Annotated in this window: 92 protein-coding genes and 1 other RNA gene (1 of these 93 running past the window's edge); 53 read left to right on the top strand and 40 right to left on the bottom strand. The window is 35.2% G+C overall.

All coding sequences use genetic code 11. The annotated features are described in order from the left end of the window. From AB9K26_RS09380 to AB9K26_RS09365, 4 genes are all read left to right on the top strand, one after another. Nucleotides 1–408: the final stretch of a mechanosensitive ion channel family protein gene (locus AB9K26_RS09380; protein WP_369972305.1), read on the top strand. Its footprint begins 495 nt before the window's first position; only the last 408 of its 903 coding nucleotides appear in the window; its start codon lies beyond the left edge, outside the window; its stop codon occupies nucleotides 406–408. 86 nt (nucleotides 409–494) lie between these two features. After that, nucleotides 495–656 (top strand): DUF1328 domain-containing protein, encoded by a 162-nt coding sequence (locus tag AB9K26_RS09375; RefSeq protein ID WP_369972304.1) that lies wholly within the window; start codon nucleotides 495–497, stop codon nucleotides 654–656. 42 nt (nucleotides 657–698) lie between these two features. Then, a complete protein-coding gene (locus tag AB9K26_RS09370; RefSeq protein WP_369972303.1) occupies nucleotides 699–887 on the top strand; it encodes a hypothetical protein in 189 nt (62 codons plus the stop codon). Between the two features lie 74 nt (nucleotides 888–961). Continuing rightward, nucleotides 962–1,642: a DUF2461 domain-containing protein gene (locus tag AB9K26_RS09365; protein ID WP_369972302.1), complete on the top strand. Its 681-nt coding sequence runs from the start codon at nucleotides 962–964 to the stop codon at nucleotides 1,640–1,642. Here the strand turns inward: AB9K26_RS09365 and AB9K26_RS09360 are convergent. Continuing rightward, nucleotides 1,639–2,052, bottom strand: a complete 414-nt coding sequence (locus tag AB9K26_RS09360; protein WP_369972301.1) for a glyoxalase — start codon at nucleotides 2,050–2,052, stop codon at nucleotides 1,639–1,641. The genes AB9K26_RS09365 and AB9K26_RS09360 overlap by 4 nt on opposite strands. A gap of 128 nt (nucleotides 2,053–2,180) precedes the next feature. On the opposite strand from AB9K26_RS09360, the gene AB9K26_RS09355 reads away from it, so the two are divergent. Beyond that, complete coding sequence (locus AB9K26_RS09355) at nucleotides 2,181–3,065, top strand: DUF72 domain-containing protein (RefSeq protein ID WP_369972300.1); 885 nt, start codon at nucleotides 2,181–2,183, stop codon at nucleotides 3,063–3,065. Here the strand turns inward: AB9K26_RS09355 and AB9K26_RS09350 are convergent. Further along, nucleotides 3,062–3,700 (bottom strand): intradiol ring-cleavage dioxygenase, encoded by a 639-nt coding sequence (locus tag AB9K26_RS09350; protein WP_369972299.1) that lies wholly within the window; start codon nucleotides 3,698–3,700, stop codon nucleotides 3,062–3,064. The genes AB9K26_RS09355 and AB9K26_RS09350 overlap by 4 nt on opposite strands. A 144-nt stretch (nucleotides 3,701–3,844) precedes the next feature. On the opposite strand from AB9K26_RS09350, the gene AB9K26_RS09345 reads away from it, so the two are divergent. Continuing rightward, entirely contained in the window at nucleotides 3,845–4,237 is a 393-nt protein-coding gene (locus tag AB9K26_RS09345; RefSeq protein ID WP_369972298.1) for an acyl-CoA thioesterase, read from the top strand. Nucleotide 4,238: 1 nt separating this feature from the next. Here AB9K26_RS09345 and AB9K26_RS09340 read toward each other — a convergent pair whose 3' ends face one another. From AB9K26_RS09340 to AB9K26_RS09325, 4 genes are all read right to left on the bottom strand, one after another. Continuing rightward, on the bottom strand, nucleotides 4,239–5,486 hold the full coding sequence (locus tag AB9K26_RS09340) for a mechanosensitive ion channel family protein (protein ID WP_369972297.1): 1,248 nt from the start codon (nucleotides 5,484–5,486) through the stop codon (nucleotides 4,239–4,241). Then, on the bottom strand, nucleotides 5,487–5,777 hold the full coding sequence (locus tag AB9K26_RS09335) for a DUF3817 domain-containing protein (protein WP_369972296.1): 291 nt from the start codon (nucleotides 5,775–5,777) through the stop codon (nucleotides 5,487–5,489). Between the two features lie 46 nt (nucleotides 5,778–5,823). After that, nucleotides 5,824–8,007 (bottom strand): T9SS type A sorting domain-containing protein, encoded by a 2,184-nt coding sequence (locus AB9K26_RS09330; protein ID WP_369972295.1) that lies wholly within the window; start codon nucleotides 8,005–8,007, stop codon nucleotides 5,824–5,826. Nucleotides 8,008–8,187: 180 nt separating this feature from the next. After that, nucleotides 8,188–9,015, bottom strand: a complete 828-nt coding sequence (locus AB9K26_RS09325; RefSeq protein ID WP_369972592.1) for a flagellar motor protein MotB — start codon at nucleotides 9,013–9,015, stop codon at nucleotides 8,188–8,190. Nucleotides 9,016–9,343: 328 nt separating this feature from the next. On the opposite strand from AB9K26_RS09325, the gene AB9K26_RS09320 reads away from it, so the two are divergent. Together AB9K26_RS09320 and AB9K26_RS09315 are read left to right on the top strand one after the other, a co-directional pair. Further along, nucleotides 9,344–10,489 carry a hypothetical protein gene (locus AB9K26_RS09320; RefSeq protein ID WP_369972294.1) on the top strand — a complete coding sequence of 382 codons (1,146 nt, stop codon included), beginning with the start codon at nucleotides 9,344–9,346 and terminating at the stop codon, nucleotides 10,487–10,489. 58 nt (nucleotides 10,490–10,547) lie between these two features. Then, a complete protein-coding gene (locus AB9K26_RS09315) occupies nucleotides 10,548–12,284 on the top strand; it encodes an adenylate/guanylate cyclase domain-containing protein (protein WP_369972293.1) in 1,737 nt (578 codons plus the stop codon). Here AB9K26_RS09315 and AB9K26_RS09310 read toward each other — a convergent pair. Beyond that, nucleotides 12,281–12,904 (bottom strand): YqaA family protein, encoded by a 624-nt coding sequence (locus AB9K26_RS09310; protein ID WP_369972292.1) that lies wholly within the window; start codon nucleotides 12,902–12,904, stop codon nucleotides 12,281–12,283. The genes AB9K26_RS09315 and AB9K26_RS09310 overlap by 4 nt on opposite strands. Nucleotides 12,905–13,468: 564 nt before the next feature. After that, nucleotides 13,469–14,542: a hypothetical protein gene (locus AB9K26_RS09305; protein ID WP_369972291.1), complete on the bottom strand. Its 1,074-nt coding sequence runs from the start codon at nucleotides 14,540–14,542 to the stop codon at nucleotides 13,469–13,471. Nucleotides 14,543–14,753: 211 nt separating this feature from the next. On the opposite strand from AB9K26_RS09305, the gene AB9K26_RS09300 reads away from it, so the two are divergent. From AB9K26_RS09300 to AB9K26_RS09280, 5 genes are all read left to right on the top strand, one after another. Beyond that, entirely contained in the window at nucleotides 14,754–17,141 is a 2,388-nt protein-coding gene (locus AB9K26_RS09300) for a BspA family leucine-rich repeat surface protein (RefSeq protein ID WP_369972290.1), read from the top strand. 85 nt (nucleotides 17,142–17,226) lie between these two features. Next, nucleotides 17,227–17,679 carry a hypothetical protein gene (locus AB9K26_RS09295; RefSeq protein WP_369972289.1) on the top strand — a complete coding sequence of 151 codons (453 nt, stop codon included), beginning with the start codon at nucleotides 17,227–17,229 and terminating at the stop codon, nucleotides 17,677–17,679. Between the two features lie 193 nt (nucleotides 17,680–17,872). Then, a complete protein-coding gene (locus AB9K26_RS09290) occupies nucleotides 17,873–18,664 on the top strand; it encodes an energy transducer TonB (RefSeq protein WP_369972288.1) in 792 nt (263 codons plus the stop codon). Nucleotides 18,665–18,839: 175 nt separating this feature from the next. Continuing rightward, nucleotides 18,840–19,889: a hypothetical protein gene (locus AB9K26_RS09285; RefSeq protein WP_369972287.1), complete on the top strand. Its 1,050-nt coding sequence runs from the start codon at nucleotides 18,840–18,842 to the stop codon at nucleotides 19,887–19,889. Continuing rightward, nucleotides 19,886–20,926 (top strand): endonuclease, encoded by a 1,041-nt coding sequence (locus AB9K26_RS09280; RefSeq protein ID WP_369972286.1) that lies wholly within the window; start codon nucleotides 19,886–19,888, stop codon nucleotides 20,924–20,926. The genes AB9K26_RS09285 and AB9K26_RS09280 overlap by 4 nt, the downstream gene beginning before the upstream one ends. 55 nt (nucleotides 20,927–20,981) lie before the next feature. Here AB9K26_RS09280 and AB9K26_RS09275 read toward each other — a convergent pair whose 3' ends face one another. Both AB9K26_RS09275 and AB9K26_RS09270 read right to left on the bottom strand, forming a co-directional pair. Then, nucleotides 20,982–21,362 carry a hypothetical protein gene (locus tag AB9K26_RS09275; RefSeq protein ID WP_369972285.1) on the bottom strand — a complete coding sequence of 127 codons (381 nt, stop codon included), beginning with the start codon at nucleotides 21,360–21,362 and terminating at the stop codon, nucleotides 20,982–20,984. 12 nt (nucleotides 21,363–21,374) lie between these two features. Next, complete coding sequence (locus AB9K26_RS09270; protein ID WP_369972284.1) at nucleotides 21,375–23,495, bottom strand: elongation factor G; 2,121 nt, start codon at nucleotides 23,493–23,495, stop codon at nucleotides 21,375–21,377. A 319-nt stretch (nucleotides 23,496–23,814) separates the two neighbouring features. Between AB9K26_RS09270 and AB9K26_RS09265 the strand changes: the two genes are divergently transcribed. Then, on the top strand, nucleotides 23,815–24,729 hold the full coding sequence (locus tag AB9K26_RS09265) for a peptidoglycan DD-metalloendopeptidase family protein (RefSeq protein WP_369972283.1): 915 nt from the start codon (nucleotides 23,815–23,817) through the stop codon (nucleotides 24,727–24,729). On the opposite strand, the gene AB9K26_RS09260 is transcribed toward AB9K26_RS09265, so the two are convergent. Next, on the bottom strand, nucleotides 24,730–25,332 hold the full coding sequence (locus AB9K26_RS09260) for a hypothetical protein (protein ID WP_369972282.1): 603 nt from the start codon (nucleotides 25,330–25,332) through the stop codon (nucleotides 24,730–24,732). Nucleotides 25,333–25,734: 402 nt separating this feature from the next. Between AB9K26_RS09260 and AB9K26_RS09255 the strand changes: the two genes are divergently transcribed. The 6 genes from AB9K26_RS09255 (at nucleotide 25,735) to AB9K26_RS09230 (ending at nucleotide 40,795) form a co-directional block, all read left to right on the top strand. Then, nucleotides 25,735–26,193 (top strand): hypothetical protein, encoded by a 459-nt coding sequence (locus tag AB9K26_RS09255; protein ID WP_369972281.1) that lies wholly within the window; start codon nucleotides 25,735–25,737, stop codon nucleotides 26,191–26,193. A gap of 264 nt (nucleotides 26,194–26,457) precedes the next feature. Then, complete coding sequence (locus tag AB9K26_RS09250) at nucleotides 26,458–27,765, top strand: hypothetical protein (protein WP_369972280.1); 1,308 nt, start codon at nucleotides 26,458–26,460, stop codon at nucleotides 27,763–27,765. Between the two features lie 98 nt (nucleotides 27,766–27,863). Then, nucleotides 27,864–29,273, top strand: coding sequence for a gliding motility-associated C-terminal domain-containing protein (locus tag AB9K26_RS09245; RefSeq protein WP_369972279.1), 1,410 nt, complete (start codon nucleotides 27,864–27,866; stop codon nucleotides 29,271–29,273). A 1-nt stretch (nucleotide 29,274) separates the two neighbouring features. Then, on the top strand, nucleotides 29,275–31,479 hold the full coding sequence (locus tag AB9K26_RS09240) for a PorP/SprF family type IX secretion system membrane protein (RefSeq protein ID WP_369972278.1): 2,205 nt from the start codon (nucleotides 29,275–29,277) through the stop codon (nucleotides 31,477–31,479). A gap of 63 nt (nucleotides 31,480–31,542) precedes the next feature. After that, nucleotides 31,543–39,759, top strand: coding sequence for a T9SS type B sorting domain-containing protein (locus AB9K26_RS09235; protein ID WP_369972277.1), 8,217 nt, complete (start codon nucleotides 31,543–31,545; stop codon nucleotides 39,757–39,759). Between the two features lie 28 nt (nucleotides 39,760–39,787). Then, nucleotides 39,788–40,795, top strand: a complete 1,008-nt coding sequence (locus AB9K26_RS09230; RefSeq protein WP_369972276.1) for a type IX secretion system membrane protein PorP/SprF — start codon at nucleotides 39,788–39,790, stop codon at nucleotides 40,793–40,795. Here the strand turns inward: AB9K26_RS09230 and AB9K26_RS09225 are convergent, their stop codons facing one another. The 13 genes from AB9K26_RS09225 to AB9K26_RS09165 form a co-directional block, all read right to left on the bottom strand. Next, complete coding sequence (locus tag AB9K26_RS09225; RefSeq protein ID WP_369972275.1) at nucleotides 40,796–41,671, bottom strand: winged helix-turn-helix domain-containing protein; 876 nt, start codon at nucleotides 41,669–41,671, stop codon at nucleotides 40,796–40,798. 87 nt (nucleotides 41,672–41,758) lie between these two features. Beyond that, nucleotides 41,759–42,301 carry a DUF4251 domain-containing protein gene (locus AB9K26_RS09220; protein ID WP_369972274.1) on the bottom strand — a complete coding sequence of 181 codons (543 nt, stop codon included), beginning with the start codon at nucleotides 42,299–42,301 and terminating at the stop codon, nucleotides 41,759–41,761. A gap of 21 nt (nucleotides 42,302–42,322) precedes the next feature. Continuing rightward, nucleotides 42,323–42,688, bottom strand: coding sequence for a hypothetical protein (locus AB9K26_RS09215; RefSeq protein WP_369972273.1), 366 nt, complete (start codon nucleotides 42,686–42,688; stop codon nucleotides 42,323–42,325). Nucleotides 42,689–42,825: 137 nt separating this feature from the next. Next, entirely contained in the window at nucleotides 42,826–46,098 is a 3,273-nt protein-coding gene (locus AB9K26_RS09210; RefSeq protein ID WP_369972272.1) for a WD40/YVTN/BNR-like repeat-containing protein, read from the bottom strand. A gap of 132 nt (nucleotides 46,099–46,230) precedes the next feature. Next, nucleotides 46,231–49,203, bottom strand: a complete 2,973-nt coding sequence (locus tag AB9K26_RS09205) for a M16 family metallopeptidase (RefSeq protein ID WP_369972271.1) — start codon at nucleotides 49,201–49,203, stop codon at nucleotides 46,231–46,233. 101 nt (nucleotides 49,204–49,304) lie between these two features. Then, nucleotides 49,305–50,177 carry a succinate--CoA ligase subunit alpha gene (gene sucD, locus AB9K26_RS09200; protein WP_369972270.1) on the bottom strand — a complete coding sequence of 291 codons (873 nt, stop codon included), beginning with the start codon at nucleotides 50,175–50,177 and terminating at the stop codon, nucleotides 49,305–49,307. Nucleotides 50,178–50,260: 83 nt separating this feature from the next. Then, the gene (locus AB9K26_RS09195; RefSeq protein ID WP_369972269.1) at nucleotides 50,261–50,665 is read right to left on the bottom strand and encodes a nuclear transport factor 2 family protein; all 405 of its coding nucleotides are present in this window, start codon (nucleotides 50,663–50,665) and stop codon (nucleotides 50,261–50,263) included. Beyond that, a complete protein-coding gene (locus tag AB9K26_RS09190) occupies nucleotides 50,662–51,600 on the bottom strand; it encodes a UDP-3-O-(3-hydroxymyristoyl)glucosamine N-acyltransferase (RefSeq protein ID WP_369972268.1) in 939 nt (312 codons plus the stop codon). Before AB9K26_RS09190 ends, AB9K26_RS09195 begins: the two co-directional genes overlap by 4 nt. Next, nucleotides 51,600–52,166 (bottom strand): elongation factor P, encoded by a 567-nt coding sequence (gene efp, locus AB9K26_RS09185; RefSeq protein ID WP_369972267.1) that lies wholly within the window; start codon nucleotides 52,164–52,166, stop codon nucleotides 51,600–51,602. The genes AB9K26_RS09190 and efp overlap by 1 nt, the downstream gene beginning before the upstream one ends. A gap of 55 nt (nucleotides 52,167–52,221) precedes the next feature. Then, nucleotides 52,222–53,007: an acyl-ACP--UDP-N-acetylglucosamine O-acyltransferase gene (lpxA, locus tag AB9K26_RS09180; protein WP_369972266.1), complete on the bottom strand. Its 786-nt coding sequence runs from the start codon at nucleotides 53,005–53,007 to the stop codon at nucleotides 52,222–52,224. Nucleotides 53,008–53,009: 2 nt separating this feature from the next. After that, complete coding sequence (locus AB9K26_RS09175) at nucleotides 53,010–54,416, bottom strand: bifunctional UDP-3-O-[3-hydroxymyristoyl] N-acetylglucosamine deacetylase/3-hydroxyacyl-ACP dehydratase (protein WP_369972265.1); 1,407 nt, start codon at nucleotides 54,414–54,416, stop codon at nucleotides 53,010–53,012. Continuing rightward, the gene (gene lpxD, locus AB9K26_RS09170) at nucleotides 54,403–55,431 is read right to left on the bottom strand and encodes a UDP-3-O-(3-hydroxymyristoyl)glucosamine N-acyltransferase (protein ID WP_369972264.1); all 1,029 of its coding nucleotides are present in this window, start codon (nucleotides 55,429–55,431) and stop codon (nucleotides 54,403–54,405) included. Before lpxD ends, AB9K26_RS09175 begins: the two co-directional genes overlap by 14 nt. 98 nt (nucleotides 55,432–55,529) lie before the next feature. After that, nucleotides 55,530–56,750, bottom strand: a complete 1,221-nt coding sequence (locus tag AB9K26_RS09165) for an HD domain-containing protein (protein WP_369972263.1) — start codon at nucleotides 56,748–56,750, stop codon at nucleotides 55,530–55,532. Between the two features lie 38 nt (nucleotides 56,751–56,788). Between AB9K26_RS09165 and AB9K26_RS09160 the strand changes: the two genes are divergently transcribed. The 4 genes from AB9K26_RS09160 (at nucleotide 56,789) to AB9K26_RS09145 (ending at nucleotide 60,233) form a co-directional block, all read left to right on the top strand. Further along, a complete protein-coding gene (locus AB9K26_RS09160) occupies nucleotides 56,789–58,342 on the top strand; it encodes a PglZ domain-containing protein (protein WP_369972262.1) in 1,554 nt (517 codons plus the stop codon). 129 nt (nucleotides 58,343–58,471) lie between these two features. Next, entirely contained in the window at nucleotides 58,472–58,927 is a 456-nt protein-coding gene (gene tsaE, locus AB9K26_RS09155) for a tRNA (adenosine(37)-N6)-threonylcarbamoyltransferase complex ATPase subunit type 1 TsaE (protein ID WP_369972261.1), read from the top strand. Between the two features lie 237 nt (nucleotides 58,928–59,164). Beyond that, nucleotides 59,165–59,719, top strand: a complete 555-nt coding sequence (locus tag AB9K26_RS09150; protein ID WP_369972260.1) for a hypothetical protein — start codon at nucleotides 59,165–59,167, stop codon at nucleotides 59,717–59,719. A 160-nt stretch (nucleotides 59,720–59,879) separates the two neighbouring features. Further along, complete coding sequence (locus tag AB9K26_RS09145) at nucleotides 59,880–60,233, top strand: hypothetical protein (protein WP_369972259.1); 354 nt, start codon at nucleotides 59,880–59,882, stop codon at nucleotides 60,231–60,233. On the opposite strand, the gene AB9K26_RS09140 is transcribed toward AB9K26_RS09145, so the two are convergent. Next, on the bottom strand, nucleotides 60,234–60,791 hold the full coding sequence (locus AB9K26_RS09140; protein WP_369972258.1) for a hypothetical protein: 558 nt from the start codon (nucleotides 60,789–60,791) through the stop codon (nucleotides 60,234–60,236). A 54-nt stretch (nucleotides 60,792–60,845) separates the two neighbouring features. Further along, the gene (locus AB9K26_RS09135; protein WP_369972257.1) at nucleotides 60,846–61,352 is read right to left on the bottom strand and encodes a hypothetical protein; all 507 of its coding nucleotides are present in this window, start codon (nucleotides 61,350–61,352) and stop codon (nucleotides 60,846–60,848) included. Between the two features lie 195 nt (nucleotides 61,353–61,547). Here AB9K26_RS09135 and AB9K26_RS09130 point away from each other — a divergent pair, with 195 nt between their 5' ends. After that, nucleotides 61,548–62,747, top strand: coding sequence for an alanine dehydrogenase (locus AB9K26_RS09130; protein ID WP_369972256.1), 1,200 nt, complete (start codon nucleotides 61,548–61,550; stop codon nucleotides 62,745–62,747). Nucleotides 62,748–62,763: 16 nt separating this feature from the next. Further along, a complete protein-coding gene (locus tag AB9K26_RS09125; protein ID WP_369972255.1) occupies nucleotides 62,764–63,141 on the top strand; it encodes a hypothetical protein in 378 nt (125 codons plus the stop codon). Nucleotides 63,142–63,202: 61 nt separating this feature from the next. Here AB9K26_RS09125 and AB9K26_RS09120 read toward each other — a convergent pair whose 3' ends face one another. After that, nucleotides 63,203–68,041, bottom strand: a complete 4,839-nt coding sequence (locus tag AB9K26_RS09120; protein ID WP_369972254.1) for a T9SS type A sorting domain-containing protein — start codon at nucleotides 68,039–68,041, stop codon at nucleotides 63,203–63,205. A gap of 407 nt (nucleotides 68,042–68,448) precedes the next feature. Between AB9K26_RS09120 and AB9K26_RS09115 the strand changes: the two genes are divergently transcribed. The 12 genes from AB9K26_RS09115 (at nucleotide 68,449) to AB9K26_RS09060 (ending at nucleotide 82,927) form a co-directional block, all read left to right on the top strand. Next, nucleotides 68,449–69,471 carry a hypothetical protein gene (locus AB9K26_RS09115; protein ID WP_369972253.1) on the top strand — a complete coding sequence of 341 codons (1,023 nt, stop codon included), beginning with the start codon at nucleotides 68,449–68,451 and terminating at the stop codon, nucleotides 69,469–69,471. 205 nt (nucleotides 69,472–69,676) lie between these two features. Continuing rightward, nucleotides 69,677–71,020, top strand: coding sequence for a murein biosynthesis integral membrane protein MurJ (gene murJ, locus AB9K26_RS09110; RefSeq protein WP_369972252.1), 1,344 nt, complete (start codon nucleotides 69,677–69,679; stop codon nucleotides 71,018–71,020). Further along, complete coding sequence (locus tag AB9K26_RS09105; RefSeq protein ID WP_369972251.1) at nucleotides 71,013–71,900, top strand: glycosyltransferase family 2 protein; 888 nt, start codon at nucleotides 71,013–71,015, stop codon at nucleotides 71,898–71,900. Before murJ ends, AB9K26_RS09105 begins: the two co-directional genes overlap by 8 nt. Further along, on the top strand, nucleotides 71,897–73,027 hold the full coding sequence (locus AB9K26_RS09100; RefSeq protein ID WP_369972250.1) for an O-antigen ligase family protein: 1,131 nt from the start codon (nucleotides 71,897–71,899) through the stop codon (nucleotides 73,025–73,027). Before AB9K26_RS09105 ends, AB9K26_RS09100 begins: the two co-directional genes overlap by 4 nt. Next, nucleotides 73,024–74,082: a glycosyltransferase gene (locus AB9K26_RS09095; protein WP_369972249.1), complete on the top strand. Its 1,059-nt coding sequence runs from the start codon at nucleotides 73,024–73,026 to the stop codon at nucleotides 74,080–74,082. The genes AB9K26_RS09100 and AB9K26_RS09095 overlap by 4 nt, the downstream gene beginning before the upstream one ends. A gap of 7 nt (nucleotides 74,083–74,089) precedes the next feature. Continuing rightward, the gene (gene asnB / locus AB9K26_RS09090) at nucleotides 74,090–75,940 is read left to right on the top strand and encodes an asparagine synthase (glutamine-hydrolyzing) (protein WP_369972248.1); all 1,851 of its coding nucleotides are present in this window, start codon (nucleotides 74,090–74,092) and stop codon (nucleotides 75,938–75,940) included. 15 nt (nucleotides 75,941–75,955) lie between these two features. Continuing rightward, the gene (asnB, locus tag AB9K26_RS09085) at nucleotides 75,956–77,854 is read left to right on the top strand and encodes an asparagine synthase (glutamine-hydrolyzing) (protein WP_369972247.1); all 1,899 of its coding nucleotides are present in this window, start codon (nucleotides 75,956–75,958) and stop codon (nucleotides 77,852–77,854) included. A 117-nt stretch (nucleotides 77,855–77,971) separates the two neighbouring features. Beyond that, on the top strand, nucleotides 77,972–79,069 hold the full coding sequence (locus tag AB9K26_RS09080) for a glycosyltransferase (protein ID WP_369972246.1): 1,098 nt from the start codon (nucleotides 77,972–77,974) through the stop codon (nucleotides 79,067–79,069). Further along, the gene (locus AB9K26_RS09075; RefSeq protein WP_369972245.1) at nucleotides 79,069–80,121 is read left to right on the top strand and encodes a glycosyltransferase family 4 protein; all 1,053 of its coding nucleotides are present in this window, start codon (nucleotides 79,069–79,071) and stop codon (nucleotides 80,119–80,121) included. The genes AB9K26_RS09080 and AB9K26_RS09075 overlap by 1 nt, the downstream gene beginning before the upstream one ends. Continuing rightward, nucleotides 80,121–81,269 (top strand): glycosyltransferase family 4 protein, encoded by a 1,149-nt coding sequence (locus tag AB9K26_RS09070; RefSeq protein WP_369972244.1) that lies wholly within the window; start codon nucleotides 80,121–80,123, stop codon nucleotides 81,267–81,269. The genes AB9K26_RS09075 and AB9K26_RS09070 overlap by 1 nt, the downstream gene beginning before the upstream one ends. Next, complete coding sequence (locus tag AB9K26_RS09065; RefSeq protein WP_369972243.1) at nucleotides 81,266–81,892, top strand: sugar transferase; 627 nt, start codon at nucleotides 81,266–81,268, stop codon at nucleotides 81,890–81,892. Before AB9K26_RS09070 ends, AB9K26_RS09065 begins: the two co-directional genes overlap by 4 nt. A 3-nt stretch (nucleotides 81,893–81,895) precedes the next feature. Continuing rightward, entirely contained in the window at nucleotides 81,896–82,927 is a 1,032-nt protein-coding gene (locus AB9K26_RS09060) for an ATP-grasp domain-containing protein (protein WP_369972242.1), read from the top strand. On the opposite strand, the gene AB9K26_RS09055 is transcribed toward AB9K26_RS09060, so the two are convergent. Then, nucleotides 82,914–84,161 carry a GNAT family N-acetyltransferase gene (locus tag AB9K26_RS09055; RefSeq protein WP_369972241.1) on the bottom strand — a complete coding sequence of 416 codons (1,248 nt, stop codon included), beginning with the start codon at nucleotides 84,159–84,161 and terminating at the stop codon, nucleotides 82,914–82,916. The two genes, AB9K26_RS09060 and AB9K26_RS09055, sit on opposite strands and share 14 nt — an antisense overlap. Before the next feature lie 262 nt (nucleotides 84,162–84,423). Between AB9K26_RS09055 and AB9K26_RS09050 the strand changes: the two genes are divergently transcribed. The 4 genes from AB9K26_RS09050 to AB9K26_RS09035 are packed head-to-tail and all read left to right on the top strand — an operon-like array spanning nucleotide 84,424 to nucleotide 90,640. Beyond that, complete coding sequence (locus AB9K26_RS09050; protein ID WP_369972240.1) at nucleotides 84,424–85,548, top strand: DegT/DnrJ/EryC1/StrS family aminotransferase; 1,125 nt, start codon at nucleotides 84,424–84,426, stop codon at nucleotides 85,546–85,548. Then, entirely contained in the window at nucleotides 85,545–87,437 is a 1,893-nt protein-coding gene (locus AB9K26_RS09045) for a polysaccharide biosynthesis protein (protein WP_369972239.1), read from the top strand. Before AB9K26_RS09050 ends, AB9K26_RS09045 begins: the two co-directional genes overlap by 4 nt. A 23-nt stretch (nucleotides 87,438–87,460) precedes the next feature. Next, entirely contained in the window at nucleotides 87,461–88,276 is an 816-nt protein-coding gene (locus tag AB9K26_RS09040) for a polysaccharide biosynthesis/export family protein (RefSeq protein ID WP_369972238.1), read from the top strand. Between the two features lie 9 nt (nucleotides 88,277–88,285). Further along, nucleotides 88,286–90,640, top strand: coding sequence for a GumC family protein (locus AB9K26_RS09035; RefSeq protein ID WP_369972237.1), 2,355 nt, complete (start codon nucleotides 88,286–88,288; stop codon nucleotides 90,638–90,640). A gap of 42 nt (nucleotides 90,641–90,682) precedes the next feature. On the opposite strand, the gene AB9K26_RS09030 is transcribed toward AB9K26_RS09035, so the two are convergent. Further along, nucleotides 90,683–91,855 (bottom strand): proline dehydrogenase family protein, encoded by a 1,173-nt coding sequence (locus AB9K26_RS09030; RefSeq protein WP_369972236.1) that lies wholly within the window; start codon nucleotides 91,853–91,855, stop codon nucleotides 90,683–90,685. Nucleotides 91,856–91,944: 89 nt separating this feature from the next. Between AB9K26_RS09030 and aroB the strand changes: the two genes are divergently transcribed. Both aroB and AB9K26_RS09020 read left to right on the top strand, forming a co-directional pair. Then, a complete protein-coding gene (gene aroB / locus AB9K26_RS09025; protein WP_369972235.1) occupies nucleotides 91,945–93,021 on the top strand; it encodes a 3-dehydroquinate synthase in 1,077 nt (358 codons plus the stop codon). Between the two features lie 44 nt (nucleotides 93,022–93,065). Continuing rightward, nucleotides 93,066–93,545, top strand: coding sequence for a nuclear transport factor 2 family protein (locus AB9K26_RS09020; protein WP_369972234.1), 480 nt, complete (start codon nucleotides 93,066–93,068; stop codon nucleotides 93,543–93,545). Between the two features lie 148 nt (nucleotides 93,546–93,693). On the opposite strand, the gene AB9K26_RS09015 is transcribed toward AB9K26_RS09020, so the two are convergent. Genes AB9K26_RS09015 through AB9K26_RS08990 form a run of 6 tightly spaced genes read right to left on the bottom strand, consistent with a single transcriptional unit; the run spans nucleotide 93,694 to nucleotide 98,843 of the window. After that, nucleotides 93,694–94,242 carry a 1-acyl-sn-glycerol-3-phosphate acyltransferase gene (locus AB9K26_RS09015; protein WP_369972233.1) on the bottom strand — a complete coding sequence of 183 codons (549 nt, stop codon included), beginning with the start codon at nucleotides 94,240–94,242 and terminating at the stop codon, nucleotides 93,694–93,696. 1 nt (nucleotide 94,243) lies between these two features. Further along, nucleotides 94,244–95,326 (bottom strand): iron-containing alcohol dehydrogenase family protein, encoded by a 1,083-nt coding sequence (locus tag AB9K26_RS09010; RefSeq protein ID WP_369972232.1) that lies wholly within the window; start codon nucleotides 95,324–95,326, stop codon nucleotides 94,244–94,246. Nucleotides 95,327–95,366: 40 nt separating this feature from the next. Further along, on the bottom strand, nucleotides 95,367–96,071 hold the full coding sequence (locus tag AB9K26_RS09005) for an HAD family hydrolase (RefSeq protein WP_369972231.1): 705 nt from the start codon (nucleotides 96,069–96,071) through the stop codon (nucleotides 95,367–95,369). Beyond that, nucleotides 96,072–96,800, bottom strand: coding sequence for a 3-deoxy-manno-octulosonate cytidylyltransferase (gene kdsB, locus AB9K26_RS09000; RefSeq protein ID WP_369972230.1), 729 nt, complete (start codon nucleotides 96,798–96,800; stop codon nucleotides 96,072–96,074). A gap of 46 nt (nucleotides 96,801–96,846) precedes the next feature. Continuing rightward, nucleotides 96,847–97,413: a DUF4126 domain-containing protein gene (locus tag AB9K26_RS08995; RefSeq protein WP_369972229.1), complete on the bottom strand. Its 567-nt coding sequence runs from the start codon at nucleotides 97,411–97,413 to the stop codon at nucleotides 96,847–96,849. Nucleotides 97,414–97,418: 5 nt separating this feature from the next. Then, nucleotides 97,419–98,843 (bottom strand): ATP-dependent RecD-like DNA helicase, encoded by a 1,425-nt coding sequence (locus AB9K26_RS08990; protein ID WP_369972228.1) that lies wholly within the window; start codon nucleotides 98,841–98,843, stop codon nucleotides 97,419–97,421. A 202-nt stretch (nucleotides 98,844–99,045) separates the two neighbouring features. Here AB9K26_RS08990 and AB9K26_RS08985 point away from each other — a divergent pair, with 202 nt between their 5' ends. From AB9K26_RS08985 to AB9K26_RS08975, 3 genes are read left to right on the top strand one after another with little or no spacing between them, the layout of a single operon-like run. Continuing rightward, a complete protein-coding gene (locus tag AB9K26_RS08985; protein ID WP_369972227.1) occupies nucleotides 99,046–99,786 on the top strand; it encodes a hypothetical protein in 741 nt (246 codons plus the stop codon). Nucleotides 99,787–99,788: 2 nt separating this feature from the next. Beyond that, a complete protein-coding gene (locus AB9K26_RS08980) occupies nucleotides 99,789–100,598 on the top strand; it encodes a DUF3822 family protein (protein WP_369972226.1) in 810 nt (269 codons plus the stop codon). Continuing rightward, a complete protein-coding gene (locus tag AB9K26_RS08975) occupies nucleotides 100,598–101,134 on the top strand; it encodes an RsmD family RNA methyltransferase (RefSeq protein ID WP_369972225.1) in 537 nt (178 codons plus the stop codon). Before AB9K26_RS08980 ends, AB9K26_RS08975 begins: the two co-directional genes overlap by 1 nt. 30 nt (nucleotides 101,135–101,164) lie before the next feature. Here AB9K26_RS08975 and rnpB read toward each other — a convergent pair. Further along, an RNA gene (rnpB, locus tag AB9K26_RS08970) (RNase P RNA component class A) lies at nucleotides 101,165–101,472 on the bottom strand. Nucleotides 101,473–101,573: 101 nt separating this feature from the next. Here rnpB and AB9K26_RS08965 point away from each other — a divergent pair. From AB9K26_RS08965 to AB9K26_RS08950, 4 genes are read left to right on the top strand one after another with little or no spacing between them, the layout of a single operon-like run. Further along, the gene (locus AB9K26_RS08965; RefSeq protein ID WP_369972224.1) at nucleotides 101,574–103,319 is read left to right on the top strand and encodes a DNA polymerase III subunit gamma/tau; all 1,746 of its coding nucleotides are present in this window, start codon (nucleotides 101,574–101,576) and stop codon (nucleotides 103,317–103,319) included. Nucleotides 103,320–103,337: 18 nt separating this feature from the next. Then, complete coding sequence (locus AB9K26_RS08960; RefSeq protein ID WP_369972223.1) at nucleotides 103,338–103,898, top strand: hypothetical protein; 561 nt, start codon at nucleotides 103,338–103,340, stop codon at nucleotides 103,896–103,898. A gap of 1 nt (nucleotide 103,899) precedes the next feature. Beyond that, nucleotides 103,900–104,481: a tRNA-(ms[2]io[6]A)-hydroxylase gene (locus AB9K26_RS08955; protein ID WP_369972222.1), complete on the top strand. Its 582-nt coding sequence runs from the start codon at nucleotides 103,900–103,902 to the stop codon at nucleotides 104,479–104,481. Between the two features lie 37 nt (nucleotides 104,482–104,518). Continuing rightward, nucleotides 104,519–106,393: a T9SS type A sorting domain-containing protein gene (locus AB9K26_RS08950; protein WP_369972221.1), complete on the top strand. Its 1,875-nt coding sequence runs from the start codon at nucleotides 104,519–104,521 to the stop codon at nucleotides 106,391–106,393. 51 nt (nucleotides 106,394–106,444) lie between these two features. Here AB9K26_RS08950 and AB9K26_RS08945 read toward each other — a convergent pair whose 3' ends face one another. The 4 genes from AB9K26_RS08945 to AB9K26_RS08930 all read right to left on the bottom strand — a co-directional run bounded on the left by AB9K26_RS08945 (nucleotide 106,445) and on the right by AB9K26_RS08930 (nucleotide 110,574). Beyond that, on the bottom strand, nucleotides 106,445–106,975 hold the full coding sequence (locus tag AB9K26_RS08945) for a porin family protein (protein ID WP_369972220.1): 531 nt from the start codon (nucleotides 106,973–106,975) through the stop codon (nucleotides 106,445–106,447). A gap of 150 nt (nucleotides 106,976–107,125) precedes the next feature. Continuing rightward, nucleotides 107,126–108,034 carry a Ppx/GppA phosphatase family protein gene (locus AB9K26_RS08940; protein WP_369972219.1) on the bottom strand — a complete coding sequence of 303 codons (909 nt, stop codon included), beginning with the start codon at nucleotides 108,032–108,034 and terminating at the stop codon, nucleotides 107,126–107,128. Further along, complete coding sequence (gene ppk1, locus AB9K26_RS08935; protein WP_369972218.1) at nucleotides 108,035–110,089, bottom strand: polyphosphate kinase 1; 2,055 nt, start codon at nucleotides 110,087–110,089, stop codon at nucleotides 108,035–108,037. It abuts the gene before it with no gap. Beyond that, a complete protein-coding gene (locus AB9K26_RS08930; protein WP_369972217.1) occupies nucleotides 110,089–110,574 on the bottom strand; it encodes a histidine phosphatase family protein in 486 nt (161 codons plus the stop codon). Before AB9K26_RS08930 ends, ppk1 begins: the two co-directional genes overlap by 1 nt. A gap of 321 nt (nucleotides 110,575–110,895) precedes the next feature. Here AB9K26_RS08930 and AB9K26_RS08925 point away from each other — a divergent pair, with 321 nt between their 5' ends. Together AB9K26_RS08925 and AB9K26_RS08920 are read left to right on the top strand one after the other, a co-directional pair. Next, complete coding sequence (locus AB9K26_RS08925; RefSeq protein WP_369972216.1) at nucleotides 110,896–111,342, top strand: hypothetical protein; 447 nt, start codon at nucleotides 110,896–110,898, stop codon at nucleotides 111,340–111,342. A gap of 33 nt (nucleotides 111,343–111,375) precedes the next feature. Then, on the top strand, nucleotides 111,376–115,343 hold a 3,968-nt coding region (locus tag AB9K26_RS08920), incomplete at its 3' end, for a SprB repeat-containing protein (RefSeq protein ID WP_369972215.1).

The raw sequence follows: 115,343 nt of genomic DNA, 5'->3' as shown, positions 1-115,343 counted from the left end.
ATTCCTAATAAAATGATTTTGGAAAATCCACTGAAGAATTATTCGCTCACCACGAAAATGCGTGTATTTATTGAATGTGGTGTTGGATACGAATCTGATTTGGAAAAAGTGGAAGCTTTGACCAAAGAAACTATAGCCAACACGTTTGATCAAGTAGAAAAGCCTGAGGATGTAGAATTTTACTACACCGAATTCGGAAGCAGTTCGATTAACTATTTATGCCGTTTCTGGATTGATGCCGAAAACATGCTAGAAAAACTAAAAGCAAAGACAAAAGCTATTATTGAAATCAAAAAAGCCTATGATAAAGAAGACATAAATATTCCTTTCCCTATCAGAACGTTGCAGTTTGACAACAAATTAAAAGTTAATGCTGCTGAGTTTGAAGAGGTATTTATGAACAACTAATGCTGAGCTCAAATTTATTGAAGCTACCTACCAAATAGTATACTGAAAGTCAGATACTTTAAACGTTAAATTTAAAAACAAACATTATGTTACGTTGGACAATCACATTTGTAATTATTGCCATTATTGCTGGAATCTTAGGTTTCGGTGGAATTGCTGGAGCATCAGCAGGAATAGCTAAAATATTATTCTTTATATTTTTAGTATTATTCGTTCTATCATTAATCAAATCTTTGGTTAAACGATAATCACAAATCAAATTAAACATTAACCATTAAAACCCATTCAAAATGAAAAAGTTATCATATATATTTCTAGCCTTATTTTCTTTAAGTTTAATAACAACCACTACAAGCTGTAGAGATCAAAAGTCTACTGGTGAAAAAATCGAAGAAGCTGCCGAAGACACTGGTGACGCTTTAGAAGATGCAGCAGAAGATGTAGAGGATGGAGTAGAAGATGTTGTAGACGACAATTAATATTAAGTTAATAATTAAGAGTCCCGATTTTCATCGGGACTTTTTTTTGTAATTTTAGGTGAAAATACAAAGACATGAGCAATGTGAAATTCTCAAAGGATATTCTGGATTTTTTAAAGCAATTGGGCAACAATAACAATCGCGAGTGGTTCAATGAGCACAAAAAGACCTTTAAACAATTGGAAACTCAAGCCAAATTGGCTAATACCCAAGTTTTCGAAAATTTGAAAAAGCACGATAATGTTGACAATATGAAAATGTTCCGTATTTATAGAGATGTTCGGTTTTCAAAAGACAAACAACCTTATAAAACACATTTTGGCTGTTCTTTCCATCGCAAAAAACCAGAATTACGAGGTGGTTATTATGTTCATGTTCAACCTAATAACGAATCGTTTATTGCTACCGGATTTTGGCAGCCAAACAAAGAGGACTTACTTCGCATCAGAAAAGAATTTGAACAAGACGATGAGGAGATTAGAGACATTATAAACGACAATAAATTCAAATCGGTTTGGGGTGATTTTCAAGGGGAAGAATTAAAGACAGCTCCTAAAAATTTTGATAAAGAGCATCCTGCAATAGACTTAATAAGAAAAAAACAGTATGTATTTATCAAAAAATATTCAGATAAGGAAGTTGCTTCAGATGATTTCCTAAAAGAAGTTGACAATGCCTTTAAAACGGTTCGTCCATACTTTGATTATATGAGCGATGTACTCACTACCAATCTCAACGGTGAATCCATCATTTAAATGGCTTTTGCCAATGGCAACGTAAACAATTGTATGTTGCTAATCAATCGGTCTTTTACCAAGCTCATCATCCGTTTGTTTAAAGCAGATGAATTTTGAGTATACGATTCATACTCTTCGACAGTAAACTGGCCAATGATCATGCCTTTTAATGAATTTCTAAATTTCATATCCTTATGAATGGCATTTTCTATATAGTCTAATTGCTTTGCTAATGACAACTCATAAAAGACATTCTTGCGCTTTGCAATGTAATTTCTAAATACCATGACCAATAAATGATTTTGCATTTTAATAATTGGTCGTAAGGTCACGTTTTGAAAACATTCATCTGAAGTCATATTAGCATTTACTTTTGCTGAAGGTATACTTGGACGAATAGATTTTAAATTGGTAGATCGATCATTCATGGCTTTAATTTTATTAAAAATATAAATTATGATAGGCTACAAATTGCACAGACAATTATCTTGTTAACGAGGTTATCAACAAATAGTTTTCTTAAAAATATTCCTGTAACTTTGATAAAAACAAACAAATGAAATTCGGTAGTGTAGATAATCCTGGCGACTATGATTTGAGTTTACCTCAAGACCATATCGATACAGCGCGTGTTTTAAATAAAGTAAAGGACGATAATCTTCCAGAAATATATGTTGGCTGCGCCAAATGGAACAAAGCTGACTTAAAGGGGTTTTATCCAAGAGGCACTAAAGACGAGTTAACCTATTATTCCAGCCAATTTAATAGTATTGAATTAAATGCGACGTTTTATCGCATTTTTCCCGCGGAACAATTCTCAACCTGGTATGAAAAAACGCCTGAGGGATTTAAATTTTTTCCGAAGCTCAATCAGGAAATCAGTCATTGGAAACGTTTAAATGGCGTTACCGAAGTAGTTAATCATTATTTAGACAATGCCTTAAATCTAAAAGAAAAACTTGGTACAGTGTTTTTACAGATGCATAACAATTTTGCACCTAAGGATTTTGATAGAGTAGTGAATTTTGTAGAATCATGGCCCAAAGAAGTTCCTTTAGCTATTGAATTTAGACATACCAATTGGTATAATGATAAGGCTGTTGCTAACCAACTGTACGATCTTTTAGAAACCCACAATATTTCAAATGTTATTGTAGATACAGCTGGCAGAAGGGATTTGATGCATATGCGACTTACCAATCCTACTGCTTTTGTACGTTATGTTGGCGCCAATCACAAGAGTGATTACTCAAGATTAGATGAATGGGTCGAAAGACTTAAAGAGTGGAAAGATCAAGGTATTAAGGAAATCGATTTTTTCATACATCAAAATATAGAAAAAGAATCACCACTGTTGTCTGCGCACTTTATCAAGAAGCTCAATTCTGAGCTAGGCTATAATCTTAAGATTCCTAATGAAGATGAAGGAACTTTATTCTAATAATCAGGAATATGTAATCCTAAAATGATATCACGCGTTGCTGTTTTTATGGTACCATCACCTTTTAACTGAATGACACCTGAACCACCTCTAGGTTTGGATCTTTTTTTGATATCTGATGTAAGATTTGGATCATCAGCAAAGAAAAAATCTTCAATATAATAGGAGTTCAAACCTGGTTCCTTAATGGTCACATGGATATGTTGTGGAACTGTGGAATTTGGATAGGAGGCAGGTCTTGAGGTATAAAATTCATAGCGTCCATCAGCATCTGTTCTTAACCAAGTACGCATGTAACCATGACGACGCTCTAAGCCAGTCGATGTGGATTTTGTAGGATAACGACCAGTATGGTCAGTATGGTATACATACACAATTATGCCTTCTGCAGGCGTTTGTCCATCATTTCGAAACACAGTTCCATTGATTTTGATTTTGTTATTGGAAGTATCAAAACCTTTAATGGTATCTGTCCAATTTAATACTTTGTCTCCATAATCAGTTGCTGCATCGCAGCCTTCACATGGACCACCAACGATCTTAGTATTAGGCTCTGTTTTGGAAGTGTTTTTTTTAGGGTCTTGCGATTGTATGCAAGAATGCATCATGACGATGAGACTTGCAATTAATGTCATTAAGTGATTCATTTTGATTGATTTTAGTCTTTTAAAGATAATTTGGAAAGCAATTGACTGTTAATGGTTTAAGAAAAGTTTAGAAAAAGATTAACGAGAACTTCCTACTTTTGTTAATAAATTCGATTCTATAAAAACATTTTTATGAGATTTCACACACGTAAATGGGTAAAACCCGAAGATTTAAACCCGAACCAAACTTTATTTGGAGGAAAGCTTTTAGCTTGGATTGATGAAGAGGTAGCGCTATATACCGTTATTCAATTGGAAAATTCAAAAGTAGTGACCAAATACATGTCTGAAATCAATTTTATGTCCTCAGCCAAACAAGGTGATATTGTTGAAATCGGTATTGAAGTTATTAAGTTCGGTAAATCGTCATTGACCTTAAAATCGGAAGTACGCAACAAAATGACGAGGGAAACCATTTTAACGGTCGATAAAATCATCATGGTCAATTTGGGTCCTGATGGAAAGCCAAAAGCACATGGTAAAACCGAAATCGAATTTGTAAAAGATAGGTTAGAGGAGGAGTAGACTACTGATTGCTATCCTTAAACTTGGTTGGATATTCAAAGACTTCCAAATCGAAATAGCTTACTGCTGCTAAGGCATGATCAAAAATATCTGCCATGATATACTCATAATTTTCCCAACGCTTATCACTACTGAAACAGTAAATTTCCAATGGTAATCCTTCAGGTGTTGGCTCCAATTGCCGAACCATAATGGTCATCTCCTTATTCACGGCAGAATGTCTTTCAACATAGGTCTGCATGTATTTTCTAAAGACACCAACATTAGTGAGATTTCGTCCATTGATCAAAACCGATTTGTCAGCATTGTGTTCAGTATTATAGGTTTTAATATCTTTTTGACGTGATTCGAGATACTCTTTAATCAATTGAATCCCTTTAAGATGTTCAATATCATCGTCGCTTAAATACTTAATACTTTTAGCTTTAAGCAAAATAGAACGCTTGATACGTCTTCCTCCTGAAGATTGCATTCCTCTCCAGTTCTTATAAGAATCTGAAATCAAGGCATAGGTTGGAATATTAGTAATCGTCATGTCAAAATTCTGAACCTGAACCGTAGAAAGGTTGATTTCGATCACACTACCATCAGCCCCATATTTCTCCATGGTAATCCAATCACCAATTCGAACGCTATCGTTAATGGCTACTTGTATACTGGCTACAAATCCAAGAATGGTATCCTTAAAAATAAGTAGTAGTATAGCCGAAGCAGCACCAAGAGTGGTAAAGAATTTTATAAACGATAGATCTATCAGAATTGCCAAAATAGAGGCAATACCAATAATCCAGATAAACAACATGGTAACTTGTATGTAGCTATCTATAGGTTTATCCTTTAAACGAGGTAAGGTTTTAAAATAGGATTCGAATGTTTTGAGAACACTTCTAATAATCCATATTGTAAGGATGATTCCATAAACTTTGAGAAGCATCAAAATATAGGTCTCAAAATGTGGAAAATCATGAAACACCAATGGAAATAAATTGATGGTCAACACCAAAGGCACTAAATGTGCAATACGTCTTGGTGCACGATGACTGACCAATAAATTATCGAAATTGGTTTTGGTGCGTTCTGAAAACGCTGAAAAAAACCGAATAATTAAACGTCGCGTTAAGCGATCGGCAATAAACAAGATGATGACCAAGATGATGAACATACATAACATGTTCAAGTACTTTGACATTACTTCAGACCATCCTAAGCCTATAAAATAATCGTAAAAGAAATGCTGAAATTCACTCATTTATGATTTGCTTTTCAAATAGGTTCTATCCACGTAAAAAGTTCCAAATGGAATAATTGAGGCGAGTAAAACAATGACAAGTGTACGTCTTGGCCACTTTAATTCAGAAGCCAACATCAAGGCCAAAACAATATAAGCCAAGAACAAGATACCATGTGGCATTCCCAACCATTTAACATATTGTGGATCACCAGCTAAATACTTAATTGGCACGGCGACAAACAACAATAAAATGTAAGATACCCCTTCTAAAAAAGCCACAATTTTAAAACTATTAAACAGTGAAAACATAAGGAACTTATTTGATTGCAAAAGTACCTTATAGAATATGGTTTATCTAGTTTTTTACCACTTTTTTAACGAAAAGAATTTGGTCATACTCATCTGTAACTTGGGCAAAATACAATCCAGATTGTAAAGCTGTTAGCTGTAATTTTACATTGTGATCTAAGACTTTTGAAGTATAGACTTCCTTTCCATCCATTCCAAAAAGCCTCATATTAAATCTGAGTCCTTTAGGATTCGAAATCGAAAGTACATCAGTAAATGGAACAGGGTAAAAGCTTATGCTTTCTTCTAGAGTTACATTAGGAGTATTTAAGGTATCTTCAAAATAGTGAACAGCTAGATCAAAGGCTTCATTGCCTATTTTATCACCAATGATACGTCCGCGAATATCATCAATAGGCGGATGGATACCTCCCCAAATTCTAGACAAACTAGTTTGGTCTGACGCATCTTGATAGGTTGCCCATTGTAAGGTCATGCTTTCTGAAGGTCCTACCTCAAAAAATAGATAGTCATTTTGCGCAAAATCGAAAGTTCCCATACCTCCAGGAAAAAAGCGATCGCCTGTTAATCGTGTCAACACTTCAGCAGCAGCTCTTGAAAAAGTGGAGTGTCCTGAAAGATATCCTGCAAAAGGCGGTGTGACAAATGTAGCACGTTGATAAGGCCACCAATGCTCCCCTAAAATCCAATCAACACCAGCAATATCAGTTTCTGGATCATTTATAAAGTCTGGTCCACGCCAAGCATATATTTTTACTCTTCCTACATTTTCATTAGAACCACCAGCCAGTTCCTCTCCAGGTTGTACCAATTCTATTAATCCTGGAATCAATGGCAAACCATGCGGATCATAATTTGGCAAAGAGGCATTAGAGCTCTGGCCTTTTCCTGCCATGTAACGAATGGCTGAAATCGGACGAATATAATCGTAATATCCTTTGATTCCCCAAGTGGTAATCGCCACATCATGCATGGCTCCACCAAGTACCAAATAGGCTTTCACATCCCATTCCAGATCAGAAACCGTAGGTCCTTGTCCGCCAATTTTTTTAACCAACTCTGGATGGTCATTCACATAATTCAAAATGGTAAACCAATGTCCAGGTGGTGTTTCTGAATCTGGTCCATCTGCCCAAAACTCAGCCAAAACACGCGCATAATCGGCACGTTTTACAATGTTAGGAGCATATGGTAGTCCTGTTGACGGATTTAAAGCGTGACCTGTACTTGCATCGCCACCATTCATCATGTCATAAAAGTCTTTGTACTCTTCGAAGGTTTCAGGTAAATCTTCCAATGGAAAGTTTCCTTTTGCACCAGGAGAAATATCAATCATTGTTGGATCATTAGGATCTAAATGAGACGACCATGCTGCAACGAGTGAGAAATACCATTTGTAAGGATCATCTATACCATCTTCATTCGAGTTTTGAATGTAAGGAGGTGGACCTGGATCGTTGTAGACATAACTATCAAAACCATCATTTAGAATATCTAAATCATCTGTCGTCAAACAAAATGGCTTGACAGCTCCCCATTCCGGACTTAAAAACGCAGGTGTGCTTAAGGGTAGAGGGTTACCGCTTTGATCGATAAACACATCAAAAGCCAAAGGTTGCCATTTATTGGGATCAATATTGGTATTATCTTGATAAAGATCTAGTATCAGAGGAAAGTTATCAGGTGTATAATAATTGTTGGCATAATTAAACTGTTCATTGCTATTGTCCTGTAATCCAAAGGCAATCATTTCAGAAGCCATGTAATTACCTAAAGCTGCATAAGAGCCAGTACTGTAATCGGTAGAAGTCATATTTGGATCATACCCAAAACTTGTAAAATGGTCTTCAATTTCTTGTGTTATCACAACCACACCTGGTGCATTTTGAAATCTATGGTTGAGTAATCTATACATAGCATAACTCATGACCTCATGACGCGCTGCATCAATATCTGTAGGTGCTGCAATACCACTAAAAGCACAAGTGTAGTCATTGAATGTTTTACCCAAAAAAACAGTTTCCGCTTGACTATCAAAAACTGCCCAAGCGTCGTACATTAATACAGAACTATGAAATAAATTTCGGGCATGAACGGTTGGTCGTGCGAAATCGGAACGGATACCATCTAAAAGAACTTCATTCCACTGACGAGCAATGGACTCTTGACCAGAAACTATACAGTTAAAACCGAAAAGAACGCTACAGAGTAGAAGTGTAATTTTTTTCATTGTAAGCCAGCAGGTTAAAGGTTGTTTACCCAAAAATAGAAAAGTTTTTGATTACAGGAAATAAAGTTGAACCAACATCGATAAAAAGCTAATAGAATAGACTAGAAGAGCATAAAAAAAAGACTACTGCGTTAACAGTAGTCTTTCATGGATTAATTAACCATAATGTAAGGCTAAGTTTTACTCATTTGATGCCATCATAGCAAAAAACTTGTCAATATTTGGTAAAATCACGATTCGTGTTCTACGATTTTTAGCACGATTTTCTTTAGTGTCATTGTCTGCTAATGGCTGATAAAAGCTACGTCCAGCAGCTATTAATTTTTCTGGAGCAACGCCGTGGTCTTCTTGTAATTTTTTAACAACAGAAGTCGCACGAAGTACACTTAAATCCCAGTTGTCTTTTACAGCTGCGGAAGGCTTCATTGTTTTATTATCGGTATGGCCTTCCACCATAATATCTAGGCTTTCTTCAGAATTGACCACATCAGCAATTTTCTGAAGGATAGCACTTGCCTTATCACTTACTCTATAGCTTCCGAAGTCGAATAACATCTTATCGGAAATAGAGATCATGACTACGGTTTCCTCTATATTGACATTGATATCTTCATCTTCTTCAATGTTATCCATTGATTTCTTCAAATTAAATTGAAGCGCCAAGTTCATACTATCTTTTAAGGTTTTGGCAGTTGCTAAATACGCAGGAGGTACACTTTTAAGTGTTTCACGCATCATTTCCTTTTGTTTTTCAGAAATCACAACACCATCGGTTTGCACAAGTTTGGTGTTATTGTCTTCGGTAAGCGAGTTGATTTTAGCATTGTATTGGTCAACACGTTGCTGGATAGCGGCAAATTTAGCCTCGAGTTCTTCTTTCTCGACTTTGGTTTTGTTCAATTCACTTTTTAACTCTCCATTATCTTGTTCTAACGCCATGTATTTCTTTTTTGAAACACAAGCAGTCAATAATAATGCAGATACAACAATCAGTGAGATTCGTTTAATCATATGTTTTTTAGGTTTTGGTTATGACATATATACGTGAGCAAAACACCTTATAGATGTTAAAGGAATGTTTAAGTTATTAACGGCAAATTGTTGATATTTCTTTTTTTGCACATTCCCATATGCTATCTTACCGACGCTGGGTTAATTTGCATATTACAATAATAAGATGTAGCTTTATATTACCTCACTTGTACAGAACGCTTTCTTGTTTTGGTCATCCCACATTTACTAAAGCCTAGTTTTGAGACACTACTTTACTCAAAACTGCTTGCAGATTTCCGTTCTTATGTTTTGAGTTTGCTATTAACCAACTAAACATAAAATCATGAGTGCACAAGACGCTATTGTAACCCTAACCGTGGATACAGATAATATTTCTGAATCCAAAAAAAATTCTGCTGTAGTATTTACAGATAATGTAGGAGATCCTTCTGAAATTCCAGGAGATCCAGAAAGTTATGTGACCAGCATTTTTAAAAACCAAAACATCAGTTGGTTGGTTAAAGCTAAAAACGGAAGTTCACCTATAGTCATTCAAAATATTAAAAAAGAATTTGGTTTTGATTTGATTGAACACCCAAAGCGAGGAATACTATCCAATACTTATTCAGCACATGTAAAAAATGATGATTCTATCAAAATTGGTGATTCTGAACCTTACAGTATCACCATTGGCTTATCTGGATTTCGAGGTATTGCTGGAAATAATCAAAAGGGACCCATTACTTTTGTAGGAAGACAGATAGCCTATATGAATAATTATAATGTTAATTCCTGGAATGAAATTAAGTCTGCACCAATTGATGTAGAGGGTATTTGTGGTGAAAACAACTATGGCGTTATTGCGTATAGAGGTCAAACTGTAGTACATATGAATTATAACCAAACAGCTGAATGGGCTACTGTTGCTATGGCTCCTTTTGTTATTCAAGGTATTGCAGGAGACAACCTTAGTGGACCCGTTATTTTCAATGGCAAGCGAGTTGCCTATATGAATAGTTACGCTGAAAACAAATGGCATGAAATCGGAGCGGCACCATTTGAACTTGATGGTATTACGGGCGATAATAGAAATGGAATCATAGGATATGCTGGAAACAGAGTTGTGGTTATTTCAGATTATAACAAAAATAATTGGACTGAGGTTGAACCTGCACCATTTGACATTGAAGGTATTTCAGGACAGAATCCTACTGGACCGATTATTTATTCAGGAACACAAATTTCTTACATGAATAACTACATTGACAATAAATGGCATCCCGTTGGACCAGCACCTTTTATCATTGAAGGTATTTCTGGCAATAATGCCCTCGGATGCATTGTGTATTCAAAAGAAAACATCAAATACATGAGTAATTACAGTAAAAATATTTGGCATGATGTTAAAGACATTCCATTTAATCCAAATAGTTATACCATCGATCCTAGAATGAAGGTAAAAGGTGATGGTTCTATAAATCCTTATTAAATCTTTAATGCATCAACATTTTAAAGTACTTTCTATTTTTCTTTTCTTTTGTTTTCTAATGTCTGCCCAAGATCAGGATAGGGCAGATAGTCTGAAACAACAATATAGGGAAGGGGCTTATGATATATCAGAGTCTAAAATTCTGACCTTAATAACTGAAAATGAAACCAACCCAGATTCTATTTTAGTTTATGCTGATATTTTAATTGATAAGGCGGAAAGCTTTGATAAGAAAAGTATTGTTTCTCAAGCATATACCTATGGACATCTAGCAAGAGGCAATGCCATGCTTTCCAAAGGATATAACTCCGAAGCTATTGAAGCTTTTTTAAAAAGTTTAGACTATGCAGAAAAAGCAAAAGACAAGCGTTCTATCAGTTTTTTGCAAATTGCCATAGCAGATACCTATGCTGTGATGGAAAACCATGAAAGTGCTGGGAGGTATTATGAAAAGGGGATAGCATTACTAAGAAAAGAAAAGGACAATTTAAATTTAGCGATTGCATTGCTTAATTGTGGCGATTGGCTAATCACGACCAAAAACTATGACAAAGCCTTAGAGCATTTCGAGGAATCGAGTGAACTTTATGAAGGCTTGAATCATAAACTCGGATTGGCGTATAATTATGGAAATATAGGCATTGTTCACGCCGAACAAGGTAAGGATGAGCTAGCTGAAGATGACATCAACAAGGCAATGCATATCTTGGAAGAGTTGAAAGACTTTTACCCAATGTCTGTATATTTAACATATTTGGCTGATATTTATGCTGAAAAGGGCAATTTTGAACTCGCCTTCAAATATGCCGAAAGAAGTCTTGAATTGGCTGAAGTTTATGGACTCAAAGAGCAAATCAGTGATGCCAATCTGAAATTATCCCAACTTCACGAAGCTTCCGGTAATTATGACAAAGCTTTTCAGTATTATCAAACCCATATCATTTATAGAGATAGTGTAAGAAACATTCAAGGTGTTCAAAAAATAAGTAATGCGCTTACAAGTAAAGCGGAGAAAGAAGCTGAACTTGAACGAGAAAAACGAAAAACGCAGCGCATCATTCTGTGGTCCACAGTAGGTGTCTCATTACTAATAGCACTTTTGGCATTTAGTTTGTTCAAAACCAATAAAATCATAAAAACAGCACACAAGGCTATTGCAGAGGAGAAGCAGCGTTCCGACAAATTACTATTGAATATTTTACCCGAAGAAACCGCTCAAGAATTAAAAGATAAAGGTAAGGTCAAAGCCAAAAAATATCCGAAAGTCACGGTATTGTTCTCAGATTTTAAAGGTTTTACGAGTTATGCCGAGAATTTATTGCCAGAGCAATTGGTAGAAACCATAGACCATTACTTTTCCAAGTTTGATCTCATCATGGAAAAATACGGGTTAGAGAAAATAAAAACCATTGGAGATGCGTATATGGCAGCAGGTGGTTTAAGTTTAGACGATACCAATCAAGCCCATAAAATGATCTTGGCTGCTAGAGAAATGATTGCTTTTGTAAAACAGGTGCAACATGACGAGGATACAACCGCTGCGTTCGATATTCGTATTGGTATCAATACAGGATCTGTAGTGGCAGGAGTCGTAGGCACTAAAAAGTTTGCCTATGACATTTGGGGTGATACCGTAAATGTAGCCTCACGCATGGAAACCAATTCGGAACCAGGACGCATCAATATTTCAGAAAGCACATATCAACTGATCAAAGATGACTTTGAATGTGAGTATCGTGGCGAATTAGAGGTTAAGAATCGTGGACAATTAAAAATGTATTTTGTAAAAGATTAAATCACGTTAAAAATCACGATGCCGTAACCAAAAATACGCAACACTCTTAGGGAACCGTAATACATCACACGACTGAACGGATATTTAATAACACCAGCTGTCATACAAGACACGGCAAAAGGCAAAGGGAGTAAAGCACCGACGACAATTAGAAATCCGCCCCATTTTTTTGAATTTTGAAGCTGTTTCTTCATTTTAACTTCCATATAACGATGCATGGCAGGAATCTTTGTGCATAATTGGCCTAACCAATAAGACATCAAACCACCAGCATAGGATAAAACGGCTAGAATGCTCAAAAACATCCAAGGCGATGATAATTTTCCAGACCAGGCAATAAACATTTCAGGAGGTACAAGTCCAAAAATGGTTTCAGACAAAAAGAAGAAACCCAAGACACCATATACAGGTAAAATCGCTGTAAGACGTACTAAAGCCGCATTGATATCAAAAAACTGGTTGATTGTAACTATGGCTAGAACACAAACGACAACGTACGGAAGAACTTTTTTGACAGCATTCCATATAAAACTGTAAAAGCCAGTATATACATAATACTGATGCAGTAATTGCAAACGGGATTTCTTCGAAACGGAACGTGAATTGGTGGTAGGTTTCATTGTAGGTTAGGTTTAATAGTTGGTAATTTGGGTATCTCAAATTTAGGATTTGATTTTTAAAATGAAAGTTATTCTTTTATTTTTCGATGAAATGCACAGGCTGTTATTCTGATGTTTTAGATTAAAGCTTTTAATAATGAGGGAATGGGCTCTGAGAAACAAATATTTCTATTTTACATAATATAAATTATAGAACAAATACAATAATTGCGTAATAGCTCAGAATTGAGCTATTTGATATAATATCAGATATAACTTCGTGTAAGCGAATTATATCGATCAATATTATGTCAAGCAATTATGAATTTATTTTAGAAAGCAAAATATCTCACACATATAATCTAAACGTCATGCTGAACTTGTTTCACTATCTCAAACAAAAACCGCTAAAAAACAGGTCTTATAATTTCTTTATAACGGACTAACCTCCAGAAATTTTATAATACGGGATTCTCAAGCATTGATGAAATTCGTCATGCTGAACTTGTTTCAGCATCTCAAACAAAAACCGTAATATGAAACTGTCTTATGATTTCATTATAACAACTGGATTATGATTGCTAGTTAATTATCATCTTCATCTTCGTCATTATTAGAGTCATTGCCATTAATAGCGAGACTAAAACCTCCCACGAAACGTATAGAAAACATAAATTGGGTGTCTGTTAAACCTTCAATGTCACTTCTTGAAGAACCTCTAATACTCGGCATCGTAAACTCAGCAATTATATTATTTAATCTAAAGCCAAATGAAGGTTCAAATCCGCTAAAATTTTTGTTTTTTGTACCTAAGATCTGTTCGCGCAATAAATCATTACTTTTTGAAGATATATCTCCTGTAATATGTCTTGAACTATAATGAAGTCCAAGTCTCACGCTATACTTCCTTTTGTTTTTTTCATCTCTTATTTTATTGTTTGGAAGAAACTCATGAAATATACCAGCTCTAAAGCTTATAGCACCAGCATATCTACTTATATTATTTGTGCCATCATTAATATTCCATAGCATGTTTGAGGCATTTACCCTTACATTAGCACCACTAACTATTTTTGTGAACCAGCCTGGTTTATAATAGTTAAAAAAAACATTGGTGTTTATGAATATCGATTGTTTTGTACTAACAGGATTAAGAAGATAAGAACCAAATAACCGTTGATTGGTTACTTGTCCTGAATCAACTTCTGCAGTTAGTGAATCAATACTAGAAGCAACATTAATATAAGCCTCCATATCTAAACTTTCAACTAATCTATTTTCATAACCCTCTTTAAGTATACGATAGTCTGAATCTTCATCATTCGTCCACTTAAGAAAGTATCGTTCAAAAATAACGCCCAAACCAGCAGATCCTTGAAGATCTTCATTAGCTTCATTTATATTTTGTTGTAAATTTGCTGTACCAACAAAATCAATATGAAATTGATTTGGTCCATTTGTTGGAGTAGAAAATAGATTCTGTCTTTTTCCTTCCTCTTCTTCAGAAAAAGTATTTAGGTCTTCGTAATTAATTTCAAAAGCATTTAATTTGAAAGTATTTTCGTCAATCTTATTCTTATTTACATTAGAATCAGATTGGTCTATGTTCTGTGAAAACAGAGAACTTGAAATCAAAAAAAATAAGCAAAATCTTTTCATAATTTTTCGGTTTGTTTATACAATAAATAATGATATGAATTTGGCTTATGTCAAAACATACCCAATAATGGGTAAATTCTAAACAATAGATAATGAGATGTTTATTTGTAAATTATATAAGGTCATTTCTTCTAGTATCAATAGCATAATAGTTTTTTAAAAACCCTATCTTTCACAATTAAATTCTAATTTTACCACCAAAGCCTTTTCAATGCAAAGCCTATTCTCAAAACTTAATTTTATAATTCCATTCATTTTATGTGCAACGATTACATTAGCGCAAACCAATCCCGAAGTCAATTGTGATGTGCCTGCAACTTTTATGATTGGTGAATACGTCATTGAAGATTACAACGCTACCACAGGACCTTCAAATGGCACGAATAATTTTGAGCCTGGCACGTATATGGTGTCTGCAAATGGAAATACGCGAACCTTTCAAATACAAGTACTTCCCCTATTTGTCTTTAACGAGGTGACGGTCGAATTGAATTTAGATTGTGGTATCATTCAAATGACAGATATCAATACAAACCTCACTTGCTCTGGTCCGTCTCTACTCTTTGCTGGTACAACTGTGGCAGAGTCTACAACGTATGACTTAAATGATGATAACGAATTTATCATTAATTATATCGAAGATCCGCAAGGCTCTTGTGGTGGTCCATTCCTATCCTCTTTTAGAATGTATAGAGCTTGTGAGCCACCAGAAAATATTTCCTTTTCAAACGTGACGGCCTCCTCTATCGATATGCAATGGACAGACACCAGCGATACCCAAAATAACGATAGTTCTTATACCATAGAATATGGTGTTCAAGGATTTACATTGGGTAGCGGACAAACCATTAGTGATATTTCTGCTGATCAATGGACCATCGATAACTTACAAGCCGATACTATGTATGATTTCTATATTTGGACGGCTTGCACAGCAACCAATACAAGTACCGTTTTAGGGCCTTTTTCGCATGGCACCTTTGTCAATCCTGTTTTTGAAGTAGATGCCAATGGTGTGACCTGTTTATGTGTGAATGCCAATATTGGTGATTCTGGAACCGTTACGATTAATGGCCAACAAATGACCTTTACTAAAAGAAGTCGTTCGCAATTGTTAGAGCTTATTGAAAATGATGTCAACGATCCCGAAATTGCACTAACCTGTACGACTGCTATTCAGGATTTGTCGTATGTATTTCAAAATCGAACCAATTTCAATCAGGATATCTCCACTTGGGATGTGTCTAATGTAAGCACTATGGAAGGCCTATTCTATAATGCATATGATTTCAATCAAGATCTTCAGTATTGGAATGTGGCAAACGTTACAAACATGTCCTACTTGTTCTATGTTGATTTTGACGTTGATCCTCCCTATTCCGCATTCAATGGAAACATAACAACTTGGGACGTGTCGAGTGTAACGAATATGAGTCACATGTTTGAATGTGCAAGGGTTTTTAATCAAGATATTGGCGGATGGGATGTGTCTAATGTGACAACGATGAGTTATATGTTCAGTCGCGCAGCAGATTTTAATCAGGATATTAGCCTGTGGGACGTTTCAAGTGTAACCAGTATGAGTCACATGTTCAGGATGGCAAGTGCGATAAACTGGCCCAACAGTGAATTCAATATGCCGCTCAACAACTGGGATGTGTCTAACGTTAATAATATGTCACATATGTTTGAAGTCTGTTATGGATTTAACCAACCTTTGAACAATTGGAATGTTTCCAATGTTTATGATATGAGCTCTATGTTTTATAGAGCAGTCGATTTTAATCAGGATATTAGTATGTGGGACGTTTCCAATGTGGTAGATATGTCAGACATGTTTGGAGGCACATCCGATTTCAATCAACCACTTAACCCATGGGATGTTAGTAATGTCATCTGGATGGAAGCCATGTTTTCACACGCCTCTGATTTTAATCAGCCTTTGAATAATTGGGATGTGAGCAGTGTCATAGACATGCAATACATGTTTCTAGGTTCTGGAAGTTTTGACCAATCACTCAATGATTGGGATGTGAGCAATGTGACGCACATGGGTTCTATGTTTTTAAGCTCTGTGTACAACCAAGCCTTAAACGATTGGGATGTCAGTAACGTAACCCGAATGGAAGGCATGTTTGCCAGCGGAAGCCTGTTCAATCAACCTATTGGTGATTGGGATGTTAGTAGTGTCACATTAATGGATGCGATGTTTTCCAACAGTCCGTTTAATCAGGATATTTCGGGTTGGTGTGTTGAGCAGTTCCCTATCGAACCTGGAGCATTTTCGTTTGCTTGTCCGTTATTGGAAGAATACAAACCTAATTGGGGTGAAGCTTGTACTTTGAGCTTAGCTGAAAATAACATAGATACTTTTAAAATCTATCCGAATCCTGTTCAGGATATAATTTACATTGATAGCAATGCGCTTGGCAATGATTTCCAAATAGACATCTTTGATCTTTCAGGAAAAACCATCTATAAACAACAACTTGAGGCAACAATAACTGCAATGGATTTAAAATTTTTGGATACAGGAATGTACTTCATAAAAATCTACAATGCCGATTCTGTAGAGGTAAAACGATTTATTAAAGAGTAAGGATTCATACAAAACCTCTTAAAATACTATTAAAGTCTTTGGATGTTTCCATAAATAGTATAGATTGTATACTTAAGCAATTATTATGGACGATATGATGTTTAACACACCAACAAATCAACTTATTTGTATCTATGCTGGAGAGACTTCCTTTACAAAGCAATTAGATGTCTATTTAAAATCATTAGAAAAGAAAGTATTATCTATCGATATCACTAAAACCATGCCTACAGACACCCAATGGCATGATATTGCCATACGCTTAGGTGTGAGTTTAAAGGATTTGATGCATTCCAATTGGATTAAGGAGTTTAACGCCACTACAGACTATTCCGAGGAAAGTCTCGTTAAGATTCTGGCCAATAATCCTGAAGCCTTGAAAGGCGCCATTGTCATGGAAGAAAATCGTATTGAACACATCACCAGTTACAATGAAATATTGAAATTTACTGGTGTAGATTCTGCAGGACTGGAAAAAACACCGTATACCGATGATCCGACGACCTCAAATCAGACTAAGGACGATACATTTATCTAAAATTTTAGCTTAAAGTCTCCATTTTCATGCGATTTTTGATTTCATCGTTTTTAGTTTAAAACAACTGAAAATCAATTAATTACTTATTAAAATTGCTTTATTGACAAACTTTTGACACTTTTTTGACATCGGTTTGACACTCTGAATGGATTATGCCTTTAGTTTAGCATCTGAATCAAAAAATCTATTCATCATGAAAAAACAAACACTTATTATCGCAACCGTAATTTTCACCATTACTGTTGGTAGCTTGGTTTATTTCAACACAACAACCGAATCGGTATCAAATCCTTCCAATGATACCTTGGCAAATTTAGACCAGAATATGGTAATTCCTGAAGCCAATCCTGATTTTGCTTATCACGTGGGCACACGTTTTTCTCCAATTACCAAATCTGAAATCGATAAAGCCACAACTATTGCTTCCTTTATTGATGAAGACGTTATGAAAGACATTGTCAGTATACAATCGACAAAACTGAGTTATTTTGTTGATGAACAATATACAGAAGAAAGTATCTTCGGTTCCACAATGAGTTTTAACGAAGCACAAAAAGCATTTTTAAAAACGGCTGGATTTTCAACCAATTTCGCGTTCCGTGTCGATTATGAGGAAAAGAATCCTGAAACAGGGAAATTACAACACAATTATCGATCACCTCACATGACCATAGTTCCTGAAACACAAGCCAAATATGCTGAAGGTGATGAGGCACTTCTCTCCTATTTAAAGCAAAATAGTCTGCATCTTACTGCTAATACTAGTAAGCATGATCTTAAAGCTGCAAAACTATTCTTTACAGTTTCAAAAAATGGAACGATCAAAAATGTCAGATTAGATAGCACTTCAGGCTACGCTGATATTGACCAAACCATGATGAAACTTATTGAATCCACTCCTGGTAAATGGATTCCTGCAAAAAATAGCAACAATGAAAATGTCGATCAGGAATTGGTCATTTCTTATGGAATTTTAGGGTGCTAAAACATCATATCATCATCTATTTTGAAAGGTCATTTTTTAAATGGCCTTTTTTATTTTTGATTCCGTAGACTATGTTCTATACGCTAACGATTCATCGGATTTTCTGCTCAGATAAACTGCTCGTTATTCTTAAAAACACCTGTCTATTTATATTTGCTCGTAATCCCTTTTACGTTTGAATAAGTATTTAGTTTTCGTATTTCTATTCGTTCAATTCTCTTATGCCCAAGTCGGAATTGGAACTTCAACACCAGATCCTTCTGCTATATTGGATATTAGTTCTACAGAAGGTGGTTTGCTATTACCTCGAATGAATTTATCACAGCGAAACAGCATTACCAATCCAGCTACTGGATTACTGATTTATCTTATTGAAGGATCTCAACAATGCCTTCAGGTATATAATGGGACGGAATGGGAAAACATTTATTGTCCAACTACAAACACAGTTCCTGTAGCTACTAATCTAAACATAAGTGGCACTTTCAGTATTGGTAATACCATTACAGGAACTTATGATTATGTAGACAATGAAGGAGATTTGGAAGGCACGTCCTTATTTCAATGGTATCGTGCTGATGATGCTTCAGGAACCAATGAAACACAAATAACTTCTGAAACCAATTTAAATTATACCATTACTGCAACCGATAATGGTAAATATCTATCTTTTGGAGTTACTCCTGTAGCGCAAACAGGAGCCTTGGTTGGTTCTGAAGTAAAAAGCAGTTATAATGGTCCTGTTGGAAGTACCTCTAACGTTGCTAGAATCAATGAGTTTCATTATGATAATTCTGGAACCGATGTCAACGAATTTATTGAAATTAGAATTACCGAAAATCTAGCCAATCAGCCTAGTGATTTGTCATTGTACAGTGTTGTCTTATACAATGGGACAGACCAAACGGATTACAATTCAGAAACTCTGGATAACATGACCCAAACTTGTGATGGCTCCAATTGTTATTATGTTTGGGATGTGTCCATTCAAAATGGTGCACCAGATGGCATTGCTTTAAGTGGTCCATCCGGTTTAATTGAATTCATTAGCTATGAAGGCGCTTTTACAGCTGCAACTTCTATTGCGATCGGAACGGCAAGCTCAGATATTGGTCTTTCAGAAACTTCCTCAACAACTGCTAATGGCTCTATTGAACGTACCAATGCCAATGGATGGACTTCCAACGCCAATGCTAATACAAAAGGATCCGCCAATAGCTTATGAGAAAGAATGCATCCTTATATTTGACTGTGTTCTTGTTGTTGGGCCTTCAACTCTATTCACAAGTTGGTGTTAATACCTCTAATCCAGATGCCTCTGCTGCTCTTGATATTTCAAGTACGTCTCAAGGTGTTTTACCTCCTAGAATGACCAGTGTTGAGCGTGATAATATTTCAGTTAGTACTTCAAGTGCTGGCTTGGTCATTTACAACACAGACACCAACAGATTAAACGTTTTTGATGGCACACGTTGGCATGCTATTTCAACCAATGCCACTGTACTTATTTGTCCGACAGCTACAACCTTAAATGAATTTTTACTCTGCATTCAAAATAACTATACACCAGATCAAACCCTTGGTTACGGACCAGCTAGAGATGCTTTATATGGTTCTATTGATGTTAATTCAAGTACCCAAGAACTCAAAGGCATCTATTCAGAGTTTACTATTATCATGGATTATTCTTCAGATCCTGATCCGAGTACACATGCCTTGAACATGGGTATCAATACCGAACATGCCTTTCCACAAAGTATGGGAGCTGGTGATGAACCAGCAAGAAGCGATATGTTCAATATTTTCCCATGCCGAATCGAAGTGAATTCCTCACGTAGTAATTGTCCGTTTAATGATAATGTAGATACTGATACCGAGTCTTGGTTTTATCTCAATCAAGAGCTTAATACCATTCCCACAGTAGATATTGATAAGTATGCTGAAAAAGATAATGATGCTGTTTATGCAACGCTTCAAGCGAGTCAGCAATGCAGTTTTGAACCTAGGGAAGACAAAAAAGGAGATATCGCCAGAGCCATTTTTTATTTCTACGCCATTTACCATCCTACAAATCAAAATACCTATCTTTCTTATGCCGATACAGCTTTCTTTGATGCCATGATAACCACACTCTTACAATGGCATCAAGATGATCCAGTTGACCAAGAAGAAATGGACAGAAATAACGCTATTAAACTACTACAAGGTAATGACAACCCATTCATTATAGATGCGACCTTAGCATTGAGAATGTATAATTAAAAAGCCACAAGTCCCTCAAACCTGTGGCTTTTCGAATCATAAAAAATAAACCCAATTAGAGTACTTCTAAAAAATAATCCATCATCTCCTCTTTGAGGTCATAATGTAATTTAATATAAGTACGCATATCTTCTTTCAATGTGTGTTGTTCGTTTTGGAAACGCCCAGTAATGTTTTCATTCAAATCCACACGATTTAAGTTTGCCAATTTATTTCGGCAACGATGTTTTAATTTTGAAATGGCATCTTTTTCAATCATAATGCGGTTTTGGAAATTTTCCAATTTGATCATCACCATTGGATCTTGTTCTCTACTTGCGATTTCCTCTAATTTTTCCTGAAACGTATCCATTTCATTGAAATGAAACTGAAGCTCACGTTTCCAGGTTTCAACATTAAATCTCAAATCGCTTAAATACATGACTTTACTTTGCATATCGTTTAGTTTTTATACGGTTATTGTTTGTTGTTTTTCTATAAGTTCTTTTTGAATGTGGTTTGGCACGGCGTTATAGCCTTCAAATTTTGCACTATAGGTCGCACGACCTTGAGTGGCCGAACGCAACTGACTTGAAAAATCACTTAATTCAGCTGTTGGAATCACACACTTTAAAATTTGATAATGGGCTTCAGAATCGATTCCCTGAATGATAGCACGACGGCTTTGTAATTCGGTCATCACATTTCCAACCATAGCTTCCGGAACCCGAAGCGACATAAGTTCTGTTGGTTCCAATAGTTTTGGATTCGCATTTAAAAAGGCTTCCTTAAAGGCATGTGCTCCAGCAATCTTAAATGAAATATCATTGGAATCTACAGCATGCATCTTACCATCATAAACCATAACTCTGATATCTCTGATATAGGAGTTAGTCAATGGTCCAGATTCCATGACTTCCAAAATACCTTTCATAATTGAAGGCAAATAACGCTGATCAATCACACCACCAACGATGCAATTATAAAAGACCAGTTTACCTTCCCAAGGCAAATCAATTTCTTCTCGTCCTCTTATGGAAAAGCCTTCAGGTTCTGGCATACCTTCATAATATGGCTCAATTTTTAAATGTACTTGTCCGAATTGACCTGAACCACCACTCTGCTTTTTATGTCTGTAATTAGCCGTAGCACTACGTTGAATGGTTTCTCGATAGGAAATTTTTGGAGTTTCAAACTTTGGTTCCACATTATAGATATGTTCCAAAATCCAAGTAATTGTCGCTAGATGTAATTCTCCTTGTGTTCCAACTAAGGTTTGTTTGGTTTCATTATTATAGCTAATATCGACCGTTAAATCTTGGCTGTGGATACGCTTTAAGGCGTCACTTAATCGCTCTTCTTCTGTAGAAGAATTGGCGCTCACGGATTTTACTAATCTTGGCTGTGGAAACTTAATCGGTTTGATAGTACCACTTTCAGCTTTAGTAGCTAAAGTGTCATTAGTATCTGTGAACTTTAATTTTGTAGTTGCTCCTATATCACCTACAGTAAGTTTATTAACTGCATGTTTTTCCTTCCCATCCATAATAAAGAGCTGATTGATGCTTTCTTGTTCTCCTGTTCTGGTATTATAAAGTTTATCGTTAACATGCACTTCTCCAGACATGACCTTAAAGAAGGTCAGCTGTCCTAAGTTTGGTTGGTAAATGGTTTTGAAGATGAATAAAGACGCATCGGCATCGACTTTAGGAGAGACTAAATCTCCTTCCAAGGTTTGTTCGGGTTTTAAATCGGCAGCAGCTGGAGCCACATTATCAATAAAGCCCATAAGTCGACCCGTTCCCATATCATTTAAAGCTGATACACAAAATACAGGGAACAAATCATGGTTCAACATGCCGAGTTTAATGCCTTGTCGCATTTCGTCTTCATTCAAGGTTCCTTTTTCAAAATAAAGCTCCATTAAGGCTTCATCATTTTCAGCAGCTTTTTCTACCAATTCATTATGTAGTTGATTGGCATAATCTATTTCATCCTCTGGAATTGGCAACTTTTCTGGCTTACCACCTTCTGGTCCGAACTTGTAACATTTCATTTTAAGGACATCAATAATACATTGTGCACCATCAATCTTTTTTGGATATTGAATTAAAACAGCATTATTACCAACGAGCTCTTTCAAACTATTAACACTAGCCTCATAGTTAGCTTTCTCACTATCAATTTTATTGATAACAAATAAAGTTGGCTTATGATAACGATCAACGTAATTCCAAATAATTTCTGTACCAATATCTGCTCCATGTTTTGCATTTATAACCGTTACAATGGTGTCAGCCACACGAATAGACGACATGATTTCACCAATAAAATCATCTAATCCAGGTGTGTCAATAATATTTATTTTATAGTTACGCCATTCTGTATGCAAAGGCGTCGCAAAAACGGAAGCACCACGTTGGTGCTCAAATTCATGATAGTCTGATACGGTATTTTGTTGCTCTACAGTACCACGTCTGTTAATAAGTCCAGCCTCAAAGAGCATGGTTTCAGACAAAGTGGTCTTTCCAGAGCGATGGGCTCCTACAAAGGCCACGTTTTTAATGTGTTTGTTATCAAATACTTTCATGTGATAAAATTTTGAAGTTAGAAGACATATGAGATTCCTTGTCTTGCCGAGTTGGCGTTCTGATATGTAAATAGGAATACATCATACAAAAAATAAGAAGTGAAAATAAACGCAAATGCTTTGAAGCATTAACAGTATTAAAGATACGAAATGCAATGCGGACAAAACATGACTTTCGTTAGGTTTTGAAAAGATTTTTTGAGCTTCAAAACAAATCAAACAATACAGTTAGGTCGTCACTAACAATACATTAACAGTTTTTTCGTTTTTTATCATTATATTCGGCAATCAAAAAAAATTAGTAGCATTAATTACATTTATGAAATCACTCTTGACCTGCCTCCTAACTGTAGCCTCACTAAGTGTATTTTCCCAAAAACAACCTGAACTTAAAGTTGTAGATGACTTTGAATTTGAGATCATAGAGCGCACAGAATTAGATATCCAACCAGAAAAAATCATTGAAAACAGTACTCTTCCCATAGACCTTAAAGCTGCACATTGGGATCATACTGTGTACAATCCGTTCAAGGAAGAAGTCGTAATATTTCCAATTCATCTGACTTTTAAAGATAGTACGTATGCCACACCTATAAAAAAAGATAAGGTGGTTACTTCTCGTTATGGCTGGAGACGTGGAAGAGCACACAAAGGAATTGATATTGATTTAGTTACAGGTGATAGTTTATTTGCCATGTTTGATGGTATCGTGAGAATGTCACGCTATTCTAGAGGTCATGGTCGAACCGTCGTACTTCGTCATTACAATGGTCTTGAAACAGTGTATGCACATCTCTCTCAATATGGTGTCAAAGAAAATGATACCATTAAAAAGGGACAATATATTGGTAAAGGTGGTGTTTCAGGAAATGCCAGAGGCAGTCATTTACATTTGGTTATCAACTACAAAGGAATTTCCATTAATCCAGAATACCTTTTCAAATTTGATGATAACAATACCATCCGATCAAAAAATATCTGGATCACTCAAAAATGGACGCGGCCTTATGTTCACAATTCTAAACGCCAAAGTAAGATTCAACCCTTGCTAACCGAAGAAGATGCTATTGCTAGTTTACAAAAACAAAGCAAGGTCTATATTGTAAAACGTGGTGATACCCTATCTCGAATTTCTCAACGCAATAACGTTTCTATTGCATCCATCTGTAAGACGAATGCAATTAATAGGAATTCGGTGATCAAGCCAGGTCAAAAACTCGTTATTGAACAGTAATTATTTGGTAATATCTTTCTGAAGTACAATATCTCGCTCAGCAATCAAAACATCACCTTTTTTGACAGGCTTAAGTATACGGTCTGTATCATTTTGCTTAGCGATTCGCTTTCTACACGATTTTGACAAATACGGATCGTCTTCAAATAAAAAGGAAGTGATTTCATAATCATCAGTTCCTGGTGCTTTTACAATTGGATACAATTGTTGCAATTCTTTAAAACGTCTGTTATTCCCAGGAATATAAGTGTAGAATGTATAAGTACCATCAGCATCGGTTTTTACCCATCCTCTATTATGAACGTAACGCTTTCCATTGTGATAACGTAAATCGAAATCGCCGTATTCATCTGGTTGTTCAATATAAAGCACTACATCTTTAGCTGGAGTTACTCCATCGCTTAAATAGATAGTACCTGTAATCTTGATTGGATTTTCTTTCGATTCGTATCCAGGAATCGTTGCGGTATTCGAGATAGTAGTTTCATCGTAATCGTATACTGGACTTCCTTCGATAAAATCAACTGAAGAATTTTGAGCTTTAAGAGCGACTGAAGTTCCTAAGGACAAACATAAAATAAGAATAGAAAAAACTGTTTTCATAAGGTTAAGTATTTGAGATTAACCAAATGTCTAACAATCAGTTCATAACACCATAAATATCTTATTAACGTATTTATTCTCCGACAAACCGAAATGACATGCAAAAAATATCGGTGAAATGATCAAATTTAATTTTGAAAATTATAACGTCTTCTACAACTTTTTTCAAATACAAGATTCAATTTTTACATACTTTTTTTGACAAAACAGATTTTAAAAACTCAAAAAAACACATCTGTTATTCATCGTAAAAAAATGCATTTTATCTAGTATTTACGCACTTTATCCAAGAAATATGCATTTCATGCGTTAAAATATTTTACAAAAAATCTTCAAAATAAGTTGTTTTTTTTAATAAAATGTATAGTTTTGTTTCACCTAGAACTACTAAACACCCCAAAAATGAGAACAAAATCTACTGTATTAATCGCTGTTTTTTTCCTTATGGTAGGAACTGCTTTTGCACAAAAAGGAAAGAAAAATACCTCAATGAACATAATTAGTGGAAAGGTTAATATTTCCAAATACCATAGTTTTGAAGAGTTAGATCAGATGACTAAAGGTGACTTATTGGATTTATATACTGAACGCATCAAAGTAATTGTCAATATTCTCCCTAATATTGCTTTTGCAACAAAACCTGGAATCACCATGGAAGATTTAGGGATTCCGGAAACCAAGGAAAACAAAAAAGCATTGGAAAATAATATTGAAGCCTCAGAAGGCTATTTTGATAGTACCATTGCCTTTCAAAAATCGATCTTACCATACTCTGATACACGTGATCTGATTGCCGCAATTTTGTTTTACGAAGAAACTTTAAAATCGCTACATACGTATAATGATTTCAAAACGGATTGATATCCATTTTCACAACTAAAAAAACCTCGAAATATTCGAGGTTTTTTTTGCATTATAACTTCTTATTCAATGCATTGATACTAGGTAATTTAACTAAACCTATCTAATTTATGTAAGTTTTTTAATTCGTTTTGTAGGAAAAATACTTTTTTTCTTAAAATATATTACACTTTATCGATATTTTTTGCATTTAGGGTGTAATCTTTATAAGTTTGAGTATAAATATAAATGCCCACTAATCTCAACTTATAAATTTAACCTCTTATGAAAAACTTTACCTTAATTTTACTTTCTTTAATTGCGTTCTGTGGCAGTATGTCTGCCCAGCAAGAAAAAGGGATTATTGGCTATGACAATTGGCTTAATCCTTGGACAGAATTTAGTCCGAACAAAGTAGACTACAATAAGCCTACACAAATCCTAAGCGGTAAAATATCAAAAGACACCAAACTCTATAAAAGCGATATCTATTTGCTTTTAGGTGATGTTTACGTTACCGATAGCACGACTCTAACCATAGAGCCAGGAACAATCATCATGGGTGATTTTGAATCAAAAGGATCTTTAATCGTTTCTGGTGGTTCAAAGCTTGTTGCTGATGGTACCAAAACCGATCCCATCGTGTTTACTTCTAATCGAAGTGTAAAAAAACCTGGTGACTGGGGAGGTGTTTTCGTTCTTGGAAACGCTCCAATGAATACCATCTCAAAAGAAAGCACTTTAAACAACGGATTGCTTCCTAAAAATGCCCAATACATTACTTATGGTGGTGATAATGCGGATGACAACTCAGGTATCTTGAGATATGTTCGCATAGAGTATGCAGGAAAAAGAACTAAAGGTTACGATTATTTCAGCGGATTGACTTTAGCTGGTGTTGGTCAGCAAACCATTGTTGAAAACGTTATGGTTAGCTATTGTGAAGGAAAATCGTTTGACATCCTCGGTGGAAACTTGTTTTTAGACAAATTGGTTTCTTACAAATCTAATGGACATGATTATGAGTTCAACTACGGAACGCAGTGTAAAATCACAAACTCTTTGGCGGTAAGATCACCTTACGTTTCCGGACCTAGTGTTCCAAGAGCAATGAGCGTAGTATCCTATCACAAAAAAGATGAAGTTGATGCTGCCAAGGAACAAACTTTAGTTGTTGCTGAAAACCTAACACTTATCAATTTAAGCGATGATTTAGATTACGATATCAGTGTTGGCTTGGTCAATGAAGCTATTTTCATTGGTGAAGATGTGTCGTTTATTAGCGATAAGAGTGTGATATCAGGTTTTAATCCTGCTGTTGTCTTAGACAAAAAGATTAAAATTAATGCTGATAGCATGAATAAAATACAATTTACCAGAACCTATTTCAATAATTGTAATGGAAACATCTTTAGAGATGGATTTACCAATAATGATGATTTAGAAAATTGGTATGGTAACAGAGCCTTCAATAATGTGTATTCCAAAGGTCCAGATTCTGAAACTTTTATCGATGTTAAAAATCGTAAACGTCCTGATTTCAGATTACGAATCAACAGAATCATTGCCTCTAGCGATATTATTGAAGATTAATCACCTAAAAAAACAAAGCGTATAGAACACAACTACAGCCCTAACAAATGCCCCAAATTAAAACCGTATATAACCTACTAACTCTGATATGCGTTTTCATGCTTACAATCCCTAAGCAAGGAAACGCACAGATCGTTATTGGAACACCAAATTTAGGATTTAGTCAGGCGTGTGCCAGCGAATCGTTTAACACGTATAACCTGACCTTTGTGTTTTCTCCTGAAAGTGGTCTTCAAGCGTCAAATCAGTTTACTGTTGAGCTTTCTGATGCTGATGGCGACTTCTCTAATGCTACAGCAATATTCACCTCTGCGGCCGGAAGTGTGACCACATCACCAGCTACATTGAGTTTCTCTTTCCCAGAAACAACAGCTGGTGAAAATTACAGAATTCGTATAAAGAGTAGCGCTCCAGTTGCTACAAGTACTGGTTCTACTCCATTTGCGGCATATTACAAAATTCAAGATGAACCGTTTTCCATTAATAATTTAGTATCTACAGGTGCTTTTTGTTCTGGTGGTAGTTATGTGTTAACGATTGACAATCCAGGATCAGGAAACAATGATTCCCCTTTGAATTATCCATCATTAACGTTTAACTGGTTTAAGGAAACAGGACCAACAACCTCTGTTTTTGTTGCTGAAGGTGAAACACTTTCTGTGAGTGAACCTGGAACCTATTTTGCCGAAACCAATTATGGAACTTGTACTTCTGATTCCTTTTCCAATCGCGTAACAATCAGTGAAGTGGCTTCTGGTGAAGCTGATGCTGGGATTTCCTCTAGTTTGGGAAATCCGTTTTGTCCTGGTGACGGACTTACAACTTTGAGTACTATTTCTGGAAGTAGCTACCAATGGTTTAAAGATGGAACCGCTATTCCAAATGCAACCGAGCAAATGTATGATACAGAAGAATCTGGAACTTATGCCGTTCAAGTGGATTTAGGAAGTTGTTTTGCTTATGGTGCCATCGAATTGGTTAGCGAACTTTTTGATGCATCAATCGATGTGGATGAATACAACACTATTTCTGAAGAAGAAACACTTACAATTAATGTGTCTTCAACGGCTACAAATCCGAGCTATGAGTGGTATCTAAACAACAACTTAATATCTGGAGCCATAACTGAAACCTACGAAACTTCTCAGTTTGGAAGCTACAAAGTGATTGTAACAGAAAATACGGGTTGTGTGGTGTCTCGAGAATTTACTTTTGAAATTGAAGAAGCACTTGATCCATTTCCTGAAGTTGACAATATTCCAAATATCGTGAGTCCTAATGGTGATGGTTTCAATGATACATGGATCATTCCAACAAAATATGTAAGTGGTACAAATACTGAAGTCACTATCATGACCAATCGTGGAAAAATTGTACTTCAAACCGATAATTATTTGAATAACTGGCCTGAAAATGATTTGGGCTTAACAAGCATAAACCAAGTGTTTTATTATGTGATTAAATCAGGTAATGAAACCAAAAAAGGATCGATAACAGTCATAAGATAAGATGAAACCAATATATGCTTTAATCATATTGATGTGTTCCTTACAACTTCTCCAAGCTCAAGAAGATGACGGAGTGGTTGCGCTTACCTTACCTGTTAGAAACTCGCTAACCTTCAACAGGTTTGCTATGCAACCTACATTTAGTTTTGTAAGAGAACAAACTAAATACATTAGTTTATACAATAAAAGAGAATGGTCACAATTTGAAGATGCTCCTCTTACCTATATGGCTGGATATACTGGTCGATTTGCTGAAAATATTGGTGCTGGACTTAGTGTGTTCCAACAAAATTATGGTGTGTTGACCACTTTTGGAGGTGTTACCAACTTCGCCTACAACCTGCGAATGAACAGAGATAGTAACCTAACTTTCGGGATGAATATTGGTGCTTATAAAAGTGGCTTAAATACCGGAAATGTTGTAAGCAATGTAGACGATCCTGCTTTAGCCAATGTTCCTGAAAACTTCTTATTAACTATAAGTCCGGGAATTAACTACGGAACTGCATTCATTGACTTTGGAGTCGCTATAAATAATCTTGCTGCTTACAATTTCAATACTTCTGAAATGCTTCAAGACAACCCAGAACAAGGTATTCAAGCACACTTAATGTATACTGGCTATATGTCTACGAGGGGATTTTTTGATGAAACCAAATTCTCTGGATTAATACGTTCAGAATTTAAAACTGATGAAACAGTTATTTCAGCTTTAGCAATGCTAACGGTTCCAAAAGGATTCTGGGCTCAAGTAGGTTATAATTCAGTCTTCGGAATTTCTGGTGGTGCTGGAATCAATATCACACCACAAATCGCAATTGAATACAATTTTGAAAAAGCTATTGGTGACTTAACCGAGTTTGGTCCTTCACACGATATCACATTGGCTTACCGATTCAAAAGCAACAAATACTACGATTACAGTAGCGAGGATGAAGTTGTCGGATTGATATCTGGTAACAAAAGAAAACCAATTATTAGTAACGCTTCTAAATCTAGAAAAGAGACTGATGCTAAACGTAAGCTTGCTGAGCAAAAAGCCAAAGAGGAAGCTGCAGAACAAGCGAGATTATTAGGTGAGCAAAAAGCCAAAGAGGAAGCTGCAGAACAAGCAAGACTGTTGGCTGAACAAAAAGCTAAAGAGGAAGCTGCAGAGCAAGCAAGACTGTTGGCTGAACAAAAAGCTAAAGAGGAAGCCGCTGAACAAGCGAGACTATTGGCAGAGCAAAAAGCCAAAGAGGAGGCTGAAGAACAAGCAAGATTATTGGCTGAGCAAAAAGCTAAGGAAGTAGCTGAAAAAGCTACAGATTTAGAAAGTGACATCATTGCCAATCCTCAAGATGACATCACGAAGGCTATGTATGAATTAGCCAAAGAAACTGAAGATACCAAAACTCAACAAAGAGAGTTGTTACAACAGTTTGATGATATGGTTGAAGTTAAGAATGAGGATTTGAAAGCTTTAAAAGAAGAAAATGATTTAAGTGAACAAGGCATTGCTGTTCAACCTCGTCCATTCAAGAGCATCACGGAAGAAAACAACCGATTGAATCGTATCAAATCTAATTTAGACAATATAATCAGTAATAGAAGTTCAAAAATAAAAGAGCTGAAAGAACTGTATGACGATAAATACGAAACCGATACTTTATACAATGATGAAGTCTTCTTGTTCTATAGAAAAACCATTAAGCAATTGGAATCTGAGCAAAAACAAGCTATTGAGGCTCGAAGCAATCTGGAAATTCGATTAGAGGATATTAAAGTGGCTACTGAGTATGAAAGAAGACGTCGAATCAAGCGTGCTGCATTTGATAATGAAGAAGAGCGTTATTCTTTAGATCGCGCAGCATTAAAGAACATTAAGGAAACAACCACAGTTACCAACTCATTGCTTAGTCCATCCGATTTTGATTTTGGTGAGGAACGCAGTGACAACATTCAAATATTGAAAAATGTCAATCATGTTGACAATGGTTACTACGTCATTATGGCTGTTCATACAGATATTGAAAAACGAAACGAATTTGTAAGAAAGGTTGTATCAACTGGAGAATCTAATGTGAACTTCTTCTACGATGTCAATACCAGTAAGTATTATATCTATAGCAAAAAGTATGAGAGTATAGATATGGCAAACGAAGCCCTTAACAATAGAAATAAATCATATAACGAAAAAGTATCCCTCGTCAAAATAGAGAATTAAAAGTATAACTAGGCTAACTTCATTTTTATGCCCTCTAAAAATGAAATTTAAAAAGTAAGTATCATGAAAAGACCTACATTTTCAAAAATCGTCACCATTAGCTTTATAATGCTATTTGGTTTTGGGTCATTCGCCCAAAACTACGAGCCATTTACACCAAGATATGATCAGGATGTTAGGGGAGACATCATTTTGATCGGTAATAATATCCTTGGTCCAGATAACAATGCCTTTAACGATGATTCAGTTTACAACCATAATGTAGACATGCAATACATTGATATTGATGGTGACCCAACAACTTTTAGCTCTTCGAGTGCTGATTTAGAAATCCCAAATCCGAACTGTTATAAAATTATTTATGCTGGATTGTATTGGGGCGCGGTTAATCCTGGGAATGAACCGATTACTGAAGTAAGATTCAAAGGACCAGTAGGAAATTACAATGATATTCAAGGGACAATTATATACAATGCTAATGGAACCACAGTCGATGGTGGTGATAGTTTTTCTTACGCTTGTTTTGCTGATGTTACCGATATTGTTACCAGTCTTGGAACAGATTTAGGAACCTATACGGTTGCTAATGTATCTTCTGGAGTTGGAGAAACAGCCAATTTCTCACCATATAATGGAACAGGACAATCTGCTGGATGGTCTCTTTTTGTTGTTTATGAAGATCCAACCTTACCTGGAAAATCAATTACCAGTTTTGATGGTTTTAGCGCTATTAGTGTTCCAGGAGGAAATCCTACTTTAGATATACCTGTCAGTGGATTTAGAACAATTCCTGCTCCTGCTCCTGTTAGAGCAAATTTTGCATTCGCAACTTTGGAAGGTGACAGTCCTATTTTAGGAGACCGTTTGCGTTTGAACGGTGTGAGCTTATCTACAGCCGATAGACCAGCGACAAACTTTTTTAATAGTTCTGTAACACAATTAAGTGCCCTACCAGTAAATAATCGTGTTCCAAACAGTACTAATACCTTAGGATTTGATACTGGTGTCATAGCAGTTCCAAACCCTGGAAATTCAGTTATTGCCAATGATGCTACTTCAGGAACTATTCGTTTGGAAACAAGTGGTGACACATATTTTCCTTACTTCTTTGCGTTTGCAGTAGAAATCATAGAGCCAGATATTGTATTGACTAAAATTGTTGAGGATGATGCTGGGAATGATATAGGTGGACAATTAGTTGATTTAGGAGCGTCTTTGAATTATGTTATCGGCTTCCAAAATACAGGAAATGACAATGCGACGAACTTCCAAATTAGAGATATTCTTCCAATTAATATTATTTATAACCATCCTACAGATTTAGTTCTACCTCCTGGAGTGACAGTGGCTAGTTATGACCCTGTAACGCGTGAGTTGGTATTCGATATAGATAATTCTCTAGTTGAAGAAAACGATCCCGTTTACGAAATTCGTATTGAAGTACAAGTGGTTGATGATTGTGGCCAACTGGCAGATGCTTGTTCTAACATTATTAACAACCAAGCTTATGCAACTTATAACGGATTTTATAATCCGAATTTTCAAATTTCAGATGATCCAAGTATCAATAGCAATACAGGCTGTTTATTAACGCCTCAAGCGACGAATTTTTTAGCAGATTTAGATTGTGAATTTACTCAGGAAATAATATTGTGTGGCGATAGCGTAGAATTAACTGCTGCAAATGGTTATGATTCATACACTTGGTCTACAAGTCCAAGTGGTAGTCCCGTAATTGGAACAGGTCAATCTATTACAGTTACCAGTACAGGCACCTACTACTCTTTCAATAATGCCATTGCGCCATGTCAATCAATTGAACAAGTATATGAAGTTGAATTGTTTGGTGGAGATATTGAAAACCCTGTCATACCTTACGCTGATGAAGTTGTAACTTGTCCTAACGATGGTAAACTTTTACCTAATATCTTTTTATGTGGTGCTGATGATTCAAGAGCTATTGAAACCAATATAGCGAGTGCTACATCCATAATCTGGGAACAATTGGATGAAACGAGTTGTCCTCCCGTTGCTAATTCAGATTGTGCTAATGAGGATAGCTCATGTACTTGGAATCAAGTTGGTACTGGACCAAATTTTACAGTCGATACTGCTGGTCAATATCGCTTAACAATCAACTTCTCTGGAGGTTGCTTTGTACAATTTTATTTTAATGTCTACCAAAACCTTTTAGATCCTGATGTCATTTCTGAAGACATCATTTGTACAACTCCAGGAAGCATCACTGTTATTAATGTGCCTTCAGGTTATGAGTACAGTTTAGACAATGTTAATTTCCAATCGAGTAATGTATTTTCAGTAAGTACTGCTGGACTATATACGGTCTATATCAGACAAATTGGTGTTGCAACGAACCCTTGTGTTTTTACGGTTCCTGATGTTCAAATCTATGATCGTGATTTTTCAGGTTCAACAACCGTTATCCAACCACTTTGTCATGGTGACAAAGGAAGCATACTTCTTGCTGCCAATGATGTTGATCCGCAATATTCTTATGCTATTTATGAAGGTGGAACCTTGGTCAATAGTGTTGGACCAATAATGGAAAACACTTATAATTTCGAAAATCTAAATCCAGGAACTTATACAGTTACCATTGAAACTGAAAATGGATGTCAATATTCTGAAGATGTCACCATCGTTGAACCACCTTTACTAACAGTTACTGCTGCGATTACGACACCTTTGACTTGTAATGATGGTGTCATTACAATTTATGCTGAAGGCGGAACACCTCCTTACTTCTATTTCATCAACGGGTCTTCCGATTTTCAAACCGATCCAGAAATCGTTGTTACAGCTGCTGGTACTTATGATATATTAGTTATTGATTCTAATAATTGTAGTGCTTCTACAACCATTTCAATTGATACGGTTCCAGCACCAGAGTTTAATGTTACAACTACAGACATTGCTTGTGCAGATGCTACAAATTCTGGAGTAATTTCAATTGATGTTACTGCAACTAATGGAAATACCATCGAATACAGTATTGATGGTGGTACAACCTTCTCAAATTCTTCGGTGTTTACAGGTTTAACGGAAGGTAATTATGATGTTGTCTTGCAATATACAGTTGGGAATTCTATTTGTACAACAGATCCACAAACGGTAACGATAACCGCTAACACTGCTATTTCAGGTACTGCTGAATTGTCTGCTGATTACACATGTTCTTCAAATGCAACAATCACAGTAACTGGAGTTACTGGTGGTGATGCGCCTTATGAATATAGTATTGATGGTGTTAACTTCCAAACTGGAAACTCCTTTTCAGGGTTAACTGCTGGAACTTACACTATTACAATTCGCGATGCAAATAGTTGTACTTCAATAACTAATGATATTACAATTGAGCCTTTAAATCCACCAACGGATTTAGAATTCAGTAATTCCCCTGTTACTTGTCCATCAAATACTGCAGATGTTACTATTACAAGTACAACTGGAGGAACAGGAACATTAGAATATCAAATCATTGCTCCTACGTCTTATGTAACTCCTTACCAAACTTCTAATGTGTTTACAGGATTAGAACCTGGAACCTACACCTTTCAAGTAAGGGATGAAAATGATTGTGTGTATTCTGAATCGTATACGATTGATCCCATTCCATTCCCAACCATAAATGTGGTACTTACACAAGGTCTGAACTGTACGGTTTCACCAGATGCTATCATTACTGGAAATATTACAGGAACTGCACCTTTTACATATGCAGTTTCAATTAATGGAAATCCATACACATCATTAGGGAGTACTGGAACTACATACACTTATAATGCTGCTAGTGATGGGACCTATCAATTCCAAATTACTGATGCCAATGGTTGTGTAGCTGAATCATCAGTGATTCAGGTGAATCCTTTGTCATTACCAGAACTTAGTCTGGTAGCGCAATCAGCTGATATTTTATGTCATGGTGATTCTAATGGTGCTATTGATATCACTATCGATACTAGTGTAGGAACACCTCCATTCAGTATTAATGTTTATAATAATTCAACAGGAACAGACTTTGGTACACAAACCTCTGGATTACCAACTGGAGACTATACCATCACCTTAACGGATGCCAACTCATGTACAGATACAGAAACCATCACTATTAGCGAACCAGATGCAATTGTAGTGGATTACACGACTATTGATATCACTTGTTCTGCAGGTGGTGTTTCACAAGGTTCAGTAATCATTAATTCGGTGTCTGGTGGAACGGCTCCTTACAACTATTTTGTAACTGGAACCAATGGTTATTCCAATTCAGAATTGAATACTACTGGATCTACATCTATTAGTTTTGATGTTGTTGATTTCGGATTATACCAAATTAATGTGGTGGATGCCAATGGCTGTTCTGTATTGGAACAGGATGTTTTGGTAGCCTCGCCTCCAACCGATTTAGATATTTCGGTTACTGCTACTGTAGATTGTTTATCTGGTGGAGAAGCTGTAGTTAGTGTTGGTTCTACTTTAAGTAGTTCTGGACCATTCTTTTTCAGTATTTATCAAGGACCTATTTCGGTGTATCCTAATCCGCCAGGATCATGGATTCCTGAAGATGCTCCAGGAAGTGAATCGGCAACTTTTACCGGACTTATACCTGGCGTAACTTATACGTTTATCGTATATGATGCCTCAACAAATTGTAGTTACTATGAGCCAGCAACAACACCGATTCCTACTAACTCTACCTTAACAGCAAGTGCTTTAAGTTCAAATAATATCACATGTACAGGAAGTGCCGATGGTAATGTTTCTTTTGATATCAATAGTGTTTATGGTTCATCTGTTGATGTGACGTATGAAATTTTTGATTCACTAACTTTAAATTCAACTGGTATTAGTGGAACAGGAACAGTTCCTGCTGGAGGCACATTATCTGTTACCAACTTAGGGCCATTGCCTTTCGGAAACTATTTCGTTTCCATCAGTGAAACTTCTGGACCAAATTCTGGATGTGGAGTGATTACTGCTACATTCAATATTACCGAATCAGCTTTTCCTTTGGATTTAACAGTATCAGTAGATCAAAATGCCAACTGTAATGCAAATTCTGGTGTTATCAGTGCGATTGGTCAAAACGGAACAGCACCTTATTTATATCAGCTAACCACTACTCCAACAGCTCCTTTAGCTACAGATGCTGGTTGGGTTTCCAATAGCACATTTAATTTAGATGCTGGCAGCTATTACATTCATGTTTTAGATGCTTATGGTTGTATTGTCTCAAGTTCTGAAGTGATATTGCCTGGAGATCCAACACCTGTAATTTCAGCAACAGTTGTTGATTTATGTACTGTTTCAGAAGGACAATTTGAAATCAATGTAAGTTTAGACTCACCTGGTATTGCTCCTTATAGTTACAGTATTGATGGTGGTGCATTCCAAACCCAAACGGCACCTTTTACAATCGCAAATCTATTTTCAGGGACACATACTGTAGAAATTCAAGATGCTAATGGCTGTGGAAACTTAGTCAGTCTTGACATTCCTGCACCAATTGGAATTTCTGCAAACGTAACAAGTTTCCCTTCATGTTCTAATGATGATGGTGAAATTACTGTTGAAGGCACAAATGGTTCTGGTTCATATTCTTACAGTATCAGTCCGAATCCTGCATCTATCAATTTAGCTGGAAACATCTATTCTGGTGTTCCTTCGGGATTGTATACCATCACCATTTTAGATACTGTTACTTCTTGTTCTGAAGAGGTTACCATTGCTGTTCCAGAAGCAACACCTTTAAGCTTTACAGCTACTTCAACAGCTGTTACTTGTTTTGGAGATAATTCTGGAACTATAGAATTAAATATTTCAGGATATACAGGAAATTATACCTACGAAATATTTGATGCATCAAATACTTCAGTTATGGGACCAGTTAATGCCAATACATCTACAAACCCATTACTAGTTTCTGGTATTTCAGCTGGAACTTACACTGTTGAAATTATTGAAACTGAAAGTCCGTTCTGTTCAGAAACCGCTACAATTGTGGTATCGTCACCTTCAGAGAGCTTAGCTTTAACCGCTTCGGAAACCTCAAATGTAACATGTGACAATAGTCAAGGTACAATTACAGCAATTGCTTCAGGTGGTTGGGGAACGTACGAATATGAATTAACAGGTGATGCCAATGTGGCTTATTCATCAAATAATGTCTTCAGTAATTTATCTGCAGGAAATTATACTGTAAATGTTAGAGATGCTGAAGGTTGTATTGCAACAGTAGCTATTGAATTGATTGCACCAACACCTATTGACGCTACTTTTACACCAAGTACAACAATGTTATCCTGTTTTGGAGATCAAGATGCCTCAATTACCATAACTAATGTAACTGGCGGACAAGGAGCAGATTATATCTATACCTTAAATACCATTGCTCCTAATTCAAGTACATCAGGACCACAAACCGCAAATGTATTTTCAAATTTAGGGCCAGGAACTTATTCTGTAACAATTGAAGACAGTTTAGGATGTTCATTGACTTCAGTAGATATTGTAATCAATGAACAAACTCCTGTTGATGCCAATTTGGTATTGGAAACAACCCAAAGTTGTACTACTGAATCTACATTAACACTTTCAGCTTCAGGTGGTATAGGTCCTTACACTTATAGTACTGATGCAAATTTTGCGACTGTAATTGGAACATTTACAAACGCTATAACTTTTTCAGTACCAGATGGTACGTATCAATACTATGTGAGAGATACGAATGGTTGTGTGGCTAATGTATCGAATGAAATTACTATCGATCCACTTCCTGAGTTAACCATTAATCTACAATCTGAAAATCCAACAATCAACTGTTCAGGAGATAATACTGGAAGTATTGTAGCTACTGCCCAAGGCGGATTAGGAAACTATGTCTATACTTTAGAAGATACACTTGGAAATGCTATTAATGCAACACAAAATACACCTGGATTGTTCACAGAGCTTGTGGCTGGTACTTATGTTGTAGTTGTTGAAAGTGGTGACTGTAATGTAGCCTCTGCTCCAATCAGTATTACTGAGCCATTAGCTCCTTTGGAAGTTGATTTCACAGTCAACAACATTACTTGTAGTGGAAATGATGATGGTATGTTGATAATTAATGCTACGGGAGGAACAGGAGTTATTCAATATGCAATTTCACCTCAATTGAACCAGTTTTTCAATACCAATGTTTTTGAAAATCTTTCTGCAGGAACTTATGATGTGATCGTCCAAGATGAATTAGGATGTTATGTGACTTTCAATTTCACTATTGAAGATCCAGAACCAGTAATTTTGAGCATTGTTCCAAACTCTTTGTTTGAGGAAACTTGTGCTGGTGAGGCAAATGGTGAATTTAGTATTGACATTTCTGGCGGTACCAGACCTTACAGTGTTAGTCTTGATGATTATAACGGTCCTTATGATACTGGTGCCATAAATCAAACCATCTTTGATTTTACTGGATTAAATGGTGGTGATCATATTGTCTATGTAAGAGATGCTGAAGGATGTGAATCTGAATGGAACATTACTTTCCCAGAACCTATAACAATCGATCCTTTGGTTGATGTTATCATGGCTTGTGAAAATAACAGTTTTACAAATATCGTAACCGTCACAGTTGATGATAGTGTTACCGATTTATCACAATTGGATTATTCTCTAAATGGTGGTCCATTCCAAATGGATAATGTGTTTACAGATATTCCTGCTGGTACAGGTCATTATATTGATGTTCGCCATACGAACGGCTGTATTGTAACCACTGAATTATTTGATATAGGAGATTATCAGCCATTATCATTAGTACTTGTTGAAGGAGAAACTGCTGGAGAAATCATTGCGAATGTTACTGGTGGTGTTGGTCCTTACGAGTTTACTCTAAATGGCGATAGTCGAGGCGAAAACAATACGTATATCGTGACTGAAGAAGGTAATTATACAGTTGTAGTAGTAGATAGCCTTGGTTGTGAAGCCAGAGCTACTATTAATATAAATATTCTCGGTCCTTGTATTCCAAATTGGTTCACTCCAAATGGTGATGGTGTTACCGACACATGGGCTCCTGGTTGTGTTGAAGACTTCCCAAATCTGACCTTCGATATTTTTGATCGCTACGGAAGAAAAGTCGCTACACTTACTGTAGGCGAATATTGGGATGGTCGCTATAATGGTACCGAGTTACCTACTGGTGATTATTGGTATGTCGTAAACCCTAACAGTCCATTATTAAAACGACAATACGTTGGACACTTCACCCTATACAGGTAAACATTGAATGACTAAAAAAACTAATGACATGAAAAAATTAACCCTACATATACTTCTTTTTCTTTCCATTTGCTTTGGCTACGGACAGGAATTGAATTTACCTGCATGGACTCAATATCTCGCTGATAATAGTTTTGTGATTTCACCAACGTATGCTGGTATTGGCGATAATTTTAGAATTAGAGCTAATGGACTCACGCAATGGGTCGGTATTAAAAACGCACCTGACAACCAATCGGTGTATGCCGATTTTCGAATTTCGAATCGTTCTGGCGTAGGTGTGTCTGCTTACAATGATAAGAATGGAAATACGCGTCAACGAGGTATCAAGTTTTCATTTGCGCACCATTTAACTTTGGACTATAAGTCAAAGCAGTTTTTATCCTTTGGTTTATCATATAACATCAATGCCTTCCGAATAGATATTGAAAACTTTGAAACTACTGAGGAAATTCCAATTATCGACCCAAGCATTGATGGTGATAGAGCCATTTCAAACAATAACTTTGATTTTGGTGTCTTGTATCGTTGGAAAGATTTTTACTTAAGCTTTAACGCTAATAACTTTTTAGATAAAGACATTGATGAATTTGTAGAAATTGAACCAAGCAAATTATTGAATTACCAGATCTATACAGGCTACATCATTTCTCCTAAAAGAAACAGAAGTGTTGAGTTCGAACCTTCTATCTTTTATCAAATGTTCAATAGTGATAAACGTTCCAGTACAGATATCAACTTCAAATACAGAAAATTTAATAGAGCTGGAGATTACTATTGGGTTGGCGGTTCTTACCGTTTTCTTAATGATCAATTCTTTAATCCATTAAATATTGGTCCGATGGCTGGAATGATGAAAAATGGATTGTATCTAGCGTATTCGTATCAAATAACCATGAATGACCTATCCGGATTCAATTCAGGGACGCATATGGTAACCATAGGATTCGACTTTTTGCAAAATGCAAGTAATTGTCCGTGTACCCAAGGAAGTAGCTGGAGAAAATACAGATACAATGGTACAAACAGAAACTAGTTAATCGATTTCTAGTTTATAGCCTATTCCATGAACATTGGTGAGCTTTATCGAAGCGTCTTCTTTAAGTTTTTTACGCAGTTTGGAAATGTAGGTATCTAGGCTTCTTCCTACAATAACACCATTGTCTTCCCATACTTTTTTCGTGAGTTCATCACGCTTAACGACTTGATTTTTGTTTGCAACAAAAATTTCCAAAATCTCACATTCCTTTTTAGATAAGTTAATCTCTGTTGCTGATTTAACCAAAATGTTCTGTTCAGGATAAAACTTAAAGCTTCCTAAGTGATATCCTTCACTTTTAGGAGTATCCATTTCTGAATTTTTATTTTTTAATTTTTGATTGCTTTTAAAAGTCCATAAAGCCAAAAACAATAGGATAACCAATAATGAAATATAAATCCAATCTTGATTTTGTTTCACAGAAGATGCGTCTATAAATCGTACCGTTATAAAATAGCAATCTAAAGGAAGTTTACGTTCGAGACAGGGAATTAAGGTGGACTCTAAATCTACATTCATCTCGTAACTGTAGGATACGTCCATGGTTTCGCACTGCTGCACTTCTACACGATAATTGTTTGGGAGATTTGTTGTTTCAAAACTGTTTTTTATTGCATTAACCAATTCATCAGGATTAAATTCAAGATGATTTTGAAAAGCAAGTCGATACTTAGATTGTTCAATTTCCTTAACAGGCAATATCAAAGATGTAGAATCTCTATTTGTTAGTAACAGTGTATTTCCAACATCTCTTAGGGAAATCTTTACGGTTTCAGAAAATTCCTCATGTGTATCATCTGATTTAGGAAGCAACCAGACTAGAAAAACGATGCTAAATAGAACACTAAAAATTAAAATCTGTAACTTTTTCATAGAAAACGTAAATAACAGATTTTAATTGATATTTTGAAGGCATTGACACATCTTTTACAATTTTTTTACATTTTAAAGGCACAAAATCTATAAAGCTGAAACTTGACCAGAATAGCGTATTGGTCTACGGGAAGTGCTGTTTAGATGTATCGAAGATTTCAAATTGGGAAATAGAGTAATGACAAATTGAATTGTTTCTGTTTGGGATTTTGCATCGATTTTAATGACGTAACTGTTATTTTTATCGTTTTGAGTTACCGAATAATCTGAATACAACCCTTTCACAGAAACGGAGTTATCTGAACCATTATAACCAGAATATAGTTGCCGTTCACCATAATAGGGAAGTTCAGCAAAAATACTATCACCTTTAATCGTTACATAATTAGGAATACTAATAAGATCTATTTGTCCGACACTACTGCCTCTAGGAACCAAACCAGTATTTTGAAGACTATTCATAGCAGAAGTGACTTGAGGATATGCCCTATCGGAAACAATTCTATAGTATTTCTCTTCCACCATTTGCTTAAGTTCCTCTAATTGATCAGACGACGTTATTGATGGTTTTGTTCCACAGGAGCAGAACATCAAAGGTATAATTAAAAGCAAATAATAATTGGGTTTCATATCACATTCAATTTACAACAACTATTTCTCTTTAACGACTTTCAATGGCTGAATTTCAGGCTTAATACGTTTGTATACTTCCATTTGAGGTTGTGTCAAGACATCATTCATGGCTTGGGTTTCTCTTGCTTGAAGTTTGGCCAACATGGTTAATTCATTTTTTCCATTATACTTATCCTCTATCTCAATTCGCCTTAACAAGTAGTCCTCCAACTTTAATTTGAATAAAGCTTTTTGCTTTGCTGTCATTGCCAATTGTCGATCATATTGATTTGCTAGATCATTAACTTTCTCTTCTATTGCAAGACTAGCATCTTTTACAGGTGGATATTGTTGAGCAGTTGCATAATTAAAACTCAGTAAAATAATTAATAGTGTGTATAACATTTTCATAATTTAAATATTTGATTTACAATAAATTAATAAACAAAACTTAATTTTACAAGCCTATTAAACAAACCTTAACAAAAAAGTCAGCTACAAATAGATGTAACTGACTTTTAAATTTTAAAACCTAGTTCGTCTTAGTTTTTATAACCTCGACCAGGTGTGTAAGGTGCTCCAGAAGCAATTAACTTTTGTTCTAATTGTTTCACATCAACATTATAAATGGTCTCCACTTTTTTCTTAATCGCAGAAATGTCTCTTTTTGCAATAGCGAAACTGTTTTTATGGGTTTCTGTCGGTGCTGATGTAGAATATTTCTGTTCATAGCTAATGTTTCCAATTCTATTTGCTGGAGTTTGTGGCTGACTGATATCCAAGTTTCTCTTAATTGGATCACCATATAATTCAACTGAAACAGCATCCAGTTTTTTCTCAATATCCAATACCGTTGCTGTTAAAGCTTCATAAGGTTGTTCTGAACGCTTGATAGCCGATTTGATATAACGTAATTTGTTATTGGCTTCACTCATGATTTGTCGTGTTGCAGAGTAGTCAGCTTCCAATTGCGCTACTTCTTTTTGGAAGGCAACCTTAGCCGCTCTATCTTCAGCAGGCATCACAGTATTTTTCAAGGCTTTTACAGAAAATGACTTTGGTGCCACTAGAGAGGTCATCGTTCCATCTTTAAATAAATCCATTTGAATTGTGTAAGTACCTGGCTCAACCAAAGTACCTTCATCTATAGGTTCCCATGGATTGTAGAACGATGATTTGCTCAAATCAATCGGATTAGGAAGTGTATATCTTAAATCCCAATGAAAACGTTGAACACCTTCTTTTGGAGTCTTGAATTCTTTCTTAACAACTTTTCCATTACTGTTCTTAATGGTAAATACCAATTGCGGTTCTTGTTCCTCTCGCTCTTGCTTTAAAGCATCATAACTTGGGTAAGGTGTATCCTTACGAGCTTCAATAAGATCCTTTTCTTTTTTACTGCGCTGTTCTTTTAAAGACTTATAATCCTTACCATAATAATAGGTTATCATGGCTTCAGGACCTAAGTTTTCAGAGGTATAAAAATTATCACCTTGGAAGGCTTTACCTGGCAATCCAAGTGGTGAGCTACGTTCCCAAGTTAAAGCCTCACGGATTGGATATAAAATGGCATCTTCAGAAATGGTACTATTTTCAATACTTCTTAACGCTGAATAATCATCAAGTACATAGAAGCCTCTTCCGAAGGTTCCTAAGACCAAATCATTTTCACGTTCTTGAATCGCAATATCACGTACTGCAATAGTTGGCAATCCAGCAGCTAATTCCTTCCAACGTTGTCCTTGATTTGGCGAGAAAAAAGCACCATATTCTGTTCCACAGAAAATCAAGTTTTTATCCACATGGTCTTCTTCAATAGCATACACGCTACCTTTTGGCAAGTTGCTACTAATGCTGGTCCATGAACGTCCCTTATCGGAAGACTTAAAAATATACGGTTTAAAATCACCATACTTATGATGATTAAATGCTACATAAATCACATTGGCATCATGTTTTGATAAATAAACCGCATTCACATACGAACGATTTGGTGCACCAGGAATATTGGAAACCTTTCTCCAAGTATCTCCTCCATTTTCAGTAATATGGACTAACCCATCATCTGTTCCAACAGCTAATAAATTTGAATCAATTGGCGATTCAGACAATGCCACAATACTTCCATATAATGATGTTGAACCATTTTTAGCAACCGCATCGATACTTACGACACGATCATAAACTTTCAAGGTGTTTCTATCGATTTGTTGTGATAAATCATCACTGATGACTTCCCAACTATTTCCATAGTCATCTGAGCGAAACACTTTATTGGCTGCAAAATATAAACGACCCGATTTATGGCGACTCACAGCCAAAGGCGAATCCCAATTAAATCGGTAAGCATCTTCACCATCACGTTCTGCTGGTTGGATACCAACAATTTCACCACTCATTTTATCAAAGCGAACTAAGTATCCATACTGAGATTGTGCATAGACGATGTTAGGATTTTCAGGATCAATCTGTGATTCAAATCCGTCACCTCCATTGGTAATGAACCAATCAAAATTTGTGATGCCATGATTCGTCAAAACACGTGATGGTCCACCAATACTGAAATTATCTTGAGTTCCACCATAAATATTATAGAACGGATAATCATTATCAACAGCGACTTTATAGAATTGCGTTACTGGAATATTTTCCTTAAAATCCCAAGTTTTAGCAGCATCAAAAGTTTCGTACATACCACCATCACAACCTACAAGCCAATGCTTATTGTTATTTGGATCAATCCACATACAATGGTTATCCACATGTTTAAACACCTCTCCTACTTTCTCGAAACTTCTTCCACCATTATGACTTACAGACATCCAAGTATCCATTGAATAAATCGTATTTGGATCGACAGGATCGGCAATGATTTCTTGGTAGTAATTACCACTCGTTACATGAGAACTGCGCTTTTCCCAACTTGCACCTCTATTGGTAGAGGCAAAAAAGCCACTCTTGCCATCAGCAGCTTCTACGATAGCATATATAATTTCTGGATCAGCAGGAGAAATCGCTAAACCAATTCGTCCCAATTCTACATTTGGTAATCCGTTATGGACTTTGTTCCAAGTTTTACCACCATCCGTACTTTTATGCAATCCTGAACCTGGTCCTCCACCAACATAGGTGTACACATGTCGTCTTCTTTGAAGTGTAGAAGCGTACAACACCTCAGGATTTCTTGGATCCATAACCACATCGTTGACACCTGTATGCTCATCTACCGTTAGAATAGCGTTCCACGTTTCACCTCCATCTTCGGTTTTATATAAGCCACGATCACCTCCTTTACTCCAAAGCGGTCCAATAGCAGCCACGTACACTACATTGGAATCGTCTGGATGGACGATGATTTTTCCTATATGTTCAGATGTTTTTAAGCCCATATTTTTCCAAGTTGCTCCTCCATCAATGGATTTGTAGACACCATCTCCAAAAGACACAGAGCGCTGATTGTTGTTTTCGCCTGTACCTACCCAAAGGACATTGGTATTATTTGGATCAATGGTAATACAGCCAATGGAATACGAACCTTCATTATCGAAGATTGGCATAAACTCCACACCAGAGTTTACCGTTTTCCAAACGCCTCCTGCAGAAGCAGCTACATAATATTCAAAAGGGTTATTCGGATTTACAGCAACGTCTGAAATACGACCTGAAGTTAATGAAGGTCCGACACTACGCCATTTTAATCCGGAAATTTTGATATCATCTAAAGGTTGTTTGTCCTCTTTCTTAGATTTTTGAGCTGTTGTAGCTTGAAAAGAAAACAAGAAACAAACCAAGTAAACAAGGGTTATTTTTTTCATTTTATAATAGTTTTTTATAAGTCGCCTAAAGATAACAAAGTAATTGCAATGGTTGGCATAAGTTTAAACGGAATCCATAAAAAAAGCAGCTACTAAAATAGCAGCTGCTTTATTAAAAAACACTAAGATCTATTACATCTTAACTTTTTCCGGTTTTTCGTAATTGAAAAGATAATCTACATCCATTTCTTGAACTTTTCCAAGTTTGCCAAGGGCATCAAAATCGATGTCTTTTTTGTTACCAATAACCATAACATTGTAGCTTTCACCTTGAATGTTTTCATTAAAGAAATCACGTAAATCCTCCATGGTCATATTCTTGATCGTGTTATACATCGCTTCACGGTTATCGTTATCGATACCTAATTTTTTAAGTCTTTCATAAGACCAAAAGATATTTGATTTGGTGATACGCTCAGCCGCTATTTTCTTCAAGGTAGCTTCTTTTGCTGCATTAAATTGCTCTTCTGCTTCAGGCATGTTTGACATTAATTCCATCATAGCATCAACAGCTTCAGGCATTTTATTGGCTTGCGTTCCAATGTATGCCATCACATAATTTGAATCTTCTTTTTTATTTGCAGTCATATATCCTGAATACGCTGAATATGCCAAAGATTTTGACTCTCTAATCTCTTGGAATACAATAGAAGATAATCCGCTACCAAAATAAGTATTGAATAATCGAGATGCTGCCATGTTTTCAGCTTTGAAAGGTTCACCTTTCGCTAAGAACAGCATTTCAGATTGTACCATATCGTAATCTACAAAGTAAACATTTCCGCCTGTTTCTTTTTCAGCATACGCCATCGCTTCAGGATAATCGTTTAATTCACCTGAAACTGAATGATGAGTATTTAAAGCAGTAACTGCAGCATCCACATCTTTTCCATAATAGAAAATACGTTGATCAAAATCTTTCATACTCTTTACGATATCAACCAATTCTTGAGGATCCATGGCTTGTAACTCGCTGATTTGATAGATGTTTCTAAGACGGGAATTCTCTCCATATTGTCCGTAACTCATCAAACCACTATAAAGTATATTTCCTTTTTGGGTTTTGTTATCTTGACGTGATTTCGCAATCGACTGTACATATTTGTCATAAGCCTCAGCATCTGGAACCGCATTATTCCATAAATGCTCTAAAAGCTCAAGTCCTTTAGGAAGGTTTTCCTTTAAACCACTTAATCCAACATAAGTCGTTTCTGCTCCTGTACTAACGTAATAGTTAACGCCCAACTTATAAAATTCCTTTTTAAGTTCTTCAGCAGAATACTTATCAGTTCCTAAATATTCCATATATCCAGCAGCCAAGCCAAGTTTTTTATCATTATCACTTCCCATATCAAAAATGATATTCATATTGAACAAGTCATTCAATGGGTTGTTGATATAAGATACCTCAATACCATTATCTAGCTCAGTAGATTGAATTTCTTCTTTATAATCAACAAACTTAGGTTGTAGTGGCTGTGATTCAACAGTATTAAAGTTTTTAAGGAATTCTGAACTCTTGTCTCTGTTTAAGTTGACAGGTGTAATTCCTGGATTTTCAACTTTTACAATAGAGGTGTCTTCGCCCTGACGTTTGTAAGTGATTACGTAATTGTCTTTGTAAAAATCTTTAGCAAAAGCTACCAATTCTTCTTTAGAAATTGATCTGAGATCATCTAAAAACTTAACACGATTTTTCCAGTCTTCATGCTTAATGAATGCATCCACATACATACTGGCTAAAGCACTACTGTTTTCATATTGACGTGTTTGATTAAGTTTTAGGTCATTTATAACCGCATCGATCATCCAATCTTCAAACTCGCCGTTTTTTAATTTTTCTATTTGCTCCAGAAGTAAAAGCTTTACCTCGTCTAAACTCTGACCTTCTTTTGGTGATCCAGTAAAAGTATGATAACCATATTCCTTAAGAAATGTTGGTGAACAACTTGCATTTTGAACCACTTGTTGTTGGTTCAAATTTAAATCGATCAAACCAGCATTACCGTTAGCCAAAATCATATCACATAAAGTAACATATTTTTCTTCCTCAGTTCCTGCAGCATCACTTCTAAAAGCAATTGATACATTTTCAGCAGTTGGACCAAAAACTTCTTTAACGATTGGTTCAGTGATTGGTTCTTCCTTTGGTAGCGTTGGATGAACTACTTCTTTCTTCTCTAATTTTCCGAAGACATTATTGATTTTAGTGATGGTTTCATCAAAATCGATATCACCTACCAAAACCATGGCCATGTTGTTTGGGACATAATACTTATCAAAATAATTGTGGATATCTACCATTGATGGATTTTTAAGATGCTCTCCTATACCAATAGTTGTTTGCTGACCATAAGGATGGTTAGGGAATAATCCGTCTAACATGGCTGCATAACGCTTTCTGAAGTCATTATCCTGTCCTCTGTTAAACTCTTCGAAAACCGCTTCCAATTCGGTATGGAATAAACGCAATACCAGTTGACTGAAACGTTCTCCTTCAACCGCAAGCCATTTATCTAACTCATTGGTTGGAATTTTATTGGTATACACCGTTTGCTCAAACCATGTGTATGCATTGGTTCCAGTAGCTCCAAGCGAGCTAATCATCTTATCATATTCATTGGCAACAGCATAGTTGGAAGCTTCTAAAGAAACTTCGTCTATCTTTTTATAAATCTCACGTTTTTTGTCTGGATCGGTTTCAGCACGATGCTGTTCATATAGATCCGCTATTTGATCTAAATAGCCTTTTTCCTTCTCCCAATCTAATGAACTGATTTCATCGGTTCCTTTAAACACCATATGCTCAAGATAATGCGCTAATCCTGTAGATTCTTTTGGATCGTAATTAGAACCAGCCCTAACAGCGATATAAGTTTGGATTTTAGGCTCGTCTATGTTTTTGCTCAAATACACCTTCAATCCATTATCTAAGGTATACAAACGCAAACCTGTTGGATCGTTAGATACGGTTTCATAAGAAAATCCGCTCGCATCTTTTTTTGTTTCAGTAGCATAGGCCAAATCTTTGTTGGCACTATCATTCTTACAACTAAAAGCAATAAAAGCTAAAGCTACAAGAATGATGGGTTTAAAGTACTTCATGATAAGTTTTCAGTTTAAATTAATTGTATAAAAAATCCGTTAGCTAAAATAAAGCTAACGGATTGATAACGTCATTTTTTTGTATATATTTTAACAGTCGCTTAGCCAAGGACTTCCGCAACTTTTTTCCCGATTTCAGCAGGAGAATCCACCACATGGATTCCACAGTCTCTCATAATGGCTTTTTTTGCTTGAGCAGTATCGTCGCTTCCACCAACAATGGCACCAGCATGACCCATGGTACGTCCAGCAGGAGCGGTTTCACCAGCAATAAATCCGACAACAGGTTTTTTGCTTCCGCTATTTTGATACCATTTAGCAGCATCAGCCTCTAATTGTCCACCAATCTCACCAATCATGACAACACATTCTGTCTCTTCATCGTTGATAAGCAATTCCACAGCTTCTTTAGTCGTGGTTCCAATAATTGGGTCTCCACCAATTCCAATTGCTGTAGTAATTCCTAAACCTTGTTTCACAACTTGATCAGCCGCTTCATAAGTAAGCGTACCAGATTTAGAAACAATACCCACTTTTCCTTTTTTGAAAACAAAACCTGGCATGATACCTACTTTTGCTTCTTCAGGTGTAATTACTCCAGGGCAGTTAGGACCGATTAAACGGCAATCTCTATCTTTAATGTAATCTGAAGCTTTAATCATATCTGCCACAGGAATCCCTTCAGTAATTGTGATGATTACCTTGATTCCAGCATCAGCGGCTTCCATAATGGCATCAGCAGCAAATGCAGGTGGTACAAAAATAATAGATGTATCAGCACCAACTTTGTCTACAGCCTCTTGAACCGTATTGAAAACCGGTTTGTCTAAATGGGTTTGTCCACCTTTACCAGGCGTCACACCACCAACAACATTTGTTCCATACTCTATCATTTGTCCAGCATGAAATGTACCTTCACTACCTGTAAAACCTTGAACAATTATTTTTGAATTTTTATTGACTAAAACGCTCATTTTTATGTGTTTTTGTTTCTGTGTTGTTTTGAGTTGAATTTGTATGCAAAAATAAGTTTTTGATTCGCAATTAAGAACCCTTTTTAGACTTTTATTTCTGCAAATGAATTTAGACTGTCAGAACTATTATCAGCAAGTTGGCTAATTTCAAATCCTTTGAATAGCTTTCCGTCTGTAACCTCCCAAATAGATATAAAATGCGCTATGGCATCTTCCTTTTCAGGTCGTTCAATAACAGTTCCGTAAATTGTATATCTTGCCGTTATGGTATTTCCGTCTTCTAAAAGATGGCTTAAGCGGTATCTAAAGGAATGGTAGGTTTTTTGGATGTCTTTGATCATGCCTTTAATACCATTATAATCTAATTTCCTAAAACCTTTACTAGTATTCCATTTTAAGGTGCAATCTTTATGGAAAAACTCCATGACATTATCATCCTTAGCGATATCGGATGCATAAAACCGTTTAACTACCTCTTTTGATGTCATTTTAATTTCTTTAATTCTTCTAAAATATTCGGAATTTGTTTGATTGAAGCCAAACGCTTAAGTTCTTCTCGAGCTTCCTGAATTGGTGTTCCCCAATACACTTTACCACCTTCAACAGATTTGGTCACACCAGCTTGCGCTTGAATAATAGCTTTAGAACCTATAATTATACCACTATTGGTACCAACTTGTCCCCAAATTGTAACTTCATCTTCAACAACAACACAACCAGCAATTCCAGTTTGGGAAGCGATAAGGCATTTTTTTCCAATAATCGTGTCATGACCTATTTGGATAAGATTGTCCAATTTAGAACCTTGACCAATTTTGGTATCTCCAGTTACTCCTTTATCGATAGTACAATTAGCTCCAATGTCTACATGGTCTTCAATAACTACACGTCCGCCAGATAACAATTGATCATAACCTTCTGGACGTTTCTTATAATAAAAAGCACTGGCACCCAAAACAGTTCCCGAATGAATGGTGACGTTATTTCCTATGATGGTATTGTCATAAATACTCACATTAGGATGGATGGTGCAGTTATCTCCAATAACGACATTGTTTCCAACAAAAACATTCGGTTGTATGATTGTATTTTTTCCAATTTTGGCAGAAACCGCCACAGAAGTATTTGCAACTTGAAAAGGTTTGAAATGTTTAGTAAGCGCATTAAAATCCCTAAATGGATCATCACTTATTAATAATGCCTTACCTTCAGGACATTCAACTTCTTTATTGATAAGAACAATAGTAGCAGCCGATTTCAAAGCTTTATCATAATACTTTGGATGGTCGACAAAAACAATATCTCCAGGTTCTACAACATGAATTTCGTTCATGCCCAATACTGGAAAGTCATCTGCACCAATATAGGATACCGAAAGTAATTCAGCTATCTCGTGAAGTGCATAGGTTCTTGGGAATTTCATTATTCCTTGATACGTTCTTTGTAAGTTCCTTTATCGGTTTCAATTTTAATCTTATCACCTTCATTAATAAATAAAGGAACATTGACTTCAGCACCAGTTTCTACAGTTGCAGGTTTTGTTGCGTTCGTGGCTGTATTGCCTTTAACTCCTGGTTCTGTGTGTGTTACTTCCAAAATAACACTGGCAGGCATTTCAACAGATAGAGGCATGTTGTCTTCTGTATTAATCAAGATGGTAACCACTTCCCCTTCTTTCATGAGGTCTGGTCTATCTAAGGCTGCCTCTGTTAATCGAATTTGGGTATAATCTGATTCATTCATAAAATGATAAAATTCGCCATCATTATATAAATATTGAAACTTGTGGGTTTCAACACGCACATCTTCAATTTTATGTCCGGCAGAAAATGTATTATCTATTACTTTTCCAGTCGTGACGCTTTTGAGTTTTGTTCTCACAAAAGCAGGTCCTTTTCCTGGTTTCACGTGTAAAAATTCTATAATTTTATAAATGTCATGGTTGTACCTTATGCACAATCCGTTTCTAATATCTGAAGTACTTGCCATTTTATTTTAAATACTGATTTTTAATTAGTTAAATACTATTATATAAACTTTTAAGTTAACTTGATTTAAAGTAACCTTTCATGATACCACGATGAGAGTTTTTAATGAATTGTAGTATCTCATCACGTTCAGGAGTGGCTTCCATTTCAGCTTCAATTAAGTCTGAAGCTTGGGTATTGTTATAATTTTTCTGATACAAAATCCTATAAATATCTTGAATTTCTCTAATTTTTTCAGTTGAAAAGCCACGTCGTCTTAATCCAACAGAGTTAATCCCAACATAGGAAAGCGGTTCACGCGCAGCCTTGACATAAGGTGGCACATCTTTCCGTACCAAAGAACCTCCAGTTACAAAGGCATGATTTCCAATTGAGCAAAACTGATGCACTGCAGTCATACCAGCAAGTACAACATAATCACCAACAGTAATATGTCCTGCAAGGGTACTGTTGTTTGAAAAAATACAATTATTACCAACGATACAATCGTGTGCAACATGACAATAAGCCATGATCAAACAATTATCTCCTATGACCGTTTTCATACGATCTACAGTACCACGATTAATAGTAACACATTCACGAATAGTAACATTATCGCCTATAACCGTGAGTGTGTCTTCGTCATTGTATTTTAAATCTTGTGGGACAGCTGAAATAACTGATCCTGGAAAAATGTTACAATTTTTTCCAATTCGAGCGCCTTCCATGATAGTAACATTACTACCAATCCAGGTGCCTTCACCTATAGTAACATTATTGTAAATTGTTGTAAATGGCTCTATAACCACATTTTTTGCAATCTTGGCACCTGGATGCACATATGCTAGAGGTTGATTCATAATTACTTTACTTTTGAGATTTGCGCCATCAACTCTGCTTCAGCACAAAGTTTGCCATTGGCATAAGCATAACCTTGCATGTGACAAATTCCACGTCGAATTGGTGTAATAAGATCACACTTAAATATTAATGTGTCGCCAGGAATGACTTTTTGCTTGAACTTTACCTTATCAATTTTCATGAAGAAAGTAAGGTAGTTTTCTGGATCAGGAACAGTACTTAACACTAAGATACCTCCTGTTTGAGCCATAGCCTCAACAATCAAAACACCAGGCATTACAGGAGCTCCAGGAAAGTGTCCTTTGAAAAACTCCTCATTCATGGTGACATTTTTCATACCGATAACATGTGATTCTGAAAGTTCAAAGACTTTATCAAGTAGCAAGAACGGTTGACGATGAGGCAACATTTCCATGATTCTATTGACATCCATCAAAGGTTCTTGATTCAAGTCAATTTGAGGAACATTGTTACGTTTTTCGTTTTTAATGATTTTTGATATTTTTTTTGCAAACTGGGTATTGATAAAATGGCCTGGTTTGTTAGCAATAACCTTTCCTTTAATTCGGGTTCCAACCAATGCCAGATCGCCTAAAACATCCAATAGTTTGTGCCTTGCAGCTTCATTAGGATGATGAAGCGTTAGATTATCTAGGATTCCATTTGGTTTAACAGCTATTGAATCTTTATTGAAAGCGACACGTAGTTTATCCATGGTTTCTGGCGATAATTCCTTATCTACATAAACAATGGCATTATTCAGATCTCCTCCTTTTATAAGTCCGTTTTCCAAAAGCATTTCAAGCTCGTGTAAAAAACTAAAGGTTCTTGAGTCTGCAATTTCATTTTTAAAATCGGTAACACAATTTAAGGTTGCATTTTGTGTTCCTAAGACCTTTGTTCCAAAGTCCACCATAGCAGTAATTTGGTATTCTTTTGAAGGCATGATTATGATTTCGCTGCCAGACTCTTCATCAGAATAGGAAATAACATCAGTAACAACGTATTCTTCTCTATAGTCATCTTGCTCAACAATGCCTGCTTTTTCAAGAGCTTCCACAAAGAACTTCGAAGAGCCATCCATAATTGGTGGCTCAGAAGCGTTGAGCTCAATAATGGCATTATCAATATCTAATCCGACCAAAGCAGCCAGTACATGTTCTGATGTCTGAATCGTAACTCCGTTTTTTTCCAAACAAGTGCCACGTTGTGTATTCGTTACATAATTGGCATCTGCTTCAATTACAGGAGATCCTTCTAAATCAACTCTTTTAAATGAAAAGCCATTATTGGTTGAAGCAGGACAAAAGGTCAAAGTAACATCTTTGCCTGTGTGGAGTCCAACTCCTTTTAAGGAAACTTCCTTTCCAATGGTTTTTTGTTTAACGTCTGTTTTAATTATTCCCATCTACTTTCTTTTCAATTTCTGTAATCCCTTTAACTATTTTTGGAAGGTTTTTAAAGTACACGTACGATTTATTATAATCTGCATAGCTCAATGCTGGTGATCCTTGCAAAATTTCATTGTCCTTAACATTGCGACCAATACCAGACTGCGCTTGAATTTTTACATTGTTTCCAATGGTTATGTGCCCAACGATGCCAACTTGGCCTCCTATTTGACAATTTTCTCCAATTTTAGTTGAGCCAGCGATACCTGTTTGAGCAGCTATAACAGTATTTTTACCAATTTCAACATTATGGGCAATCTGTATCTGATTGTCCAACTTCACCCCTTTTCTTATGATTGTCGATCCCAATGTAGCACGATCTATAGTTGTACCTGCTCCAACATCAACAAAATCCTCAATAATTACATTTCCTATTTGTGGCACTTTTGAATATTCCCCTTTTTCGTTTGGAGCGAAACCAAAGCCATCAGCACCAATGATTGAACCAGAATTAATGACGCAATTTTTTCCAATAAGCGTTTCAGAATAAATCTTTGTACCTGCAAAAACTATAGTGTTATCTCCAATAGTAACATTATCACCAATGTAAGAATTAGGGAAAATCTTAACATTGTCTCCAATTTTGACATTATCACCTACATAAGAAAATGCACCTATATAAATATTACCACCAATTTTTGCAGAACCTGAAATGAAGCTAGGTTGCTCAGTACCAGTTTTGTTCAGTTTAACTTGGTTGTAATATTCCAAAAGCTTAGAAAATGACTTGTATGCATCATCTACCTTGATTAATGTCGCAGAAATTGCTTGTTCTGGTATGAACGACTTATTAACGATAGCAACAGAAGCCTTGGTCGTATAAATATAAGATGTGTACTTAGGGTTTGACAAAAAAGTCAAAGAACCTTTTGTACCTTCTTCAATTTTAGAAAGCCTAGAAACTTCAACATCAGGATTGCCTACAATATCACCTTCTAAGATTCCAGCTATTTGTTGTGCAGTAAACTTCATTCTCGCAAAAATAGAAAAAATGTATCACATATTTGACCTTGCAAAACACTTGTTTAAAAAGTTGTAGCAATTAATAGGTTTGCCAATCTTTATCGTTGTTAAATTTTTGGATAACAGAAATAATATTTAGTCACTGGTTTTGATAAAGCCTTAATATTGAATTGATCGGATGCCTTTTCGATATCGACCACTTTTCCCGATTTTTGAAGAATCTTTATCGCTTGCATTTTTGAGTGGTAAGCCTGATTTGAAATACTGTCTTCAAAAACAAAATATTCAGCTTCATAGCTTGAAATTGCATACTTTTCAATCAACCGATTCAAATGTTCAAGTAACACCTTTTTCTTGATGGGTTTATTCTTGAGTTTGATCTTCAACAAATTCCTATTCACAATCATTTCGCATAAATTACTTAAAACAAAATCCTCATGATGCTGCCAGTCTTTCATTGCGGAAATAATATCAATGTCATCAAGTTTTGAAAAAGTTTCCAAAGTTTGATTGTCAAAATTACTTGAGGATACTTCATTTTCAAGGAAAAATTGTAAGGCAGGACTAGCCAAAAGCTGCTCTCCCGAATCACACAACTCTTTAGCACGCTTTAATACTCGCGTTAACAATTGCTCTGCAACCAAACCTGTTTTATGCAAATATACCTGCCAATACATGAAACGTCTAGCCACAAGAAACTTTTCAACACTATAAATCCCTTTTTCCTCAACAACAAGATTATCATCACTCACATTAAGCATGGTAATCAAGCGTTCACTATTGATATTTCCTTCAGCTACTCCAGTATAAAAACTATCACGTTTGAGGTAATCGGCTCGATCCATATCCAATTGACTAGATATCAACTGACACAAAAAAGGTCTTTTATATTCTCCTTTAAAAATTTTGATAGCAAGCGTTAAACTTCCGTTAAATTCTGAATTGAGTTTTTCCATGAACATCAACGAAATTGACTCATGGGAAATACCATTTACAATACTGTGTTCCATGGCATGTGAAAACGGACCATGGCCAATATCATGAAGCAAAATGGCTACATAAAGAGCTGTTTCTTCCTCTTCAGAAATTGTAACTCCCTTAAAACGAAGTACATTGATTGCCTTTTGCATTAAATGCATACAACCTATAGCATGATGGAAACGTGTGTGATGTGCTCCTGGATACACCAAGTATGACAAACCCATTTGAGTGATTCTTCGCAATCTTTGGAAGTATTTATGCTCAATCAAATCAAAAATGAATGCATTTGGAATAGTAATAAATCCGTAAATTGGGTCGTTAAATATTTTGAGTTTATTGCTTGCCATTAAACAAAACTATTTACATTAATTTCAAACAAATATACATGAACACTATAAATATTCTTTGGGTTGACGACGAAATCGATCTATTAAAACCTCATATTCTTTTTTTAGAACAAAAACAATACAATGTTACAACTTGTCAAAGTGGCACTGAAGCACTCGACGCTATTGAAGATGCTAATTTTGATATTGTATTCCTAGATGAAAATATGCCAGGCCTTACAGGCTTGGAAACTTTGAATGAAATCAAGGAAAAACGTGCTAATCTTCCGGTGGTGATGATTACAAAAAGTGAGGAAGAATATATTATGGAAGAAGCCATTGGAAACAAAATTGCCGATTATTTAATAAAACCGGTTAATCCGAATCAAATATTATTGAGTTTAAAGAAAAATTTAGATCATTCAAGATTGGTGTCCGAAAAGACAACTTCTAACTACCAACAGGAATTTAGAAAAATTGCGATGGACTTATCGATGGTGAATTCTTTTGAAGAGTGGTCTGCATTATATCAAAAGTTGATTTATTGGGAACTGAGATTGGAAGATATCGAAGATGTTGGTATGACTGAGATCTTAGAATCTCAAAAATCTGAAGCAAATCATCAATTTGGGAAGTTTATTGAAAAGAACTATCAAGATTGGTTAAAACCGAATTCAGATGGACCAACTTTGTCGCATACCCTATTTAAAAATAAAGTAGTTCCAGAACTGAGCGACAACCAACCAACACTTTTAGTTGTTATTGACAATTTACGTTACGACCAATGGAAAGCCTTTGAGCCGATTGTAAACAATTATTACAAAAAACTTTCGGAAACGCCTTTTTTCAGTATTTTGCCAACCGCCACACAATATGCTAGAAATGCAATCTTTTCTGGATTGATGCCTAGTGATATGGAGCGTTTGCATCCAGATTTATGGAAAAACGATACTGATGATGGTGGTAAAAATCTACATGAAGAAGAATTTTTATTGGCACAACTCAAGCGATTGGGACTACAGAATTTAAAAACCGAATATCATAAAATCACCAATTTAAAACAAGGAAAACGATTAGTTGAAAATTTTAAAACTCTAAAAGACAATGACCTTTCTGTAATTGTATACAACTTTGTAGACATGCTGTCCCACTCCAAAACAGAAATGGAAGTGGTGAAAGAATTGGCTTCTAATGACAAGGCTTACAGGTCGCTAACCCTTAGTTGGTTTAAAAACTCACCTTTATTGGAAATGATTCAACTAGCGCAGCAGTTAGGCTTCAAACTCATATTGACAACCGATCATGGTACGATCAATGTTAAAAATCCATCACGAGTTATAGGCGATCGTGACACCAGTTTGAACTTAAGATATAAAACTGGTCGCAGTCTAACCTATGAGGACAAGGACGTACTTGCGGTTAAGGATCCTAAAAGCGTGTATTTACCAAGTATAACTATGAGCAGTTCCTTCATTTTTGCAAAGAGTGACTACTTTTTGGCTTATCCAAATAACTATAATCATTATGTTAGTTATTACAGGAATACCTACCAACATGGAGGTGTTTCTTTAGAAGAAATGATCATCCCATTTATTGTACTTAATCCGAAGTAAATCATCCATGTAATGCAAAAAAAACCGACGAAATGCATATTTTTTTAGTTTTTCTCGATTTTTATTCTTAATATTGCGTACAAATTAGATTCGTATTAAGTGACGGGTCAAACCTTGTATGATTTGGAGATGAATTATCAAATAGATGAAATTGATACGATAGCTAAAAAACTCATTGAGAATTTTAGTGCTAAGACAATTTTATTCGAAGGTGATTTAGGAGCTGGAAAAACTAGGCTTATTAAGGCGTTGACTAAAGCTTTAGGAAGCAATGACGATGTTACCAGTCCGACATTTTCAATAGTAAACACCTATAAATCCAAAGATTGCTTGATACATCATTTTGACATGTATCGAATTGAAGATGAAATTGAAGCACTTAATTTTGGATTTGAAGATTATTTGAACAATGATAATGATTGGTTATTTATAGAATGGCCAGATCGTATTGTGAATTTATTACCTATTGAGGTCAATACAATTACAATATCAAAAATTGATACAAACTCAAGAGCCCTCAAATTGAGCCTAAACGAATTATTAACCCAGAAACCTGCTATGGAGCACTGCAAAACACAAAAATAAAAATAACACCTCAGACTGCATAATTACTGGTACTTACGGAAAAACCGTAACCATAAGGTGATTAGTGACGATGTTTTTAACACTCGTTTAACTGTTCAAAAGCGTGATCGCAAAGTATATTTGAACAATTAATTAATTAATCCCTTATATTTATGAAAACTAAAAAGTATGTACTAGCAATTGCAATCTTCGGAGGTATGTTATTTGCAGCTCACGCAACTGACATTATCAAAGTAGATGGACAAGTTAAAACAGAAATCGATAGAAAGAAATTTAAAGTTCCTCAGCACGGATAATTCTTTAAGTAGAAAAAATCTTATCATAGGGAGTATTATTGGGACTTATGTCGCAATGACTCCCTTTTTGTTTTATTTATACGAACATGTTCCACAAACACAAGTATGGAAAACATGGTTATTTGATTATGATAGTAAAAGCTGGGGAGATGCGAATCTATCAATGTGGATTTTAACTGGAAAGGCAATTCCTTTAATTCTGTTATTAATTTGGTTTTTTACAAATAGAAACTGGTGGTACCATGCATTGATAGTTCCAATTGTCATGTACTCTTATCAAATTATCAATTTACTTTATAGTGATCTTGGTCCATTGGATGAACTAGAATGGATATATATGGTTCCAATAATGGCTATTATTATACCTTCTATTTATTTGATCAGGGCTAGAATGTTTAACGAAATCAATGATGCAGATAAAAGTATGCAAGAACTAGAAGATGAATTTATGATAAAGCCTACAACTTTTTGGGGTAAGGTTAAACAATATTTTTGATATCAATTACAATCATAAAAAATGCAGTGAAAATTTCACTGCATTTTTTTTATCAAAACTTTATAAGAATATTTCTATTAATTTAGAAACAATAACTTTTCTTAAAAAAATTATACATTTGTAACTATAACCCTATTAATTCCTATAATCCTATTACTTAATGAGTAAAACCATACATCGTATCATTGAACTCGTTTCAGAATTAAAGCTTAGCGCAAGGCAATTTGATATTTCTATTGGTGCTGCCAATGGTTACACACTGCGAATGAAAAAGAATAATGCCTCCGTTGGTAGTGATGTGATTGAAAGAATAGTCAAAGAGTATCCGCAAGTGAATTTAGTTTGGTTGATTACTGGAAAAGGCAGTATGTTTATTGCTGAGCCAAAAACAAAAGTTAATTCTAAAGCTGATATTGAAGAGTACATCGATAATCGGATTAAATCTGAAAGTTCTGATGAGAAAAAGAAACTATTAAATGAAATACTCAAAGAGATAAGTAATTCTAATAATTAATCAATACATACGATTTCTTAAATCAATTAGTTTCCTTAAATAAACTTTATCTTCTAGCTTAATTTTATTTTTTTGTAATTCAAAAAACTCTTTTTTAGCGCCTTTATACTCATTAATCTTAAAATTACTAATATTTTCAATTTCTGAATTGATTTCGGAATTCACAATATATCTAACACTTCTTTGATAACCATCAAAACCTAAAATGTTTGATAAAAACTTAAGAAAATATAGATATATAAAAGCACAAAATATAGTGAGTAAAATTGTTTCAAAATTAAAATGCTTATCTGTCTTATACTCAAATAAATTTAAAATAATTTTATATAGTTCAACTACAATAGGAATTATTAAAGCATATTTCCACCTATGTGGACAAGTTATATACCAAATTGTTAGAATCCCAAGAGTCAAAATTTTAACTGCAATAATCCAAATGTAATAGTCAAAATCATTCTCTGTTTCTATCGTTATTTTAAAAAATGTGTTATTGAAGAAAAGTATTATTTCTGGAATAACTCTATAAGAATAAAATAAAAATGGTAATAAAATTATCATAACCATAATTATTACATTTATTTCATTAGAGTGCTTAAACATGCCTATTCACTATTAAAAATTATCATAAAAACTATTTCTTATTTCAATCAGTTTTTTTAGATATACATCATTATTAAGTTTATTTTTATTATTTTTTAATTCTTTGAATTTTGCTTTAAAAGTTTCTAATTTGTTTTTATCAAGTCTACTTAATCTGGCAAAAACTTCATCAATTTCATTATCAATCACATAACGCAACTTGTTAGATTTTCTATATATATTGATTTTTGCAGAAAAGAGAAACAACAACAAAATTATTGGTATTGTAAATGGTAGGCTTACTAAAAAATCAATCTCATCAAAATAAAAAAGATTAGAGTTTAAAGACGTAATAAATTTAAACAACTCTATAGTAATAATAACTAATATTGACGCTTTCCACCAATAGTTACATGACAAATACCAAATAATAGAGAAAATAATAATTAGAATTTTCATTTTTAAAAAATATACTAAATGTATTAAATCCGGAAAACCATAGTCATTAATTTCTAAACCAAGAAAAGAGATAGATTCCAAATCTTCCAAATTTATGACCCTATCCAAATAATAAGAAAACGTAACCACTATTATTAGGATTGAAATCATCCAGTCTTTCCATGTATAGTGTTTGAGAAATATCATTATATAGAAAATTATCTACATCTAATATATAAACTTTTATTTTAATTAATAAAATAATTATTTGTAATTTGAGTTTCCAATTAAAAGCTAATGAGCAAATCCTTATCGCCTTTCACCAAAGCACAATTGCTTCCTCAAGAAGAAACTTTAGAAGTTTTAAAACAAAAAGGGAATCTTTTTATTGGTATCCCAAAAGAAACCCATTTCCAGGAAAAACGTGTTTGTCTAACTCCTGATGCTGTTTCTGCACTGATATCTAATGGACATCGGGTTATGATCGAATCTGGAGCTGGTGTAGGCGCTAATTTTAAGGACAAGGATTATAGCGAAGCTGGCGCAGAAGTCACCAAGGATACAGCAAAGGTTTTTTCATGTCCTATCATACTCAAGGTAGAACCGCCTTCACTTGATGAAATAAAACTTATCAATCCGCAAACATTATTGATTTCTGCTTTGCAACTCAAAACCCAAAACAAAAAGTATTTTGAAGCATTGGCTTCTAAACGTATTACAGCACTGGCTTTTGAATTTATTAAAGATGAAGATGGTGCTTATCCTGCTGTGCGCTCTCTAAGTGAAATTGCTGGTACATCATCTATTTTAATTGCTTCAGAATTACTTTCTAATGTTAATGGTGGTAACGGACTTATGTTTGGAAACATTAGTGGTGTACCTCCTATTGAAGTCGTAATTATTGGTGCTGGAACGGTTGGTGAGTTTGCAGCGCGTTCGGCCATAGGCTTAGGTGCCAATGTCAAGGTTTTTGATAACTCCATTACAAAACTGCGTTGTATCCAGTCAAATCTGGGACGTACAATCTATACCTCTACACTACAACCAAAAAACTTAGTAAAGGCCTTGAAGCGCTGTGATGTTGCCATTGGTGCTGTTCGAGGTAAAAATAGAGCTCCTGTCGTGGTTACTGAAGCTATGGTGAATGTAATGAAGTCTGGTGCTGTAGTTATTGATGTCAGTATTGATATGGGTGGTTGTTTTGAAACGAGTGAAGTCACTAACCATGATAAACCAACATTCGTATATAATGGTGTGACGCATTATTGTGTTCCTAACATTCCAGCAAGATATTCTCGATCTGCCTCAGTGTCAATCAGTAATATTTTTACACCATACCTTTTAAAGATTGCTGAGGATGGAGGAATTGAAAATGCCATACGATTTGATCGTGGTTTAAAAAATGGATTGTATTTTTACCACGGAATTTTAACCAATAAATCTGTTGCAGATTGGTTCGATCTAGACTGCAGCGATGTGAACTTACTAATCTTTTAAGGCTTAAAATCAAATCATGAAATTCATACACCGAGTCGGATACTACTTAGGCGGTTTTTCCATTGGACTTATTGTTTTAGCTTTTTTTCTTAGTGGAAAAAATTTCTCATGCGATTATGGTCCGAATGCAAGAACCATAAAAAATATATCTATAAAAAAGAAGACTTATTCTGAATCTGCTAAAGCATCAATGCAATCCAAGGCTATTGATTCAACTGTTGTTATGGAATTGATTAAAACTGGTGATGTGAACTTCTCAAAAAGTGATACTAAAGCCGAAGGCTGTAAAACCTATTATATAGAAAACTCCTTAAATGAAAAGCCTATGGAATTGACTATCAAAAATTGTGATTCCACAGCAACCATTTTGGCTATCGAATATATCAAAAACTAAAAATGCCATTCTGCTTTGAAACATAATGGCATTCTTTAACAATTAAGCGCAAATATTATCCTTAGCGGATTAATACTTTTTTCAATAATTCTGTATTGTTGTACATCAACCGAATCACATAAATTCCTCTTGAAAACAGTGAACTATCGATTTCTTTATCAAGTGAAAGATCTCCTTCGTTTTGAAGTATTTGCTCAGAATAAATAATTTTTCCATTTAAATCATAAATCATAATCTGTTCCACATTAACATTTTGCAATCCAGAAATTTTAACCTTGACAATATCGGCCGTCGCATCTTGATAAACATTGAAATCAAACTCTTCTTCTGCTTCCGGTAAAATGACTGCAGATGAACAATCTTCTACAAAAACCATTACAGTAGCTTCATCGGCATCTAATGCATTGTATACCACTACAGAATATTCTGTATCTTCATTTGGAGACACCTCAATACTTGGTGTAGTTTCACCAGTGCTCCATAAAAATTCGTCGCCACCTGTTGCGGTTAATGTAACCGTCTCATTATTACAAATAAATTGATCTTCACCAGCATAAGCTTCAACAGTACCAACCACATTTACTGTAACCGATTTTGTATCAGAACAGTTATTGATAAAACCTGTGACTGAAAAAGTAGTTGAACTTGATGGACTTACAGCAATATTTGGTTGTGTAGCTCCATTACTCCATTCATATAAATTGGCTCCTGAAGCAGAAAGCGTAATAAATTCCCCTTCTAAAATGGTAACTTCCTGACCATTCATAATAACAACATTTGGGTTTAAATTCACAAATACAGTAACATCATCCTGGGCTTGTTGATCATCTTCAAAAACAGTTACAGTATAGGTTTCTGTTTCCCACGGACTAACAGTGATACTCTGTGTAGTTTCTCCTGTACTCCACAAATAAGAATCTCCTTCAGAAGCAGTTAAGGTCGTTTGTGTTCCTTCACAAATAAATTGATCTTCGCCAGCACTCGCTTCAAAAATTATTGGTTCGACAATAACGGTGACTTCATCAGTTGTTTGACAACCATTTGAGAAACCTGTCACTGTATATGTCGTAGTAGTATTTGGCGATACTGAAATAGCTGACGTGGTTTCACCTGTGCTCCACTCATAGGAATCAGCTCCTGTAGCCGTTAAGGTAACACTTTCGCCTTCAGTAATCGTAATATCTGAACCAGCGTCTGTATTTGGCAGTTCATTTACCGTTACTATGACTTCATCTGTGGACGAGCATCCATTATCGAAAACCTCAACAGAATACTCTGTGGTTGAGTTCGGACTTACCTCAATGCTTTGTGCGGACTCTCCTGTGCTCCATAAATAATCTGTTCCGCCTGATGCAACTAAGACTATCGATGCACCTAAACAGATCTCAACATCTGCTCCTGCATTTGCAACTGGCAAATCATTTACCGTTACAGTAACCTCATCGGTATCTGAGGCCGTTCCCATTGTATTGAAAACGGTTACCGAATAAGTGGTCGTAACGTTAGGGCTCACCTCAATGATCTGTGTCGTCTCTCCAGTACTCCACTCGTAGCTAGTTCCTCCAGAAGCAGTCAAAGTAACCATTGCTCCAGAACAGATCTCAACATCTGCTCCTGCATTGGCTACCACAGTTTCGGTCTCAACGGTCACTACAACCGCGTCGGTCGATTCACAACCATTTGAAAAACCTGTCACTGTATATGTCGTAGTAGTATTTGGCGATACTGAAATAGCTGACGTGGTTTCACCTGTGCTCCATTCATAGGAATCAGCTCCTGTAGCCGTTAAGGTGACACTCTCTCCTTCAGTAATCGTCACGTCTGATCCAGCATCTGTATTTGGCAAATCATTTACCGTTACAATGACATCGTCAGTATCTGAAGCGGTTCCCATTGTATTGAAAACGGTTACCGAATAAGTGGTCGTAACGTTAGGGCTTACCTCAATGCTCTGTGTCGTCTCTCCAGTACTCCACTCGTAGCTAGTTCCTCCCGAAGCAGTCAAAGTAGCCACTGTTCCAGAACAGATCTCAACATCTGCTCCTGCATTGGCAACCACAGTTTCAGTCTCAACGGTCACTACAACCGCGTCGGTCGATTCACAGCCGTTTGAGAAACCTGTCACTGTATATGTCGTAGTAGTATTTGGCGATACTGAAATAGCGGACGTGGTTTCGCCTGTGCTCCACTCATAGGAATCTGCTCCTGTAGCCGTTAAAGTAACACTTTCACCTTCAGTAATCGTCACGTCTGATCCAGCGTCTGTATTTGGCAGTTCATTTACGGTTACAATGACGTCGTCAGTATCTGAAGCGGTTCCCATTGTATTGAAAACGGTTACAGAATAAGTGGTCGTAACGTTAGGGCTTACCTCAATGCTCTGTGTCGTCTCTCCAGTACTCCACTCGTAGCTAGTTCCTCCAGAAGCAGTTAAAGTAACCATTGCTCCAGAACAGATCTCAACATCTGCTCCTGCATTGGCAACCACAGTTTCGGTCTCAACGGTCACTACAACCGCGTCGGTCGATTCACAACCGTTTGAGAAACCTGTCACTGTATATGTCGTAGTAGTATTTGGCGATACTGAAATAGCTGAAGTGGTTTCACCTGTGCTCCACTCATAGGAATCAGCTCCTGTAGCCGTTAAGGTGACACTTTCACCTTCAGTAATCGCCACGTCTGATCCAGCGTTTGTATTTGGCAGTTCATTTACGGTTACAATGACGTCGTCAGTATCTGATAGTGTACCAGTTATATCAAAAACAGTAACAGTATAAGTAGTTGTTTGGGTTGGGTTAACTTCAATACTCGCAGTTGTCTCTCCTGTGTTCCAAACATAAGCAGTTCCTCCTGTAGCGGTTAAGGTAGTTGTAGACCCATTGCATATCGTTTGATCTTCTCCCGCATTGGCAACGACTTCGTTGCCTACTAGAAAAACCGTTACTGAATCTGAATTTTCACAATTTCCATTACTACCTGTGACCGTATATGTAGTTTCTATAGTTGGGTTTACAGTAATACTTTGTGTAGTTTCGCCAGTATTCCAAACATATGAATCTGCGCCACTAGCGTTTAATTCAATTGATTCTCCATAGTTAATCGTCACATCTAAACCAGCATCTACATTTGGTAAAGGATTTACAGTTACAACAATTTCATCAGCTTCACTATTGCACCCATTTTCAATTGCTACTACAGAATAGGTAAATGTAGCGTTAGGACTAACAGTTATGCTTTCTGTTGTCTGACCAGTATTCCATAGATATGATGTTCCTCCTTCTGCTGTTAAGGTCACAGATTCGCCTTGACATATTTCCACATCAACACCAGCATTAGCAACAGGTATTGGGTTTACTGTAACGACAACCTGATCTGATGATGTACTCCCATCAGCATGTGTTCCAGTAACTGTGTAAGTAGTTGTCGATGCTGGAGAAACATTTATAGAATTTGATGTCATGTTGCCAGGCATCCAAACATATGAATCTGCTTCAGAAGCTACTAAAGTTGTACTTTCTCCTTCACAAATGGTAACATTATCTCCAGCTTCAACTTGATACGAAACATTAGTTTCTGTATCAGTTCCATTAATGAATTCTTCGACATTTGTATATCCGTCTCCATCTTCATCGCCATTATGGCTTCTGGTTAAATCTCCAAAGGTGGCTATTTCCCATACGTCAGCCATTCCATCATTATCGGTATCATAAGTACCTGGTCTTGAGTTTTGAGGAAGACTTGGCAAAGTCCAGTTTTTATTAAATGGATCTGAACTTATGTTATTCTGAACATTGTTAATTTTTAGTATATCAAAACTATCTCTATAAGTACCGTAACTTCCATCGGCATTTAAAAACTTATTGGCACCTACATTAGCAAGGACAGTAGTAAACGCTGTTTGCGCTGAAGTAACCGTTGGGTTTTCTATCAACGGATGCATGGTCGTAGTAAAATAACTACTTGGCAAGTTTGCATTGGTATAAAAGTTTTGCCATAGATCTCTATCATCTAATTGTGGCACCTGATAATATGTTGAATGATAATTATTTGCCGTATAAATACTTGGAACTATGTTTTGTACTTTATTAGCACTTCCGTTTAAGGTATGGTCTCCTGGCTGAAGATAATTTCCAATAAAGTTTATTTCTGGGCTACTAGAGTTTGCATTGGTTAATCGAGAACCCCAATTAAAAAATACATTATTGATGATATCATATTGTAAACCTCCTCCAACATTAGGTGTTCGATGTCCTTGATCGACAAATAAATTATTTATCGAGGTCATGTTTCCTGTTGGATAATTGGGATTTAAACCTACAATAATTCCAGTGGCATTTTCAGAAAACACACAATTTTGAATGGTTATGTCCTGTAATGGACCCCAATCTCCACCCATTGCGATTGCTTGATCGTCACAAAAGCTGAAAGAACAATGATCAAAGACCAAACCTTCACATCCTGTAGACAAAAATCCGTTATGTTCTCTAACATCTGACTGACCATTATATCGGCCATTTCTAAAACGGATGTATCTCCAAATGGCATTATTACATGGTTGTGATGGTCGACTCCATCCTCCACCCATTTGTATAAGGTGATTGCTTATTGTAATTCCGCCTTCAGGAGCTGTTTGTCCAGCAACAGTAAAATTTGAGTTTTCTTCAATAAGTTCAATTGCTGAAGTCAAAACAATAGTTCCACTCACATCAAAAACAATTGTTCTAGGAACAGTCATCATCAATGCAGATCTTAAACTACCAGGTCCGGAGTTATTGAGATTGGTTACTTTTACGATTATTCCTCCTCTTCCACCAGTAACGTAACTACCAGCACCTTGTACAGAGGGAAATGCTTTTGTTTGTGAATTACTTAAATTAGTACAACTAAGTAATAGGATCAAAACGAAAAAAAGTCTAAGGGATGTCTTTTCACAGCCGAAACTGTGGCAAGTAGAATTTGGGGATTTCATTTGCTATTAATATTTGGGGCTAATTGTTAGGGTGCCAATATATAGTATAAAATTTATAAATAACGTTTAAAGTACATATTATTCGATAAAGTGTATTTAAATTACATATTTTTCTTACAAATGTATTTTGACTGTAATTTTGGTATTTTATCGACAATTTATATACGGACTAAATAACGTTATGGACTATAACTATTAGAGAATAATGAAATTAAAAAGAATATTTAAACATAAACAACTGTATATAAGCAACTTATAAGTAATAAAAAAATTAAAAAAAATTTATATTTAAGTTAATCTCAAAATAAATTCTAACTTTTAGGCTAAATTAACTCACTATGCCAAAGCCATTTTTTAATTGTCTTATAGAATTTTGTCCATCACCACATTTAACCCAAATTTATGATGGCTTTTGGAAGTTAAAACAGAAAGGGTTCATCAATTTAGAAACGAAACGTATCACATTAAAAGATAGTAAACCTATCATTAAAGTTATTGTGAATAACACCTATACTTTAATATATGATACATTGGATGGCTTTAATTGGACAGATGGTAGTTTTGAGGAGAATCTTGAATTTGTAAATTCTAATTATAAATGTGATTTCTATTTTAAAAGAAGTTTTAACACTACGCTTCAAAAACATTTAAAGGACTTTAACCTCTATCCTTTAGGATTGAATTTTCCTTTTGATTATGAAGGTAATTATCCACTTACAACTTCCGAAAGAACCAAATCTATCGTTAAGAAGTATTTGAAAAAGAACACATTCAAATCCGATATTTATGAATATCCTCCTTTCAAACATTCTGAGGATAAGATTTTATTTTTGTGTGGTTTGTGGAATCCAGATCAAGTGAATTCAAATACGTTAAAGGAACAACGCCAACAAATCAACAATGACCGAATGGCTTTTGTTCGTGCTTGTAAAGCTGAATTTGGAGATCGATTCACTGGAGGAATTCAAATTGATGCTTACTCACAAAAAGTAGCTAATGACATTCTGGTTCCTTTAAAAATCACAAAGAAAGAAAATTTCCTAAATGCTATAAAAGAACACAATATATGCATTGCCACAACAGGTCTACACAATTCTATAGGTTGGAAATTTGCTGAGTATACTGCTGCTTCAAGAGCAATTATTTCAGAACCACTCCATTATGAATTGCCTGGTGGTTTCAAAGAGAATAAAAACTATTTAAGTTTCAACACTACTGATGAGTTAATAAGCAATATTCATGATTTGCTCACCAATACCGATAAAATGAAAAGTATGATGGTCGAAAATCATAGGTATTACACAAATTATGTTGATTCGGAAAAAATGATCTTAAATACTTTATTGAAAGTGCCACATTAAATACCACAACTTGGTTTCAATAGATTGTTATAAACCATTATGTTACTTTGTGAAATCTATGTTATTTGACTAAAAAAATGGCTTGTTGTTGTCATTCATACCCAATAAAAACCATTTTGTCTAAACTATTGGATTTGTTGAATGAAGGTTTAAAATAAAATTTAATTTAGCTCTGTCCTAAATTTAAAATAAACGAAAACATTACATGTTGTTTAGCAAGTCTAAAAGATTTAATTCCCTATTCAAAAGACTAGGAGGCACCACTCTTACCAATATCGTTACTGTTGGTCTCCTCACGCTTTTTGTTAAAGGTCTTGGATTTGGTAAGGAAATACTCATTGCTGAAAACTTTGGTCTTTCTGAATTATTAGACACCTTTTATATAGCTATACTCGTTCCAAGTCTAATCTATAATATTTTTCTTGGGTCGTTCAAAAGTGTATTCATTCCAAATTACGTAAGCACCTTAAAGCTTAACTCATTAATAGCTGGACGGTTTCAAAGTACGAGCTTCCTGGTTACAATTGGTGTGGCAATTCTATTTTTTATACTGGCTTTCTTATTTACGGATGTGTACCTTGAAGTCTTTTTTAAAGGTCATACCGAACATTACTACAGTCTTGTTAAAAAACAATTTTATTACGTAGCACCTTGTATTTTATTTTGGGGGTTTTCGTCTATAATCAATGGCTTACTGACCATTGACAATGAGTTCAGATATTCCTCTTTGAGTTCGGCGTTTACACCTCTGACAATTATTGTCTGTTTGTTGTTCTTTAAAGAAGAGTTAGATGATCTTGTTCTAGCCATTGGAACCTTAGTTGGAAGTATTTTAGGATTTCTCTTTGTTGGGTCTGTTGCTATTCGAAGACGCTTAATACAATTACACAAACCTGATTTTGCTTCATCAAATATCATAACGCTTTTTAAACAATTGCCTGCTAAATTGTCTGCCAGCATACTTGTTGGAATCAATCCTTTCGTAGATCAGTATTTCTCTGCGCAATTGGCAATTGGATCTATTGCAGCACTCAATTATGGAGAAAAGATACCTGCCTTCGCTATCGGAATTGTAGGTATTGCTGTTGGAAACGTAATGCTTCCCTACTTTTCAAAGCAAGCTGTTGAAGACATCACAAACACCTTCAACAAATTACAATCCATGCTAAAGCAATTAATTGTTTTCAGTCTGATTATCACTGTTATTTTATTTATTTTTTCTTCATCCATCATAAGTTTATTCTTTGAAAGAAATGCCTTTACAAGTTCAGATACTGTGATCGTTTCTAAAATTCAACAAATGTATTTGCTTCAGATACCTTTCTACATCACAGGAGTGATAATGGTTAAGTTTTTAACTTCTATAAATAAGAACAACTTTATGGTGCTAACATCTGTAATAAGTTTAGTGATGAACATATGTCTTAACTATATTCTCATTGAACATTTAGGTGTTTATGGATTGGCTTTAGCGACTTCCATAGTATCACTAATCAATAGTGTTATTTTATATCTATATATTTACCAACTAAAGAAGCAACATGTTTAATATTATTACACCTACATATAATAGAAGGCATACGTTACACCTCGTTTATGAATCCTTGCTAAATCAAGATTTTAAGGATTTTAACTGGATTATAGTAGATGATGGTAGTACAGATCATACAGATGAACTTGTTGAGTCTTGGGTATCTGAAAATAAGTTGACCATACATTATAAAAAACTAACTAAAAATCAGGGAAAATCAAATGCTGTTAATCACGGATTGGATTTCTGTCATGAACCCTATACGATTATAGCCGATAGTGATGACAGTTTTGATACCAATACCTTATCTGATTTAAAGCGAGAATGGAACATTCTTGAAAATAAACAACTCGACAGACCTGTAGCTTCCATTTGGACTTTAACGAAAACACCTGAAGGCGAGATTATTGGACAAAAATTTCCAAGTGATTATTGGATAGTTGGTTTCGAAGAACGTGTTTTGAATCACGATATTGAAGGCGAAAAATGGGCATCTTGGGACACCAGCATTCTCAAGTCCCATAAAATGTTTTCGAGCACAATTGCCCACATAGAAGAAAGCCAGACTTGGAATAGCATCAATAAAAAAAATGATTTTCTTTGTCTAAATGTGGCGCATAGAAGCTATTATTATTCTCCTGATGGAATAATGGCAACAAAAAAGACTAGAAAACAAATTGCAAAAAACGACTACTATAGTGCCTATTACGCCTTAAAGGATGTTAGTGTTTCTGAAATGTTTAAACACAACTATTTCAGAACACAAGCCTTTAATTACTTTAAATCATGGTTGTTTTATTCAGATAAAAAATTAAAGCTTAGCTTTCCGAAGTTATTAGTGAGTTTTATTCTGTCCATATTTCACTTATTTAAACGCCTAATAAAGAAACTGACATGAAAATTGTAAAATATTTGGCGTTAATTCTTGTGCTTTGGGGCATTCCAAGTTTCTTTTCTTACGATGAAGCCATCGGAAGTAAATTTAGTTTGCTCATGGTAGGCATGTTAGGTCTTTATTACTTGCTAAGTGAAAAAAGAAAACCTATCATCCCTTTTATCGTTTTAGGACTACTCTACTTTTTGATTAGCGGACTTATCATGGTTCATGATTCAAAATACTTTATAAATGATTTGATAAAATATTTTGTAGTGGTGATTTGTGGTGCCGAACTGGCAAGAGATACCACCAAGAAAGAGCTGTTTGTTATCCTTACACTTGGTGCGACAAGTATTTTGGCACATGCCATGTTTTTTCAAGGCGATTTTGGTCGCTATAGTGGTTTCTACTTAGATCCTAATGGTGCTGGATTTGTTTGTATAATGGCCTATTGCTTGAGTTTCAGTATACCTTCAAAATTATTAAAAAATTCTGGTCAGTTTTTGGTAACACTGGCTGGCTTACTCACATTTTCCAGAACCTTTATCATTCTTTGGCTACTAGTAAGTATGATTTCTATATTTTCCAATCGGAAAAATGCTTTGAACTTTGGCTTAGGCATTGGAGCTCTTATTATTATTCTTTCCATTGGTTCTTTGTTGAAAGTAGATGTCGATAGATTCAATGCATTGGAAAGTATCTTTAATGAAGACCAAGCCACAAATGTGTCTGTGATTAATGAAGACAGTAGGACAAGAACCTGGTCAAGATACTATGATGATATTTTAGAAAATCCCTTTTTTGGAAATGGTTACAGGCAATTAAGCGGTTTTGACGAAGTGACACCAGGCGTCCATAATTCTTATTTAATGGTCATTGGTGAAGCAGGTATCCTACCGTTTCTTCTTTTCGTAGGCATTTACCTTTTTATGTTGATTAAGAATATACCCTCATACAAAACCCATGGTTATAGAGTTATGTTTGCTCTAACCCTTTTTATGCTGTTGCTTACAACCCATAATTATTTTGATAATTTCTTGATAATTTTTGTGTCCATATGGCTCTACATTGAAACGACTGAAACCGATTCAGAGCTTATTGAAGATGCTGATTCAACTGAAACTGAACTTTTAAACAATACACTGTGACGATAATTCACTTGACAAGTACTCTAGGTGGTGGTGGCGCAGAACAAATGGTGCTTCAGTTGGCTAAGCAAAGTAATTCTGAGCATAAGACCATCGTGGTATCCTTGTCCAATACATTGATTGCTTTAGAACCTAGGTTTAAAAATCACAATATTGAATATTATTTGTTAGGTGTTAATTCCTTCAAGAATAAATCCCTACTTAACGGACTTAAACAGTTTAAGCAAATCATAGGAAATCTAGATGATGTAGTCATACATTGCCATATGTATCATGCTGTTCTCTTCGGAATGCTTTACAAATTGAGACACCCAAAGCAGAAACTCATTTTTACCTTGCATTCGAATATGCTTGAGTTTACAAATAAACGCTTGATTCTTTTCTTTACGAAAGCCTTAAGATTTAAAGACATCATTTTTAGTCCGAAAGGTCATAAATGGTATCTGAAAAGTAATGCAGAAATTATTTGCAACGGAGTGAATTTTTCGGATTTTAATTTTGGCGATAGAAACAAAACCTCTTCGGTCTTTAATTTTTTATTTATAGGAAGGATTAGCCATGAAAAAAGTCCGAGACGACTAATTGAGAGCGCGCAACAACTTTTAGATCAAAACATTAGTAATTTTAATATACATTTTGTTGGAGATGGTATTTTAAAGGATGCTATCAGTAGAGAAGTCAAGGAAAAAAAATTGGAAAACCATTTCACATTTCATGGGTTCCAACACGATATAAAACCATATTTAGCTGAAGCGCATTGTTTGGTTTTACCATCATTGTGGGAAGGTTTACCTGTAGTCATTATAGAAGCTGCTGCTTCAAAACTTCCTGTAATTGCAACTCCTGTAGGAAGTATTCCAGATTTTTTAAATGACAACAATGCCTATGTGTCTGAATTGGATAACTTTCACGATGCCATGATAAGTGTTTATAAAAATTACGATCTTGCTTTACAAAAAGCGGTAAAACTATATAATGAAATTGAAGCCAAATTTGAAATCAAAAACGTATTTGCAAAACATTTAAGTGTCTATAAAGACAGCTTAAAAAACTAACAATATTATGTGCGGCATATACGGAACAACTATAAAATACACTGAAGCTCAAGTCAAGGACAAGCTTAAACGCACAGCGTTTAGAGGTCCTGATAAAATGGGATGGCAATTCTATAGCAAAAATAATCTAACGGTCACTTTTGGTCATAATAGATTATCTATTATCGACTTAGATCCTAGATCTGATCAACCTTTTACTTATCATGAGCATATTCACATCGTATTCAATGGAGAAATTTATAACTTCAAAACCTTAAAGAACACCTTAGTACAGAAAGGCCATGAGTTTCGTACTTCTAGTGATACAGAGGTTTTATGTGCTGCCTATTTAGAATATGGCGAGAACTGTGTAGATCATTTCAATGGCATGTTTGCCTTTGTGATTTACGATGAAAAGAAACAGTTACTTTTTGGAGCAAGAGATAGATTGGGACAAAAACCGTTTTATTATTACCACAACGGAACAGATTTTGAATTTTCAAGCCAATTGTCTTCTATTAAACTATATAACGACAATCTAAGTGTATCGCAACAAGCCATTGGATATTACTTGACTTGGGGACATATTCCTGATCCGTATTCTATCATAAATGAAGTCAAAAAACTTAAGGCTGGTCATTCTTTTACCTATACCTTATCTGATGGAAAATTAACCACAAATTGCTATTGGGATATAGACCACGAAGGCAAAAAGGTTTATCATGGAAGCTATGAGGAGGCAAAAGATACTCTTGATGAGATGCTACACTCAGCCGTTTCAATGCGCTTATTTGCAGATGTTCCCGTAGGTGTTTTTTTGTCAGGAGGCATAGATTCTTCTGTCGTTGCTGCAGTTGCAACCAAAAGCTCAAATGCTAAAATCAAAACGTTTTCAGTAAAATTCAATGATGCTGAATTTGATGAAAGTCCATACGCAGAAGCAGTTGCCAAGCATTTAGAAACCCATCACAATGTGATTCATTGCGACTACAATGAAGGTTTAAATCTCATTGAAAATTTTTCACATTATTACGATGAACCTTTTGCCGATTCTTCAGCGATTCCATCAATGCTTTTGGCAAAACATACACGAGAACAAGTAACGGTTGCGCTTTCAGGAGATGGTGGCGATGAAAGTTTCTTAGGCTATAGTCGCTACAAGTGGGCCTTGACCAAAAGCAAACTTTATGATATTCCGTATCCAATACGCAAACTATCCTCAAGTATTCTGAAGTATGCACCTAACTATAAATTGAGAATTGTTGCTGAAGGCCTTAAAGCAAAAAATAGAAATTTGGCGTATTTGAGCGTTATGACTGGCATTAATTTATCCTATGTCAACGATGCTGAACAGTTCAGAACGATCTGTGACAAATCATATTTAGATCATAATCACAAAAATTTATTGGAACGCATTTCAGATTTCGATTTAAAAACCTATCTCAATTACGACATCAATACTAAAGTAGATCGTGCAACGATGGCTTATTCCTTAGAAGCAAGATCGCCTTTAATGGATTTCAATATTGTTGAGTTTGCCAGATCTTTACCTACGGAGTATAAGCTTGATGGGAAAAATCAAAAACGAATCTTAAAGGATGTACTTTACAAATATGCTCCAAAAGAACTCTTCGATAGACCAAAAGCTGGATTTGCAATTCCTTTTGAGAATTGGTTTCGAGAGGATTTAAAAGATTATGTATTAAGTGAATTGGATGATAAAAGCCTTAAGGATATTCCAAATATCAATATTGACAACGTGAAATTCATGATCAAGCAACACATGGATGGCACATGGAACAGATATCCACTAATATGGAAACTTATCGTTTTAAAACAATGGTTGAAAACCGAAGCCAAAGGCCTTTCAATTCAATAATTAGAAATAAATTATATGTGTGGAATAAACGGCATACTCTATAAAACTTCTGTTGATCAGCAAAACATTGCTACAGCGCTGACCCAAATGAATGATTTAATCATTCACAGAGGTCCTGACGACGACGGTACTTTTAGTGTATCTGAAAACAACTTTGGTTTGGGCATGGGTATGCGTCGCCTGTCGATTATCGATTTAAATTCTGGCCAACAACCTATATATTCCGATGATAGATCTATTGTCATTGTATTCAATGGGGAAATCTACAATTACAGAATTCTAAGACAACAATTAATTGATGATGGCATCTCACTTCACACACACAGTGATACAGAAGTAATTTTGAAACTATACGAACAAAAAGGCACTGCCGCATTTAAACTTTTGGATGGCATGTTCGGTTTCAGTATTTATGATGCCAATACCAACAAAGTGCATATCGCAAGGGATTATTTCGGTGAAAAACCACTCTATCATTTTGAAAATGATGCCATGATTTGCTGGGCTTCAGAGCTCAAATCCATCATATCCCAATTGAAATTCAAACCTGATATTTGTAAAACAGGATTGAATCTGTATTTCCGACTGACTTATATTCCAGCGCCTTTTACGATATATAAAGACATCAAGAAACTTGAAGCTGATAAATTCATCACCATCGACACACAATCCTTTAATTTTAGTATTGAAAGTATCCATGGTAAGATAACAACTGAAAAATCTGACCTGTCGTTTGAGGATGCCAAAAAGGAAGTAAAAGATCGTGTTTATAACAGCGTCGATTTAAGATCTATAGCAGATGTACCGCTTGGAACATTCTTATCTGGAGGTGTCGATTCTTCTATTGTTTCCTACTGCTTAGCTGATATGAAATCTTCAAAAATAGATACGTTTTCTATTGGTTTTGAAAAGGCATCCTATGACGAAACAGACAAATCAAGAGTGGTTGCTGATCTTATCAATAGCAACCATCATGAATTTATTATTTCCGAAAATGATCTTAAGCACAATGTAGATGACATTCTTTTAAATTTTGATGAACCTTTTGCCGATTCTTCCTCTCTTCCAACCTATTTGGTTTCCCACAAAACAAAAGCCAATGTAACGGTTGCTCTAACTGGTGATGGTGGTGATGAGGTTTTTGGAGGCTATAATAAGTATTACGTTGGTAAGCTTAATTCGAAATACACAAAAGCTATCCCAAAAGGTTTACATAAACAAATTGATAAATTTTCAGATTCCGTATTAAGACGTAAAGACGACAACAGAGGATTGAAATATAAACTCAATAAGCTCATCAAAACAATTAGTTATGACGATGATTATTATTGGGGAATTATCTCTTTGGGATTTCAAAATGACCAAATCAATGATTTTTTAAATCCTGAGTATCACAATACCACTATTTTTGATTATTACAAAGCTGAAAGTGGGATTCAATCACCAAAATCGCTGAACGATTTTAGGTCTATTGATAAATTGATAAGTCTTGAAGGTGACATGCTAGTGAAGGTCGACCGAACCAGTATGATGAATTCCTTGGAATGTAGAGCGCCTTTCTTAAACCGAGAGCTTTTTGAATTCACGATGAGTCTTCCTGAAAATTATCTCATAAAAAAATGGAGTAAAAAGCATATTTTAAAAGAAACGTTTAAAGATGTGTTCCCTGAAGGATTCTTGGAAAAATCAAAACGAGGTTTTGGTGTTCCAGTTGGTGATTGGTTAAGAGAAGGGTTAAAAAAAGAGTTGAAACGCTACATTGAAAAAGATTTTTTAAAAAGTCAAAATATCTTTAACTCTGAAGCAATCATTAAACTTGTAAGCAATCACCTAGAAGGAAAAGAAGATAACACGTTTAAGGTATGGACTTTCTTCTGCTTTCAGAAATGGTACCAATACACCTATTCGAATTAGTGAAAATGTTATCCAACCATAATTTTTACACTTTGAGCGACATTTTTTTTATATCAAAAAAATACAAGTAATATCGCATTATAATAAGATCCCCAAAATCAATTCTTTAAACTAACCATGACAAAAGAAGACGATAGAAAAATAAAGATATGCTTTGTATTACCTGCGTTAAATGCTGGAGGCGCGCAACGAATCATGTCGTTTTTATCACAAAACATCGATACCTCAAAATTTGATTGCAGACTCCTGGTCATAGCAAAAGCCGAATCTACAGATTTCGATGTAACTCATGCCAATGTACATTACTTCGATAAAGACAGGCTTTTAGACGTTGTTAGACCTTTATTCTTATACTACGCTAAGCATAAACCTGATATTGTTATGGGCTCTATTGGGCATGTCAATAAGTTACACGCACTCTACTCCTTTTTATTGAGAAAAACGAATTTTATTGCAAGAGAAGCCAGCATCAACAGTATTATGTCAAAATACAACAGAAGCACACATATTACTGGCTTTGTATGGCTTTTTAAAACCTACAGAAAGCACTTAAAACACATTGTTTGCCAATCAGAACAAATGGCAGACTACATGCATGAAGATCATGGTATTCCAAAAAACCGTATTACAATTATAAACAATCCGTTAACGGTTGAGGCAGGTGTTAAAAAGCCTTTAAACAACAAGACAAAACAGTTAATTACTATTGGAAGGCTTAGTCCAGAAAAAGGACACGAACGTATCCTCAATATTTTAGCAAAATTAGATACCGATTGGCATTATACAATTATTGGTGAAGGCAACCAATATGAAAACATCATGCAACAAATAAAAGATTTGGGACTTGAAGATAACATCACGTATATCAAATACACAAGTCACGTCTCACAATACCTTAAGGAAAGTGACCTCTTTTTACAGGGCTCTTATGTAGAAGGGTTTCCTAATGCAGTGATGGAAAGTTGTGCTGTAGGAACACCTGTCGTGGCTTTCGAAGCTCCTGGTGGCACACGTGAAATTATACAAAATAATGTAAACGGATTTATTTCAAAAGACGAAGATGACTATTTGAATAATCTAAAGATTGCGCTTTATGAAAAACAATGGGACGATAAAGAAATCCATAAATCCATAATAGATAAATTTGACAAAAGCATCATCATAAATAAATACGAAGAATTATTTTTAAATATCGCTCAAGCTAATAAGTTTTAATGACCATAGTACACTTAAATATTGGTTTAGGAGGTGGAGGTGCCGAACATATGATCTTGGAAATGGCTAAGAAAAGTCAGCAAGATCATATCAAAACGCTTGTTTTGGCGATTACAGACAATGACCAAATTGCTTATAAGTTTGAAAATGAAAATATCAACTTCCATTATCTAGGAATCACTTCTCCAAAAAAGTTTTTTAGCGGCATCAAAAAAATGAAGCAATTGTTGTCTGAATGTAATGAGGTTGTGTTGCATTGCCATATGTTTCATGCATTGGTTATCGGACTCTACTATAAGTTTTTTATAAAAAAAGTTCCTATCGTTTTTACCTTACACAACATTTTGGTTGAAGAGATCTACAGACGATGGATTTTGTTTTTCACCAAACCATTTAGGAATGTGGACATCAACTTTAGTGAAGATGCTTCAAAATGGTACTTGAAAGACATCAAGGTCATTGCCAATGGTGTAGACTTTGACACCTTCAAACTAGAAAATGAACGAACCTTCCATATGGGAGAAACGTTAAGATTTTTATATTTAGGTCGCATAGAAGAACAGAAAAATCCCTTGGTACTTCCTGAATTAGCAAACAGATTGTTACAAAATGGGATTTCAAACTTTGAAATACGAGTTGCTGGTAATGGCGATATGGTAGATGAGTTAGAAGCCTTAATTAAAGCAAACCAACTAGAAAAGCATATCAAACTTTTAGGGTTTCAGAAAAATGTCAAACAACAGCTTTTTGATGCCCATTGTATGATCATGCCTTCACTTTGGGAAGGGTTACCAATATCGCTAATAGAAGCTTCAGCAACCAAACTTCCAATCATCACAACACCTGTTGGAAGTATTCCTAATTTTTTCAAATCCTCTAACAGCTTTGTCCCACAAATCGAAACATTTCATGAGGCCATGATTTCTGTTATTGAAGATTATGACCATGCGAAGAAAAAAGCAAATCAGCTTTATGAAGACAATAAAAATGTTTTTGATATTAATGCTGTTTACAAACAACATTTAGAAATTTATCAATCTGTTATTTCATAATGCAAAAACTCATTCGCATAACAACTATTCCTTCTTCTTTAAGAACTCTTTTAAAAGGGCAACATCGCTTTATGAGTGATCACTATGAAGTGATTGGTATTGCTAGTCAGAATGACTCACTAGCTGAAGTGCGACAAAATGAAGGAATTAGAACCTACGCGGTTGAAATGACAAGAACCATAACACCTTTAAAGGACCTAAAGGCTGTTATTAAGCTATATAAAATCTTTAAAAAGGAACAACCCTTTATTGTGCACACGCACACACCAAAAGCTGGAACAGTTGGCATGTTGGCCGCAAAATTAGCTGGAGTACCACATCGATTACATACCATTGCTGGCTTACCTTTATTGGAAGCAAAAGGAAACAAAAGAAAGCTTCTTAACGCTGTTGAAAAGTTCACCTACAAATGCGCAACCTTGATTCTTCCAAATTCATTCGGATTAGAACGTATTATTATTGAAGAAAACTTTACAAAACCCAACAAACTTAAAGTTATCGGAAATGGCAGTTCCAATGGTATTGATACCAAACACTATGATGTTGCTCTAGTTTCCGAAGCAAAAAAACAAAAATTAGAACAGGAATTAAACATTTCAAAAAACGATATTGTGTTTATCTTTATTGGAAGAATTGTTAAAGATAAAGGTATTAACGAATTAGTATCTGCATTCGATACGCTTTCAAAAACTAATCACAACTGTAAACTCCTTTTGGTAGGATCTCGTGAAAACCATTTAGATCCTTTATTACCTGAAACAGAACAGCTCATCAAAGAGAATCCGCAAATCATTGCTACTGGAGTTCAAAAAGATATTAGACCTTATGTTGCTGTTTCACATGTGCTTGCTTTTCCGAGTTATCGTGAAGGCTTTCCAAACGTGGTGTTGCAAGCCAGCTGTATGGAATTACCTTGTATTGTAAGCGATATCAATGGTTGTAATGAAATTATTGAGCATAATGTCAACGGATTGATCATTCCAGTAAAAAATGAAGAAGCGCTCCACCAAGCTATGCAATATATGATTGACCATCCTGAAAAGCGAAACGCAATGGTACAGTTTTCTAGATCGCGCATCTTGGAACGCTACAAACAGGAATATGTGTGGAACGAAATGCTAAAACTCTATAAAACCCTAGAATCATGAAGCTATACAAAAATGTCATAAAACGACTTATTGATGTGATTGCTGCTAGTATTGGCTTTCTTCTAGCCTCGCCTATCTTTATTTCGGTCTGGTTGGCACTACTGTTTAAAAACAATGGAAAAGCTTTTTTCTTTCAGGAACGACCTGGAAAAAATGGACGTATCTTCAAAATCATCAAGTTTAAAACCATGAACGATAAAACTGATGCCAATGGAAAATTGCTTCCAGCTTCAGAACGTTTAACTAAAGCTGGGATTTTTGTTCGCAAGCATTCGTTAGACGAAATTCCGCAGTTACTTAATGTCATTAAAGGCGATATGAGTTTGATTGGTCCACGTCCACTCTTGGTAAAATACCTTCCTCGATATAATAATTTTCAAAAACAAAGACATAATATCAGACCTGGAATCACAGGCTGGGCGCAAGTTAACGGAAGAAATGCCATCAGTTGGGAACAGAAATTTGAATACGATGTGTGGTATGTTAATAACGTCTCTTTTTTATTAGATTTAAAAATTCTATTTTTAACCGTAATCAAAGTGTTTAAAAAAGACGGAATTTACAGTGTTGAAAATGATATTGTTCCAGATTTTTTGGGCACTGAAACCAATCAATCAAAATAACCAATGGGTTTAAACTTACTTTTTACCTGTGCTGGTAGACGTAATTATTTAATTAATTATTTTAAGGAAGCCATTAAAGGACAAGGCCAAATTTTTGCTGCAGATATGAGCAATACTGCGCCAGCAATGGTCGATGCCGATGTATCTATCATAGTTCCCAGTATTTATGATGCTAATTATATTGAAAGCTTAAAGGCAATTGCAATAACACATAAAATTGACGCTATCATTTCATTGAACGATTTGGAACTGCCTATTTTATCGAAGCACAAATCTGATTTGGAATCTACTGGTGCAAAAGTCATTATTTCCAGTGAAACTGTAATTGACATTGCTTTCGATAAGATGAAAACCGTCGATTTCATCCATAGTATTGGTCTAAAAACACCTCAAACCTTCACTTCACTTAAAGCTGCTAAAACAGCACTTGACAATGAAAAAATTCAATTTCCACTGGTAGTTAAACCGCGTTGGGGAAGCGCTTCTATTGGTATTGATTTTCCAGAAACGGAAGAAGAATTGGAATTAGCCTATCGTCTTCAACATTTAAAACTTAAAAAATCGATACTTCATACCGCAAGTTCACACGATTTAGAACATGCCATTTTGATTCAAGAGCAAATAAATGGCCAAGAATACGGAATCGATATTGTTAATGATTTCAATGGAAATTACTTCGGAACTTTCGTTAGAAAAAAATTAAGCATGCGTTCTGGTGAAACAGACAAAGCCGAATCGGTAATTGACGAAAAGTTTGATGCCATAGGCAAAACAATCGCCAAGAACTTAAAGCATGTTGGTAATTTAGATTGTGATGTGTTTACTTGCGGAAATGATACATATATTCTTGAGTTAAATCCAAGATTTGGAGGAGGTTACCCCTTCTCACATGAAGCAGGAGTTGATACTGCTTCTATATACATCGAATGGCTTAAAGGTCATACAGAGGTATCTAAATTCAATCAATATCAAGCTGGTAAAGTATTTTCTAAATGTGATCGCATGTTAGAAATCAAACCGACTAATCGAAAGTGATTTTTTGGGTCTTTTGAGTTCCTGAAATATAATACTGGTTTTCAGCATCCAACTTTCTATAAACCTTGATGTTTTCAATAGGCTCTGGATTTGCAAATGCAAACGTGTAGACAAAAGCTCTTAAAAATTCATGACTCTCATCGTTGTAATCTACGTCAGTAAAGGAAGATGTTGGCGTAAAATCATCAACCTTGTCAAATTTTACATTCAAAGAGGTTGTTCCAGTTTCCTTGTGACCTCCTGACAGCAAAAACTTATATTTTCTGTAAATTTCATTAACCCCTTTTCGCCTTAAAAATAGTTTCAGCTTGAAATACGTTTCAGCATACTTAGCCTTAAGCCTTGCAGAAAGCGACTTTGAATCGTATAAAATGTGATAATCAAAATTGTACACCAAGTTACTCCACTTATGCTTATAGTCAAAATCTCCTTTGGAAAAATCAGATATTCGGTAATTGTTCTCAAAACACCATTCCAATAGTTTAATGATGGAGGTCTTCCCAATACTAAACTTGTAATAGTCTGAATCAAAAACCGTTATCGTTTCAAAAAGGACATCTTCAGCATGAAAATTCAAAGTGATGCCAATGGGTGTGTTCTTATTATAGACAACCAATAATGACGCTTTCTTTTCTTCCAACATTTTAAATACCAAAGCTTCATAAAAGGACCATTTTTTTGGATCCAAATGATGGTAGTTGGTTTGTTTATCTGAAAAACGTTTACTCAGTAATTTATAGAATTCATCAAATAATGTTTTGAATTCACTTGGGCTCATGGCCTCATGTATGAACTTATAGGAAATATCAAAACATTGTTCCAAACGCCTTTCGTTAGATCGAAACTCGCGTCTGTTCTTTGAGCTAAACTGAGCATTGATATATTCGTCCTTGTCATTATAAGAAGAAATATCCATCAAGAAACCTTGGTACTGAAAAACAGATTTAAGCTTAAGTGAGGATTCTGAAGGCGGATTGAATTTTTGGACTTTGAAATACTCCGGAACATCATAAATCAAAAACGCCTTGCCTTTATAATCGGTTTGCGTGTAATCTAGTTCATAAAAAATCCCTTTAGTCAGGTTTTGGGCAGCGTTGATGTAAATTCCATTTCTTTTATTCTTGAAAAACCGAACACCTTTAATAAATTCAAAAGCCTCCAAAGGTTTACCATCATGAAGATATTTAGCCCAAATGGACTCATATGTAATTGATGTAAACGGATTGGCTTTCATGAACAAATGGCTTCGTTTTCCAACACTGCAAATGTAATATTAATGACCATGTTTTGGTACTTGTTTTTATTTTTTTTGCAAAAAGAAACACAAGCTATGCTTAATATTCTCGATTGAGAATATTTAAGATATATCGTAAAAAAGTGCTATTTATCGTAATAATTTGAAAGGATTACTTTAATTGGTAATATTTACCACATAATCAATTAATCCCAAATCCCTCAATTTTAATATTGAATAAACTTACTTAACAATATTGATTATGGATTCTAAAATATGGTTGTCTTCGCCACATATGAGTGGTTCTGAGCAATCTTATATTCAAACAGCTTTCGATACCAATTGGATTGCGCCTCTTGGCCCTAATGTCAATGGTTTTGAAAGTGATATCCAAAATTACCTTAGTGACAATAGTTTTGTATCTGCATTAAGTTCTGGTACAGCAGCCTTACACTTAGCACTCATTATCTTAGATGTAAAGCAAGGCGATGAAGTTATATGCCAAAGCAAAACATTTTCCGCTTCTGCCAACCCTATAGTTTATCAAGGTGCTACACCAGTTTTTATCGACAGTGAAGAAGAAACTTGGAGCATGTCTCCAGAGTTGCTGGAAGAAGCCATAAACGACCGAATCAAAAAAGGAAAAAAGCCAAAAGCCATTATTGCGGTTCATCTCTACGGAATGCCTTATAAGGTTGAAGAAATACACAATATTGCCAAAGCTTATAACATTCCTGTTATTGAAGATAGCGCAGAATCTCTTGGAAGCACTTACAAAGGAAAGAAATGCGGAACATTTGGAGATATAGCTATTCTTTCATTTAACGGCAATAAAATCATAACCACTTCAGGTGGTGGTGCATTAGTGACAAAAAACGAAGAATGGAGACAAAAAGCGACATTCCTGGCAACACAAGCACGTGAAAATGCTGTAGAATATCACCATAAGTCAATTGGTTACAACTATAGAATGTCTAACATTCTTGCAGGAATTGGTCGTGGACAAATGAAAGTCATAGATGAACGTGTAAAAGCACGAAGAAAGAACCATGATACGTACAAGAGCGAATTTAAAGACATTAAAGAACTTACTTTTTTAAATGAGCCAAAAGATGCCTTTTCAAATCGCTGGTTAAGTTGTATTCTAACACCATCAGAAGAAGTGCGTGAAGGTATCAGATTAAGACTCTTGGAAGACAATATTGAATCAAGACCGCTTTGGAAACCTATGCACCTCCAGCCAGTTTTCAAGTCTTGTCCGAGTTATATCAATGGTGTTTCAGACGACTTATTTGAAAAAGGGTTATGTTTGCCTAGTGGTTCAAACTTGACTGAAAATGAAATAAATAGAGTCATTTCAGCAATAAAAACGTATTTTAGAGCATGATTAAGCGTAAACTACAGAACATATCGCAAAAATATGCTTCCAGATGGCTGGTAATGCTTTTCGATTTGATGATTGTATCATGCACTTTCGTCATCGCTTATATCATTCGATTTAATTTTATCTTAGACTTCGATATTTTGGTCATGCTTAAGCAGATTCCATTTGTGTTTCTTGCAGCATTTATCAGTTTCCTAGTTGTTGGATCACATAAAGGTGTTGTTCGGTTTACAGGTTTTAAAGATCTTGTCAATATCATCATTGGTGTCAATATTTTGGCGACCATTTTAATAGTCACAACGTTTTTCAGCAGAAAACTAAATTACGATAGCATTTTCAATATCTCAGGATCTATTATTTACATCCACTTGATGTTGAACATTCTGTTTTTGATTGGTTTCAAACTTTTTGTAAAATCTATGTACAACAGTTTGATGCAAGATTTCAAAACTAAGAAACGTGTCTTGATTTATGGTGCTGGAAGTTCAGGAATGCTTACCTATGATGCCATCACGAATGATCCAAAAAACAGTCAAGAGGTTGTTGCATTTATAGATGACAACGACAGAAAAGTTGGAAAGAAAATCAACACTCTCTATGTTTACAACCTTAATAAGATAACTCAGGATTTTGTTGAAAAGCAAGGTATTGAAGATGTGGTTATTTCAATTCAAAACATTGAACCTTCTCGCCTTCTTGAAATTTCAACCAAACTATTTGAACTAGGCCTTAAAGTAAAAATTGTTCCTCCTGTACAGACATGGATCGATGGCGATTTAAGTGTTGGCCAGATCAAAGATGTCAATATTGAAGACCTTTTGGGCAGAGAACCTATAAACATAATTAATCCTGCCTTAGTTCATGAATATGAAAATCAAATTATATTCATAACTGGAGCGGCTGGTTCTATTGGTAGCGAAATTGCTAGAAAGACCACAAATTACAATTATAAAAAGTTAGTACTTATCGATTCTGCCGAATCTGCTCTTTATGAGCTTCAACAGGAATTTATACAGACTGGCAAGAAGAATTTTATGGTTGTGGTTGCCGATGTTCGGGATAAAAAGCGCATGGAAAGTCTTTTTAACATGTATCGTCCGAAAATTGTATTCCACGCAGCAGCTTACAAGCACGTTCCGTTAATGGAAAATAACCCTTATGAAGCTGTTAGTGTAAATATTGGTGGTACTAGAAACATGGCTAGTTTGTCTGTAAAACACGGTGTTAACAAATTTGTATTGATTTCAACCGATAAAGCTGTAAACCCAACCAATGTTATGGGAGCCACCAAACGTATTGCTGAACTATACGTGAATTGCTTACAAGGAAAAGGACAAACCAAATTCATCACTACTCGATTTGGAAATGTTTTAGGATCTAACGGTTCTGTAATTCCGTTATTCAAAAAGCAAATTGAAAATGGTGGACCTTTAACGGTTACCCATCAAGATATTACCAGATATTTCATGACCATTTCTGAAGCTTGTCAGTTAGTTCTAGAGGCTGCTACAATGGGTAATGGTGGTGAAATCTTTGTTTTTGACATGGGTGAATCTGTTAAGATTTTTGATTTAGCCAAAAACATGATCATTTTATCTGGACTGAGATATCCTGAAGATATTGATATCAAGATTACTGGTTTGCGTCCAGGTGAAAAAATATATGAAGAATTATTGGCAGATGGTGAAAACACCAAACCAACTTATCACGAAAAGATAATGATTGCCAAAACCAAACCTATTGATGTTACATTGGTATCTGAAAGAATTTCAAACTTATGCCTGATCAATTCTAAAGTTCAGAATTTAGAAATCGTTTCATTAATCAAAGAAATATTACCTGAATACATATCCAATAATTCTAAATTTGAAGTATTGGATTCAAAAAAATAAATAGCTCCTAAACCTATAAACAAATGACTACAAAGATCAACCTAAATCACTATTTAAAGTTTATTTCAATAATTGCTATTGCTTTATTAACATCATGTGCCTCAAAGAAGGACATTGTGTACTTTCAAGATGAGCCACTTACCGATGGAAGCGAGTTAGACAATAGATTTGAACTTTCTTACAAACCAAATGATATTTTAACTATAGATGTATCGGCATTAGATCCTGATGCTGTTAGACCGTTTAATCTATCTAATGTCATGTATTCCAATACTGGTGGAGATATCAATACAAGCGGACTCAATGCTAATAGCAATGTGATACGTCAAACATATCTAGTCGATCCCAACGGAAATATTGAATTCCCTGTACTTGGTACCTTAAAAGTTGGTGGACTCACCAGAGCGGAAGTTACAGAAATGCTTAAAGTGAAATTAACCGACTATGTAAAAGACCCTATTGTGAATATTCGTCTGATCAATTTTACAATTACAGTCTTAGGTGAGGTTAATAGGCCTGGCACCTACACTGTACAAGATGAACGCATTTCATTATCTGAAGCGCTTGGTTTGGCTGGTGACCTAACTATTTATGGAAAACGTGACAATGTCTTTTTAATTAGGGAAGTCAACGGAAAAAAGAAATATGCAAAATTCGATTTGACCTCTGTGAATGTAGTAAACTCTCCTGTTTATTACTTATCACAAAATGATGTTGTTTACGTAGAACCTAATGGATCGAGAGTTAGACAAGCATCCTATAACCAAACTACTGGAGTGATTATTTCTGCAGTGGCTACTTTAGCTACTATTACTGCTATACTCCTTAACAATAAATAACCTATAGTTATGAACAAGAATGCATCCAACAGCTTTCAAAATGAATTGAGAGACAAGGTAGATTTGTTTCTATCCAAATGGAAGTTTATTTTAACTTGTGTTATCATTGCCTTGTTGATTGCTTTTCTGAAAATTAGATATAGCACATCTCTTTATGAAGCAAACGCTACGATTAAACTTAAAGAGGATGAAAAATCAAGAAGTCTTGCTGAAATTTCAGCTATTCAAAGCGCTGGTCTAAATAGTACATTGCCAAATGTTATTGATGAAATAGAAATCATAAAATCGAGATCAATCATCAAGGAAGTGGCAAAGGACTTGAAACTCAACATAAGTTATTATGTCTCTGGAAAAGTGAAGAAACAGGAAGTTTACGAAAACCCACCTGTTAACATCAACTTTTTTATGAATGATACTTTAATTGAACAGATCAATAAGTCGTTATTCATTAAAATCATATCAGATCAAAAATTTCAGTTATCAAAATCTAACGCCAACACTCTCATTGGAATCAATGGAGATGATGATGAAGATATTACCACACATAGTTTTGGTGATCGTGTGAGTAGTGAATTTGGAGATTTTATCATTACTCCTAACAAAAATACCTACGGATCTGATCCTGGTTCTCACGTTGAAATAAGTATCAAGCCTTTAAATACTATTGTTGAATATTATTTAAGCAGCATCAAAATTTCTACAACTGAAAAATCGAACGTTATTAAACTTTCCTTAAAGGAAGCCATTAAGGAAAAAGCCAAATTGATTTTAGATAAAGTCATCGAAAAATACAATCAGGACGTTATTAACGATAAAGAATTGATTGTTAAGGCAACTTCAGATTTTATCACCAATCGTTTAAACATTGTTTCCAATGAACTTGAGCAAGTAGATTTTACGGCCGAAAAGCTTCAAAAAGACAATCGCTTGACAGCTTTGGCAACGCAATCCAGTATTTTCTTGGAAAGTGAACGTGCCAATGAGGCTAAAATCATTCAAACGAGCAACCAATTGCAACTTATTGATTTCATGACAGACCGCATGGAAAACAATGAGACCGATTCTGATTTATTACCTGCAGATATTGGTATAGCAGATAGTGATGTGGCTTTAATGACTAAAAATCATAACGATTTAGTATTGCAGCGTGATCGTATTTTGAAAAATTCTAGTGAAAAGAACCCAACGGTTATCAACTTGAATAATCAAATCAACGCACTTAAGACCAACTTGAACCAAAGTTTGGAAAATATTAAACGTGCCAATCAAATTACTTTAAACAACTTAGAACGCGAAGATTCCAGAATTAGAGGACAAATATATTCGGCTCCAGGTAAAGAGCGTCAATTTAGAGACATTAAGCGTCAGCAAGACATTAAAGAGTCCTTATATCTTTATCTGTTACAAAAAAGAGAGGAAACTGCCATTTCTCTTGGTATGTCGACTGAAAATGCTAAGGTAATTGATTATGCCTATACTAAAGATTTACCTGTATCACCTAACAAGAAAGTTATTTATCTAGCATCAATATTAATAGGACTTTTTGTACCGCTAGCCTTGGTGTATTACAAAGATATGCTCAATACAAAAATTGATTCTAAAAAGGATTTAGACAAAGTCCTTGATATTCCTTATTTAGGAGATATCCCAAAATCGGACAAGAAAAAAAGAATCATCCAAAAAGTAGACTACTCACCTAAAGCTGAAGCATTCAGAATTATACGTTCGAACATAAACTTCATGCTTCAAGGCAATAAAAATAAATGCAAGACCTTATTTGTCACCTCAACAAAGGCTCAAGAAGGTAAATCGCATACTTCAACCAACCTTGCCCAATCTTTTTCCTTTTCAGAAAAAAAGGTATTGCTTATTGAAACAGATATTAGAGTTCCAAAGGTTAACGAATACCTGAAAATCAAAAGTGATAAGGGATTAACAGATTATATTTCTGATGCCAGCTTAAGTGTTGATGATGTTACTGTAAAAGTTAAAGACAATGAATTTTTGGATGTAATTCCATCAGGTACCATTCCACCGAATCCTGCAGAATTATTGATGAACGATCGTGTTAATGAACTCTTTGAAATTGCAAAGAAAAATTACGATTATGTTGTGGTAGATACTGCAGCCGTTGGTTTAGTAACCGATACCTTGCTCATTAGTGATCATGCCGATATGTTTGTTTATGTGGTAAGTGTCAATAATATTGATAAACGAGAATTACACATAGCTCAAAAACTTTATAACGAAAAACGTTTACCAAATATGGCTCTGCTTTTAAATGGCACAGTTAAGAAGAAAGGTTACGGTTATGGCTATGGTAATAATCCACACCGAAAAAAGAAAAAGTTCGGAATTGTTTAAATAAAAGAAAGCCATAATTTAAGTTGTGGCTTTTTTTATATCTTAAAGTTTTCTTCTTGCTTTTTCCTGTTTCAATAAATTAAGCTCTCTATTGGTTTGCCCTGCAACTGAAGTGTTCTCTTCTGCCCTTCTTATAAGATATGGCATCACATCCTTAACAGGTCCAAAAGGCACATATTTTGCTACATTGTAACCTTGCTCTGCAAGATTAAAACTTATGTGGTCACTCATACCATAGAGCTGTCCGAACCAAACATTATTATCTTTTCTGTCAATACCAAGTTCCTCCATTAATGCCATAGCCAAATAACAGCTTTGTTCATTGTGTGTTCCTATAAAAACCGAAATATCATTAAGATGCTTCAGCATGTAGGTCATACAGCTATCAAAGTTTTTATCAGTTTCCTGTTTATTATCACATATTGGAGATGGATACCCTTTATCATCAGCTCTCTGACGTTCTTTTTCCATATAGGCACCACGTACGATTTTAATTCCGACTTTGAAACCATTTTCTTTAGCTCGTTGATGCAGTTCCTTTAAATAATCAAAGCGATCCCAACGATAGGTTTGCAATGTGTTGTATACAATTGGTTTTGTGGTATTGTATTTACGCATCATATCTTCACACAAATCATCTGCTGCACCTTGCATCCAACTTTCCTCACCATCAATTAATACCTCTACATCTTTTTCTTTTGCAAATGCACAAACAGAATCGAAACGTTCGACTATGCGATTCCATTCTGATTGTTCTTCAGGAGTAAATGCTTTTCCTTCAGTTTTTTTCTGGTAAAGGTAAAAACGACCAAAACCAGTAGGCTTAAATACCACTATTGGCATCGCTTCCTTTTCATCAGCAAATCTTGTGATTTTTAGAATTTTATCCCTCGCTTCATCAAAAGTAGATTCTTCAGCTTTTCCTTCTACAGAATAATCCAACACTGTTGACACACCTTTAGTAAACATCTTATCGATAACCGGAAGACAATCTTCTTCGTTGACACCACCACAAAAGTGATCAAAAACCGTTGAACGAATCAAGCCTTCAACAGGTAAATTGGCTTTAAGCGCAAAGTTCGTCGCCGCAGTTCCTATACGAACCAAAGGTTGGTGCGAAATCATTTTAAACAAGAAATAAGCGCGCTCTAATTGCGCATCATTCTTAAGCGCAAAAGCCACTTCAGTATTGTCAAAAAGTGTTTTGGTATTCATCAAGAAAAAATATTAAACAAAAATAATTATTCAGTGCTTATTATTTTACTAAAAAACCGCTAATTTTCCACTTTCTTAAACCAAAACGCATGGCGCTTAACTCCATAGAAACAAAATCCTATCACATTCATTTTAATTCGAAAGGCTATAATACTCTAAACACTTATATTGACTCTCATAAATTTTCTAAAATTTTCATACTGGTCGATAGCAATACACATCAACATTGCTTGGCAAAATTTCAGGCTTCCCTTCATACTGAATTACCTATTGAAATTATTGAGATTGAAGCTGGAGAAGAGCATAAAACCATTTCTACATGTGTTGGTGTTTGGAATGCTTTATCTGAATTGGATGCCGATAGAAAAAGCCTTATGCTCAATCTTGGAGGTGGTGTTGTAACAGATTTGGGCGGATTTGTTGCCAGTACTTTTAAAAGAGGTATGAAGTATGTCAATATCCCAACTTCATTATTGTCTATGGTAGATGCTTCTGTTGGAGGAAAAACAGGCGTCGATCTTGGAAACCTTAAAAATCAAGTTGGTGTTATCAACAATGGGGACTTAGTCCTTATAGACACCTCTTTTTTAGACACACTTCCGCAAAATCACTTAAAGTCTGGACTTGCAGAGATGTTAAAACACGGCTTGATTCACGACAGACATTATTTCGAAACACTGACCGATCTTTCCAAACTTACACTTGATGATTTAGATGAATTGATTTACGATTCCGTAGTGATAAAGAATAATATCGTCACCAAAGATCCAACTGAAGATAATGTTCGGAAACACCTCAATTACGGACATACCTTAGGACATGCCATTGAGTCCTATTTTTTAGGAACCAAATCTGAATTGTTACATGGTGAAGCCATTGCTGTTGGAATGGTTCTCGAAACATATATTTCTTCAGAATTATTAGGTTTTCCAAAAGACGACCTTAAACGCATCACGAATGCTATTCTTACAATTTATGATCCAGTGAGCTTTTCCAAAGTCGATTACGATCCTATTATTGAGCTTTTGAAATATGATAAAAAAAATGAACATGGCAATATCAATTTTGTGCTATTAGAAGCTATTGGTCAGCCAAAAATTAACTGTACGGTTCCAAATGATCTAATCATTAAAGCATTTGAATATTATTCGAGTTCAATTGCTTAAAATATTACTTGAATTGAGTAACTTTAAGCTAAAACGAAAATGGTATGAAACAACTTATTGAAACTTTTTATAATGCATTTCAAAAATGTGATGCAGAAACCATGATAAGTTGTTACCACGACGATATTATTTTTGAAGATCCAGCTTTCGGAACATTAAAAGGTGATCGTGCGAAATACATGTGGTTGATGTTATGTGAGTCTCAAAAAGACAAAGATTTCAAAGTTGTTTTTGACAACGTTGATGCTAATGACGACTCAGGTTCTGCATCATGGGAAGCCTTTTATACGTTTAGCAAGACAGGGAGAAAAGTACATAATAAAATAAATGCTGAATTTACTTTCAAGGATGGCAAAATCATTACACACATTGATTCTTTTGATCTCCATAAATGGTCAAAACAAGCGTTGGGTTTAAAAGGTTGGGTTTTGGGTAAAACCGTCTATTTTAGAAATAAACTACAATCCCAAACCAATAAAATGTTGAATTCTTACATAGAAAAAAGTAAAGCTATTTCAGGTTAACGAAATAGCTTTATTTTCAAACTAAATACTGTTTCTTTTTAGGGACAATACTGTTTACTTTATGTTTCAGTACCTAGTCGTTATAAAATATTCAAAATCCGTGCCAAGATAGTCTGAAAAAGACACCGTTAGGAGTGCAATTGTAAGTTTAAGAATACTCTGGAACCTTACCAATAACACCTTTATAGAATGATTTCATGTATTTGAAATCAGCCTCCATATCGTCTGTTGGATAAAATGGTTCAGACACTTTGTTTTGTTTGTTTTTAAAGTCTAAGGTAAACATGATGATTGGAACATTTGCTGCTTTAGCGATGTAGTAAAAACCTGTCTTCCATTCGGTTACTTTTTTTCTGGTGCCTTCAGGAGCAAGTGCTAGACGAAACTCTTCTTTGTCTTCAAACAGTTTCGCAATGGCTTGTACCTTGTTTTGCCCTGAAGTCCTATCTAATGCAGCACCACCAACAGCTCTAAAATACCAACCGAACGGCCACTTGAAAAGTTCCTTTTTTGCTATAAAGTTAGTTTTAACACCTGTGATTTTCCGAAGTAGAAGTCCGATATAAAAATCATGCCAGCTCGTATGTGGAATCGCTATAATAACTACTTTTTTTAAGGAGTCTTTTGAAAAATTGGTATTGCCAACAATCTTCCAACCCAAAACTTTAAAATAGATAAATTTAGCAAGCCATCGCATATTACATTTTTTGGTAAAGCGCTCTAAGTTTCTCCTTTGTAATGATTTGTTTCCATTGCTTTCCAACGGCATTTTCCCATAAAGGTTCGAGACTTAATGCCACACGAATCATAGTGTTGAATTCATCATCTCCCAAATCCTTACAAAGTCCTTGAGGCAGTTCAATGCTATGCTTCTCTTTCATTTGCTTGAAGAGCTTGACCCCTTCAGGATAAAATTCCTCAAGTTGATCAAAAACAATACAATTGCCAATGCCATGTTTGGTTCCGAGCAAATATGATAAACCGTAGCTCATTGCGTGAGCCACACCAACCTGTGAATACGCTATACTCATACCACCATGCCAAGACGCCATCATAAGTTTATCTTGGGATTCCTTTTCTTCTAAATTACCATTCAGAAAGATCTCAAGACATAAATCAAAAGCCTTTTCGCCATAGCTTTGGCTAAATGCGTTAAGATAGGTTCCCTCTAAAGATTCAATACAATGAATAAAGCAATCCATTCCTGTATAAAACCATTGATCTTTAGGCACATCTTTAGTGAGTTCAGGGTCTAAAATCACCTGATCAAAAGGAGTGTAATCAGAATTGATTCCTAATTTTTTGTCTGGTCCAGTCAGCACAGTGGTACGAGACACTTCAGCGCCAGTTCCAGAAATCGTTGGAACACCAACATGATATATTGCTGGTGTCTTGACTAAATCCCATCCTTGATAATCTTTGGCTTCACCTTCATTTGTTAAAAGTATCGATACCGCTTTAGCCAAATCTAAAATGGTGCCGCCTCCTATTCCAATGATTCCAGATGGACGATCTTTATGGTCTAAAATGATTTGTTCTACCAACTCGTCAACCTGAGAGGTTTTCGGTTCTTCATCTGCAGATATATAAATTATCTGATCATTGTATGAAATCGGAATTCTTGACGTCAACCAAGAATTTCCTTTAAATACATCATCAACCAAATAAATAAACGGTGCCTTAATGTTTAATCGTTTAGGCGCAACTATATCGCTTAACTGATTAAAACTACCTCGTCCAAATATTACTCTAGACACCATTGGATGATTTTTATAGCTCATTCTTTTTTTAATCTTATACAAAGCACTGCTTTTAATATCATTAGTTCAATACTTGAACAATATCAAGTAAACTGTTTACTGTTTTATAGGTCTTGTCTTTGGTTTCATCATCATGTACCTGTTCATGCAACCATGTGGTGTGAAACGGCACATGGATTGCTTTTGCTTTTATATTAACCAAAGGCAATATATCTGATTTCAAGGAATTTCCAACCATCAAAAATTCTGAAGGCATTATATCTAAGTGATTCAACAATTTAGAATAATTAGCTTCTTGTTTGTCACTAAGGACTTCAATATGATGGAAATAATCTATCAAACCAGATTTTTCCAATTTGCGCTCCTGATCTAATAAATCGCCCTTGGTGACCAGAATCAAGCGATAGTTTTGTGATAAGGCTTTTAGGGTTTCTTCAACGCCATCTAGTAACTCAACAGGTTTATTAAGCATGTCTTTACCAATATTTAATATCGCATTGATTGTTGCATTTGATACATTGTTATTTGATAATTCCAAAGCCATTTCAACCATAGAGAGAACAAAGCCTTTGACACCATAACCGTAAAGTGGAAGATTTTTCATTTCCATTTTAAACAGTTCTTGGTCTATTTTGTTTACGGTTTCATACGAAGACAACAGTTTTGCAAACTCTAACTCTGCATCACGAAAATAGGTTTCATTAACCCATAAGGTGTCGTCGGCATCAAAACCAATCACTTTTATGTTTTTATAGTCTTTATTCAATTATTTCCAAAGTTTAATGGCACGTTCTAAATCTTCAGGAGTGTCAATTTCAACACCTTGAACATTTGTTTCAACCATTTTAATTCGTTTTCCATATTCAAGGTACCGAATACATTCAATTTTTTCGGTAGCTTCAATAAACTGCATTGGCAAATGGTAAAAATCCAATAAAGCCTGTTTCCTGAATGCATAAATTCCTTTATGCTTAAAATAACGTGCACCAGCATTCTTATCTCTTGGAAAAGGAATCGGACTTCTTGAAAAATACAACGCAAAATTATTTTGATCAACAATAACCTTTACGGTATTAGGATCACTTATCTCTTCCCAATCTGTAATTTCTACCATAAGAGAAGCCAAATCGATAGTTTTATCATGATCTTCTTTAAACGCATTTAAAACTTTCGCTAAACTTTCGCGTTCGGTAAAAGGCTCGTCTCCTTGAACATTGACAACAATATCCACATCTAAATCGGCTACAGCCTCAGCAATTCTATCGCTTCCAGATTCATGGTTTTTTTTACTCATTATGGCTTTACCACCATTGGAAACAATCTCATCGAAAATAATATCGCTATCCGTTACTACATAAACTTCATCGAACAATTCTGTAGCAACAGTAGCTTCATAGGTGCGAAGAATGACCGATTTACCAGCTAAATTCTGCATGAGTTTGCCAGGAAATCGTGAGGCACTGTAACGTGCAGGTATCATTGAAATTATTTTCATGAAGACAACAAGAATATGAATTCAAAAATAAAACTTTTGAACGAAACTAAGGTTGACTTGGTCTAATCTTTTTATAAACCCTAAAAATGACAAAGAAAATCAAAATCACCAATATAAATGCCAAAACAGGTATGAATACAGAAACGATAGACATAAACACAGAGGTTCCTGTTTCAATAGTTGAAACAACCGGATTGGCAACACCTCCAGTTGTTGTTGTAGACGCTAATCTTGTCGCTCCAGAACTTCCTGCCACTGCTGCTGCAGTACCTCCTCCAGCAATAATGGCCAACGCCCAAGTAATTACCGGACTTAAATCGGCAACCGTTGATACCATCACAGCTGTTCCAGCAATGGCAGCCAAAGGAATCGCAATAGAATCCAAGGCATTATCAACATACGGAATGTAATAAGCAAATATTTCAACAATAGTTGCCACACCAAGAGTGATGACTGCTGTTAAACTTCCAATCCATTCCCAAGATTCATTCAGTTCCCAAACATTGAAATACGATGCCAAGCTCAAAGCGAATAAGGGTACAAATACCCTAAAACCAACCGAAGCCGAAAGACCTATTCCTAAAAAAATACTGATAATTGTTTCTGTTGTCATGGGTATTAATTTTCAAAAAATTCATCTTTAAAGCCAATAAGGTACAATTTTTCCTTAGCTCTTGTCACTGCTGTGTAAAGCCATCTTAAATAATCACGATCGATTCCATTAGGCAAATAAGGTTGTTCTACAAAAATGGTTTTCCATTGACCACCTTGGGATTTATGGCAAGTGATGGCATAGGAAAATTTAACCTGTAAGGCATTGAAATATTTATTCCCTTTAATCTTTAAGAATTTGCGATAGTTTGAAGTTTCGTCCTCATAATCTTTCTGGACTTCCTCATACAAACGGTTTCCCTCTTCGTATGAAAGTGATGCAGATTCGGCTTCAATGGTATCGAGAAGCAAAACAGTTTCAAATGGTCGCATCCTAGGATAATCGACCATCTTCACCTTGACTTCCGCAAAGCGAAAACCATAAAGTTCCTTGATCGCAAAAATCTCCAACACTTCTATGATATCACCATTGGCAATAAATCCTGCTTCCGTTGTTGGCTTGATCCAAAAGTAATTATTTTTGACAACCATAAGGAAATCACCAACGGTCAATTCGTTCTCATTGAATAGAATACGCGTCCTAATATTTTGATTGTACAAATTGGCACGTTTATTACTTCTAACAATAATTGCTGTTTCCTCATAACCATTTTCACTGTAAGCTTCATTGATAGCATCCATAATCTCATGACCGTCAATAAGTCGAATGATATCAGAAAAGGTTTTTAAATTAAACTGAAAGGATTCATAAGTTTGGTTCTCAATAGCTTCCCTTAGCATTGTTGCGTTTTCCAATATTCCAGAATCCAATTCCTGTCGAACAACCTCGTCTAACTCAAGTCCTTTAACAGATTTATTATAATTTAAACCCAATTTATTTTCATCCAAAGCTGGACTGATATCAGATTTCACAGGAGGCAACTGTGCTTTATCACCAATGAGCAATAGCTTGCACTTATGGCCAGAATAGACATATTGCATAAGGTCATCTAAAAGCGAACCATTTTCAAATAATTTTGAATCTGCCGGAACATCTGGAATCATGGAGGCTTCATCAACAATAAAAATAGTGTTGCGATGTTTATTGGGCTGCATCACAAACTTAACACCACCTCCTTTTTCTTTTTTAGGGAAATAAATCTTTTTATGAATTGTAAAAGCTTCCTTATTTGAATAATTTGAAATGACTTTAGCAGCTCTTCCTGTTGGTGCCATTAAAACAGCACTTTTTTTTGTTTCCCATAAATTTGAAACTAAAGTTCCAATGATACTGGTTTTACCCGTTCCGGCATAACCTTTTAATAAGTATATGGAATTTGGTGCATCATCAAATACAAATTGCGATAGTTGTTCTAATACAACCAACTGTTTATGAGTAGGTTCAAATGGAAATTTTTTCTTTAAGAGTTTGTAAAAATCTGATGCATTCATATAAGGTTTACAATAAGCTGTTCAAAATGCAAGATATAATTAAATAACCGTGAATCTAAAATCGGTATGCTTTAATTTATGTGAAACTATTTTTATATCTTACACCTTTAATGTTTTTTGTTTGCAAGGGTTTTTGTGAACGAAAAAAATTTGTAGATTTGCGTAATACCTTTACTAAAATAACTAAATAAACAAACTCACTATGTTAACAGCAATTCTTACTGTTGTAGGATTAATCCTTCTCACGATTGGTATTGTTTGGCTAATCGATAAATTCGTGCCTAGAAAGGCAAAACCAATTTTGAACCTACTGTTATGGGGACTTATCATATTTTTAGGATATTTAACCTTTAATTCTGTTTATGGTGAAATAAAATTCAATCAGCTTAAAGAAAAAAGATATGCTGTTGTTATTGAAAGTTTGAAAGATATCAGAGATGCTGAAATGGCTCACAGAACTGTTACAGGAAAATTCACCGATAATTTTGATGCCTTGGTGAAATTTGTTGATACGGCTAAATTCACCATAACGCAAAGAAGAGATACCACAGTAATCGACGAAGAGTTAACTCGACGATTTGGAGGTGTAGAAACTACAAAGGATATTGTTATTATTGACACCTTAGGATATGTTCCTGTTAAAGATTCCTTATTTGGTGCTGATACACGTTATAAAACAATGATGAACGTTCCTGTTGGTAAAGCAGGTGCTAAATTTGAACTGAAGGCTGGTAAACTACCTGAAGATGATATTCCAGTATTTGAAGCTTCAGTTGACAAGGAAATTATTCTTTTTGATCAGCCAAAAAATTTAATCAACAAAGAAAAACAAGTTGTAGCTGTTGATGGTGTGAATGGACCAGCTCTAACCGTTGGATCAATGACCGAAGTATATACTAAAGGAAACTGGCCGAAAAGCTACAATGCCAAAAAAGAGGATTAGGCTTGAAACCAAATGCTATAAAATCACTGTCCATTCAAATTCGTTTGAGTGGACTTTCTTTTTGTATTCTAAATCGTTCGAGCCATACTATTGAGCATTTAAGCCATGTGGCTTTTGAAAAAAAAAGTACGCCTTTTGAGCTACTGAACAAGCTCAAAGCAACCATTGAAGGAAATTCAATCTTCAATCAAGAATTTGATTCTATTTTGTGTATTCATCAAAATGAATTGTCTACTTTGGTTCCGCAAGCGCTTTTTGATGAAAACCAATTGGCAAACTATTTAAAGTTCAATGCTAAAATTCTCAAAACCGACTTTATCAGTTATGATTCCATAAGTAGTAACGAAAGTGTAAGTGTTTATGTGCCTTGGGTAAATATCAATAATTATCTATTCGATACCTTAGGAAGTTTTGTTTACAAGCATGCATCCACAATCTTAATCGATACTGTCTTGCAATACAGTTCGGAAGAAAAAGACAACTCACTTTATATTAATGTAGACGCTTTCCATTTTGAAATTATAGCTGTTAAAGCATCTCAGGTTCTACTCTATAACAGTTTTGATTACAATACACCTGAAGATTTTATTTATTATATCTTATTTAGCATAGAACAACTTAAAATGAATCCTGAAACGGTAAAGGTCTTTTTGTCTGGAGCTATTTCTGAAGAAGACAGCCTTTATAAAATCCTTTATAAGTATGTACGATTCGTTGAATTTATCAAACCAAAATATCGTTACAGATTTGACACGAACCAAAATCCTGAATCTGAACACTCCGATTTTTTAATTCTAAATAGTTTCAATTGATGCGAATTATTTCCGGACATTACAAAGGAAGGCGCATCAACGCTCCAAAAAAACTGCCTGTCAGACCAACTACTGATATGGCCAAGGAATCTCTTTTCAATATTTTAAATAACCATTATTATTTTGATGAGATTTCTGTTTTAGATCTCTTTGCTGGAACCGGAAACATCAGTTATGAATTTGCTTCAAGAGGCACGACTAATATTATAGCAATTGATGAGCATTATGGCTGTATTAAATTTATTAGCGAAACTGCAGAGAGTTTTGAGATGCCAATCACAACCATTAAAAGTGATGTCTTTAACTACCTCGAAAACACCCAACAAAAGCATACCGTTATTTTTGCCGATCCACCGTATGATTTTTCAATAGAGGCGTTTTCTAAAATTCCAACTCTGGTATTCCAAAACAATCTTTTGGAAGATGAAGGTTTATTGATTATTGAACATTCAAAACACACTGATCTATCAGAATTGGAACACTACTCACATACCAAGACTTATGGAGGTAATTGTTTCAGTTTTTTTGAAACATAAAAGCTCTTAAGTATGTCCTAAGAGCTTCTTTATGTAAGCAAATCTATAAGCCGAATTCTGTATCAAAAAATTTGATCCTTATCATTTATCTACGTTGACAGTTACCTGAAAACTTTAGCTGCCTACCCTCTAACTCGTGCGTGCACACTCAAGCGTTAGTTTACATGGCATTGCACCTCATAGAGTTTACCTGATTTCACTACAGCATGACCTGTACATACTTTCTGTTGCACTGTTCCTCACCTTTCGATGGATGGCTGTTAGCCACTATGATGCACTATGGTGTTCGGACTTTCCTCCATTCATAAAAAATGAACAGCGATAAGGCGATCTGCTAAGGGCAAAAATACAATTAATTGTTAATAACTCCTTTTAAAATACAGTTGCTTTATTTCTATCTTTATATTGAATTTTTAACTTTGTTGTTCTAAGTTTTTTTATGGAACATTTCATTGTATCGGCTCGAAAATACAGACCTCAAACCTTCAAGGATGTTGTTGGTCAGCAAGCTATTACCAATACATTATTGAATGCCATTGAAAACAATCATTTGGCGCAAGCCTTGTTATTTACTGGTCCGAGAGGTGTTGGTAAAACCACTTGCGCACGTATTTTGGCTAAAATGATCAACAGTGATGGTTCTGAAAGAGATGATGAGGATTTCTCATTTAATATTTTTGAACTGGATGCAGCTTCTAATAATTCAGTTGATGACATTAGGAATTTGACCGATCAGGTTCGAATTCCACCTCAAGTTGGAAAATATAAAGTGTACATCATTGATGAAGTCCACATGCTTTCTGCTTCGGCTTTCAATGCTTTCTTAAAAACCTTGGAAGAACCACCAAAGCACTGCATTTTCATATTAGCAACAACAGAAAAGCATAAAATCATTCCAACCATTCTATCGCGTTGTCAGATTTTTGATTTTAAGCGAATTACGGTAAAAGATGCTAAGGAATATTTAAAATACATTGCTGAAGAACAAGGTATAACTGCTGAGGATGATGCTTTGCACATAATTGCCCAAAAAGCCGATGGTGCCATGAGAGATGCCTTATCTATTTTTGATCGCGTCGTCAGTTTTTCAGGAAAAAACCTTACCAGACAAGCGGTTACCGAAAATTTGAATGTTCTGGATTACGAAACTTATTTTGAGAGCACAGATCTCATCCTTGACAATAAAATCCCAGAACTTTTGATGCTATTTAATGAAACGCTTGCCAAAGGATTTGATGGGCATCATTACATAGCAGGCTTAGCGTCGCACTTTAGGGATTTGCTGGTGTGCCAAAATGAGCAAACCTTGGAGCTATTGGAAGTTGGTGACGACACGAAACTCAAATACCAAGAGCAATCTCGAAAAGCTAGTCAGAGTTTTCTTCTCAAAGGCATCGAATTAGCAAACGACTGTGACTTAAAATACAAAAGCAGTAAAAACCAACGTCTTTTAGTTGAACTCTGTTTGATGCAATTAGCCTCTATCACTTTTGATGGAGAAAAAAAAAATAGCAAAAACTTCATAATTCCACCTTCGTATTTTAAGTCGAAAGGCATTACTCCTATTCCTGTTGGTGTTCAAAAACAACACATAGAACTAGAGCAACAAAAAGAAGGCGTTTCGACTAATAATAAGACCGCTAAAGAAGAACCTGAAGTAGTTGAAGTTGCTCAAGAGGCTCCAAGAGAAGTTGCCATTCCAAAAATTGAATTGAAAAGTGATAATAGAACCTCTGGTCTATCGCTTAAAAGTATCAAGGCAAAGAAAGAGCATCAAATAAAACAAATGGATGTGGTTATTGATGCTGAAGATCTTCCGAAGGAAAAAGTAACACAGGAAGGTTTAGATAATTCCTGGAATGCTTACTCTAAACGTCTTCATAAAAAAGGTGAAAAGATCATGGCTTCCATTTTGGAAATGGATAGACCTAAATTAATAGGAACCAACATAACATTAACCTTTCCAAATGAGACCTTAAAACTGGAACTGGAAAGAGCTCAATTTCCATTGATGGAATATTTGAGAAAAAAGTTGAAAAACTACGATTTAAAGCTCGATATCCATGTAAATGAAGAAGTGTCCAAAAAATACGCTTTCACTACAGCTGAAAAGTACCAAAAACTCAAGGAGAAAAATCCGAATATTGAGCTTTTGAAAAAAACCTTTGGTTTAGACGTCAACTAATTTCCTTATTTTTATATCATGAAAAAATTCATTTTTGTACTAGCTATAGCTGCACTTGCATTCTCTAGCTGCAATCATAAAGGAAGTTCTAGAGAACAACTTCAAAATGCTATTGAAGACTTCAGTAAGAAACAAACAACTTTAGAGAACATCTCATATTTCCCAGAAAACTATACCGAAGTACAAACAGATTCGCTTATTGCCAACAGCTTTAAGGTCAGTATAAAGAACTATTCTATAATGGATAAAGATATCCTGCTAAAGAGTTCTAGAAAACATAATGAAATCAACTTAGAGTACCATCGCGTTTTTGAATCTGAAATAAAAATCGTTCATGAGAACAAAACAATTTTGGAAACTATTATCAATGCTCAAGGATTCAAACAAAACTCTGAAGATGTCTTTTGGAATGATGCTACATTAGAACATGTTTGGGTGAACCAGCAACAGTCTAATAAAGATCAACTCTTCCTTAATATCTCTTTTTTAAATCCGAAAAGCAAAGCATACAAATTATATGAATTTGTTGTTTTTTCTGATGGAAATAAGATTGTTGAGTTAAAAGAAGCACACAGTTAATATGTTAGGTTTAAAATTACCAACCGATCCACGTTGGGTCAATATTGTAGAGAAAAATATAGAGGATATTCTAACCGATCATGCGTTTTGCGAACAAAAGGCAGCCAGTACAGCCATGTCACTTATTGTTAGTTTTCCTGAGTACACCGATTTAGTTCAGGAAATGATTGCGTTGGTGAAAGAGGAAATCAGTCATTTTAAAATGGTTCATGATAAATTATTGGAACGTGGTTGGACTTTAGGTCGAGATCGTAAAGATGATTATGTAAATCAATTACTGAAATTTTTCCCAAAAGGTGGCAGTAGAACTACACAACTCGTCCATCGTTTATTATATGCAGCTCTCATAGAAGCTAGAAGTTGTGAGCGTTTCCGATTGCTTTCCGAAGAGTTAAAAGACAAAGAACTTGCTGAGTTTTATAGAAAATTGATGGTTAGCGAAGCGAACCATTATACCATGTTTTTGAAGTTTGCACGCCAATATGGTGACCGAAAAGAGGTAGATGACAAATGGCAAAAGCTACTGGATTATGAAGCAGACATCATGAAAGATTTGAGTAAACACCAAACCGTTCACGGATAATTACCTATATTTATAGTAAACCCAAAAACTTCATTCTATGAAACAGGTTTACTTTCTTTTGCTTTTATGTTTTTCTATCCTATCCAGTCATTCTCAAAATGAGCAACTCGAAGGTGTTTGGGTGATTGATTCTATTTTTGATTTGGATATTTTATTGGAGTTTCCTGATGACTCTGCATTTGTAACTTTCGAAAACAACAACATTACCATTGATAGTTTTTGTGGAGAAACCTATGTGAGCACATTTATAAATTCTGAATTAGAAAATACTGTTGAAATAGAACAGACATCATGGTCTCCCCAAGAATGTGATGAAGACACCATAGGTAGAGAGGTAGCCGTTTATAATGTATTTGGCAATAACGATACCACAACTGTAGAATGTACCTATTTACATGAATTTGGCTTAGGTATAGAAACCTTGCAATTTAGCAATAACAATAATATTGCTTTTGCTTTTTTATCGAGAGTGGCAACTCCTCCTCCTCCTCTTATTGCTAATCAATGGTATTTACATTCGATTACCACAAGTGGTGTACAGCATGACAATTACATTGGTGACATTGGTTTGGATTTTACTCTTACAGAATCTCCTGATATTGAAGCAGCTTTTAAAGCCAATGGTGGCACACCATGTGAAATGCAAAGTATCGATTATACGGTTACAGGTGAGAATTCACTTTTCATCTATACCGTTTATGCTTCTGCAAGCTGTTCCAGTGCTACTGTTGATGGAGCTTACACTGAAAAATACACAGATATTTTAACGTATCCTGGAGATGTGTCTTATGCTATAACTGGTGACAATGAAAACACTCAACTTACCCTAACAAATTCTGAAGGTGATTTTGCAGTGTACAAAACTTCTCCTCCTACTACAACACTGTTTAAAACTTGGTATTCTTATAGTACAGAAACAGTGGATGGTGTAAGTTATCCTACACCTAATATTAATGCTTCTTTAACACTTACAAAAGATGAAGGTTTTTTAGGATTTTACAGCGAAGGGCTTGGAGGTTGTAATGAATTTTTTGCCTCTTATAATATTTATACTAGCAATCAAAACGAGTTTGATATGTATCTTTTTACTCAAACTCTAGTCATTTGTGAAGATAACCTATATGAACCAACCTATTTTTCTGTTTTAGGTGATGAAGAGAATGCGACTTTTAGCTATGATATGTCTGAAAATGGAGAAACCCTTGTTTTAACGAATACCAATGGAGATGTTTTAACCTTTGGAAGTACACCAACAAGTGATGATTTTCTTGGGCAATGGTATGTGCATTACTTAATGATAGATTCTAATCAGGTAACTATTCCAAATCCAGCCACAACTCCAACCCTTATTTTTGAAACATCCGCTAATGGATTAGGTTTTGATTTTAATGGTGGTGTTATATGTTCTGGCTATTCTGGGAGTTATCACTTGAATCCACAGCAAACTTTTAGTGTTGAAGAATTATTTGTGTCCTTAGGAGATCCTTGTGAAACTTCTGAAGAAAATGATTTTGAAGACCTCTATTTCTATTCAGTTTTACAATCGGATATTCCTTCTGAATTTAGCTTTGAAATCATTGGTACCGGAAACGATGCCATATTAATCATTACCAATCTTTCCAATGGAAACCAAGTAATCTTAGGCAGACAAGTATTATCAGTTGAAAATGTCGCTTTTGAAGATTCAAGTATAAAACTTAAAAGTAATCCAGTACAAAATAGCTTGAATTTAGTTGTTAATCAACAACAACCTGATTTAAACTATCAAATCTATTCCTTAGATGGAAAGCTAGTTAAAGAGAATCAATTGAGTTCAGAAACTATTGATGTTGAGAATTTAAGTTCTGGTTTATATTTCATTCGTTTATCAAATAACAATTACCAACAAACCATTAAATTCATAAAGGAATAAAAAAAGCCTTAGGTATTTCCCAAGGCTTTCAATTGAAACAATTTGTTGTTTTTAAATCTTTATCCCAAATCCGAATTGGAAGGTTGTATTTTGAGCTTCGGCATCAGTCAAGTCTTCGTCAAGGATGTTGGTCAACCCATAATGCACACGAGCATCAATGAACAATTCACTGGTAATCATATATTCAAGACCTCCAACACCAGAAATCGTAAAAGTTGAAAATCCGTCAAGATTTTTCCATGTTTTCAAACTAATCATTGGTCCGGCACCAAAAGTGAACTTGTTACCAATACCAAATCGAGCCATAATAGGCATTTGAATATAGTCAGCACGTAATTCTTCAGCTTTACCACCTTCAGCAGAATATTGCAATTCGGTCAATAATGAAAAATTATCGCTTATACCAAAATCGACAAAACCACCAAAAGCAAAGCCATTTCTGTGTTTGTTTTCAAAATCGGCATCAGGATCGAAATCCAAATTAGAAATATTGTAACCACCTCTTACGCCATAACTTGTACCTTGGGCAAAGGAAATCGTGACTACACTAATAAATAAAAGGGAAAGGATAAGTGATTTCATGTGTTCAATCTTTAGTTTTTATTCACCTCAATTATCAGTTCTGAATTCAATCAAAAGAAAGATAGATTTGAGAATGCTAATATATAAGGAATAATGAATATTTTAAATAAATAATGGATGTGCCGTCAAAAAAAAAGGTAAACAACTTTATTATGAAAGACTTATACTTGAAACCGTATCGTAGTATATACTCTTGATAATACCATCTGACAATCCAATTTTTGGAACATAAATATCTTTGGCACCACTCCATTTCATAGCTGACAGGTAAATGCGAGTCGCAGGAATGATCACGTCTGCTCTATCTTGGTTAAGCTCCAGTTCAATAATGCGCTCTTCGTAAGAATACGTTTGTAGTTTGTTGTAATAAGACGTGAGATAGAAATAGGTCAATGGTTTTCCAAGAGCCTTTCCTGATATTTTAAAAATCTTATTGATGTTACCACCAGAACCTATGACATCTATAATATCATAACCACTGGTGTTTTGCTTAATCCATTGCTCGAGTTCTTGCCAAGTATCTTTATTGACAATATCATTCAATAATCGAACCGTACCAATCTTAAATGACTTGGAAGCAACCGTTTTTCCGTGATGAATCACCGAAAATTCGGTACTTCCTCCACCAACGTCAACATATAGATACGTTTTGTCTTCCTTAATATACGAATGTAAATCTGTGGCAGCTATGATAGCAGCTTCTTCTTCACCATCGATAATATCGATATCAACCTTGGCATGTTTGGAAATTAGTTTAACCACCTCATTACCATTATCGGCTTCACGCATGGCAGATGTAGCACAAGCCTTATATTTAACAACCTTGTGCGATTTCATAAGCAACTTAAACGCAGTCATGGTGTCAAGCATTCTGTTTTTATTGTCTTCTGAAATATTACCGGAAACGAAAACATCAGATCCCAAACGAATTGGAACCCTTACCAAAGATGTTTTCTTGAATTTAATGAGCTGTCCTTTTTGCTCAATAATACTTGAAATCAAAAGTCTAACAGCGTTTGAACCAATATCAATTGCCGCATATTTTTTTATAGATAACATCTATGCGTTCAGTTTATTTTTAAAATAATCATATAGTGCAAACTGAGATCTAACCTTTGGATTATCATTGGTTCTATACTGATTACTTTGGGTTTCGTCAATAATTCTCGCCTTCACATTGTCACTCCAACAAATATCGAAAATATTTAGTAAATCTTCCTTGATATCCTCTTGATAAATTGGACAACTTACCTCCACTCGATGCTCAATATTTCGAGTCATCCAATCTGCTGATGAGATATAGACTTTTGGATCGTCACTGTTGCAAAACACATAAAGTCTGGTATGCTCAAGAAATTTATCAACAATACTAATGACTTCAATATTGTCACTCATTCCTGGAACACCTGGAACCAAGCAACAAATCCCTCGGACAATCATTTGGATTTTAACACCTGCTCTACTTGCCTCATAAAGTTTGTCAACCATAGCATAGCTAGAGATGCTATTTAATTTTAGCTTGATGTAAGCCGGCTTACCAAGTTTTACATTTTCAATTTCATTATCGATTAATGAAAACAATTTAGATTTGGTATAATGAGGTGAAGTAATGATGTGTTTGTATCTGTATATAAGGTAATTAGTATTAAAAAAGTTAAATACTTTATTGACATCCTTTAAAATTTTCGGATTGGATGTAAACAAGGTGAAATCTGTATATACTTTAGCTGTGGACTCGTTAAAATTACCTGTACTAATAAATCCATAACGCTTAATTTTTTTACCTTCTTTACGCTCAATTACACACATCTTACTGTGCACTTTTAGTCCATCTACTCCAAAGAGAAGATTGACGCCTTCTGTTTGCATTTGCTCTGCGTAATCAATATTTGCTTGTTCGTCAAATCGTGCACGCAATTCGATAACAACCGTAACTTTTTTTCCGTTCTTTGCCGCATTGATTAATGAACTTGCTACATGAGAAATTTGGGCCAAACGATAGATCGTGATATTGATGGTTTTCACCTTAGGATCTAAAGCTGCTTCCCTTAAGAATTTTACCACATATGAGAATGTTTGATAAGGTGTATGCAACAAGTAATCCCGTTCTGAAAGGGATGGAAAAATGCTATTTTGAAGACTTAGATCCTTAATTTGTAAGGGGACTATTTTATCATACAACAAATCTGTTCGTCCTAGACTTGGAAACCCCATATAATCTCTTCGGTTATGGTATCGCCCTCCAGGAATCACACTATCTTTGGAATCGATACCCATTTTGGACATTAAATACTTTAAAGTTTCCGAATCTATGGTTTTATCATAAACAAAGCGAACAGGCTCGCCTATTTGACGATGTTTTACACTTTCAGAGATTTTTTCAATGAAACTTTTACTTAAATCACTATCAAAATCCAATTCACCATCTCTAGTGATTTTAATCATGCTGGCAGTAACCGATTTATAATTAAAGATGTTAAAGATGTCATCCATACAATAACGAATCAAATCATCAAGAATAATGATATAATTGTCATCTCCTTTTTTTGGTAATACCACAAAACGATCCATTGATTTTGGGATTTCGATCAGTGCATATTGTTTTTCATTATTATCCAAGACCATTTTAACAGCTAGGTAAGCTGCACTATCTTTTAGCAGAGGTATTTCAAGAGAATCATTTAATATGATAGTTACCAAAGCCGGACTAACATTTTGAATGTAATAGTCTTTGATGAAATTGTGATGCTTACTATCGATCTCTGTTTCATTGATAATAAAAATACCTTCCTTTTCAAGTCGTTTATGAATATTGCTTAAGATATCTAAGCTATCACTTTGCTGCTGGATAACAACTTTAGTAATGATTTCCAACAGTTCTGCTGCCTTAACACCACCCAACTCACTTTTTCCACCTTTACCAGCTTCATCAATTCGTTTTACGGTAGCATATCGAACTTTAAAAAACTCATCAAGATTGTTTGAAAAAATACCTAAAAACCGAAGTCTTTCAATTAATGGGACACTTTCATCTTTGGCTTCTTGCAATACACGTTCATTAAATTGAAGCCAACTTAATTCACGATTGACATAACTATTCTTTTCTTTGGTCATTATTTTAAATCTCTTGGAAAAATTGTGAGTATCGTTTTACCTTTTTCAATGTCTTTCCATGTAGACACATCAAAATTTATAAGAACCAAACCACTGGTTGGAAGGTTGTCTATAAATTTATCGCCAAATATATTGCAAATAGATGTGAATGCATGATTATGACCAAAAATCATAACCTTTTCGTAACCATCATTCAATTGTTTCAGGAAATTTATGACGCTCTGACCTCCAAAATCATACAGTTCTTCTTCGATTTCCACTCGAGACATATCGATATCAAGGGTATTCATAAAAATCTTACAAGTATCAAAAGCTCTCCTTGCAGGACTTGAAAAAATTTTTTCGGGATAAAAAGCAGCATTTTTAAACGCTTTTGAAACAAGCGCTGCGTCATTTAAACCTCTCTTTTTCAGAGGCCTTTTAACATCACTAACATCATATTCCCATGATGATTTTGCATGTCTTATGAGTACTAATTCTTTCATAATATATCGATGAAGTGTAAATTTTTATCGATAAAATGTTGCATAATTCCGTTTTAACGATTATTTTGGCACCTTCAACATTTAAATTTGTTAACCTGTTGGGTTATGATTTGCTTTGTTGAGTTAATAGCACGTATGCATGACCCAAATCAAAAATACATTATTTAATCCATTTTGTTGGTATATAGTATCAACGTCCCTCCCTCAGAACATAGTTGTTTTTTTTGGTAAGCTATTCAGGTTTACGCAATAATCAGTTATGTAATATTATTTAAATAACATCGCGAAGCGACACTATAAAATTGAATTAAAATTTAATCTATGAAACTAATAGCTACCATAGTGATTTTATGTCTGGCAACTGTAAGCAGCTTTTCCCAGCAATTACAAATCAATATTAAGGAAGGTTCAGACAAGCCTAATACGGAATCTGAGCACCTATATCTTCTTGAAATCAAGAATGATTCGAAAGCTACGGCTAACTTTACAATTAAGACAACTAATGTTAATTGTAATGAAATAGATTCAGAAAGACAAACGGTTCTTAACCATAAAGCACTTAGTAAAACTTCAAAAAGAGAACAATCAAGTTATTCTCTTCAGCCAGAAGCTGCTCTTGAGTTTTATGTTAAGACCATGAGACCTATTAACACTAAACTGAATACTTGGAATTGTACCCAAGTTCAAGCCGTTAATAGCAATGGTAGACCTATAAGTAATACCATTACGATAAAATCATTGATACCAGATCCTAAAGATCAACACTAAATTAATCCTACTATTAATCAAACTTTCGGGTGTATGAAAACAATTCTACAAAAATCCCAAATCCATAAAGTCCTTCTTGGGCTTGCCTTTGTTTCTAGCATTTCGGTATTTGCTCAAGTACAACAAACCTTTACACCGCGTTTCAATCAAACGGTGAAGGGTGACTTTACCATGATTGCAAACAACATGCTGTCAAGAAATGCTACCTCTAATTATAATGGTAGTGATGGAAACCATGACTTTTCAGATAACGTTTATGTTGATATTGACGGTAATACTGGTATTGGAGCATCAACCTTTAACTCTAGTAGTGCAACATTCACAAATCCTGAACCAGGATTATCTTGTTTGAGCATTAAAAAAGCTTATCTATATTGGGCTGCAGCAGATAAAGAACCTAGTAGTTCTGTTGCTGAAAACCAACCTAATTGGAATTACAATGATGTAAAATTAATGCTTCCTGGCGAAACTAATTATACTACTTATACAGCCGATCAAGTTATTTTTAGAGGAAAAGATACGCACTTTAGCAATGACCCATACATCTGTGTCAAGGATATTACAAGCAATGTATTAGGTGTTAGCAATCCTTATGGACGTTATCAAGTTGCTAACGTAGAAGCAAAAACCGGTAGTTTAACCGCGCACCCAAGTGGTAATACTGGAACTTCAGGTGGATGGCAAATTGTCTTCATTTATGAAAGTCCATTAATGCCTTCAAAAAACATTAGTATTTTCGATGGATATGCTCACGTAACCAGTTCAGTAAACGATTTTGACATCAACTTTAACGGTTTTCAAACCATTCCTATCGGACCGGTTAATACTAAAATCATGATTGGTTCTCTTGAAGGTGATCAAGATTTAAGTGGTGACCGTTTACAAATCAGAAATGTTGTAGGTAATTTTGTCGATATTTCGGCACCTCAAAGGTCATCTTCAAACTTTTTTAATAGTAGAATTACTGTAGGAAATTCAAATTTCACGAATAGAATACCAGCCAGTTTAAATACTTTAGGTTTTGATGCCGCAGTGTTTGATCTGGATAATGGCGGTATTTTTAATACAGTTATTGGTAATAATCAAACATCTGCTACGTTACGATTAACATCAAACCAAGAAACTTACGGATTATATCTCTTAGGTTTGTCAGTTGATGTTTGGGCACCAGATTTAAATCCAATCGAGATGACACTAAATTCTGGTATGAATCCAGCCGATCCTGGTAATAATCTCGGGTTTAGTTTTGAAATTTTAAACAATGGAAATGATAATGCGGTTAATTTACAAGTAACAACAACATTACCTCCTCAAGTTGAATTTACTGGAGCGGACACTTTACCTGTAGGTGTAACCTACAACTATAACTCAACAACCGGTGAACTTACATTTTATGTTGCTGATGGTTTGGTAAATGTTGGAAGTCCACAATTAGATATCGACTTTGATATCATGGTAAAGGATGAATGTTACTTTCTTGAAGATAGTTGTGATTTATCCTTCGACATTCAATTTGAAGCGACCTATAATGGTGTTTTGAATCCTAATCCGCAAAGTACATTAAGTTCTGCTTCTTTAGACGATTGTCAAGTAGGAATTCAAGATCCTAATAGCATAACAGTAAACCAACCTGCTGAAGCAGTTTGGGCAACTTCTGTAAATGAATTAGATGTTTCAATCGACTGTAATGACCAAGCTGCTTTAGATGCAGCTCAAGCTTTAGAGCCTGAAACTAATAAATGTGATTTTACATACACTAAGGTTTCCGGACCTTTTGTTGAAGATACTAACTTTCCAAATACTGGAACGTACACAAATACTTGGACATTTACAGATGCTTGTGGAAGAACAAGTGCTGAATACGTTCAAGTAATTACGGTTGGTCAACCTAGCTCACCTATTGATATTGCTTTTAGCCAAAATAATGTGTTGTGTAATGGTGAAAGTACAGGTAGTATTAATGTTACAGTAAGTGGAGGTATTCCTCCATACAATTACTCTTGGACTGGTCCAGATGCATTTACTTCAAATTCTGAAGATCTTAACGATTTAGCAGCTGGTACATATTCGCTTACAGTAACTGATTCCAACCTTTGCCTAGTAGCGTCTGAAACATTAGATGTTACGATAACTGAGCCTGAATTACAGGCTTGTGAAATCCAGGTTGAAGGTTGTCCACCTCCTGTTGATGTGACTTGTGCTGATTCTGATCAAGGTGCAACAGTTGAATGGACACCTCCAAGTTTTTCATACGAATGTTGTACGTCATTAAATGGTGATGAGTATTCATTCTTTATGGAATTTGACTTACCAGAAAACACATTCAGTGATAGCTGTTGGGACTTCAATTATGTTCAACGAGTTGGAACTGATAACCTTAGACTATTCCAATCCACTGGAGTTGGTTCTAGATTCCAAGATTCATATTTCATTACTCCTACTCAGTATTTTGACACTGAAAATGGAACACCTATAAACATCGAACTTATTGAAGTATCTGCTACTGTTAATTGGACTTTAGAAGTTATCGATCCTAGCGATGATTCAGTAGTTTACACTGGAAATCTTAATGATATTACTACCAATGGATTATATACAATTACAATTCCTAACACTGTACCTAGTGGATCTTACAAATTAAAATTAAATTTCGATAGTTCAGACGCGAATGGTGGAGATTCTATTGAAATCGACAGACTATATTATGATGCAACATTGTTAGATGCAAACTGTGCTGGAGGCATCAATTTTGTTGTAACTTCAACTCACAATCCTGGAGATTTATTTACTGTAGGCGAAAAAACTGTCATCTACACTGCTACCTACACACCTGTTTCTGGAGATCCTGTTGTATTGACATGTGAATTTGATGTTGATGTTGTTTTTGTAAATACTTCTGAAGAAGTAGCTAATCATATAGATCCTTCTTGTAACGGAGCATCTGATGGTTCATTTACAGTAATTGCTTCTGGTGGAGATGCGCCTTATAGCTACAGCCTTGATAATATCGATTTTTCAAACACATCTGGCAACTTCAATAATTTAGCAGCTGGCACATACACAGTTTATGTTCAAGATGCTAATGGATGTACAGATCCGACACCTATTGAAATAATATTGTCAACTCAGGATGAGGAAGCACCAACCATTACAGCTCCAGATGATTTTACTGTTGAAGGATGTAACTACAATGCACTTCCTGATTTAGCTTATAGCACAACTGAACAAACAATAAATATTGGCCTTTTACAAACAGCTCAAGGCGGAAACGGTTCTGCTAATGATGATCAAGGAATCGCAACAATAACTTACATCGATTCAACTATAAGTACGTCTTGCCCTATTGTTATTGAAAGAACTTTTACGGTAACTGATCAATGTGGTAATTCAACTTCTGATACACAAACAATTACTATTGAAGATTCTACAGGTCCAGAACTTAATGTTCCTGACGATATTGATGTTGAATGTGCTATAGAAACTACTGAACCATCAAACACTGGAACAGCAACTGGTTATGATACTTGTGGAAGTATTAATATTACTTATACTGATGCATCTGTTCCAGGATGTGGTAATACCGAAACGATTACAAGAACTTGGACAGCTACTGATGAATGTGGAAATTCAACATCTGCAGATCAAATAATTTCAGTTGTTGACACAATAGCTCCAACACTTACAATACCTGAAGATATTACCGTAGAGTGTAATAGACCAACTGATCCTGAACCAGATGGTAATGCAACTGCTACTGACAACTGTAGTGATACTGTTACAATTACATTTAGTGATTCTACTGCCGATTCCTGTGGAAATACTGTTATTATTACAAGAACTTGGACAGCTACCGATGAATGTGGAAATTCAACATCTGATGATCAAATAATCACTGTTGAAGATACCACTCCTCCAAATCTTACGGTTCCTACTGATGCAACTGTAGAATGTACAGAAAGTACCGATCCTGCTGCTACTGGAACGGCTACGGCTACAGATAC

Origin of the sequence: Psychroserpens sp. XS_ASV72 (genome assembly GCF_041224425.1) — a bacterium.
Classification (GTDB): Bacteria; Bacteroidota; Bacteroidia; order Flavobacteriales; family Flavobacteriaceae; genus Psychroserpens.
Note: the sequence above shows the minus strand (reverse complement) of the source record. Positions and strands in the feature narration are given on the sequence as shown.

Coding starts and splice junctions, on each gene's coding strand:
- murJ (WP_369972252.1), top strand. CDS start 69,677: ATGTTGTTTAGCAAGTCTAAAAGATTTAATTCCCTATTCAAAAGACTA.
- AB9K26_RS09220 (WP_369972274.1), bottom strand. CDS start 42,301: ATGAAACCCAATTATTATTTGCTTTTAATTATACCTTTGATGTTCTGC.
- AB9K26_RS09300 (WP_369972290.1), top strand. CDS start 14,754: ATGCAAAGCCTATTCTCAAAACTTAATTTTATAATTCCATTCATTTTA.
- AB9K26_RS09080 (WP_369972246.1), top strand. CDS start 77,972: ATGACAAAAGAAGACGATAGAAAAATAAAGATATGCTTTGTATTACCT.
- AB9K26_RS09315 (WP_369972293.1), top strand. CDS start 10,548: ATGTCTGCCCAAGATCAGGATAGGGCAGATAGTCTGAAACAACAATAT.
- AB9K26_RS09280 (WP_369972286.1), top strand. CDS start 19,886: ATGAGAAAGAATGCATCCTTATATTTGACTGTGTTCTTGTTGTTGGGC.
- aroB (WP_369972235.1), top strand. CDS start 91,945: ATGGCGCTTAACTCCATAGAAACAAAATCCTATCACATTCATTTTAAT.
- AB9K26_RS08950 (WP_369972221.1), top strand. CDS start 104,519: ATGAAACAGGTTTACTTTCTTTTGCTTTTATGTTTTTCTATCCTATCC.
- tsaE (WP_369972261.1), top strand. CDS start 58,472: ATGAATTATCAAATAGATGAAATTGATACGATAGCTAAAAAACTCATT.
- lpxA (WP_369972266.1), bottom strand. CDS start 53,007: ATGAATCAACCTCTAGCATATGTGCATCCAGGTGCCAAGATTGCAAAA.
- AB9K26_RS09255 (WP_369972281.1), top strand. CDS start 25,735: ATGAGAACAAAATCTACTGTATTAATCGCTGTTTTTTTCCTTATGGTA.
- AB9K26_RS09350 (WP_369972299.1), bottom strand. CDS start 3,700: ATGACATTAATTGCAAGTCTCATCGTCATGATGCATTCTTGCATACAA.
- AB9K26_RS09240 (WP_369972278.1), top strand. CDS start 29,275: ATGAAACCAATATATGCTTTAATCATATTGATGTGTTCCTTACAACTT.
- AB9K26_RS09290 (WP_369972288.1), top strand. CDS start 17,873: ATGAAAAAACAAACACTTATTATCGCAACCGTAATTTTCACCATTACT.
- AB9K26_RS09330 (WP_369972295.1), bottom strand. CDS start 8,007: ATGAAAAAAATTACACTTCTACTCTGTAGCGTTCTTTTCGGTTTTAAC.
- AB9K26_RS09165 (WP_369972263.1), bottom strand. CDS start 56,750: ATGGCAAGCAATAAACTCAAAATATTTAACGACCCAATTTACGGATTT.
- AB9K26_RS08945 (WP_369972220.1), bottom strand. CDS start 106,975: ATGAAATCACTTATCCTTTCCCTTTTATTTATTAGTGTAGTCACGATT.
- AB9K26_RS09225 (WP_369972275.1), bottom strand. CDS start 41,671: ATGAAAAAGTTACAGATTTTAATTTTTAGTGTTCTATTTAGCATCGTT.
- AB9K26_RS09115 (WP_369972253.1), top strand. CDS start 68,449: ATGCCAAAGCCATTTTTTAATTGTCTTATAGAATTTTGTCCATCACCA.
- ppk1 (WP_369972218.1), bottom strand. CDS start 110,089: ATGACCAAAGAAAAGAATAGTTATGTCAATCGTGAATTAAGTTGGCTT.
- kdsB (WP_369972230.1), bottom strand. CDS start 96,800: ATGAAAATAATTTCAATGATACCTGCACGTTACAGTGCCTCACGATTT.
- AB9K26_RS09070 (WP_369972244.1), top strand. CDS start 80,121: ATGCAAAAACTCATTCGCATAACAACTATTCCTTCTTCTTTAAGAACT.
- AB9K26_RS09035 (WP_369972237.1), top strand. CDS start 88,286: ATGAACAAGAATGCATCCAACAGCTTTCAAAATGAATTGAGAGACAAG.
- AB9K26_RS09045 (WP_369972239.1), top strand. CDS start 85,545: ATGATTAAGCGTAAACTACAGAACATATCGCAAAAATATGCTTCCAGA.
- AB9K26_RS09260 (WP_369972282.1), bottom strand. CDS start 25,332: ATGAAAACAGTTTTTTCTATTCTTATTTTATGTTTGTCCTTAGGAACT.
- AB9K26_RS09360 (WP_369972301.1), bottom strand. CDS start 2,052: ATGAATGATCGATCTACCAATTTAAAATCTATTCGTCCAAGTATACCT.
- AB9K26_RS09195 (WP_369972269.1), bottom strand. CDS start 50,665: ATGACATCAAAAGAGGTAGTTAAACGGTTTTATGCATCCGATATCGCT.
- AB9K26_RS09065 (WP_369972243.1), top strand. CDS start 81,266: ATGAAGCTATACAAAAATGTCATAAAACGACTTATTGATGTGATTGCT.
- AB9K26_RS09365 (WP_369972302.1), top strand. CDS start 962: ATGAGCAATGTGAAATTCTCAAAGGATATTCTGGATTTTTTAAAGCAA.
- AB9K26_RS09265 (WP_369972283.1), top strand. CDS start 23,815: ATGAAATCACTCTTGACCTGCCTCCTAACTGTAGCCTCACTAAGTGTA.
- AB9K26_RS09055 (WP_369972241.1), bottom strand. CDS start 84,161: ATGAAAGCCAATCCGTTTACATCAATTACATATGAGTCCATTTGGGCT.
- AB9K26_RS09140 (WP_369972258.1), bottom strand. CDS start 60,791: ATGATAATTTTATTACCATTTTTATTTTATTCTTATAGAGTTATTCCA.
- AB9K26_RS09060 (WP_369972242.1), top strand. CDS start 81,896: ATGGGTTTAAACTTACTTTTTACCTGTGCTGGTAGACGTAATTATTTA.
- AB9K26_RS09355 (WP_369972300.1), top strand. CDS start 2,181: ATGAAATTCGGTAGTGTAGATAATCCTGGCGACTATGATTTGAGTTTA.
- AB9K26_RS09190 (WP_369972268.1), bottom strand. CDS start 51,600: ATGAAATTCCCAAGAACCTATGCACTTCACGAGATAGCTGAATTACTT.
- AB9K26_RS08955 (WP_369972222.1), top strand. CDS start 103,900: ATGTTAGGTTTAAAATTACCAACCGATCCACGTTGGGTCAATATTGTA.
- AB9K26_RS09375 (WP_369972304.1), top strand. CDS start 495: ATGTTACGTTGGACAATCACATTTGTAATTATTGCCATTATTGCTGGA.
- AB9K26_RS09245 (WP_369972279.1), top strand. CDS start 27,864: ATGCTTACAATCCCTAAGCAAGGAAACGCACAGATCGTTATTGGAACA.
- AB9K26_RS09150 (WP_369972260.1), top strand. CDS start 59,165: ATGGACAAGTTAAAACAGAAATCGATAGAAAGAAATTTAAAGTTCCTC.
- AB9K26_RS09340 (WP_369972297.1), bottom strand. CDS start 5,486: ATGAGTGAATTTCAGCATTTCTTTTACGATTATTTTATAGGCTTAGGA.
- AB9K26_RS09100 (WP_369972250.1), top strand. CDS start 71,897: ATGAAAATTGTAAAATATTTGGCGTTAATTCTTGTGCTTTGGGGCATT.
- AB9K26_RS08990 (WP_369972228.1), bottom strand. CDS start 98,843: ATGAATGCATCAGATTTTTACAAACTCTTAAAGAAAAAATTTCCATTT.
- AB9K26_RS08940 (WP_369972219.1), bottom strand. CDS start 108,034: ATGTTATCTATAAAAAAATATGCGGCAATTGATATTGGTTCAAACGCT.
- AB9K26_RS09335 (WP_369972296.1), bottom strand. CDS start 5,777: ATGTTTTCACTGTTTAATAGTTTTAAAATTGTGGCTTTTTTAGAAGGG.
- sucD (WP_369972270.1), bottom strand. CDS start 50,177: ATGAGCGTTTTAGTCAATAAAAATTCAAAAATAATTGTTCAAGGTTTT.
- AB9K26_RS08995 (WP_369972229.1), bottom strand. CDS start 97,413: ATGACAACAGAAACAATTATCAGTATTTTTTTAGGAATAGGTCTTTCG.
- AB9K26_RS08985 (WP_369972227.1), top strand. CDS start 99,046: ATGTTAACAGCAATTCTTACTGTTGTAGGATTAATCCTTCTCACGATT.
- AB9K26_RS09235 (WP_369972277.1), top strand. CDS start 31,543: ATGAAAAGACCTACATTTTCAAAAATCGTCACCATTAGCTTTATAATG.
- AB9K26_RS09145 (WP_369972259.1), top strand. CDS start 59,880: ATGAGTAAAACCATACATCGTATCATTGAACTCGTTTCAGAATTAAAG.
- AB9K26_RS09015 (WP_369972233.1), bottom strand. CDS start 94,242: ATGCGATGGCTTGCTAAATTTATCTATTTTAAAGTTTTGGGTTGGAAG.
- AB9K26_RS09105 (WP_369972251.1), top strand. CDS start 71,013: ATGTTTAATATTATTACACCTACATATAATAGAAGGCATACGTTACAC.
- AB9K26_RS09370 (WP_369972303.1), top strand. CDS start 699: ATGAAAAAGTTATCATATATATTTCTAGCCTTATTTTCTTTAAGTTTA.
- AB9K26_RS09160 (WP_369972262.1), top strand. CDS start 56,789: ATGAACACTATAAATATTCTTTGGGTTGACGACGAAATCGATCTATTA.
- AB9K26_RS09040 (WP_369972238.1), top strand. CDS start 87,461: ATGACTACAAAGATCAACCTAAATCACTATTTAAAGTTTATTTCAATA.
- AB9K26_RS09215 (WP_369972273.1), bottom strand. CDS start 42,688: ATGTTATACACACTATTAATTATTTTACTGAGTTTTAATTATGCAACT.
- AB9K26_RS09295 (WP_369972289.1), top strand. CDS start 17,227: ATGGACGATATGATGTTTAACACACCAACAAATCAACTTATTTGTATC.
- AB9K26_RS09230 (WP_369972276.1), top strand. CDS start 39,788: ATGAAAAAATTAACCCTACATATACTTCTTTTTCTTTCCATTTGCTTT.
- AB9K26_RS08960 (WP_369972223.1), top strand. CDS start 103,338: ATGAAAAAATTCATTTTTGTACTAGCTATAGCTGCACTTGCATTCTCT.
- AB9K26_RS08930 (WP_369972217.1), bottom strand. CDS start 110,574: ATGAAAGAATTAGTACTCATAAGACATGCAAAATCATCATGGGAATAT.
- AB9K26_RS09175 (WP_369972265.1), bottom strand. CDS start 54,416: ATGGGAATAATTAAAACAGACGTTAAACAAAAAACCATTGGAAAGGAA.
- AB9K26_RS09205 (WP_369972271.1), bottom strand. CDS start 49,203: ATGAAGTACTTTAAACCCATCATTCTTGTAGCTTTAGCTTTTATTGCT.
- AB9K26_RS09210 (WP_369972272.1), bottom strand. CDS start 46,098: ATGAAAAAAATAACCCTTGTTTACTTGGTTTGTTTCTTGTTTTCTTTT.
- AB9K26_RS08965 (WP_369972224.1), top strand. CDS start 101,574: ATGGAACATTTCATTGTATCGGCTCGAAAATACAGACCTCAAACCTTC.
- AB9K26_RS09010 (WP_369972232.1), bottom strand. CDS start 95,326: ATGAGCTATAAAAATCATCCAATGGTGTCTAGAGTAATATTTGGACGA.
- AB9K26_RS09345 (WP_369972298.1), top strand. CDS start 3,845: ATGAGATTTCACACACGTAAATGGGTAAAACCCGAAGATTTAAACCCG.
- AB9K26_RS09020 (WP_369972234.1), top strand. CDS start 93,066: ATGAAACAACTTATTGAAACTTTTTATAATGCATTTCAAAAATGTGAT.
- AB9K26_RS09130 (WP_369972256.1), top strand. CDS start 61,548: ATGAGCAAATCCTTATCGCCTTTCACCAAAGCACAATTGCTTCCTCAA.
- AB9K26_RS08975 (WP_369972225.1), top strand. CDS start 100,598: ATGCGAATTATTTCCGGACATTACAAAGGAAGGCGCATCAACGCTCCA.
- AB9K26_RS09270 (WP_369972284.1), bottom strand. CDS start 23,495: ATGAAAGTATTTGATAACAAACACATTAAAAACGTGGCCTTTGTAGGA.
- asnB (WP_369972247.1), top strand. CDS start 75,956: ATGTGTGGAATAAACGGCATACTCTATAAAACTTCTGTTGATCAGCAA.
- asnB (WP_369972248.1), top strand. CDS start 74,090: ATGTGCGGCATATACGGAACAACTATAAAATACACTGAAGCTCAAGTC.
- AB9K26_RS09320 (WP_369972294.1), top strand. CDS start 9,344: ATGAGTGCACAAGACGCTATTGTAACCCTAACCGTGGATACAGATAAT.
- efp (WP_369972267.1), bottom strand. CDS start 52,166: ATGGCAAGTACTTCAGATATTAGAAACGGATTGTGCATAAGGTACAAC.
- AB9K26_RS09050 (WP_369972240.1), top strand. CDS start 84,424: ATGGATTCTAAAATATGGTTGTCTTCGCCACATATGAGTGGTTCTGAG.
- AB9K26_RS08925 (WP_369972216.1), top strand. CDS start 110,896: ATGAAACTAATAGCTACCATAGTGATTTTATGTCTGGCAACTGTAAGC.
- AB9K26_RS09125 (WP_369972255.1), top strand. CDS start 62,764: ATGAAATTCATACACCGAGTCGGATACTACTTAGGCGGTTTTTCCATT.
- AB9K26_RS09310 (WP_369972292.1), bottom strand. CDS start 12,904: ATGAAACCTACCACCAATTCACGTTCCGTTTCGAAGAAATCCCGTTTG.
- lpxD (WP_369972264.1), bottom strand. CDS start 55,431: ATGAAGTTTACTGCACAACAAATAGCTGGAATCTTAGAAGGTGATATT.
- AB9K26_RS09030 (WP_369972236.1), bottom strand. CDS start 91,855: ATGAATACCAAAACACTTTTTGACAATACTGAAGTGGCTTTTGCGCTT.
- AB9K26_RS09275 (WP_369972285.1), bottom strand. CDS start 21,362: ATGCAAAGTAAAGTCATGTATTTAAGCGATTTGAGATTTAATGTTGAA.
- AB9K26_RS09075 (WP_369972245.1), top strand. CDS start 79,069: ATGACCATAGTACACTTAAATATTGGTTTAGGAGGTGGAGGTGCCGAA.
- AB9K26_RS09250 (WP_369972280.1), top strand. CDS start 26,458: ATGAAAAACTTTACCTTAATTTTACTTTCTTTAATTGCGTTCTGTGGC.
- AB9K26_RS09305 (WP_369972291.1), bottom strand. CDS start 14,542: ATGAAAAGATTTTGCTTATTTTTTTTGATTTCAAGTTCTCTGTTTTCA.